This is a genomic window from Spirillospora sp. NPDC000708, from assembly GCF_040299565.1.
Taxonomy (GTDB): Bacteria; Actinomycetota; Actinomycetes; order Streptosporangiales; family Streptosporangiaceae; genus Spirillospora.
The window spans coordinates 1-109,744 of sequence record NZ_JBEPCJ010000023.1 but is presented as its reverse complement, the minus strand read 5'-3'; the positions used below and the strand labels follow the sequence as shown (position 1 = coordinate 109,744).

At 74.3% G+C, this 109,744-nt stretch carries 107 protein-coding genes, 1 pseudogene and 1 riboswitch (1 of these 109 cut by a window edge); of the genes and pseudogenes, 67 read left to right on the top strand and 41 right to left on the bottom strand.

The window, feature by feature from the left end:
• The 9 genes from ABT299_RS18880 to ABT299_RS18840 all read left to right on the top strand — a co-directional run.
• On the top strand, window positions 1-707 hold the 3' portion of the coding sequence (locus ABT299_RS18880) for an NAD kinase (RefSeq protein ID WP_190866209.1). Its footprint begins 322 nt before the window's first position; the window shows 707 of its 1,029 coding nt (coding positions 323-1,029); its start codon lies beyond the left edge, outside the window; the stop codon is at window positions 705-707.
• A gap of 58 nt (window positions 708-765) precedes the next feature.
• Window positions 766-2,472 (top strand): DNA repair protein RecN, encoded by a 1,707-nt coding sequence (recN, locus tag ABT299_RS18875; RefSeq protein ID WP_190866211.1) that lies wholly within the window; start codon window positions 766-768, stop codon window positions 2,470-2,472.
• A gap of 114 nt (window positions 2,473-2,586) precedes the next feature.
• Window positions 2,587-3,831: a putative cytokinetic ring protein SteA gene (gene steA / locus ABT299_RS18870; protein WP_190866213.1), complete on the top strand. Its 1,245-nt coding sequence runs from the start codon at window positions 2,587-2,589 to the stop codon at window positions 3,829-3,831.
• Complete coding sequence (locus tag ABT299_RS18865) at window positions 3,828-4,784, top strand: copper transporter (RefSeq protein ID WP_500251537.1); 957 nt, start codon at window positions 3,828-3,830, stop codon at window positions 4,782-4,784. Before steA ends, ABT299_RS18865 begins: the two co-directional genes overlap by 4 nt.
• A gap of 7 nt (window positions 4,785-4,791) precedes the next feature.
• A complete protein-coding gene (locus tag ABT299_RS18860; RefSeq protein ID WP_241756364.1) occupies window positions 4,792-5,787 on the top strand; it encodes a hypothetical protein in 996 nt (331 codons plus the stop codon).
• 57 nt (window positions 5,788-5,844) lie between these two features.
• Complete coding sequence (gene murJ / locus ABT299_RS18855; protein ID WP_190866217.1) at window positions 5,845-7,575, top strand: murein biosynthesis integral membrane protein MurJ; 1,731 nt, start codon at window positions 5,845-5,847, stop codon at window positions 7,573-7,575.
• 10 nt (window positions 7,576-7,585) lie between these two features.
• Window positions 7,586-8,824, top strand: coding sequence for a glycosyltransferase family 4 protein (locus tag ABT299_RS18850; protein WP_500251536.1), 1,239 nt, complete (start codon window positions 7,586-7,588; stop codon window positions 8,822-8,824).
• A gap of 242 nt (window positions 8,825-9,066) precedes the next feature.
• Window positions 9,067-10,089 (top strand): TerC family protein, encoded by a 1,023-nt coding sequence (locus tag ABT299_RS18845; protein ID WP_190866221.1) that lies wholly within the window; start codon window positions 9,067-9,069, stop codon window positions 10,087-10,089.
• Between the two features lie 92 nt (window positions 10,090-10,181).
• Window positions 10,182-12,389, top strand: coding sequence for an acyl-CoA dehydrogenase family protein (locus ABT299_RS18840; RefSeq protein WP_500251535.1), 2,208 nt, complete (start codon window positions 10,182-10,184; stop codon window positions 12,387-12,389).
• Window positions 12,390-12,554: 165 nt separating this feature from the next.
• Here ABT299_RS18840 and ABT299_RS18835 read toward each other — a convergent pair whose 3' ends face one another.
• Complete coding sequence (locus ABT299_RS18835) at window positions 12,555-12,893, bottom strand: hypothetical protein (RefSeq protein ID WP_190866225.1); 339 nt, start codon at window positions 12,891-12,893, stop codon at window positions 12,555-12,557.
• Window positions 12,894-13,033: 140 nt separating this feature from the next.
• On the opposite strand from ABT299_RS18835, the gene ABT299_RS18830 reads away from it, so the two are divergent.
• The 3 genes from ABT299_RS18830 to ABT299_RS18820 are packed head-to-tail and all read left to right on the top strand — an operon-like array spanning window position 13,034 to window position 15,796.
• Window positions 13,034-13,477 (top strand): hypothetical protein, encoded by a 444-nt coding sequence (locus tag ABT299_RS18830; RefSeq protein ID WP_387017718.1) that lies wholly within the window; start codon window positions 13,034-13,036, stop codon window positions 13,475-13,477.
• A complete protein-coding gene (locus tag ABT299_RS18825; protein WP_190866227.1) occupies window positions 13,474-14,394 on the top strand; it encodes an AAA family ATPase in 921 nt (306 codons plus the stop codon). The genes ABT299_RS18830 and ABT299_RS18825 overlap by 4 nt, the downstream gene beginning before the upstream one ends.
• A gap of 4 nt (window positions 14,395-14,398) precedes the next feature.
• Entirely contained in the window at window positions 14,399-15,796 is a 1,398-nt protein-coding gene (locus ABT299_RS18820; protein WP_387017721.1) for a vWA domain-containing protein, read from the top strand.
• 10 nt (window positions 15,797-15,806) lie between these two features.
• On the opposite strand, the gene ABT299_RS18815 is transcribed toward ABT299_RS18820, so the two are convergent.
• Complete coding sequence (locus ABT299_RS18815; protein WP_387017724.1) at window positions 15,807-17,192, bottom strand: MFS transporter; 1,386 nt, start codon at window positions 17,190-17,192, stop codon at window positions 15,807-15,809.
• Between the two features lie 93 nt (window positions 17,193-17,285).
• Here ABT299_RS18815 and ABT299_RS18810 point away from each other — a divergent pair, with 93 nt between their 5' ends.
• Window positions 17,286-17,783: a winged helix-turn-helix transcriptional regulator gene (locus ABT299_RS18810; protein WP_190866233.1), complete on the top strand. Its 498-nt coding sequence runs from the start codon at window positions 17,286-17,288 to the stop codon at window positions 17,781-17,783.
• 34 nt (window positions 17,784-17,817) lie between these two features.
• Here the strand turns inward: ABT299_RS18810 and ABT299_RS18805 are convergent, their stop codons facing one another.
• Complete coding sequence (locus ABT299_RS18805; RefSeq protein WP_433154051.1) at window positions 17,818-18,384, bottom strand: TetR/AcrR family transcriptional regulator; 567 nt, start codon at window positions 18,382-18,384, stop codon at window positions 17,818-17,820.
• Between the two features lie 69 nt (window positions 18,385-18,453).
• Window positions 18,454-18,792 carry an SPW repeat domain-containing protein gene (locus tag ABT299_RS18800; RefSeq protein ID WP_387017728.1) on the bottom strand — a complete coding sequence of 113 codons (339 nt, stop codon included), beginning with the start codon at window positions 18,790-18,792 and terminating at the stop codon, window positions 18,454-18,456.
• A 164-nt stretch (window positions 18,793-18,956) separates the two neighbouring features.
• Between ABT299_RS18800 and ABT299_RS18795 the strand changes: the two genes are divergently transcribed.
• Window positions 18,957-20,534: an adenylate/guanylate cyclase domain-containing protein gene (locus ABT299_RS18795; RefSeq protein ID WP_387017731.1), complete on the top strand. Its 1,578-nt coding sequence runs from the start codon at window positions 18,957-18,959 to the stop codon at window positions 20,532-20,534.
• Window positions 20,535-20,537: 3 nt separating this feature from the next.
• Here the strand turns inward: ABT299_RS18795 and ABT299_RS18790 are convergent, their stop codons facing one another.
• From ABT299_RS18790 to ABT299_RS18780, 3 genes are all read right to left on the bottom strand, one after another.
• Window positions 20,538-21,281, bottom strand: a complete 744-nt coding sequence (locus tag ABT299_RS18790; RefSeq protein ID WP_190866241.1) for a hypothetical protein — start codon at window positions 21,279-21,281, stop codon at window positions 20,538-20,540.
• Between the two features lie 193 nt (window positions 21,282-21,474).
• Entirely contained in the window at window positions 21,475-22,119 is a 645-nt protein-coding gene (locus tag ABT299_RS18785) for an MBL fold metallo-hydrolase (protein ID WP_387017734.1), read from the bottom strand.
• Window positions 22,119-23,204, bottom strand: a complete 1,086-nt coding sequence (locus ABT299_RS18780) for an S-(hydroxymethyl)mycothiol dehydrogenase (RefSeq protein ID WP_500251534.1) — start codon at window positions 23,202-23,204, stop codon at window positions 22,119-22,121. Before ABT299_RS18780 ends, ABT299_RS18785 begins: the two co-directional genes overlap by 1 nt.
• A gap of 224 nt (window positions 23,205-23,428) precedes the next feature.
• Between ABT299_RS18780 and ABT299_RS18775 the strand changes: the two genes are divergently transcribed.
• The gene (locus ABT299_RS18775; protein ID WP_500251533.1) at window positions 23,429-24,685 is read left to right on the top strand and encodes a hypothetical protein; all 1,257 of its coding nucleotides are present in this window, start codon (window positions 23,429-23,431) and stop codon (window positions 24,683-24,685) included.
• A gap of 9 nt (window positions 24,686-24,694) precedes the next feature.
• On the opposite strand, the gene ABT299_RS18770 is transcribed toward ABT299_RS18775, so the two are convergent.
• Window positions 24,695-25,141, bottom strand: coding sequence for an ATP-binding protein (locus tag ABT299_RS18770; RefSeq protein WP_347257050.1), 447 nt, complete (start codon window positions 25,139-25,141; stop codon window positions 24,695-24,697).
• Window positions 25,142-25,410: 269 nt separating this feature from the next.
• A complete protein-coding gene (locus ABT299_RS18765; RefSeq protein WP_190866249.1) occupies window positions 25,411-26,076 on the bottom strand; it encodes an MBL fold metallo-hydrolase in 666 nt (221 codons plus the stop codon).
• Window positions 26,077-26,294: 218 nt separating this feature from the next.
• Between ABT299_RS18765 and ABT299_RS18760 the strand changes: the two genes are divergently transcribed.
• The 3 genes from ABT299_RS18760 (at window position 26,295) to ABT299_RS18750 (ending at window position 31,568) form a co-directional block, all read left to right on the top strand.
• The gene (locus ABT299_RS18760) at window positions 26,295-26,786 is read left to right on the top strand and encodes a hypothetical protein (protein WP_190866252.1); all 492 of its coding nucleotides are present in this window, start codon (window positions 26,295-26,297) and stop codon (window positions 26,784-26,786) included.
• Window positions 26,783-30,751, top strand: coding sequence for a tetratricopeptide repeat protein (locus tag ABT299_RS18755; RefSeq protein WP_500251532.1), 3,969 nt, complete (start codon window positions 26,783-26,785; stop codon window positions 30,749-30,751). Before ABT299_RS18760 ends, ABT299_RS18755 begins: the two co-directional genes overlap by 4 nt.
• Window positions 30,752-30,860: 109 nt before the next feature.
• A complete protein-coding gene (locus ABT299_RS18750) occupies window positions 30,861-31,568 on the top strand; it encodes a Crp/Fnr family transcriptional regulator (protein ID WP_500251531.1) in 708 nt (235 codons plus the stop codon).
• Window positions 31,569-31,578: 10 nt separating this feature from the next.
• Here the strand turns inward: ABT299_RS18750 and ABT299_RS18745 are convergent, their stop codons facing one another.
• Complete coding sequence (locus ABT299_RS18745) at window positions 31,579-32,328, bottom strand: maleylpyruvate isomerase family mycothiol-dependent enzyme (protein WP_500251530.1); 750 nt, start codon at window positions 32,326-32,328, stop codon at window positions 31,579-31,581.
• A gap of 129 nt (window positions 32,329-32,457) precedes the next feature.
• Here ABT299_RS18745 and ABT299_RS18740 point away from each other — a divergent pair, with 129 nt between their 5' ends.
• Window positions 32,458-33,252, top strand: a complete 795-nt coding sequence (locus tag ABT299_RS18740; RefSeq protein ID WP_241756365.1) for an MBL fold metallo-hydrolase — start codon at window positions 32,458-32,460, stop codon at window positions 33,250-33,252.
• A 13-nt stretch (window positions 33,253-33,265) separates the two neighbouring features.
• Here the strand turns inward: ABT299_RS18740 and ABT299_RS18735 are convergent, their stop codons facing one another.
• A complete protein-coding gene (locus ABT299_RS18735; protein ID WP_500251529.1) occupies window positions 33,266-33,709 on the bottom strand; it encodes a nuclear transport factor 2 family protein in 444 nt (147 codons plus the stop codon).
• An 87-nt stretch (window positions 33,710-33,796) separates the two neighbouring features.
• Here ABT299_RS18735 and ABT299_RS18730 point away from each other — a divergent pair, with 87 nt between their 5' ends.
• The 4 genes from ABT299_RS18730 to ABT299_RS18715 all read left to right on the top strand — a co-directional run bounded on the left by ABT299_RS18730 (window position 33,797) and on the right by ABT299_RS18715 (window position 38,636).
• Window positions 33,797-34,357, top strand: coding sequence for a TetR/AcrR family transcriptional regulator (locus ABT299_RS18730; protein ID WP_387017760.1), 561 nt, complete (start codon window positions 33,797-33,799; stop codon window positions 34,355-34,357).
• A gap of 209 nt (window positions 34,358-34,566) precedes the next feature.
• Window positions 34,567-37,404 (top strand): excinuclease ABC subunit UvrA, encoded by a 2,838-nt coding sequence (uvrA, locus tag ABT299_RS18725; protein WP_190866264.1) that lies wholly within the window; start codon window positions 34,567-34,569, stop codon window positions 37,402-37,404.
• A gap of 118 nt (window positions 37,405-37,522) precedes the next feature.
• Window positions 37,523-37,975, top strand: a complete 453-nt coding sequence (locus ABT299_RS18720; protein WP_190866266.1) for a Rieske (2Fe-2S) protein — start codon at window positions 37,523-37,525, stop codon at window positions 37,973-37,975.
• Window positions 37,976-38,099: 124 nt separating this feature from the next.
• On the top strand, window positions 38,100-38,636 hold the full coding sequence (locus ABT299_RS18715; protein WP_387017766.1) for a Rieske (2Fe-2S) protein: 537 nt from the start codon (window positions 38,100-38,102) through the stop codon (window positions 38,634-38,636).
• On the opposite strand, the gene ABT299_RS18710 is transcribed toward ABT299_RS18715, so the two are convergent.
• On the bottom strand, window positions 38,623-39,897 hold the full coding sequence (locus ABT299_RS18710) for a mechanosensitive ion channel family protein (RefSeq protein ID WP_500251528.1): 1,275 nt from the start codon (window positions 39,895-39,897) through the stop codon (window positions 38,623-38,625). The two genes, ABT299_RS18715 and ABT299_RS18710, sit on opposite strands and share 14 nt — an antisense overlap.
• A 157-nt stretch (window positions 39,898-40,054) precedes the next feature.
• Between ABT299_RS18710 and uvrC the strand changes: the two genes are divergently transcribed.
• Genes uvrC through whiA form a run of 4 tightly spaced genes read left to right on the top strand, consistent with a single transcriptional unit; the run spans window position 40,055 to window position 45,100 of the window.
• A complete protein-coding gene (gene uvrC / locus ABT299_RS18705; protein ID WP_500251527.1) occupies window positions 40,055-42,148 on the top strand; it encodes an excinuclease ABC subunit UvrC in 2,094 nt (697 codons plus the stop codon).
• Window positions 42,145-43,023: an RNase adapter RapZ gene (gene rapZ, locus ABT299_RS18700; RefSeq protein WP_151542668.1), complete on the top strand. Its 879-nt coding sequence runs from the start codon at window positions 42,145-42,147 to the stop codon at window positions 43,021-43,023. The genes uvrC and rapZ overlap by 4 nt, the downstream gene beginning before the upstream one ends.
• 46 nt (window positions 43,024-43,069) lie before the next feature.
• Window positions 43,070-44,059, top strand: coding sequence for a gluconeogenesis factor YvcK family protein (locus ABT299_RS18695; RefSeq protein ID WP_194736795.1), 990 nt, complete (start codon window positions 43,070-43,072; stop codon window positions 44,057-44,059).
• A gap of 60 nt (window positions 44,060-44,119) precedes the next feature.
• Window positions 44,120-45,100 carry a DNA-binding protein WhiA gene (gene whiA / locus ABT299_RS18690; protein WP_151542670.1) on the top strand — a complete coding sequence of 327 codons (981 nt, stop codon included), beginning with the start codon at window positions 44,120-44,122 and terminating at the stop codon, window positions 45,098-45,100.
• A 41-nt stretch (window positions 45,101-45,141) separates the two neighbouring features.
• Here the strand turns inward: whiA and ABT299_RS18685 are convergent, their stop codons facing one another.
• From ABT299_RS18685 to ABT299_RS18670, 4 genes are all read right to left on the bottom strand, one after another.
• On the bottom strand, window positions 45,142-46,977 hold the full coding sequence (locus ABT299_RS18685) for a heparinase II/III domain-containing protein (RefSeq protein WP_500251526.1): 1,836 nt from the start codon (window positions 46,975-46,977) through the stop codon (window positions 45,142-45,144).
• 167 nt (window positions 46,978-47,144) lie between these two features.
• Window positions 47,145-48,359, bottom strand: coding sequence for a hypothetical protein (locus ABT299_RS18680; RefSeq protein ID WP_500251525.1), 1,215 nt, complete (start codon window positions 48,357-48,359; stop codon window positions 47,145-47,147).
• Window positions 48,349-49,653, bottom strand: coding sequence for a hypothetical protein (locus tag ABT299_RS18675; RefSeq protein WP_500251524.1), 1,305 nt, complete (start codon window positions 49,651-49,653; stop codon window positions 48,349-48,351). The genes ABT299_RS18680 and ABT299_RS18675 overlap by 11 nt, the downstream gene beginning before the upstream one ends.
• Window positions 49,650-50,441: a hypothetical protein gene (locus ABT299_RS18670; protein WP_500251523.1), complete on the bottom strand. Its 792-nt coding sequence runs from the start codon at window positions 50,439-50,441 to the stop codon at window positions 49,650-49,652. Before ABT299_RS18670 ends, ABT299_RS18675 begins: the two co-directional genes overlap by 4 nt.
• A 220-nt stretch (window positions 50,442-50,661) precedes the next feature.
• Here ABT299_RS18670 and gap point away from each other — a divergent pair, with 220 nt between their 5' ends.
• The 5 genes from gap (at window position 50,662) to ABT299_RS18645 (ending at window position 54,601) form a co-directional block, all read left to right on the top strand.
• Window positions 50,662-51,669 (top strand): type I glyceraldehyde-3-phosphate dehydrogenase, encoded by a 1,008-nt coding sequence (gap, locus tag ABT299_RS18665; RefSeq protein WP_190856301.1) that lies wholly within the window; start codon window positions 50,662-50,664, stop codon window positions 51,667-51,669.
• An 84-nt stretch (window positions 51,670-51,753) separates the two neighbouring features.
• Window positions 51,754-52,941 (top strand): phosphoglycerate kinase, encoded by a 1,188-nt coding sequence (locus ABT299_RS18660; protein ID WP_190856302.1) that lies wholly within the window; start codon window positions 51,754-51,756, stop codon window positions 52,939-52,941.
• Window positions 52,942-52,944: 3 nt separating this feature from the next.
• Complete coding sequence (tpiA, locus tag ABT299_RS18655) at window positions 52,945-53,739, top strand: triose-phosphate isomerase (RefSeq protein WP_190856303.1); 795 nt, start codon at window positions 52,945-52,947, stop codon at window positions 53,737-53,739.
• A 161-nt stretch (window positions 53,740-53,900) separates the two neighbouring features.
• The gene (secG, locus tag ABT299_RS18650) at window positions 53,901-54,143 is read left to right on the top strand and encodes a preprotein translocase subunit SecG (RefSeq protein ID WP_173093730.1); all 243 of its coding nucleotides are present in this window, start codon (window positions 53,901-53,903) and stop codon (window positions 54,141-54,143) included.
• 83 nt (window positions 54,144-54,226) lie between these two features.
• The gene (locus ABT299_RS18645; RefSeq protein WP_190856304.1) at window positions 54,227-54,601 is read left to right on the top strand and encodes an RNA polymerase-binding protein RbpA; all 375 of its coding nucleotides are present in this window, start codon (window positions 54,227-54,229) and stop codon (window positions 54,599-54,601) included.
• 117 nt (window positions 54,602-54,718) lie between these two features.
• On the opposite strand, the gene ABT299_RS18640 is transcribed toward ABT299_RS18645, so the two are convergent.
• On the bottom strand, window positions 54,719-56,314 hold the full coding sequence (locus ABT299_RS18640) for a substrate-binding and VWA domain-containing protein (RefSeq protein ID WP_500251522.1): 1,596 nt from the start codon (window positions 56,312-56,314) through the stop codon (window positions 54,719-54,721).
• A gap of 300 nt (window positions 56,315-56,614) precedes the next feature.
• Between ABT299_RS18640 and ABT299_RS18635 the strand changes: the two genes are divergently transcribed.
• The 3 genes and pseudogenes from ABT299_RS18635 (at window position 56,615) to glyA (ending at window position 59,570) form a co-directional block, all read left to right on the top strand.
• On the top strand, window positions 56,615-57,106 hold the full coding sequence (locus ABT299_RS18635) for an Lrp/AsnC family transcriptional regulator (RefSeq protein ID WP_190856306.1): 492 nt from the start codon (window positions 56,615-56,617) through the stop codon (window positions 57,104-57,106).
• 40 nt (window positions 57,107-57,146) lie between these two features.
• Window positions 57,147-58,034: pseudogene (locus ABT299_RS18630) on the top strand (DMT family transporter); the annotation flags it as partial.
• A 122-nt stretch (window positions 58,035-58,156) separates the two neighbouring features.
• Window positions 58,157-58,243, top strand: a riboswitch (ZMP/ZTP riboswitch).
• Window positions 58,244-58,298: 55 nt separating this feature from the next.
• Complete coding sequence (gene glyA / locus ABT299_RS18625; protein ID WP_190856308.1) at window positions 58,299-59,570, top strand: serine hydroxymethyltransferase; 1,272 nt, start codon at window positions 58,299-58,301, stop codon at window positions 59,568-59,570.
• Window position 59,571: 1 nt separating this feature from the next.
• Here glyA and ABT299_RS18620 read toward each other — a convergent pair whose 3' ends face one another.
• Together ABT299_RS18620 and ABT299_RS18615 are read right to left on the bottom strand one after the other, a co-directional pair.
• The gene (locus ABT299_RS18620; RefSeq protein ID WP_190856309.1) at window positions 59,572-60,366 is read right to left on the bottom strand and encodes a methyltransferase domain-containing protein; all 795 of its coding nucleotides are present in this window, start codon (window positions 60,364-60,366) and stop codon (window positions 59,572-59,574) included.
• Window positions 60,350-61,420, bottom strand: coding sequence for a GNAT family N-acetyltransferase (locus ABT299_RS18615; RefSeq protein WP_190856310.1), 1,071 nt, complete (start codon window positions 61,418-61,420; stop codon window positions 60,350-60,352). Before ABT299_RS18615 ends, ABT299_RS18620 begins: the two co-directional genes overlap by 17 nt.
• A gap of 183 nt (window positions 61,421-61,603) precedes the next feature.
• Here ABT299_RS18615 and ABT299_RS18610 point away from each other — a divergent pair, with 183 nt between their 5' ends.
• Genes ABT299_RS18610 through ABT299_RS18600 form a run of 3 tightly spaced genes read left to right on the top strand, consistent with a single transcriptional unit; the run spans window position 61,604 to window position 64,418 of the window.
• A complete protein-coding gene (locus tag ABT299_RS18610) occupies window positions 61,604-62,335 on the top strand; it encodes a carboxymuconolactone decarboxylase family protein (protein ID WP_387017795.1) in 732 nt (243 codons plus the stop codon).
• Between the two features lie 8 nt (window positions 62,336-62,343).
• Window positions 62,344-62,931, top strand: coding sequence for a GNAT family N-acetyltransferase (locus ABT299_RS18605; RefSeq protein WP_387017798.1), 588 nt, complete (start codon window positions 62,344-62,346; stop codon window positions 62,929-62,931).
• Window positions 62,932-62,981: 50 nt separating this feature from the next.
• The gene (locus tag ABT299_RS18600) at window positions 62,982-64,418 is read left to right on the top strand and encodes an NAD(P)/FAD-dependent oxidoreductase (protein WP_500251521.1); all 1,437 of its coding nucleotides are present in this window, start codon (window positions 62,982-62,984) and stop codon (window positions 64,416-64,418) included.
• Between the two features lie 4 nt (window positions 64,419-64,422).
• On the opposite strand, the gene ABT299_RS18595 is transcribed toward ABT299_RS18600, so the two are convergent.
• Genes ABT299_RS18595 through ABT299_RS18580 form a run of 4 tightly spaced genes read right to left on the bottom strand, consistent with a single transcriptional unit; the run spans window position 64,423 to window position 66,812 of the window.
• The gene (locus ABT299_RS18595) at window positions 64,423-65,205 is read right to left on the bottom strand and encodes an isocitrate lyase/PEP mutase family protein (protein ID WP_500251520.1); all 783 of its coding nucleotides are present in this window, start codon (window positions 65,203-65,205) and stop codon (window positions 64,423-64,425) included.
• Window positions 65,202-65,459, bottom strand: coding sequence for a cytochrome P450 (locus ABT299_RS18590; RefSeq protein WP_500251519.1), 258 nt, complete (start codon window positions 65,457-65,459; stop codon window positions 65,202-65,204). Before ABT299_RS18590 ends, ABT299_RS18595 begins: the two co-directional genes overlap by 4 nt.
• Window positions 65,393-66,028, bottom strand: a complete 636-nt coding sequence (locus ABT299_RS18585; protein ID WP_500251518.1) for a hypothetical protein — start codon at window positions 66,026-66,028, stop codon at window positions 65,393-65,395. Before ABT299_RS18585 ends, ABT299_RS18590 begins: the two co-directional genes overlap by 67 nt.
• Before the next feature lie 52 nt (window positions 66,029-66,080).
• Window positions 66,081-66,812 (bottom strand): aspartate/glutamate racemase family protein, encoded by a 732-nt coding sequence (locus tag ABT299_RS18580; RefSeq protein WP_500251517.1) that lies wholly within the window; start codon window positions 66,810-66,812, stop codon window positions 66,081-66,083.
• Between the two features lie 97 nt (window positions 66,813-66,909).
• Between ABT299_RS18580 and ABT299_RS18575 the strand changes: the two genes are divergently transcribed.
• Window positions 66,910-67,464, top strand: a complete 555-nt coding sequence (locus tag ABT299_RS18575) for a helix-turn-helix domain-containing protein (protein ID WP_500251516.1) — start codon at window positions 66,910-66,912, stop codon at window positions 67,462-67,464.
• 8 nt (window positions 67,465-67,472) lie between these two features.
• Here the strand turns inward: ABT299_RS18575 and ABT299_RS18570 are convergent, their stop codons facing one another.
• The 4 genes from ABT299_RS18570 to ABT299_RS18555 are packed head-to-tail and all read right to left on the bottom strand — an operon-like array spanning window position 67,473 to window position 71,780.
• Entirely contained in the window at window positions 67,473-68,894 is a 1,422-nt protein-coding gene (locus tag ABT299_RS18570; RefSeq protein WP_500251515.1) for an MmgE/PrpD family protein, read from the bottom strand.
• Complete coding sequence (locus ABT299_RS18565) at window positions 68,891-69,709, bottom strand: cyclase family protein (protein WP_387017816.1); 819 nt, start codon at window positions 69,707-69,709, stop codon at window positions 68,891-68,893. Before ABT299_RS18565 ends, ABT299_RS18570 begins: the two co-directional genes overlap by 4 nt.
• Complete coding sequence (locus tag ABT299_RS18560) at window positions 69,706-70,596, bottom strand: HpcH/HpaI aldolase/citrate lyase family protein (RefSeq protein ID WP_500251514.1); 891 nt, start codon at window positions 70,594-70,596, stop codon at window positions 69,706-69,708. Before ABT299_RS18560 ends, ABT299_RS18565 begins: the two co-directional genes overlap by 4 nt.
• Window positions 70,593-71,780 (bottom strand): CaiB/BaiF CoA transferase family protein, encoded by a 1,188-nt coding sequence (locus tag ABT299_RS18555; protein ID WP_190856320.1) that lies wholly within the window; start codon window positions 71,778-71,780, stop codon window positions 70,593-70,595. The genes ABT299_RS18560 and ABT299_RS18555 overlap by 4 nt, the downstream gene beginning before the upstream one ends.
• A gap of 238 nt (window positions 71,781-72,018) precedes the next feature.
• On the opposite strand from ABT299_RS18555, the gene ABT299_RS18550 reads away from it, so the two are divergent.
• Genes ABT299_RS18550 through ABT299_RS18505 form a run of 10 tightly spaced genes read left to right on the top strand, consistent with a single transcriptional unit; the run spans window position 72,019 to window position 82,462 of the window.
• Window positions 72,019-73,272 (top strand): ABC transporter substrate-binding protein, encoded by a 1,254-nt coding sequence (locus ABT299_RS18550; protein WP_500251513.1) that lies wholly within the window; start codon window positions 72,019-72,021, stop codon window positions 73,270-73,272.
• Window positions 73,269-74,252 carry a branched-chain amino acid ABC transporter permease gene (locus ABT299_RS18545; protein ID WP_190856322.1) on the top strand — a complete coding sequence of 328 codons (984 nt, stop codon included), beginning with the start codon at window positions 73,269-73,271 and terminating at the stop codon, window positions 74,250-74,252. Before ABT299_RS18550 ends, ABT299_RS18545 begins: the two co-directional genes overlap by 4 nt.
• Window positions 74,253-74,302: 50 nt before the next feature.
• Window positions 74,303-75,361: a branched-chain amino acid ABC transporter permease gene (locus ABT299_RS18540; protein WP_500251512.1), complete on the top strand. Its 1,059-nt coding sequence runs from the start codon at window positions 74,303-74,305 to the stop codon at window positions 75,359-75,361.
• Window positions 75,358-76,092 carry an ATP-binding cassette domain-containing protein gene (locus ABT299_RS18535; RefSeq protein WP_206699934.1) on the top strand — a complete coding sequence of 245 codons (735 nt, stop codon included), beginning with the start codon at window positions 75,358-75,360 and terminating at the stop codon, window positions 76,090-76,092. The genes ABT299_RS18540 and ABT299_RS18535 overlap by 4 nt, the downstream gene beginning before the upstream one ends.
• Window positions 76,079-76,780, top strand: coding sequence for an ABC transporter ATP-binding protein (locus ABT299_RS18530; RefSeq protein ID WP_500191980.1), 702 nt, complete (start codon window positions 76,079-76,081; stop codon window positions 76,778-76,780). The genes ABT299_RS18535 and ABT299_RS18530 overlap by 14 nt, the downstream gene beginning before the upstream one ends.
• Complete coding sequence (locus tag ABT299_RS18525) at window positions 76,777-78,138, top strand: MmgE/PrpD family protein (protein WP_500251511.1); 1,362 nt, start codon at window positions 76,777-76,779, stop codon at window positions 78,136-78,138. Before ABT299_RS18530 ends, ABT299_RS18525 begins: the two co-directional genes overlap by 4 nt.
• Window positions 78,138-78,785, top strand: coding sequence for a hypothetical protein (locus ABT299_RS18520; RefSeq protein ID WP_500251510.1), 648 nt, complete (start codon window positions 78,138-78,140; stop codon window positions 78,783-78,785). Before ABT299_RS18525 ends, ABT299_RS18520 begins: the two co-directional genes overlap by 1 nt.
• Window positions 78,782-80,167, top strand: coding sequence for an FAD-dependent oxidoreductase (locus tag ABT299_RS18515; protein ID WP_190856328.1), 1,386 nt, complete (start codon window positions 78,782-78,784; stop codon window positions 80,165-80,167). The genes ABT299_RS18520 and ABT299_RS18515 overlap by 4 nt, the downstream gene beginning before the upstream one ends.
• A gap of 28 nt (window positions 80,168-80,195) precedes the next feature.
• Window positions 80,196-81,665, top strand: coding sequence for a dihydroorotase (locus tag ABT299_RS18510; RefSeq protein WP_500251509.1), 1,470 nt, complete (start codon window positions 80,196-80,198; stop codon window positions 81,663-81,665).
• Between the two features lie 20 nt (window positions 81,666-81,685).
• Window positions 81,686-82,462, top strand: a complete 777-nt coding sequence (locus tag ABT299_RS18505; protein ID WP_206699935.1) for an IclR family transcriptional regulator domain-containing protein — start codon at window positions 81,686-81,688, stop codon at window positions 82,460-82,462.
• On the opposite strand, the gene ABT299_RS18500 is transcribed toward ABT299_RS18505, so the two are convergent.
• Window positions 82,434-83,186 carry a phosphodiesterase gene (locus ABT299_RS18500; protein WP_500251508.1) on the bottom strand — a complete coding sequence of 251 codons (753 nt, stop codon included), beginning with the start codon at window positions 83,184-83,186 and terminating at the stop codon, window positions 82,434-82,436. The two genes, ABT299_RS18505 and ABT299_RS18500, sit on opposite strands and share 29 nt — an antisense overlap.
• A gap of 46 nt (window positions 83,187-83,232) precedes the next feature.
• On the opposite strand from ABT299_RS18500, the gene pdxR reads away from it, so the two are divergent.
• Window positions 83,233-84,699: a MocR-like pyridoxine biosynthesis transcription factor PdxR gene (gene pdxR, locus ABT299_RS18495; RefSeq protein ID WP_500251507.1), complete on the top strand. Its 1,467-nt coding sequence runs from the start codon at window positions 83,233-83,235 to the stop codon at window positions 84,697-84,699.
• A 63-nt stretch (window positions 84,700-84,762) separates the two neighbouring features.
• Complete coding sequence (gene bioB / locus ABT299_RS18490; RefSeq protein ID WP_387017842.1) at window positions 84,763-85,824, top strand: biotin synthase BioB; 1,062 nt, start codon at window positions 84,763-84,765, stop codon at window positions 85,822-85,824.
• Between the two features lie 18 nt (window positions 85,825-85,842).
• Here the strand turns inward: bioB and ABT299_RS18485 are convergent, their stop codons facing one another.
• The gene (locus tag ABT299_RS18485) at window positions 85,843-87,405 is read right to left on the bottom strand and encodes a GMC oxidoreductase (protein WP_500251506.1); all 1,563 of its coding nucleotides are present in this window, start codon (window positions 87,403-87,405) and stop codon (window positions 85,843-85,845) included.
• A gap of 160 nt (window positions 87,406-87,565) precedes the next feature.
• Between ABT299_RS18485 and ABT299_RS18480 the strand changes: the two genes are divergently transcribed.
• Window positions 87,566-88,525, top strand: coding sequence for an aminoglycoside phosphotransferase family protein (locus ABT299_RS18480; RefSeq protein WP_500251505.1), 960 nt, complete (start codon window positions 87,566-87,568; stop codon window positions 88,523-88,525).
• An 18-nt stretch (window positions 88,526-88,543) separates the two neighbouring features.
• Here ABT299_RS18480 and ABT299_RS18475 read toward each other — a convergent pair whose 3' ends face one another.
• Window positions 88,544-89,419, bottom strand: coding sequence for an SDR family NAD(P)-dependent oxidoreductase (locus tag ABT299_RS18475; RefSeq protein WP_500251504.1), 876 nt, complete (start codon window positions 89,417-89,419; stop codon window positions 88,544-88,546).
• Window positions 89,420-89,510: 91 nt separating this feature from the next.
• Here ABT299_RS18475 and ABT299_RS18470 point away from each other — a divergent pair, with 91 nt between their 5' ends.
• Window positions 89,511-90,101, top strand: coding sequence for a TetR family transcriptional regulator (locus ABT299_RS18470; protein WP_500251503.1), 591 nt, complete (start codon window positions 89,511-89,513; stop codon window positions 90,099-90,101).
• Between the two features lie 12 nt (window positions 90,102-90,113).
• Here the strand turns inward: ABT299_RS18470 and ABT299_RS18465 are convergent, their stop codons facing one another.
• Entirely contained in the window at window positions 90,114-90,560 is a 447-nt protein-coding gene (locus tag ABT299_RS18465) for an ATP-binding protein (RefSeq protein ID WP_500251502.1), read from the bottom strand.
• Between the two features lie 231 nt (window positions 90,561-90,791).
• Here ABT299_RS18465 and ABT299_RS18460 point away from each other — a divergent pair, with 231 nt between their 5' ends.
• Genes ABT299_RS18460 through ABT299_RS18445 form a run of 4 tightly spaced genes read left to right on the top strand, consistent with a single transcriptional unit; the run spans window position 90,792 to window position 92,255 of the window.
• Window positions 90,792-91,646: a helix-turn-helix domain-containing protein gene (locus ABT299_RS18460; RefSeq protein ID WP_387017859.1), complete on the top strand. Its 855-nt coding sequence runs from the start codon at window positions 90,792-90,794 to the stop codon at window positions 91,644-91,646.
• Entirely contained in the window at window positions 91,643-91,849 is a 207-nt protein-coding gene (locus tag ABT299_RS18455) for a DUF397 domain-containing protein (protein WP_387017862.1), read from the top strand. Before ABT299_RS18460 ends, ABT299_RS18455 begins: the two co-directional genes overlap by 4 nt.
• A complete protein-coding gene (locus ABT299_RS18450; RefSeq protein WP_500251501.1) occupies window positions 91,846-92,052 on the top strand; it encodes a DUF397 domain-containing protein in 207 nt (68 codons plus the stop codon). The genes ABT299_RS18455 and ABT299_RS18450 overlap by 4 nt, the downstream gene beginning before the upstream one ends.
• Window positions 92,049-92,255 (top strand): DUF397 domain-containing protein, encoded by a 207-nt coding sequence (locus tag ABT299_RS18445; RefSeq protein WP_500251500.1) that lies wholly within the window; start codon window positions 92,049-92,051, stop codon window positions 92,253-92,255. Before ABT299_RS18450 ends, ABT299_RS18445 begins: the two co-directional genes overlap by 4 nt.
• A gap of 35 nt (window positions 92,256-92,290) precedes the next feature.
• Here ABT299_RS18445 and ABT299_RS18440 read toward each other — a convergent pair whose 3' ends face one another.
• On the bottom strand, window positions 92,291-93,364 hold the full coding sequence (locus ABT299_RS18440) for a LacI family DNA-binding transcriptional regulator (protein ID WP_190856340.1): 1,074 nt from the start codon (window positions 93,362-93,364) through the stop codon (window positions 92,291-92,293).
• Between the two features lie 37 nt (window positions 93,365-93,401).
• On the opposite strand from ABT299_RS18440, the gene ABT299_RS18435 reads away from it, so the two are divergent.
• Window positions 93,402-94,592: an MFS transporter gene (locus ABT299_RS18435; RefSeq protein ID WP_500251499.1), complete on the top strand. Its 1,191-nt coding sequence runs from the start codon at window positions 93,402-93,404 to the stop codon at window positions 94,590-94,592.
• A gap of 4 nt (window positions 94,593-94,596) precedes the next feature.
• Here ABT299_RS18435 and ABT299_RS18430 read toward each other — a convergent pair whose 3' ends face one another.
• Window positions 94,597-95,190 carry a TetR/AcrR family transcriptional regulator gene (locus tag ABT299_RS18430; protein ID WP_387017875.1) on the bottom strand — a complete coding sequence of 198 codons (594 nt, stop codon included), beginning with the start codon at window positions 95,188-95,190 and terminating at the stop codon, window positions 94,597-94,599.
• Between the two features lie 50 nt (window positions 95,191-95,240).
• On the opposite strand from ABT299_RS18430, the gene ABT299_RS18425 reads away from it, so the two are divergent.
• The 3 genes from ABT299_RS18425 (at window position 95,241) to ABT299_RS18415 (ending at window position 97,453) form a co-directional block, all read left to right on the top strand.
• Window positions 95,241-96,059, top strand: a complete 819-nt coding sequence (locus ABT299_RS18425; protein WP_500251498.1) for a class I SAM-dependent methyltransferase — start codon at window positions 95,241-95,243, stop codon at window positions 96,057-96,059.
• 69 nt (window positions 96,060-96,128) lie between these two features.
• Window positions 96,129-96,683 (top strand): PadR family transcriptional regulator, encoded by a 555-nt coding sequence (locus ABT299_RS18420; protein WP_190856344.1) that lies wholly within the window; start codon window positions 96,129-96,131, stop codon window positions 96,681-96,683.
• A complete protein-coding gene (locus ABT299_RS18415) occupies window positions 96,683-97,453 on the top strand; it encodes an SGNH/GDSL hydrolase family protein (protein WP_500191956.1) in 771 nt (256 codons plus the stop codon). The genes ABT299_RS18420 and ABT299_RS18415 overlap by 1 nt, the downstream gene beginning before the upstream one ends.
• Window positions 97,454-97,455: 2 nt before the next feature.
• On the opposite strand, the gene ABT299_RS18410 is transcribed toward ABT299_RS18415, so the two are convergent.
• Together ABT299_RS18410 and ABT299_RS18405 are read right to left on the bottom strand one after the other, a co-directional pair.
• The gene (locus tag ABT299_RS18410) at window positions 97,456-98,085 is read right to left on the bottom strand and encodes a TetR/AcrR family transcriptional regulator (RefSeq protein ID WP_500251497.1); all 630 of its coding nucleotides are present in this window, start codon (window positions 98,083-98,085) and stop codon (window positions 97,456-97,458) included.
• A gap of 74 nt (window positions 98,086-98,159) precedes the next feature.
• A complete protein-coding gene (locus ABT299_RS18405; protein WP_190856347.1) occupies window positions 98,160-98,615 on the bottom strand; it encodes a MarR family winged helix-turn-helix transcriptional regulator in 456 nt (151 codons plus the stop codon).
• Between the two features lie 83 nt (window positions 98,616-98,698).
• On the opposite strand from ABT299_RS18405, the gene ABT299_RS18400 reads away from it, so the two are divergent.
• Window positions 98,699-100,204, top strand: coding sequence for an MDR family MFS transporter (locus ABT299_RS18400; protein WP_500251496.1), 1,506 nt, complete (start codon window positions 98,699-98,701; stop codon window positions 100,202-100,204).
• A 32-nt stretch (window positions 100,205-100,236) separates the two neighbouring features.
• On the opposite strand, the gene ABT299_RS18395 is transcribed toward ABT299_RS18400, so the two are convergent.
• The 3 genes from ABT299_RS18395 to ABT299_RS18385 all read right to left on the bottom strand — a co-directional run bounded on the left by ABT299_RS18395 (window position 100,237) and on the right by ABT299_RS18385 (window position 102,719).
• Complete coding sequence (locus ABT299_RS18395) at window positions 100,237-100,902, bottom strand: response regulator transcription factor (RefSeq protein ID WP_190856349.1); 666 nt, start codon at window positions 100,900-100,902, stop codon at window positions 100,237-100,239.
• 53 nt (window positions 100,903-100,955) lie between these two features.
• On the bottom strand, window positions 100,956-101,381 hold the full coding sequence (locus tag ABT299_RS18390) for a pyridoxamine 5'-phosphate oxidase family protein (protein WP_241755537.1): 426 nt from the start codon (window positions 101,379-101,381) through the stop codon (window positions 100,956-100,958).
• Window positions 101,382-101,510: 129 nt separating this feature from the next.
• A complete protein-coding gene (locus ABT299_RS18385; RefSeq protein ID WP_500251495.1) occupies window positions 101,511-102,719 on the bottom strand; it encodes a sensor histidine kinase in 1,209 nt (402 codons plus the stop codon).
• A 207-nt stretch (window positions 102,720-102,926) separates the two neighbouring features.
• Here ABT299_RS18385 and ABT299_RS18380 point away from each other — a divergent pair, with 207 nt between their 5' ends.
• Both ABT299_RS18380 and ABT299_RS18375 read left to right on the top strand, forming a co-directional pair.
• Entirely contained in the window at window positions 102,927-104,114 is a 1,188-nt protein-coding gene (locus ABT299_RS18380) for a serine hydrolase domain-containing protein (protein WP_500251494.1), read from the top strand.
• Window positions 104,111-105,661 carry an alpha/beta hydrolase gene (locus ABT299_RS18375; RefSeq protein ID WP_500251493.1) on the top strand — a complete coding sequence of 517 codons (1,551 nt, stop codon included), beginning with the start codon at window positions 104,111-104,113 and terminating at the stop codon, window positions 105,659-105,661. The genes ABT299_RS18380 and ABT299_RS18375 overlap by 4 nt, the downstream gene beginning before the upstream one ends.
• Here ABT299_RS18375 and ABT299_RS18370 read toward each other — a convergent pair.
• Window positions 105,604-106,383 carry a DUF2249 domain-containing protein gene (locus ABT299_RS18370; RefSeq protein WP_500251492.1) on the bottom strand — a complete coding sequence of 260 codons (780 nt, stop codon included), beginning with the start codon at window positions 106,381-106,383 and terminating at the stop codon, window positions 105,604-105,606. The genes ABT299_RS18375 and ABT299_RS18370 overlap by 58 nt on opposite strands.
• Before the next feature lie 68 nt (window positions 106,384-106,451).
• On the opposite strand from ABT299_RS18370, the gene fdxA reads away from it, so the two are divergent.
• The 3 genes from fdxA to ABT299_RS18355 are packed head-to-tail and all read left to right on the top strand — an operon-like array spanning window position 106,452 to window position 107,907.
• Complete coding sequence (fdxA, locus tag ABT299_RS18365) at window positions 106,452-106,775, top strand: ferredoxin (RefSeq protein ID WP_500251491.1); 324 nt, start codon at window positions 106,452-106,454, stop codon at window positions 106,773-106,775.
• Between the two features lie 5 nt (window positions 106,776-106,780).
• Window positions 106,781-107,419 (top strand): helix-turn-helix transcriptional regulator, encoded by a 639-nt coding sequence (locus tag ABT299_RS18360; RefSeq protein ID WP_500251490.1) that lies wholly within the window; start codon window positions 106,781-106,783, stop codon window positions 107,417-107,419.
• A gap of 53 nt (window positions 107,420-107,472) precedes the next feature.
• Window positions 107,473-107,907, top strand: a complete 435-nt coding sequence (locus tag ABT299_RS18355; protein ID WP_500251489.1) for a hypothetical protein — start codon at window positions 107,473-107,475, stop codon at window positions 107,905-107,907.
• Between the two features lie 32 nt (window positions 107,908-107,939).
• On the opposite strand, the gene ABT299_RS18350 is transcribed toward ABT299_RS18355, so the two are convergent.
• Entirely contained in the window at window positions 107,940-108,269 is a 330-nt protein-coding gene (locus ABT299_RS18350; RefSeq protein WP_387017905.1) for a cupin domain-containing protein, read from the bottom strand.
• A gap of 78 nt (window positions 108,270-108,347) precedes the next feature.
• Window positions 108,348-109,553, bottom strand: a complete 1,206-nt coding sequence (locus tag ABT299_RS18345; RefSeq protein WP_190856358.1) for a L,D-transpeptidase — start codon at window positions 109,551-109,553, stop codon at window positions 108,348-108,350.
• Window positions 109,554-109,744: the final 191 nt, after the last annotated feature.

Below are 109,744 nucleotides of genomic sequence, written 5' to 3'. Positions count from 1 at the left end.
TCGCCGCCACCGTCGACCGGGTGGTGACGCGCCGCTACGACGTCGAGGAGCGCATGACGATCGACGTCACCGTCCGCCGCAACGGCACGGTGATGGGCGCGACGTGGGCGCTCAACGAGGCGAGCATCGAGAAGGCCGAGCGGGAGCGGATGCTGGAGGTCGTCGCGGAGATCGACGGCCGGCCGCTGTCGAACTGGGGCTGCGACGGCGTGGTGTGCGCCACCCCGACCGGCTCCACCGCGTACGCGTTCTCCGCGGGCGGCCCCGTGGTGTGGCCGGAGGTCGAGGCGATGCTGGTCGTGCCGATCAGCGCGCACTCGCTGTTCGCGCGCCCGCTGGTGGTGTCGCCGCGGTCGCTGGTGGCGGTGGAGGTGCTCGCGGACACGCCGCGCGCGGTGCTGTGGTGCGACGGGCAGCGGACCCTCGACCTGCCGCCCGGCGCCCGGGTCGAGGTCCGGCGCGGCGCCGAGCCGGTCCGGCTCGCCCGGCTGCACCTCACCCCGTTCACCGACCGGCTCGTCACCAAGTTCGGGCTCCCGGTGACGGGCTGGCGGGGCCGGGTCCGACAGCCCGCGACCCCCTCCCCGGCGGAGGAGGTGCCGCAGGTCACCGGGGTCGAGACGATCGGCGGCGGAACCGGGGCCGCGCCGGGGGCGTCCGACCTCGCCGGGACGGACGGGGGAGCATCCGGCGCGCAGAGTGGATAATCTCCACAGGCGCTGATCGGGGATTCGTTTGCGGAGGGTTGTGACGCTGGTGCGTCCGATGGTCGATGAGGTGCGGATCCAGGGCCTCGGCGTGATCGACGAGGCCGTGCTCGATCTGTCGCCGGGGTTCAACGTGGTGACCGGCGAGACCGGGGCCGGCAAGACCATGGTGGTGACGAGCCTGGGCCTGCTGTTCGGCGGCCGCGCCGACCCGCAGCGGGTCCGGCCCGGCGCCGGCCGTGCCGCCGTGGAGGGGCGGATCGTGGTCGACCCGGGCGGCCGGGCGGTCGAGCGGGTCGAGGAGGCCGGCGGCGAGCTGGACGACGGTGCGCTGATCGTGACCCGGTCGGTGTCCGCGGAGGGCCGCTCCCGGGCGTTCCTCGGCGGCCGGTCGGTCCCGGTGAGCGTGCTGATCAACCTCGCCGACGACCTGGTCGCCGTGCACGGCCAGTCCGACCAGCAGCGGCTGCTGCAGGCCGGGCGGCAGCGCGGCGCGCTGGACCGGTACGCGGGCGCCGCCCTCACCAAGCCGATGCGCGCCTACACCAAGGCCTACCAGCGGCACCGCCAGGTCAGCGCCCTGCTGGAGGAGCTGACGACGCGGTCGCGGGAGCGCGCGCAGGAGGCCGACGTGCTCCGCTTCGGCCTGGAGGAGATCGAGAAGGTCGATCCCAAGGAGGGCGAGGACGTCGACCTCGCCGCCGAGGAGGAGCGGCTCGGGCACGCCGACGCGCTGCGCGGCGCGGCCGACACCGCGCACGAGGCGCTGCTCGGCGACGCCGCCGCGGCGTTCGAGGCCGCGAACGTGACGAGCCTGCTCGGCCAGGCCCGCAACGCCCTGGAGGCCGTCCGCGAGCACGACCCGGACCTGGCGGCGCTCGCCGACCGGCTCGCCGAGGCCGGCTACCTCGTCTCCGACGTCGGCACCGACCTCGCCTCCTACGCCGAGTCGGTGGACGCCGACCCGGCGCGGCTCGCCGCCGTCCAGGAGCGGCGCGCCGAGCTGACCTCGCTGGTCCGCAAGTACGGCGGCGAGGAGGGGACGGTGGCGGAGGTGCTGGAGTGGGCGCGCCGGTCGGCGGCCCGCCTCACCGAGCTGGACGGCGACGACGACCGCATCGACGAGCTGCGCGCCGAGCACGCCGAGCTGACCGAGCGGCTCGCCGCCGAGGCGGCGGAGCTGACCGCGGTCCGCGGCCGCGCCGCCGAGCGGTTCTCCGAGGCCGTCACCGCGGAGCTGACCGCGCTGGCGATGCCGCACGCCCGGGTCGTGGTGACCGTCACCCCCACCGACGACTACGGGCCGCACGGCGTCGACGAGGTGGAGGTGCGGCTCGCCCCGCACCCCGGCGCGCCGCCGCTGCCGCTGCACAAGGGCGCGTCGGGCGGCGAGCTGTCCCGGGTGATGCTGGCGATCGAGGTGGTGTTCGCCGGCGCCGACCCCGTCCCCACGTTCGTGTTCGACGAGGTCGACGCGGGCGTCGGCGGCAAGGCGGCGGTGGAGATCGGCCGCCGGCTCGCCCGCCTCGCCCGCAACGCGCAGGTGATCGTCGTCACGCACCTGCCGCAGGTCGCCGCGTTCGCCGACCAGCACCTGCTGGTGGAGAAGTCCGACGACGGCACCGTCACCAGCAGCGGCGTCACCGCGCTGGACCGGGAGGGCCGGATCCGGGAGCTGTCCCGGATGCTCGCCGGCCTGGAGGACTCCGAGCTCGGCCGGGCGCACGCCGAGGAACTGCTGGCCATGGCCGCCGAGGAACGCTAGCCGCTCCGCGAACAGGGAGAACGCACAAGTGAACACGGTGGGCGACGGGACGGACACGCCTCGTCGATCGTCCCTGCGGCTCTTTACTCCCGTGCTCTGGCAGGATGGCAGGCGATGAACGAACCGGCTCCCACCACCGAGCGGCGCGCCCGGCTGACGCAGCGGCTGACGCTGCCGCGCCGCGTGCTCGCGCTCGGCCGCGGCCGCGACGACGGCCGGCAGGGGGTCAGCGCGACCGTCCGGCTGGACCGCCGCACCAAGGACCTGACCAAGCGGCTGCAGCCCGGCGAGGTCGCCGTGATCGACCACGTCGACCTCGACCGGGTCAGCGCCGAGGCGCTGGTGTCGTGCCAGGTCGGCGCGGTGGTGAACGTCGCGCCGAGCATCTCCGGCCGGTACCCGAACCTCGGCCCGCAGATCCTGGTGGACGCCGGCGTCCCGCTCGTCGACGACGTCGGCCCGGAGATCTTCGGCAAGCTGCACGAGGGCGACCAGGTCCGGGTCGAGGGCCCGTCCGTCTACCTCGGCGAGGACGTCGTCGCCAAGGGCACCGAGCAGTCCGCCGAGACGGTCGAGACGGCGCTCACCGAGGCCAAGGCGGGGCTCGCCAGCCAGCTCGAGGCGTTCGTCGCCAACACGATGGAGTACGTCAAGCGCGAGCGCGACCTGCTCATCGACGGCGTCGGCGTGCCCGAGGTGGCCACGAAGATCAACGGCCGGCACGCGCTGATCGTGGTCCGCGGCTACCACTACCGCGAGGACATCGCGACCCTGCGGCCCTACATCCGCGAGTACCGGCCGGTCCTGATCGGGGTGGACGGCGGCGCGGACGCGCTGCTGGAGGCCGGCTACCGCCCCGACATGATCGTCGGCGACATGGACTCGGTCTCCGACGACGCGCTGACCTGCGGCGCGGAGATCGTCGTGCACGCCTACCGGGACGGGCGGGCGCCCGGCCTGAAGCGCGTGCACGAGCTGGGCCAGGAGGCCGTGGTCTTCCCCGCGACCGCCACCAGCGAGGACATCGCGATGCTGCTCGCCGACGACAAGGGCGCCACCCTGATCGTCGCGGTCGGCACGCACGCCAACATGGTCGAGTTCCTCGACAAGGGCCGCGCCGGCATGGCCAGCACGTTCCTCACCCGCCTCCGGGTCGGCAGCAAGCTGGTGGACGCCAAGGGCGTCTCCCGGCTGTACCGCAGCCGCATCTCCACCTGGTCGCTGCTGTTCCTCGTCCTCGGCGCGTTCGTCGCCATCGTCACCGCCGTCGCCATGTCCCCGGCGGGGGACGTCATCAGTCCCCTGCTGGCCGACCGCTGGCACGCCTTCGTCTTCTGGCTGACCGGACTCTTCACGTGATCGATTTCCGCTATCACCTCGTCTCCATCGTCGCGATCTTCCTCGCGCTGGCGCTCGGCATCGTGCTGGGCTCCACCACCCTGTCCAACTCGGTCGGCGACACGCTGCGCAAGCAGGTCAGCTCGGCGACCCGCAGCGCCCAGGAGGCGCGGGTCCAGCAGCGCCAGCTGCAGCACCAGGTGAACGGGGAGGAGCAGTTCAGCAAGGTGCTGTCGCCGCAGCTCGTCGCGGACCGGCTGAAGGGCCAGTCCGTCGTGCTGATCGAGACGCCGGGCGCCGGCAGCGACAGCATCGACCAGGTCAGCGAGCTGGCCAAGGACGCGGGCGCCGCCGTCACCGGCCGGGTGACGATCCAGAAGAAGCTGCTGGACGACGACCAGCAGAGCACCCTGGACGAGCTGGCCACCCAGCTGAAGAGCGACGGCGTGGAGTTCCCGTCGGGCGCCAGCTCCTACGACAAGGCGGGCGCGGTGCTGGCGAACGCGCTGCTCACCCGCGACCCCGCCAAGACGGGCCGCGAGGACGCCGCCGGCGGGGCCGTGCTCAGCGGCTTCAAGCAGGCCGGGTACATCACCACCAGCGGCAAGCCCGGCCGCCACGCCACCCTCGCCGTGATGGTCGCGCCGGCGAACCCGTACGCCTACGACGGCGGGGACCAGGACAACAAGGCACTGATCTCGCTGGCCACCGCCCTCGACGGCGCCGGTCGCGGTACGGTCGTCGGAGGCCCCGTCACCTCCGCGCAGGAGGGCGGGCTGATCGCGGCGCTGCGTGACTCCGACGCCGGCGACTCGGTCTCCGCCGTCGACATGGTGGACACCTCGTCCGGGCAGGTCGTGACGATCCTGGCGCTGCAGAACGAGCTGAACGGCAAGTCCGGACAGTACGGGACGGGCGCCGGCGCGAGCGGCTACCTGCCCTCGCCCGCGCCCACGGCGGGGAAGAGCGGGTGACGACCTGATGAACCGACGCATCGCCTCGGGGTCGGCGAGGGGCGCGCGGCTGCTGGCGGGGATGGGCCTGGGCGCCGTCGCGGCGCGGGCCGCGTACGTCGCGCTGACGCGGCGTCCGCCGGGCCTCAACGGCCTGCCGGGCGAGGAGGTGTGGGACCGCACCAACCACCGCGGCGAGCCGGTCACGCTGCTGGAGGGCCCCGCGCTGGTGGCGGGCGCCGCCGCGGCCGGGCTGCTGGTGCCCGGCGCGACCGGCCGCACCCGCGCCGCCGCGCTGCTCGCGGGCGCCGCGTCGGGGATCCTCGGCGGCTACGACGACCTGGCGGGCTCGGCGTCGTCCCGCGGTTTCAAGGGCCATCTCGGCGCGCTCGCCCGCGGCGAGGTGACCAGCGGCGCGGTGAAGATCCTCGGCATCGGCGCGACCGGGCTGGCCGCCGCCGCGATCGCCGGGTCGCCCGCTCCGACGCGGCGCGGCCGCGCGCTCGACACCGTCGTGAACGGCGCGATCGTGGCGGGCGGCGCCAACCTGATGAACCTGTTCGACCTGCGGCCCGGCCGCGCCATCAAGGTCGGCGTCATCACCGGGACGCCGCTGGCGCTGGCCCGGCCGTCGTCGGCCGTCGCCGCCGCGCCGCTGGGCGCCGCCGCGGCGCTGCTGCCCGAGGACCTCGCCGAGCGGGCGATGCTCGGCGACACCGGCTCCAACGCGCTCGGCGCGCTGCTCGGCCTGGCCGCGACGCGGCTCGGCCGCGGTCCCCGGCTGGCCGTGCTGGGCGGGCTCGTCGCGCTGAACGCGGCCAGCGAGTTCGTCAGCTTCACCAAGGTCATCGCGGCGAACCCGGTGCTGAACCGGATCGACATGCTCGGCCGGCGCCCCGTCGCGGCGCCCGCCCCGGCGGCCGCCGCCGCGGCCGACAAGCCGGACATGGAGGACGCGTTCCGGCCGCACGTGCCGCCGCAGTCGGGCCCCGCCGGCGACGGCGTCACCGCGGACCCCGCGTAGGATCGCGGAGCCCCCGCCGGTCCCGACAGCGCCTTCCGTGACGAGTGCCCCTCACCGATGCCCGCCAACACCCCGTCCCGCACCTCGCCGAGCGACCCGCCGGCGGGCGGCGGGCCGCCCGATGAGCACGACGGCGACGCCGTGACGCCGTCGCCGCGCGGGTCCGCGCTGCGGCGGCTGACCGGCGGCCTCGCCGGCGCCGCCGTGGTGATCGGGGTCATCACGGTGCTGGCGCGGCTCGCCGGGTTCGGGCGGACGTACTCCTTCTCGCAGACGGTCACCACGTCCTGCCTGAGCCAGGCGTACTTCAGCGCGACGCAGCTGCCCAGCAGCATCTACGAGATCGTGGCGGGCGGCGCGCTGGCCAGCATGGTCGTCCCGGTGCTGGCCGGGCCCGCCGAGCGCGGCGACCGCGCCGAGGTCCGCCGGACCGCCTCGGCGCTGCTGACCTGGATCGTGCTGCTGATGCTGCCGCTCACGGCGCTGATGGCGGGGCTCTCCCATCCGCTGATGGACCTGGCGGTCTCCGAGCATCTGCAGGGATGCTCGCGCGACGACGTGGTGCGCGTCGGCGGGGACATGCTGGCGATCCAGTCCGTGCAGATGGTGATGTACGGGGCGGCCGTCGTGCTGTACGGGCTGCTGCAGTCGCACCGCCGGTTCGTGGCGCCCGCGCTGGCGCCGCTGGTGTCGAGCCTGGTGGTGATCGGCGCGTACGTCGCCTACGCGCCGCTCGGCCGGGGGTTCGAGAACGACCTGGCCGGGCTGCCGCTGGACGCCGAGCTGACGCTGTCGGTCGGCACGGCGCTCGGCGGCGTCGCGATGGCCGCGACGGCCGGGGTCGCCGCGTGGCGGCTGCGCCTGCGGTTGCGTCCCACGCTGCGGTTCCCGGACGGGGTGGCGCGGCGCGTGCGGCGGCTGGCGCTGGCGGGGATCGCGACGGTCGCGGCGCAGCAGCTGTCGACGCTGCTGATCGTGCGGCTCAGCTCGCGCGGCACCCGCGGCGCGCTCGCGAACTACCAGTACGCCTGGGCGATCTACCTGCTGCCCTGGGCGATCCTGGCGGTGCCGATCGCCACCAGCGCGTTCCCGATGCTGTCCGCGCGGATGAGCGCGGGGGAGCACGCCAGGTTCGACCAGGTCACCGCCGCCACCACCCGCGCGGTGATCCTGGTCTCGTGCGCCGGGGCGGCCGTGCTGGCGGCGGTGGCGGTGCCGGTCTCGGTGGTGTTCAACCCGGGCCATCCCGACCAGCAGGAGGTGCTGGCCCGCGCGGTGCTCGCCTTCGCGCCCGGCCTGCTCGGGTACGGGCTGGTCGCGCACCTCGGCCGCGTCCTGTACGCCTGCCATCGCGGCCGGATGGGCGCGATCGCGGTGGTCGTGGGCTGGGTCGTGGTGGCGGCGGTCGACGTGGTGCTGACGCTGTGGGTCCTCGATCCGAAATGGGTCGTGGCGGGCCTCGGCGCGGGCAACGCCGCCGGCATGACCGTGGCGGGCGTGCTGCTGGTCGGCACGCTGCTGCGCGCCCGGGGCGCGGGTGCCGTGCACGGGCTCGGGCGGGTGCTGGCCGCGGGGGTGCTCGGCGCCTGCGCGGGCGCCGCCGCGGGCTACGGGACGGCCGCGGTCCTCGGCGTCGGCGCGCCCGGCCTCGCCGGGCAGCTCCGCAACATCGGCACGGGGGCGCTGGCCGCGCTGGTCGCCGCCGCCGTGTTCCTGATCATCGCGTTCGTGGTCGACGGCCGGGACCTGCGGGCCGTCCTCACCCGGAAGGTCGCTCGCAGTGCCTGAGGAGACGAACATGTCCGAGAAGCCGGCCGGCTCCGGCGGGCCGGCGGCGCCCGCGGTCCCCGATCTGGACGGGCTGCGCGTCGCGCTCGTCCTCGGGACGGCCGCGGGCGGCGTCGGGCGGCACGTCCGGTCCGTCGCGGAGCGCCTGGCCGCGCGCGGCGCGCGGGTGGTGGTCTGCGGGCCGGCCGAGACCGAGCGGCTGTTCGGGTTCACCGAGGGCGGCGCCCGCTTCGAGGAGGTGGACGTCGCCGACCGGCCCCGCCCGGTGCGCGACGCCCGGGCGGTCGCGCGGCTGCGGAGGCTGCTGCGCGGCGCCGACGTCGTCCACGCGCACGGGCTGCGCGCCGGCGCCCTCGCCGTCGCGGCCTGCGCGCGCGTCGCGCCGGGCCCGCTGCGGTTCTCGCGCGGCGGGCCGCCGCTGGTCGTCACGCTGCACAACGCGGTCATCACCGGCGGCCGGACCGCCGCGATCTACGGGGCGCTGGAGCGGATCGTCGCGCGCGGCGCGGCGCTGGTCCTCGGCGTCTCGCCGGACCTGGAGGAGCGGATGCGCTCCCTCGGCGCCCGGTCGGTCGGGTACGCGCTGGTCCCGGCGCCCGTCCCGCGCGAGCATCCGGGCCCGGCCGTCCGCGCCGACGTGCGGGCGGAGCTGGGCGTGGGGGACCGGCCGCTGATCCTCGCCGTCGGCCGGCTCGCCGAGCAGAAGGGCCTGCCGACGCTGCTGGACGCCTCGCGCACCTGGACCGGCCGGACCCCGCCGCCGCTGGTCGCGATCGCCGGCGACGGCCCGCTGGAGGAGGAGCTGCGCGCCCGGATCGAGGCGGAGGACCTGCCCGTCCGGCTGCTGGGCCGCCGTGGCGACGTGCCGGCGCTGCTGGCCGCCGCGGACGTCGCGGTGGTGCCGAGCGTGTGGGAGGGGCAGCCGCTCATCGTGCAGGAGATCCTGCGGGCCGGGCGGCCGCTGGTCGCCGCCCGGGTCGGCGGGATCCCCCGGATGGTCGGCGCGGACGACCGGCCGGCCGGCGACGGGGCGCTGCTACAGGGGCCGGAGAGCGAGGCGGCGCTGCTGGTGCCGCCCGGGGACGCCGACGCGCTCGCCCGCGCCGTCCGGCGGATCCTGGACGACTCCGCGCTTGCGGTGCGGCTCGGCGCCGCCGCCGCGCAGCGCGCCGCGGAGCTCCCGGACGAGGCCGACGCCGTCGACCAGCTCGCCGCCGTCTACCTGGAGCTGAGCGCGGCGCGCCGCTGACCCGCCCGCGCCGGGCCTTAGATGCCGCACGGCGGGGCCGGGTTCGCGGGAATGCCGAGAAATGTGCGGGAGCCGGGAACCCTGGGGCGGCGTCCGGCGTCGAACAGGGCAAGTGGAGGGGAGTATCCCCGCGCACGGGTGTCGTCAGCACGGCCGGTCCGCACCGGCCCGGCGCCCGCGGCCCTCGCCCCGGGGGCGGGAGAGACCTCCGGCGCTCGACCACGTCCGCCGGAGGTTTCACGTTGTCCGTCGCACCCTGGGTGTGGATCCTGACGCTCGCCGGGATCCTCGCCGTCATCGCCGTCGACCTGCTGGTCATCCACCGCAACGACACGCGGGAGTTCACCACCCGCAGGGCCGCCTTCTGGTCGGTCGTCTACATCGGCCTCGCCGTGCTGTTCGGCCTCGGCGTCTGGCTGTTCTCCGGAGGGCAGCACGCCGCGCAGTACTTCGGCGGCTTCGTCACCGAGAAGAGCCTCAGCGTCGACAACCTCTTCGTGTTCATGGTGATCCTGACGCGGTTCGCGGTGCCCAAGCACGCGCAGCACACCGTCCTGATGGCGGGCATCGTCATCGCGCTGGTGCTGCGCGGCGCGTTCATCGCGGTCGGCGCGGCCGCGATCTCCACCTTCACCTGGGTCTTCTTCATCTTCGGCGCGTTCCTGCTGTGGACGGCCTACGGGCTCGTGCGCGGCGGTGACGACGACGAGTTCAAGGAGAACGCGGTCCTGCGCTGGGCCAAGCGCGTCATCCCGACGTCCGACGAGTACGACGGCTCGCGGTTCCTCACCCGGCGCGGGGGCCGCCGCATGGTCACCCCGCTGATGATCGTGATGATCGCGATCGGCTCCACCGACGTGCTGTTCGCGCTGGACTCCATCCCGGCGATCTTCGGGCTGACCACCGAGCCGTACCTGGTGTTCACCGCCAACGCGTTCGCGCTGATGGGCCTGGTCCAGCTGTACTTCCTGCTGGGCGGGCTGACCGACCGGCTGGTGTACCTCGGGCACGGGCTGGCGTTCATCCTCGGCTTCATCGGGGTCAAGCTGATCTTCCACGCGCTGCACGAGTACGGTGTCGCCTGGGCGCCGGACGTGCCGATCTGGCTGTCGCTCGCGGTGATCGCCGGCACGCTGGCGGCCACCACCGTCGCGAGCCTGACCGTCGGGGACCGCGCCCGCGGTGCCGCTGACCAGGGGCGGGACGAGCCCGCCGGGGAGGCCGGCGCGGGCGGCGAGCGGGCCTCGCGGACCTCCGGCCGGTGAGGCGGCCGGTGAGAGCGGAATCACTGCCCCACGTGACCCGAATCCTGTTCTAGAATCGCTGTCGACACGCGGTCTGAGAGAGGGTTCGACACATGGCCATCGGGCTGACCGAGGAGCACGAGGCGCTCGCCGATTCGGTGCGCGGCTTCGCCGAGCGCAACATCCCGGCGACGGCCGTCCGCGCCGCGCTGGACGCGGACGAGGAGACCCGGCCCGGGTTCTGGCCGGCCCTGGCCGAGCAGGGCCTGCTGGGCCTGCATCTGGACGAGGAGCACGGCGGGCAGGGCTACGGCCTGCTGGAGCTGGCCGTGGTGCTGGAGGAGCTGGGCCGGGCCGCGGCGCCCGGCCCGTTCCTGCCGACGGTGCTGGCGAGCTCGGTGATCGACGCGTCCAGCAACGCCAAGCTGCGCGCCGAGCTGCTGCCGGGGCTCGCGGACGGGTCGCGGACCGGCGCGGTCGCGCTGTCGGGGGGCCTGACCGGCACCCGCGACGGCGACGCGCTGACGGTGTCCGGCTCGGCGGCGACGGTGCTGGGCGCTCTGCTCGCCGACGTGGTCGTCCTGCCCGTCACCGTGAGCGGGTCCGGGGGCGACGAGGAGCAGTGGGGCGCGGTGGACGCCGCCGACCTGAAGATCACCGCGGTGGCGAGCCTGGACCGGGTCCGCCGGGTCGCCGCGGTCGAGGCCGGCGGCGTCGCCGTCGCCGCCGACCGGGTGCTGGACGGGGTGACCGGCGGCCGCGTCCGCGACCTGGCCGCGACGCTGTTCGGCGCCGAGGCCGCGGGCCTGGCCGGGTGGCTGGTGAACACCGCCGCCGAGTACGCCAAGGTGCGCGAGCAGTTCGGCCGCCCGATCGGGCAGTTCCAGGGCGTCAAGCACAAGGCCGCACGCGCGCTGATCGCGCTGGAGCAGGCCCGCGCCGCCGCGTGGGACGCCGCCCGCGCGCTGGACGAGGGCATCGAGGACGCCGGGTTCGCCGCCGCCGTCGCGGCGGTGATCGCGGCGGACGCGGGCGTGCAGACCGCCCGGGACGCGATCCAGATGCTCGGCGGCATCGGGTTCACCTGGGAGCACGACGCGCACATCTACCTGCGCCGCGCGCTGACGCTGCGGGCGCTGCTCGGCCCGGCCAAGGACTGGGCCGCCAAGGTCGCGGCGCTCGCGCTCGACGGCGGCCGCCGCGAGGTCGAGCTGGAGCTGGACGAGGGCGCGCAGCCGCTGCGCGAGCGGATCCGCGCCGAGGTCGCCGAGCTCGCGGCGATCGAGGACAAGGACGCCCTCAAGGTCAAGATGGGCGACGACGGCTGGACCGTCCCGCACTTCCCCAAGCCGTGGGGACGCGGCGCGGGCCCGGTCGAGCAGATCCTCATCCAGCAGGAGCTGAAGGCCGCCGGGGTCAAGGCGCCGAACCTGGTGATCGGCGCGTGGCTGGTGCCGTCGCTCGTCCGCTACGGCTCCGAGGAGCAGAAGGAGCGGTTCCTGCGGCCGACGCTGCGCGGCCAGATGGTGTGGTGCCAGCTGTTCTCCGAGCCGGGCGCCGGGTCGGACCTGGCGTCGCTGTCGATGAAGGCCGAGCGCGTCGAGGGCGGCTGGAAGCTGACCGGCCAGAAGATCTGGACGTCGGTGGCGCAGCACGCGCAGTGGGGCTTCTGCATCGCCCGCACGAACCCCGACGCGCCCAAGCACGACGGCATCACCTACTTCCTGGTCGACATGAAGTCGCCGGGCGTGGACGTGCGGCCGCTGCGGGAGCTGACCGGCGACGCGCTGTTCAACGAGGTGTTCCTCGACGGGGTGTTCGTCCCGGACGACTGCGTGGTCGGCGAGGTCGACAAGGGCTGGCAGGTCGCCCGCAACACGCTGTCCAACGAGCGGGTGTCGCTGTCGACCGGCGGCGGCCTCGGCATGGGCGTGCCCGAGCTGCTGAACTTCTTCAAGGGCCGGGAGCTGGACGCGGTCGCGGCCGCCGAGGTCGGCAAGCTGGTCGCGCAGGGCCAGTCGATCGACCTGCTGGGGCTGCGGACCACGCTGAAGCAGCTCAACGGCGTGGAGCCGGGCGCCGAGGCGAGCGTCCGCAAGCTGCTCGGCGTGCAGTTCAACCAGGACGTCGCCGACTACTGCTGGGCGGCGCAGGGCGAGGCGGCGGCCACCGAGACGCCGATGGCCGAGAGCGGGATCATCGCCCGGGCCATGCTGTTCAGCCGCGCGATGACGATCTACGGCGGCACCACCGAGGTGCAGCTGAACATCATCGGCGAGCGGCTCCTCGGCCTCCCCCGCGACCCCGAACCCGGCAAGTAGCGGGCGCCCAAGGACGTGGCCGGTACGGGCAGGCACGCGGAGCGAGTTCTGCGAGCGCAGCGGGCCTGCCCGGCGGTCGACAGGCTGTTTCGCCGCGGAGCGCCAGCGGAGCGGGGAAACGGTCTGTCGACCGTGACGGGGGTTCCAGGGGGTCGTCCCCCTGGGCTAACGCGGCCGGAAGTTGTAGGCGATGTTGATCAGGACGATCGCCGACCAGGCCAGGAACAGGCCGACCCCGCCGGCGTTCACGACCGCGATGGCGCTGAGCGGGATGGCGGCGAGCATCGACAGCACCGCCAGCAGCAGGCTGTGGTCGCCGTCCCCGGACGGGCGGGGCACGCGGGGGCGGCGGCGCGGGGCCGGGGCGGCGGGACGCGCGTCGAGGGCCTCCTCGATGCGGTCCACGACCGTCTCGATGAAGGCCGCGTCGTAGTCGGGGCCCAGCTCGCGCCGGGCCGCCAGCGCCGCCGCGAGGTCCTCGCGAGGCAGTCGTCGGGTCGTCATGGTTCGGTTATAGGCGCGCCGGGGCCGGTGCCGCCTCACTCCGCGGTGCCAACCGCGGCGTACCCCGCAGGGATGAGCGGGGGGACGGCTCCGGGCGCCGATAAACTGCCGCTTTCGTCCGATAATCGCCGGAGGTTTCCGTGACCGTGCGGGCACGCTCGACCGTCCTGGCCGCGTGCGCGGCCGCCACCGCGCTCGTCCTGGCCGGATGCGGCGGCGGGACGAAGGAGGACGGCGCCGGGGAGAGCGCGTCCCCCGGCGCGGCGCCCGCCGCGCTCGGGCCGATCCCCGCGATCAAGCCCGCGGACGTCAAGCCGCTCGTCGGCCGCTGGGTCGGCACCGCCAAGGACTACTTCCAGTTCACGGCGGACGGCAGCGGCGTGTGGGTGAAGGGCGGGCAGAGGCTCTGGAGCGGGACGGCGATCCCCGAGGGCGGCGGGAAGTACCGCTTCTCCTGGCAGGGCGGCGACCCGAAGACCGCGTCCTACTGGGGGGTGTCCCTGTCGGAGAAGAACACCAAGCTGGTGTTCGCGGGAACGAACCAGACGTACACCAAGGCAGTCGCACACAAGGGCAAGGGATGACCGACACCACCGAGAACGCCGGGGACGCGGGGAACGCCGGAGCCGCGGCGAGCGACGGCGCGTTCGCCTCGCCCGCCGACGTCGAACGCAGGCTGGCCGGCGTCCGCTACCTCGCCGACGAGGCGATCGCCACCACCGTGTTCCTCGCGCAGGCGCTCGGCAAGCCGCTGCTCGTCGAGGGCCCCGCCGGGGTCGGCAAGACGGAGCTGGCCAAGGCCGTGGCGGCGGCCACGCGGGCGGAGCTGATCCGGCTCCAGTGCTACGAGGGTCTGGACGAGGCCCGCGCGCTGTACGAGTTCAACTACAAGAAGCAGCTCCTCGCCATCCAGGCCGCCCCGGCGGACCGGGCCTGGCAGGAGACCCACGACGACATCTTCTCCGAGGAGTTCCTGCTGGAGCGGCCGCTGCTCGCGGCGATCCGGCGCGCGGAGCCGACCGTCCTGCTGATCGACGAGGCCGACAAGGCGGACGTCGAGGTCGAGGGCATGCTGCTGGAGGTCCTGTCGGACTTCCAGGTCACCATCCCCGAGCTCGGCACGGTCAGCGCGGTGCGCCGGCCGTTCGTGCTGATCACCTCGAACGCGGCGCGGGAGCTGTCGGAGGCGCTCAAGCGCCGCTGCCTCTACCTGCACCTGGACTACCCGGCGCCGGAACGGGAACGCGACATCGTCCTCGCGCAGGTGCCCGGCATCGAGGCGGAGCTGGCCGAGCAGCTCGTCCGGACGGTCGGGACGCTGCGCGCGCTGGAGGTCAAGAAGGCGCCGTCGATCGCCGAGACCGTCGACTGGGCCCGCACGCTGCTCGCGCTCGGCCTCGACGAGCTGGACGAGGCGGCCGTCGCCCGCACCCTCGGCGTCGTCCTCAAGCACGCGTCCGACCAGGAGCGCGCCGCCAAGGAACTGGGCCTGAGGGGCTGATCGGATGGCCTCGCTCGTCGACCGGCACACCGGGTTCGTCGCCGCGCTGCGGGAGGCCGGGCTGCCGGTGTCGGTCGCCGAGGGCCTGGACGCGGTCCGCGCGATGCAGGCCGTCGACCTGCTCGACCGGGGCGCGCTGCGGGCCGCGTACGCCGCCACGGTGGTGAAGCGGCCCCAGCACCGTCCGACCTTCGACACGCTGTTCGACCTGTGGTTCCCGGCCGCGGTCGGGGACGGCGCCGGAGCCGTGCGCGAGGAGGACCGGCCCGTCCGGACGCTCGGCGCGGACGGCAACCCCGTCCCGCCCGCCCTGGACCCGGAGGTGCAGCGCCGCCGCGGGGAGCTGATGGAGCTGTTCCTGTCCGGCGACGACGCGGCGCTGCGGCAGTTCGCCCGGACGGCCGTCGCCGAGTACGGGCGGACGCCGGGCCAGGAGTCGTGGTTCTCCTCGGGCGTGCTGCGGGCGCTGTCGCCCGAGACATTGATGGCCGGGCTGCTCAACGCCGTCCTGAACGGTCAGGAGCGCGGCGGGATGGCCGAGCGCGTCGCGCGCCGCACGTTCCGCGACCGGATCGGCCGGTTCGAGGAGCTCGTCGCGAGCGAGGTGCGCCGCCGCATCGCCGAGGACACCGGCGTCGAGCGGACCGCGCGCCTCGCCGTCCGGCCGCCGCTGGAGCGCCTCGACTTCTCCAGCGCCAACCGCGCCGACCTCGCCGCGCTGCGCCGCGAGGTGTACCCGCTGGCGCGCAAGCTCGCGTCCAGGCTCGTCCAGAAGCAGCGGCACGGCAAGCGCGGCCGCCTCGACTTCCGGCGGACGGTCCGGGCGTCGCTGGCCAGCGGGGGAGTGCCGCTGACGACGCACTACCGGCCGCGCCGCCCGCACAAGCCGGAGCTGGTCGTGCTGTGCGACGCCAGCGACTCGGTGTCGGCGTTCGCGCACTTCACGCTGCTGCTGACGTTCGCGCTGCGGGAGCAGTTCAGCAAGGTCCGCGCGTTCGCGTTCATCGACGCGACCGACGAGATCACCAAGTACTTCGCGCCGGGCGCGGACGTCACCGACGCGATGACGCGCATGGCCGCCGAGGCCGACCTCGTCTGGATCACCGGCCGGTCCAACTACGGCCACGCCATCAAGGTGTTCGACGACAGGTACCGCGACGCGATCACGCCGAAGACGTCGCTGCTCATCCTGGGCGACGCCCGCTCCAACTACGGCGAGCTGTCGCTGCCGATCCTGCGGTCCATGGTCGACCGGGCGCGGCACGCCTACTGGCTGAACCCCGAGCCGCGGCGGCTGTGGGACACCGGCGACTCCGCCGCGTCCCGCTACGGCGACCTCGTTCCGATGTTCGAGTGCCGCAACCTCACCCAGCTCGCCGCCTTCATCGAGGAGCTCGCCTGACCGGCCGCGCTCACCCGTGCTCGCGGATGGCGACGGCCAGGGCCGCGCCGGCGAGGGCGACGACGGCGGAGACGAGCATCGCGACGTCGGTGCCGTGCGCGAGCGCGGACGGGCCGTCGCCGGACCCGGTCGCGATCGCGCCGACGACCGCCACCCCGATGGACGCGCCGACGTAGCGGGCGGTGTTGTTCGCGCCGGAGCCCATGCTCGCCCGGTCGGCGGGCACGCTCTCCACGGCCAGCCGCGCGAGCATCGCGTTGGCCAGCCCGCTCCCGACCCCGGACACGACCAGGCCGGGGACGAGCCGCCACCAGTGCGCGTCCGGTGCGAGCCCGAGCATCGCGAACTCGCCGGCCGCGCTGAGCGCTAGCCCGGCGGCGAGCAGCCGCCCCGCGGGCAGCCGGGACGGCAGCCGGCGGGCCTGCAGCGCGGCGACGAACGACAGCCCGGACCAGATGGCCAGCACCAGCGCCGACACGACCGGCGACAGGCCCAGCACCAGTGTCATCACGGTCGCCAGGTAGCTCATGATCCCGATGACGGCGAGGCCGGTGACCAGCGCGCCGGACACCGACAGCAGGAACGCGGGCCGCCGGAACAGGCCGAGGTCGAGCATCGGCTCGGCGCGCCGCGCCTCCACGACGGTGAACGCCGCCAGCAGCACCGCCGCGGCGCCGAGCAGCGCCAGCACGCCCGGACGCGTCCAGCCGGCCCGCCCCCACGTGATCGCGGCGACCAGCGCCGCCACGCCGAGGCTCATGGTGACCAGCCCCGGCAGGTCCAGGCCGCGCGGCCGGTCGGCCCGCGACTCGCCGAGCGTCCGCACCGCGACCGCGCCGAGCGCCGCCGACGCGACGGCCGCGACCCAGTACCAGGCCCGCCAGCCGGCCGCCGAGGCGAGGCCCGCCGACGCGACCGGCCCGAGCGCGATGCCGAGGCCGAGCATCGCGCCCCACACCCCGGTGGCGTGGGCGCGGCGCGGGCCCGGCGGGAACGCCGCCGCGATGATCCCGAGACCGGTGGCCAGCAGCGCGGCGCTCGCCGCGCCCTGCACGATCCGTCCGGCGACGAAGACCCCGGTCGTCGGCGCGACGGCGCAGGCGACGCTGGACGCGGCGAGCGCGGCGGCGCCGATGGCGAACACGCGCCGCCGGCCGTGGTCGTCGGCGAGGCTCCCGGTCGCCAGCAGCGCCGCCGCCAGGCCCAGGCTGATCGACGACATCAGCCAGATCCGGGCCGTCGGCCCCGCCCCCAGCCCGTGCGCGGTCTCGGTGAGCGCGGCCATCGGCGCGGTGTAGTTCATGAGCGCCAGCAGCGTCGCGGCGGCCGGCAGCGCCAGCGCGGCGGCGGTGCCCGCCGCGTGCCGCCCGGCGCGCGGTGTCGCCAGAGTCGTCATCGGAGCCCCCATCGGTTCAGTCAATGAACTCAGTGGGGAGACCGTAGCATGTCAGGTTCGTTCATTGAACCGATGGGGCGGTACTGTAAGGCCATGGCACTCGGCAAGGACTACGCGGCCCAGGACTGCTCGCTGGCCCGCGCGCTGGAGGTCGTCGGCGAGCGGTGGACGCTGCTGATCGTCCGGGACGCCTTCTACGGCGTCCGCAGGTTCAGCGACTTCCTCGCCCATCTGGACGTCCCGCGCGCCGTGCTGTCCGCCCGCCTCCAGGCGCTCGTCGAGTCCGGCGTGCTGGCCAAGGACGGCCACGACTATGTGCTGACGGACATGGGCAAGGAGCTGTGGCCGGTCGTCCACACGCTCGCCCGGTGGGGCGAGGAGCACCTGTCCGCCGAGCCGTGCCGGCTGTTCGTCCACGCCGGCTGCGGCGGCCGGGTCGGCACCGACGGCGTCTGCCCCGCCTGCGGCCGCCCGGTTGCGCTGGAGGACATGGAGATCCACGCCGGCCCCGGCGCGCGCCACCGCGACGACCCCGTCAGCCGCCTCCTCCGCACCCCCCACCGCCTCCTGGAGCCGCTGAGGCCGGCCTGACCGCGCGGCGAGCCCCCTGACGCCGAGAGCGCTGCTAGAAGGCCCGCGTGAGGAGGTCCGCGACGGCTTCGGGGTCGAGGTGCTGGCCGGTGAGGCCGGCGAGGTTCTCCTGGTAGATCAGCACGGCGGCGAAGGTGGCGGCGGCGGCCTCCAGGCGGGCCTGGTCGCCGCGGGCGCCGGGCAGCGCGATCTCCAGAGCGCGGCGGGCGCGCAGGAACAGCACCCGGTTGAGGTGTCCCAGCCGGTCGCGGACGGAGCGGTGCGTGTCGGCCTCGCGGAACAGGATGCGGCGCATCGCGGGCGAGGCGTGCAGCGGGAGCCGCCCGGCCAGCCGCGACAGGGTCCCGGCCGGGTCGCCGGGGACGGCCTCGGCGGGCTCGTCCGCCGGGTCCTCCACGAAGGTCCGCTCGTCGACCAGCGCGACGAGCACGTCGATCTTCTGCGGGAAGTAGTGGAAGACCAGCCCCTTGGGCACCTGGGCGCGGCTCGCTATGCGCGCCGTCGAGCTGGCCTCGTAGCCGCGGTCGGCGAACAGCGCCTCCGCCGCGTCCAGGATGCGGGTGCGCGAGTCCGCCGCCGCGCCGGTCCGCCGCACGCCCATCGGCACCGCCCCCCGCAGGCCCGTGCGGCCCCGGGGCGCGGTGCGCCCGAGGCCGTCGCGGGATCTCGATCAGGCCGCGGCGGGCTTGCCGCCGTGCGCCTGGGTGGCTCCCCACAGGCCGACGATAGCCGCCGCGCCGCCCGCGATCCATGCCGTCCACGCGGAGGCGTGCGCGCCGGTGAAGCCGAACGCCCACGGCGCCACGAAGATCAGCAGCGCGAACGCCGTCGCCGCCCACGACGGGACGCCCTGGCCGCCGAGCAGCGCCCACAGGCCGGCCGTCATCAGCAGCGCGCCGAGCACCATGAGCGGCTGCTCGCCCGCGTTGTCCCCCCACAGCTCGGGGGCCACCAGGACGACGAGGCCGGCCACGAAGGCCACCCCGTCCTGCCATGCGAACCTGTCCATCCGTCGCTCCTCCGGGACGATCACCTTTGGACCTCTTTGTCCACTTCAGTGATTCCTGATTGACCGACCGGTCAACCTTCCGCCGCGGAGCCGGTGGTACGTCCCCGGGGTAATGCCGGCGGGACGGGGAGTGAGGTGCCCGGCAGCGGATACCCTGCACGCTCATGGAGACCGAACCGCCCGGATCCGCCCCGCGGGCCGGGCGCCCCCTGCTCGGCCCCCTGTGGCGGCTGATCGACGGCCGGCCGGACGACTCCCGCGCCGCCATCGCGCGCCGCGCCAGGATCCTGGTGACGATCGCGACCGGCCTGGCGAACCTGGGCGGCGCGCTGGTCGTGCTGGTGTTCGCGGTCGTGGTGCCCGATCCGGTGGGCCGCGTCTCCGACCGGCTCCAGACGATCAACCTCGCGGTGTTCACGGCCTACGTCGTCGCGGCGGTGCCCGCCGGGCTCGTCCTCGGCGAGCGGTTCTTCCGGCGCGTCCGGCGGCTGGTGGAGCGGCACGACGAGCCGGACCGGCACGAGCGGTCGCTGCTGCTGTACGGGCCGCTGCGGCTGATGGCGCTGCACCTGACGCTGTGGGGGATCGGCACGGTCGGCTGGGTGGTGATCAACGCGCCGTTCTCCACGCTGCTGGCCGTCAAGCTGGGCCTCACCAGCCTGCTCGGCGGCCTGACCACCTGCACCATCGTCTACCTGCTGACGGAGCGGCTGCTGCGGCGCGCGGTGACGACGGCGCTGCGCAGCGAGATGCCGCGCCGCACGGGGCTGCCGGGTGTGGTGGCGCGCTCGGTGCTGGCGTGGGGGCTCGGCACGGCGGTGCCGATCCTCGGGCTGATCACCCTCGCCGTCGGCTCGTTCGTGATCGCGAAGATCACCGTGCGGGACTTCGCGCTGGCGGTCCTCGCGCTCGGCGGCACCGCGCTGGTCATCGGCCTCGCCGTCACCTACGGCGCGGCGCGCGCGATCGCCGACCCGGTCGAGTCGGTGCGGCTGGGGCTGGCCCGGGTGGAGCGCGGCGACCTGGACGTGGAGGTGCCCGTCTACGACGCCAGCGAGGTCGGGCTGCTGCAGGCCGGGTTCAACCACATGGCGGCGGGGCTGCGCGAGCACGCCCGGCTCCAGGACCTGTTCGGCCGGCAGGTCGGCGAGGACGTGGCGCGCGTCGCGCTCGAGCGCGGCATCGACCTCGGCGGCGAGACCCGCGAGGTCGCGGTGCTCTTCGTGGACATCGCCGGCTCCACCCGGCTCGCCGCCGACCGGCCGCCCGCCGAGGTCGTCGGGCTGCTGAACGCGTTCTTCGCGGTGGTGGTGAAGGTGGTCGGCGCGCACGGCGGCTGGATCAACAAGTTCGAGGGGGACGCCGCGCTCGCGGTGTTCGGCGCCCCGCTGGCCCTCGACGGCATGCACGGCCGCGCCCTGGCCGCCGCCCGGGAGCTGGCCCGCCGCCTTCGCGAGGAGGTGCCGGAGCTGCGCGCGGGGGTCGGGGTGTCGGCGGGCGAGGCCGTCGCGGGGCACATCGGCGCCGAGGAGCGGTTCGAGTACACGGTGATCGGCGACCCGGTGAACGAGGCGGCCCGGCTGACCGACCTCGCCAAGTCGACCGAGGCGCGCGTCCTCGCGTCCGGCTCCCTGGTCGCCGCGGCGGATCCCGAGGAGGCGGCGCAGTGGGAGCTCGGCGAGGAGGTCACCCTCCGGGGCCGCACCCGGGCGACGCGGCTCGCCTCGCCGCGTCCAGCCTAGGGCTCAGGACGGGCCGAGGGTGGCGCCGCTCAGCGTCGTGTAGAACGGCGAGTCGGCGAAGCCGGGGCCGGTCTCCTCGCCGATGTACACGTCGGCGTGGTTCTCGCCGCCGTAGCCGGGGCGGAACAGGTCGGTGACCGTCCAGCGCGCCTTCCGGAACGCCGCGCACACCGCCGCCTCGATGCGGTGCCCGCTGCCGTCCCTGCCGCAGTCGACGATCGCGAACCGCTGCCCGCGCGCGAGCACCGACCTGTCGGCGGCGGCGGACGACCACGGCCGCAGCGGGCGGCCGGCGGAGTCGCGGGTCGTGTCGTCCAGCCAGTAGCCGACGCTGTGCGACCAGTTGAGGTACCGGCCGCGCCGCGGTCCCGACGTGATCCGCCCGCTGCCCTCCTCCTGGATCACCGCGAGGAAGTCCTCCGGGTAGGAGCCGAGCGGCGTCCTGCCGTGCGAGCAGTGCAGCTCGGGGCAGCCTTTGACGGCCTTGGGGCGTCCCTTGTGGAGGCTCTCGACGGCCGTGTAGTAGGTGGTGATCCGCCACGCGCCGGGCCTGCCGAGCGGTGCCACCCGGTCGGCCTCCGGCGACACGTCCGGCGAGGCGGCGGGGGAAGTGGCGGGAGAGGACGCGCCGGTCGCGGTGGGCGGCGGAACGTCCAGCGCGCCCGTGGAGCTCCCGGACGCCCGGCCGCACCCGGCCAGGGCACCGCACAGCGCCAGCGCGGCGGCGAGCGATGCCCTCGGCCGCATCAGCGCCCCCTCACCTCCGGTCCGCGCGCGTGCGCTCCGGCTCGTCCGCCACGGGCGACGATATCCCGGACGCGGCGGCCGGGCGGCCCGGGAGCGAGAATCCGGCCAGGAGCAGCACGGACGCTGCGGCGACGCGGAAGGCGGCGACCCCCGGCATCCGGGGATCGCCGCCCGTACCGCAGGCGGGCCTGGATCAGTGGCCCCGCGCGATCCATTCGTCGAGGTGCGGCGCCTCGCCGCCGATGGTGGTGGAGTCGCCGTGGCCGGTCCGCACGACCGTCTCCGGCGGGAGCGTGAGCAGCCGCTCCCGGATCGAGTCGATGATCGTCGGGAAGTCGGAGAAGGACCGGCCGGTCGCGCCCGGCCCGCCGCTGAACAGCGTGTCGCCGGAGAACACGGTGCCGAGGTCCGGGGCGTGCAGGCAGACCGCGCCGGGGCTGTGCCCGGGCGTGTGCAGGACCGTCAGGCCGGTGCCCGCGACCGTGATGACCTGCCCGTCGGACAGCTCGCCGTCGGGGCTCTTGTCCGGGTGCTTCTGCTTCCAGAGCATCAGGTCGGCCGGGTGCAGCAGGACGGGCGCGCCGGTGCGGGCGGAGAGGGCGGGAGCCGCGTCGATGTGGTCGTCGTGGCCGTGCGTGGACACGATCGCCACCAGCCGCCGGTCGCCGACCGCCGCCGCGATCGCGTCGGCGTCGTGCGCGGCGTCGATGACGATCGCCTCGCTGTCGTCGCCGACGATCCAGACGTTGTTGTCGACCTCCCATGTCCCGCCGTCCAGGGAGAACGTCCCGGACGTCACGACGTGATCGATGCGCGCCCGTGGCGAAGCGGGGGCCATCAGAGGATCACCACCGAGCGCAGCACGTCGCCGTGGTGCATCTTCTCGAACGCCGCCTCGACGCCGTCCAGCGCGATCGTCTCGGAGACGAACGCGTCCAGGTCGAGGCGGCCCTGCAGGTACAGGTCGATGAGCATGGGGAAGTCGCGGGACGGCAGGCAGTCGCCGTACCAGGACGACTTCAGCGACCCGCCGCGGCCGAACACGTCGAGCAGCGGCAGTTCCAGCTTCATCTCCGGCGTCGGCACGCCCACCAGCACGACGGTTCCGGCCAGGTCGCGGGCGTAGAAGGCCTGCTTGTAGGTCTCCGGGCGGCCGACCGCGTCGATGACGACGTCCGCGCCGAACCCGCCGGTCAGCTCCTGCACGGCCTCGACGACGTCGGTGCCCTTGGCGTGGACGGTGTGGGTCGCCCCGAGCGAGGACGCGGTGGCGAGCTTGCGCTCGTCCAGGTCGATCGCGATGATCTTCGCCGCGCCGGCCAGCCGCGCGCCGAGCACCGCCGCCGCGCCGACGCCGCCGCACCCGATGACCGCGACCGAGTCGCCGCGCCCCACGTTCCCGGTGTTGATCGCCGCGCCGAGGCCCGCCATCACTCCGCAGCCCAGCAGCCCCGCGACCTCCGCCTTGGCGGCCGGGTCGACCTTGGTGCACTGCCCCGCGGCCACCAGCGTCTTGTCGGCGAATGCGCCGATGCCGAGCGCGGGCGACAGTTCCGTCCCGTCCTCAAGGGTCATCTTCTGGGCGGCGTTATGGGTGTTGAAGCAGTACCACGGGCGGCCCCGCAGACACGCCCGGCACTGCCCGCACACCGCGCGCCAGTTCAGGATGACGAAGTCGCCGGGCGCCACCTCGGTGACGCCCTCGCCGACCGACTCCACCACGCCCGCGGCCTCATGCCCCAGCAGGAACGGGAACTCGTCGTTGATGCCGCCCTCGCGGTAGTGCAGGTCGGTGTGGCACACCCCGCACGCCTGCACCTGGACGACCGCCTCGCCCGGACCCGGGTCGGGAACGGTGATCGTCTCGATCCGCACCGGCTCGCCCCGTCCGGGTGCGACGACCCCGCGTACCTGCTGCGCCATACTGCCGCCTCTCGTCGTGTTCGGTCCTTGCTCCGACCCTATAGACCCCGGCCACGGCCTCTCCGCGGGTCTTCTGCCGGACGGAAGTTCCGGGCACCCCCGCCGGAGGGAGGCCGCCGCCCCCGGAGGTACCGGATGGAAGATCACCACTCGGCGCGATGCCCGTCCGGGCGCCCGCGCCGGAGGCTGGTGCCGCTCGTTCCCCCAGCTGAAAGAGGACCGCCATGACCCGCCGTTTGAGGATCGCCGCCGCGGGCGCCGCCGGTGCCGCGATCATCGCCGCCGGCGCCGTGCCCGCCCTGGCCGGGGAGGGGACGAAGGACCGCCCGGCCGTGACGCACGGGCAGGCCGCCGCGCGCGGGCAGCTGATCTCCGCGCGCTACCTCGGCACCAGGTCCGCGGACGAGGTGCGCGCTTGGCTGGCGACGGAGGGCTTCGACGCCTCGTCCGTCCGCTACGGCGTGGACTCCTACCGCCTCATCTACCGGACGGTCGACGCGCGCGGCCGCGCGACCGTCGCCAGCGGCCTGTTCGTGCTCCCGCGCAACGGCGAGCGGAAGCTGCGCACGGTCTCCTACACGCACGGCACCACCAGCTACATCGGCGACGCGCCGTCGATGGCGCAGGACGTGTGGGGACCCGGGCCGGCCGTCACCTACGGCGCCGCCGGGTTCGCCGCCGCCGCGCCCGACTACCTCGGCCTCGGTGAGGGACCGGGCGTCCACCCGTGGAAGGACGTGCCGACCGAGACGTCCGCGTCGCTGGACATGCTCCGCGCCGCCCGGCAGTTCACCTCGCGCGAGCACCGGGAACTGGACGGGCGGGTCTTCGTCACCGGGTTCTCGCAGGGCGCCTCGTCCGCGCTCGGCCTCGCCCGGGCCCTCCAGGACGGCGCCGACCCGCACTTCCGGCTCCGCGCCGTCGCCCCGATCAGCGGCGGGTACGACTTCGGCGGTGTCGAACTGCCCGCCCTCTTGGACGGGCGGGTCGATCCGAAGACGTCCGTCGCGTACCTCTCCTACCTGCTCACCTCGTGGAACCGCATCCACGGGGGCATCTACGGGAAGCCGTCCGACGTCTTCAAGGAGCCGTACGCGAGCCGCGTCGAGAAGTACTTCGACGGCACCACGCCCGGCCAGGTCATGCTGAAGGGACTGCCGGGCACCCTCGGCGAGCTGCTCACGCCGCGCGGCTTCGAGGTGCTGCGCCACCCGTCCGGGACGTTCGCCGAGGCCCTGCGGGTGGACGGCGAGGTCTGCACGGCGTGGACCCCGCGCGTCCCGGTCCGGCTCTACAAGATCACCAACGACGACCAGGCGGTGACCGCGAACACCGACCACTGCGCCGCCGCGTTCCGCGCCCGGGGCGCCGACGTGCCGGTCGTCGACGTCGGCGACGAGGTCTACGGCGGCTCCCGGCACCTCGGGTCGAACATCGCGGGCACCGCCCTCGCCGTCCGCTGGTTCAGCGGGCTCCGCTGAGCGGCGCGCTCAGCCGAACCGGATCGCCCGGAGCCGGTCGGCGGCCTCCCGGTCCAGCACGGTCACCCCGGCCGCGGGCGGGAGGGCGCCGCCGCGGGCCCGCTCGATGAGCGGCACCCAGCGCCGGCAGTGCCGCGCGAACGTGGCGCCGGTGACGGCGCGCCCGCGCGCGAACTGCCCGGCCCGCGCCGTGGCCGGGTCGACGTCGATGAGGATCAGGTGCAGCCGGCCGCCCCGGCGGCGCGCCAGCCAGGCGAAGCAGTACAGGATGTGCGGCCAGGTGCCGCGCGTGTGGGCGACGACCCCGTGGCCGGCCAGCACCGCCCGCCCGATCCGCCACACGTGGGTGACGTGGACGAGCGGGGTGCGCAGCCGCACCGGCAGCGGGCGCAGGAAGCGCGCCCACCAGTTGCGGGACTGCCGCGAGTCGATGATCCGGACGTCGCCGGCGGGCACCGGCGCGGTCTCCTCCCCCGTCAGCCCGTACAGCCGGTTCAGCAGGGTGCTCTTGCCCGCCCCCGGGAGCCCGGCGAGCAGTACCAGCGAGCCCCGCGGGTAGCGCAGGGCGGAGCCCGGTTCCGTGTCGTCGATGATGCGCTCCTGGTCTCGGCCCCCGGATCGGTGCGGATGTGGTCGTCAGAACGAACACCCCGCACCACTGGTTCCGGCGGCCGGCGCACCGGGGCGCGCCGCGCGCGTCCCGGCGGACCTTCAGGAGGGCGCGGTCACCAGCCGCGCGAGCGCCACTCGGGCAGCGACGGGCGCTCCCGGCCGAGCGTGGAGTCCTTGCCGTGGCCCGGGTAGAACCAGGTGGCGTCCGGGAGCCGGTCGAAGACCCGCTCCTCGACGTCCGCGAACAGCTGCTTGAACAGCGTCGGGTCGCCCCAGGTGTTGCCGACGCCGCCCGGGAACAGGCTGTCGCCGGTGAACAGGTGCGGGCGGTCGGCCAGCTCGCCGCCCGCGTCGTACAGCAGCGCGATCGAGCCGGGCGTGTGGCCGCGCAGGTGGATGACCTCCAGCGCCGCCCGCCCGACGCGGACGGTGCCGCCGTTCTCGACCGGCTCGGAGACCGGCTCGGGCAGCGCCTCCGCGTCGTGCGGGTGCGCGACGACCGGCGCGCCCGTGGCCCGCACGACCTCGCTCAGCGCCGTCCAGTGGTCCTCGTGGCGGTGGGTGGTGACGATCCGCGCGAGCGGCCCGTCGCCGATCAGCTCCAGCAGCCGCGGCGCCTCGTTGGCCGCGTCGATGAGCAGCTGCTCGCCGGTCGCGGTGCAGCGCAGGATGTAGGCGTTGTTGTCGTACGGCCCGACCGCCACCTTGGTGACCGTCAGGCCCGGTAGCTCCCGGACGTCGGGGCGGCCGCCCGCCTCGACGTTCCCCGTGTAGGTCATGGGCGAGATTCTCCCATCGGCAGTACGCGCCGTCGGTGGTGCGCCCCGGGTCGTGGTGCGCGCAGACCATCTTCCCCCATCGGCCGCCGCCGGGCGCGCCCGGGCCGGATGAGTCACGGGACTCAGCCGAACCGTGCGCTCGGCGACGGACGTTTCCGCCTTGCCGTCCGACCATGGTCATTGGAAGATCAGGATCGACCCGTGAGGACGGTGCCGCGTTGATCACCGCATTCCGTCCCGGTCCGGACCGGGAACGTCCGGAGGAGCTGCTCGGCCACGCGTGCGCGCTGGTCCGGCTCTGCGGCCGCGACGCCGCGATCGCCGCCGTGTTCCTCGCCCTGGTGCTGGTCGGCACCGTGAGCCGGCTGGCCGCCGGGCTCCCCGGCGCCGTCGCGCTCGCCCTGCTGCCGGTGCTGGCCGGCGCGTTCGCGGTCTCGGCCGGGTACACGGTGCGGTCCCGGCGCACCCTGGTGTCGGTGCTCGGCGAGGTCCGCGGCCGCACCGGCGCGCCGGTCGACCCGTCCGCGCCGTGGACGCCGTTCGGCTCGGCGGCCGCGCTGGACGCCCGGGTCCGCGACGCCGAGCTGCGCCGGCTGCTGGGGGCGGCGCACCGCTGCGGCGAGCTGTCGTGGCTGGCGGTCGCCTGGTCGGCGGCGACCGCCGTGCTGTTCCTGTTCTGGTGGCTGGCGACGGCGATGGCGGGCGGGTGACCGGGGTGATCGACCACGACGTCCGGCCGGGCAGCTTCTGGGAGCGGCTCGGCCCGGACGACCGGCAGGCGCTGCGGGCGATGGGGCGGCGCACCACCATCCCGCCCGGCGGGACGCTCTGCCACCAGGGGGTCACCGCCGCGTCCGTGTGGGTGGTGTTCAAGGCGGCGCCGCGCGCGGCGAGCAACGCCGTCGCCAAGGAGTTCGTCGACTCCAGCGAGGGCGACGAGTCGATCATCGACCTGTTCGGTTCGGGCGACCTGGTCGGCGCGCTCGGGGCGTGGGGGCACCCCGAGCGCGGCACCGTCGCGGCGCTCGACCACGTCGAGGCGCTGCGCGTGGACCGCCGCAGGTTCCGCGGCCTGCTCGCCGCGAACCCGCAGGTCGCCGAGGCGATGATGCACGCGGTGTCGGAGAGCGTCGGGTACGGCGGGCGGCGCCACGCGGTGCGGGCCGCCGAGCACCCGCAGCGCCTCGCCTACCACCTGCTGGAGCTGGCGCACCGGTTCGGCGTGCGCACCGCGCGCGGGACGGAGATCCCGCTGCGGCTCAGCCAGGCGGAGCTGGCGAACTGGGCCGGGATCTCCCGCGAGACGCTGGTGCGCTGGTTCCGGCTGTGGCGGCAGAAGGGCATCATCGACCGCCGGCCGCGGCCGCTGACCGTCCTCGACCCCGAGAAGCTGCGCCGCGCCGCGAGCCCGTGGGGCGACGAGTGGCCGGCGATCGAGACGGAGCCGGACGGCCCGGCGGGCGCCCCGCAGGCCCGCCCGGAGCAGGACGGGCCGTCCGGGCTGGCCGCGCGGACGCCGGCCGGGCTGGGCGCGGCCCGCGGGGAGCCGCCGGTGCGCCTGCCCGCCGACAACCCGTTCTTCGCCGGCCGGGCGGTCAGCCTCGGCAAGCTGGACCTGCTCGTCGCGCAGGCGGAGTGGCCGCGCGCCGTGATCGTCCAGGGGATGGCGGGGGTCGGGAAGACGACGCTCGCGCTGCACTGGGCGCACCGGGTCGTCGACCGGTTCCCCGACGGGGTGGTGTTCGCGGACCTGCGCGGCACCACCCGCAGCCCCGTCACGCCCGCGGAGGCGATGGGGCAGGTGCTGCGCGCCGCCGGCGTCCCGGGCGACCAGGTCCGCAGCACCGAGGCGGAGCTGGCCGCGCAGTGCCGGTCGCTGCTCGCCGACCGGCGGATGCTGCTGATCCTCGACGACGCGGCGCGGCCGGAGCAGATCAGGCCGCTGGTCGGGGCGATGGCGTCCGGCCTGGCGGTGGTGACGAGCCGGCGGCGGCTGCCCGCGCTGCTGGAGGGCGCCGACGTCCGCGCCCTGGAGCTCCGGGAGATGGTCACCCAGGAGGCCGTGGACCTCATCTCCAACGTGCTCGGCCCGGCCGACGCGCGCGTCCGCGAGGAGCGCAGGGCGGTGGCCCGGCTCGCCCGCGAGTGCGGGCACCTCCCGCTGGCGCTGTCGGTGATGGCCGGCCGGCTGGCGGAGAACCCCGGCGAGTCGATCGCCGGGACCGTCCGGGAGCTGGCCGAGAGCGACGCGCAGGCCGCCTCGTCCTACGGGACGCCCCTGCCCGGCGCGCCGGACGGGCCGCCGCCCGACGCGCCGCCGCCGGACGGGCCGGGACGGGCCGGGGCGCGGCCGGTCGGCACGGAGGCCGGCGGCGTCGGGCTGACCGGCATCGAGCTGCACGAGGGGCCGGGGCACGGTCCCGCCGGCCCCGGGCTGCGCGGCGTGCTCGACCCGACGTTCGACGTCGCGTACCGCAGCCTGCGCCGCGACCACCGGGAGGCGTTCCGGGTGCTGGGCCTCGTCGCGGGCCCCGACTTCACCCCGGCCGCGCTCGCGGCGCTGCGGGACGGGACGGCGGACGAGGCGCGCGAATGCCTGGAGGGCCTGCGGCAGGCGTACCTCGTGCACGACGTCGCGCCCGGGCGGTACCGGATGCACGACCTGCTGCGCGACTTCGCCCGGGACCGGGGCCTGGCCGAGGACGCCGACAGCGACCGGCTCGCCGCGCAGCGCCGGCTGCTCGCCGGGTACCTCGCCGAAGCGCGCGCGGCGGGGGACGCGCTGGCCGGTCGGCGCCGCCCGGCCGTCCGCCGGGACCGGTGGCCGGACGGGGCGCGGGGGCGCCCGTCCGCCCCGCCCGGAGCGGGCGCGGCGGCGGGGGCCGGGCGGGCGGTGGCGCTGGCGTGGTTCGAGGCCGAGCGGCGCAACCTGGTCGCCGCCGTGCACCAGGCGGCCCGCCTCGGCCTGCACCGCACCTGCTGGGAGCTGGCGGACGCGCTGTTCGACTTCCAGGAGTTCCGCCGCTACAGCGAGGACAACATCGCCGTCCACCAGGCGGGCCTGCACGCGGCCCGCACGGAGGAGGACTGGGCGGCCGCCGCCGTCATGCTGCACAACCTGGCGGTGGCGCACTTCGAGGCGGGCGGCTCCGTCCAGGCGATCGGGTACGGGGAGGACGCGCGGCGCGCGTTCCGGACCGTCGAGCCGCCCGACCGCTACGGCGAGGCGGCCGCGCTCGCCGCGCTCGCCGACGTGCACGTGTCGCTCGGCCGGTACCTGACGGCGATCGAGCACGCGCGCCGGGCGCTGGACGTCCACCGGGAGATGGACGACCGCGGCGGCCTCGCGAAGGACCACGACACGCTGGCCCGCGCCCGTCTCGGGCTCGGCGACTACGAGGTGGCGCTGGACCACGCGGGGGAGGCGCTGAAGGTGCGCCGCCGGATCGGCGACCAGCCCGGGGTGGCGGAGACGCTCCTGACCATCGCGCAGGTGCACCGCCGCCTCGGGAACGTCCACGAGGCCGTCTCGCACGCGCTGGAGGCGCTCTACATCCGCCAGGACATGGCGGACGGGCACGGCGCCGCGCAGGCGCTCACCGAGCTGGCCCGGATGAACGCCTCCCTGGGACTGCGCGAGATGGCGCTGCGGGACGCCGAGCAGGCGCTGCGGACCTATCAGGCACTGGGCGCCCGCCACGGGGAGGCGCGCGCGCTGACCACCCTGGGCATGCTGACGTGCGACGCCGCCCGGTACCCGGAGGCGTTCACCTACTGCGGGCAGGCGCTGCGCCTGCACCGCGACATCGGCGACCGGCACGGCGAGGCGGAGACCGTCGCGCAGATCGGCATCGTCCACTGGCGGCTCGGCCGCTACCGCGAGGCCCGCGAGCACCTGCTGCGCGCCCTGGAGATCCGCCGCGAGATCGGCGACCAGCACGGCGAGGCGCACGACCTGGAGCACCTGTCGGTGGTCATGCGCCGGCTCGGCCGCCCCCAGGAGGCGTTCGTCCTCGGCCTGGAGGCGCTCGACCTGTGGCACGGGCTCGGCGCGCAGAGCGGCATGGCCGGGACCCTCGGCAGCCTCGCCCGCACCTACCTGCGGCTGGGCCTGCCCGAGGACGCCGAGCGCGCCGCCGGGCAGGCGCTGCGGATCCGGCGGGCCGGCGGCGACTGGTACGGCATGGGCGTCGGCATGGACACCTTCGCCGCCGTGCTGCGCCGCAGCGGACGCCCCGAGGAGGCGCTGGAGATGGAGCTGGAGGCGCTGCGCGTCCTCGGCGAGGTCGGCGACCGGCACAGCGAGGCGACCGCGCTGGTCCACCTCGCCGCCATCCACCTGGACCTCGGCCGCGCCGCCGAGGCCCGCGCGACCGGGGCGCGGGCGCTGCGGGCGGCCACCGAGGTCGGCGACGCCCGCGAGCAGGCGTACGCGCTGCACGCCATGGCCCGCGCGTGCCAGCTGCTCGGCGAGCACGCGCCCGCCTGCGAGCACTTCGAGGCCGAGATCGCGATCCGCCGCGACATGGACGATCATGGTGGCCGGCGGGTCGCGCTCGAACTGCAGGCGCGGTCGCGGAAGGCGCTCGGCGACGAGGCCGGCGCGGCCGACTGCGCCCGGCGCATCGGGGCGCTGGACAAGTGGCTCGCCTCGGACAGGTCGCTTGACATGTGACGAACTACGCGGTCCATCGGCGTACCGCCGCGTTCACTGGACTCGGGCGCCCCGTGAGGCGGGACCTCGCGGCGCGGGGAGCCCCGCCGGGTCGCGCGAGGAGGGCGAGATGGCACCCGCACCGTTCTGGGACGCGCTGCCGGGGGCGGCGCGGGAGGCGCTGCGCCGCACCGGCGCCCCCGCCGTGATCCGGCCCGGGGCGTTCCTGACGCGCGAGCACACCCGCGCGTCGCAGGTCTTCGTGCTGCGGACCGGTGCGGTCAAGGTGTGGGCGGACCGGGACGGCGACATCGCGATCCTCGACGTCCTCGGGCCCGGCGACCTCGTCGGCGAGCTGGAGGCGGCGGACGGCGGCGTCCGGCACGCCAACGTCGAGGCGCTCACCCGCGTCGAGGCGCTGGTGCTGCCCGCCGACCGGTTCCGCGGTGTCCTGGACGCCCACCCCGGGTCGGCATGGGCGGTCGCCGCCGTCCTCGCCGAGCGGCTCCGCGACGCCAACGAGTTGCGCGTCGCCCACTTCCCCGACGACGCCGAGCGGCGGCTCGCCGGCCGGCTGCTGCGGCTCGCCGCCCGGTTCGGGGCGCCGCTGAAGGAGGACGGCGCCGACGGCGTCGCCGCGCCGGACGACGCCGTCCGGATCGAGGTGCCCGTCACGCAGCAGGACCTCGGCCGCTGGGCGGGGATGGGCCGCCGCAAGGTCGCGCAGCTCCTCGCCTCCGACCCGCTGGGCGGCGGCCTCACCGTCGCCCGCGGCGCGATCACCGTCCGCTCGGTGGCCGCGCTGCGCCGCCTGGCCGGCGGTGACGACCCGGGCTAGCCCGGGTCGGTCAGAACCCGGACGGCCGGTGCGGCCACGGCGGCGGGACGGGGACCGGGCCGTCGGGGCGCACCGTCACGCCGGCGCCGTCCGAGCGGCCGCTCAGCCAGCCCAGCAGCGCCCGACCGGACCCGGAGGCCTCCGGTCCGCCCGCCGCCCAGCCGAGGTCGGCGGACTCCCCGGAGTCGGTCGCGGTGATCCGGTACCCGGCCAGCCCGCCGTACCGCCCGGCCGGCAGCGCGGCCAGGTCGGCGAGCGTGGCGGTCAGCGCCCACCGCACGTACGGCTCGGGCCAGTCGGCGGGCCCGTACCCGGCGGCGAGGTCGACGTGGTGCGCCTCCACCTCGTGCCAGCGGCGCAGCACCGTGTACCAGGCGGGGTGCGGCCATCCCGCCATCGCCGCGACGGGAGCGTTCCACGCGTCGTCCGGCAGCGTGCGCACCTGCTCGGCGAACCGCGCCGCCGTCTTCCGCACGTCCTCGGCCAGCTCGTCCGCGCCGCGGCCCGCGCCCGCCTCGATGTCGGCGACGCGGCCCTCCATGCTCGGGTACTGCGGGATCTTCGTGCCCGTCCGCGCCCACTCCAGCAGGTTCCACAGCGAGTCGGCGTTGCGGGCGAGGTGCGTCGCGACGTGCCCGCGGGTCCAGCCCGGGAGCGCCGACGGCCCCCGCAGCTCGTGCTCGGTGAGCCCGGCGATGCGCTCCGCCGCCCGCTCCGCGCCCGCGTCCACCGCGTCGATCGCCAGCCGCCAGGTCTCCATCGCGCCCCCCGCTCTCTGTCGGAGGCACCATCCTGGCGCAGCCGCCGCGCCCGCACCAGAAGGCCCGCGGCGGCCCTCTGGGTGCGTTCCTCCTCGCTCCGGCGCCGCTCCGGGACCACAATGTGGATCATGGAGTACCCCATCTGCGTCACCTGCGGCGTCCAGTACGGCGCTCCCCGCCCCGACTGCCCGATCTGCGAGGACGAGCGCCAGTACGTCGGCTGGGACGGCCAGCGCTGGACGAGCCTGGAGGAACTGCGCGCCGCCGGGCACCGCGGCCGGGTCGAGGAGGAGGGGCCGGACGTCGTCGGCATCGGCACCGAGCCGTCCACCGCCATCGGCCAGCGCGCCCTGCTGGTGCGCGCCCCGTCCGGCAACGTCCTGTGGGACATGGTCACCCACCTCGACGACGACCTGGTCCGTCAGGTCAACGACCTGGGCGGCGTCAGCGCGATCGCGATCAGCCACCCGCACTTCTACGGCTCGATGATCGAATGGGCGCACGCGTTCGACGCGCCCGTGTACATCCATGAGGCCGACCGCCGCTGGGTCGCCCGCCCCGATGACGCGGTCGTCTTCTGGGAGGGCGACACCCACGAGCTGGCCGACGGCCTCACTTTGATCAACGCCGGCGTCCACTTCGACGGCGGCCAGGTCCTGCACTGGCGGGACGCGGGCGCCCTGTTCTCCGGCGACATCCTCACGGTCGTCAACGACCGCGACTGGGTCAGCTTCATGTACAGCTACCCGAACCACATTCCCGAGCGGCCCCGCACCGTCCGCCGGGCCCTGCGGCTGCTGGAGCCCTACCAGTTCGACCGCGTCTACGGCGCCTGGTGGCGGAAGATCGTCTACACCGACGGCAAGAACGCCGTCCGCCGCTCCGCCGACCGCTACCTGTCGTTCGCGCTGGACGACGAGTAGGCCGCGCGGCGGGTCACCCGGCGAGCGCCTCGGTGATCGCCGCCCGGTCCTGGTACTCGCGCCAGTGCACGATGCGGCCGTCCCGCGCCCGGAGCACCACGGCGAAGGCGGCCGACGCCCGCCGGCCGCTCCCCGGCACCGACGCCACCACCGCGTACTCGGCGACGATCACCTCCGGGTCGGCGGTCTCGTGGATCATGACGTCCCGGAACTCCTCGAACGCGATGGGCAGCGCCTCGCGCCCCTGCCGGACCATGGCCGTGACCGCCGCGCGGCCCTCGATCCGCCTGGCGTGGCCCGCGGGCGCGAACGGCATCTCGATCTCGACGTCCTCGGCGAGCATCTCCTCGTCGAACCCGCCCTCGCCCGCGAGGACGTTCCGCTGGAAGCGGGCGAACAGCTCCCGCGGGCTCTGCTCGGACCCCGGTTCCTCGGACAGCGGCGTCTGCTCGGACATGCGTCATCCCTTCGGAGCGGACTAACATGAGTTTGAACTCATCTTGCAAAATATGAGTCGCGACTCATCTTGTCAACGGACGGACGGATGACCCCGGACAAGCCCCTGCGCGCCGACGCCCGGCGCAACCGCGCCCGCATCCTCGCCGCCGCCGAGGAGGTGTTCACCGAGCACGGCGCCGCCGCCTCCACCGAGGAGGTCGCCGCCCGGGCCGGCGTCGCCATCGGCACGGTCTTCCGGCACTTCCCGACCAAGCGCGACCTGCTCGCCGCGATCATGAAGGAGCTCCGGGGGCGCCTCGTCGACCGCGCGGACGCGCTCGTCGCCGGCGGCGATCCCGCCACCGCCTTCTACGAGTACTTCACGTTCCTCGTCGACACCTCGGCGAACATCGGCCCCGTCATCGGCCTGCTCGCCGAGGAGGGCACCGAGATCGAGCCGGGCGACCAGATCATGGCGCTGGCCAACGCCTTCGGCGCCCTGCTGGAGGCCGCCCAGCGCGCCGGGACGGTCCGCGCCGACGCGCGCCTCGACGAGGTCATGGCCCTCGTCACAGCCGCCGGCCACGGCGCCGTCGCCGGCGGCTGGTCCGACGACCTGCGGCGCCGCACCGTCGCGCTCGTCCAGGACGCCCTCCGGCCCCGGTAGGCGGGTTGCGGTGGCGGGTGGTGTTCGAACACGTGTACGGTGCGAGGGTGCCGCCGGGACCGTCCGGAGACGGGTGGGGCGCGGCACGAAATGCGGCGGCGACCGCCGCTGTTAATGACTCGGGGGATTCTGTCGGACCCCCTGGCTAGCCTGGAGAGCGATCTGTCTCTCCCCATCACCGCGCCCAGAAGAGGAACCGGAAGTACGCCGTGCATGACCGACTCATCGTGCGTGGAGCACGCGAGCACAACCTGAAGGACGTCTCGCTCGACCTGCCGCGGGACGCCATGATCGTGTTCACCGGTCTGTCGGGGTCCGGGAAGTCCAGCCTGGCGTTCGACACGATCTTCGCCGAGGGGCAGCGCCGGTACGTCGAGTCGCTGTCGGCGTACGCCCGGCAGTTCCTCGGGCAGATGGACAAGCCCGACGTCGACTTCATCGAGGGCCTGTCCCCGGCGGTGTCGATCGACCAGAAGTCGACCAGCAAGAACCCGCGGTCGACGGTCGGGACGATCACCGAGGTCTACGACTACCTGCGGCTGCTCTACGCCCGGATCGGGCACCCGCACTGCCCCGAGTGCGGCCGGCCGATCAGCCGGCAGGCGCCGCAGCAGATCGTCGACCGGGTGCTGGAGCTGGAGCCCGGCACGCGGTTCCAGGTGCTCGCGCCGGTCATCCGCGGCCGCAAGGGGGAGTACCTCGAGCTGTTCCGCGAGCTACAGTCCAAGGGCTACTCCCGCGCCCTGGTGGACGGTGCGATGATCCGGCTGGACGAGCCGCCGAAGCTGAAGAAGCAGGAGAAGCACGACATCTCCGTCGTGGTCGACCGGCTGTCGGTGAAGGACTCCGCGCGGCAGCGGCTCGCCGACTCGGTGGAGACCGCGCTCGGGCTCGCGGGCGGCACGATCGTCCTCGACTTCGTCGACCTGCCCGAGGACGACGAGAACCGCACCCGGATGTACTCCGAGCACCTGTACTGCCCGTACGACGACCTGTCGTTCGAGGAGCTGGAGCCGCGGTCGTTCTCGTTCAACTCGCCGTACGGCGCCTGCCCGGACTGCACCGGTCTCGGCACCCGCATGGAGGTCGACCCCGAGCTGGTCATCCCGGACGGGGAGCTGACCCTCGGCGAGGGCGCGATCCAGCCGTGGTCGGGCGGGCACGTCAGCGACTACTTCCTGCGCCTGCTGTCCGCGCTGGGCGACGCCATGGGCTTCGACCTGAACACCCCGTGGGACAAGCTGCCCGCCAAGGCCCGCAAGGCGATCCTCAACGGGCACGAGACCCAGGTCCACGTCCGGTACAAGAACCGGTACGGCCGCACGCGGTCGTACTACACGGCCTACGAGGGCGTGATCCCCTACATCCAGCGGCGGCACGCCGAGTCCGAGAGCGACTCCAGCCGGGAGCGGTTCGAGGGCTACATGCGGGAGATCCCGTGCCCGACCTGCGAGGGCGCCCGGCTGAAGCCGGTCGTCCTGGCGGTCACCATGGGCGGGATGTCGATCGCCGAGGTCGCGGCCATGCCGATCGGCGAGGCCGCGAAGTTCCTGCTGGCGATGGAGCTGAACGAGCGCGAGAAGCACATCGCCGAGCGGGTGCTGAAGGAGATCAACGCCCGGCTCGGGTTCCTGCTCGACGTCGGCCTGGACTACCTGACGCTCGACCGCGCGTCCGCGACGCTGGCGGGCGGCGAGGCGCAGCGCATCCGGCTCGCGACGCAGATCGGGTCCGGCCTCGTCGGTGTGCTGTACGTGCTGGACGAGCCGTCGATCGGCCTGCACCAGCGCGACAACCACCGGCTGCTGGAGACGCTGATCCGGCTCCGCGACATGGGCAACACGCTGATCGTCGTCGAGCACGACGAGGACACCATCGCCGCCGCGGACTGGGTGGTCGACATCGGCCCGCGCGCCGGCGAGCACGGCGGCGAGATCGTGGTGTCCGGCACGGTGGACGACCTGCTGAAGTCCGAGCGCTCGCTGACGGGCGCGTACCTGTCGGGCCGCCGGTCGATCGAGGTGCCGGAGATCCGCCGCCCGCGCACTCGGGGCCGCGAGGTCACGGTGAAGGGCGCGCAGCAGAACAACCTGCGGAACGTGGACGTGGCGTTCCCGCTGGGCGTGCTGACCGCGGTGACGGGCGTGTCCGGGTCCGGCAAGTCGACGCTGGTCAACGACATCCTGTACAACTCGCTGGCCAAGCAGCTGAACGGCGCGAAGACCGTCCCCGGCAAGCACCGGCGGGTGAACGGCGTCGACCAGCTCGACAAGGTCGTGCACGTCGACCAGTCGCCGATCGGGCGGACGCCGCGCTCCAACCCGGCGACCTACACCGGCGTGTTCGACCACATCCGCAAGCTGTTCGCGCAGACGACCGAGGCGAAGGTGCGCGGCTACCAGCCGGGCCGGTTCTCCTTCAACGTCAAGGGCGGCCGCTGCGAGAACTGCTCCGGCGACGGCACCATCAAGATCGAGATGAACTTCCTGCCGGACGTCTACGTCCCGTGCGAGGTGTGCCACGGCGCCCGCTACAACCGGGAGACGCTCGAGGTCCACTACAAGGGCAAGACGATCTCCGAGGTGCTCGACATGCCGATCGAGCAGGCCACCGAGTTCTTCGAGCCGATCAAGGCGATCCACCGGCACCTGAACACCCTGAACGAGGTCGGCCTCGGCTACGTCCGGCTGGGGCAGCCGGCGCCGACGCTGTCGGGCGGCGAGGCGCAGCGCGTCAAGCTGGCCGCCGAGCTGCAGAAGCGCTCCACCGGCCGGACGATCTACGTGCTGGACGAGCCGACCACCGGCCTGCACTTCGAGGACATCCGCAAGCTCCTCGGCGTGCTGAACGGCCTGGTCGACAAGGGCAACACGGTGATCGTGATCGAGCACAACCTCGACGTGATCAAGACCGCGGACTGGATCGTCGACATGGGCCCGGAGGGCGGGTCGCGCGGCGGCACCGTCGTCGCCACCGGCACCCCGGAGGACGTGGCGAAGGTCGAGGGCAGCCACACCGGCCAGTTCCTCGCCAAGATCCTCGGCTGACCCGACCCGACCCGCCCAGGCCCGGCCCGGTCCCGCCGGGGCCGGGGCCGGGCGCTCGGGGCGGTCCGGCCCGGTGGGTCGGTGCGGGGCGCCGCGACGCGTCCAGGATCATGGGGGCATGACCAACGAAGTGACGCCCGGAGCCCCACGCGACGACGCGGGGTCCGCCGGGACAGGGGGGCTCGCCCGCCGGACGGTGCTGTACGGCGCGGGCGCGGCGGGCGCCGCGCTCCTCGCGGCGGGATGCGCGGCGAACCAGAACAAGGAGCCGAAGGACCTCAGCGGCAAGGAGGTCGCGAAGGCGGCCGACATCCCGGTGGGCGGCGGCAGGACGATCGCCGACAGCAAGGTGGTCGTGACGCAGCCTCGGCAGGGCGCGTTCAAGGCGTTCTCCGCGATCTGCACCCACCAGGGCTGCCTCGTGAACAAGGTGGCCAACGGTGTGATCAAGTGCCCGTGCCACGGCAGCGAGTTCAAGATCGCCGACGGCTCCGTCGCGCACGGCCCGGCCTCCCGCCCGCTGAAGGAGTACCCGGTGCAGGTGAAGAACGGCGGCATCGTCATCAGCTGACCGCCCCGGCCGGACGCCCCCGGAGATCATCGTTTTGGTTCGGATTTGAACCGACGCCGCTCCCGCACCGTACTCCCTGGTGACGCAGGGAGACGGGAACCGAGTTCAGCGGAGGGCGGAGACGATGCCACAGCAGTCCGAGACGCGGGCGGACGCGACCGATCAGCAGGCCGGGCCCGCGGCCGGAGAGCCGCCGGCCGGGCCGGCCGAGGCCGGCGCCGCCGAGGGCCCGGCGCCGGCCTCGGGCGGGTCGCGCCGCGGCCTGCTCATCGGGGCGGGGCTCGCGGGCGTCGCCGGGCTGGCGGCCGCGTGCGGCGGGTCGTCCGGCGGCGGTGACAGCGCGGACGGCGGCAGCGGCGGGGGCGGCGGGGGCGGGGGAGCGCTCGCCTCGACCGGTGACATCCCGGTCGGCGGCGGCAAGGTCTTCGAGTCGGAGAAGGTCGTGGTGACCCAGCCGACGCAAGGGGAGTTCAAGGCGTTCTCGGCGACCTGCACCCACCGCGGCTGCACCGTCGGGTCGGTGTCCGGCGGCACGATCAACTGCCCGTGCCACGGCAGCAAGTTCAAGATCTCCGACGGGTCGGTGGCGCGCCCGCCGGCGGACAAGCCGCTCGAGGAGAAGAAGATCACCGTGCAGGGCGGGAAGATCAGCCTCGCCTGAGCGACACCGCTCCGGACCTCGTCCGCGCCGGGCCGCCGCCGTCCTCGGCGGAGGCCCGGACGTGGTCGTCGACCTCGCCGCCCCGCATCTCGCGGTCCCGGGCGCGGGGATCGGTCGCGGTGATGTCGGCGGCCTCGTCGTCCGGCCCGTCGTCCGGCCCGTCGTCCGGCCCGTCGTCCGGCCCGTCGTCCGGCCCTCGGCCCGGCCCGTCGGCGCCGCTCCTCCGGGCGTCGGCGAGGTCGTCGTCCGTGCGGAAGCGGGGGAGCGCCTGGGGATGGTGCTCGCGGATGTAGGCGATGAGGTGCTCGCGGACGTCGCAGCGCAGGTCCCAGGCGCTCGCCGAGTCCGCGGCGCTCATCAGCGCCCGCATCGTGACCAGGCCGTTCGGCTGGACGTCCACGGCCTGCAGCACCCATTCGCGGCGGTCCCACAGCGGGTTCTCCTGCAGCATCGCGTACAGCTCGGTGCGCAGCTCCTCGATCGGGACGGTCCAGTCGACGTGCAGCTCCACCGAGCCGATCACCCGGCTGGTGTGCCGGGTCCAGTTCTCGAACGGCTGCTCGGTGAAGTAGGAGACGGGCAGGATGAGCCGCCGGTCGTCCCACAGCCGGACGACGACGTACGACAGCGTCAGCTCCTCGACGCGCCCCCACTGGCCCTGCACGACCACCACGTCGTCGAGCCGGAGCGCGTCGCTGAAGGCGATCTGCAGGCCGGCGAGCAGGTTGCCCAGCGTCGGCCGGGCCGCGATCCCGACGACCAGCCCGGCGACCCCCGCGGACGCCAGCACCCCCGCGCCGACCGCCCGCACGGCCGGGAACGTGAACAGCGCGGCGCCGACGGCCAGGATGACGACGACCAGGGCGGCGATGCGGCGCAGCAGCATCATCTGGGTGCGGGCGCGCCTGGCCCGCCGGTTGCGCTCGCCCTCGATCCGCATCAGCCGGGCGAGCGGCGGGTCCGTGAGGGCGTAGGTGATGCGCAGCACCAGCCAGGTGGTGACGCCGATCACCGCGATGCGCATGACGTGCCGGACGAGCCCGTCGGAGTGGTCGTTCATGTGCTGGTACGGCATCGCGGTGCTCGCGCTGACCACCACGGCGAACGCGAAGGCCGGCGCGGTGCAGCGCCGGGCGACCCGGCCGACGCTCGGCCAGTGCCTCGACAGCGGTCCGGCCAGCAGGCGCCGGCCCCCCTCCACGATCACGACGGACACCCCGACGACGACGGCGAACGTGATCCAGGCCCACAGCGCGGACACCTGCGGTACGACCTCCTCCGAGCGTGCGAAAAACCCGACCGGACGTCTCTTTCCACTCCCATTACGAACATCCGCCCAAAATGGGGAGATCTCCATCACCCCAGGCCAGGACGTCCGGGCGCGCCGGGTGTCGGCGGCGCCCACTAGGCTTCATGATGTGGCAGATCCGGCGACCTACCGACCCGCACCGGGCTCCATTCCGGAGTCTCCCGGGGTGTACCGATTCCGTGACGAGCACGGCCGGGTCATCTACGTGGGCAAGGCCAAGAGCCTGCGCTCGCGGCTGAACTCCTACTTCGCCGACTTCTCCGCGCTGCACCCGCGCACGCAGACCATGGTGCAGACCGCGGCCCGGGTCGACTGGACCGTGGTCGGCACCGAGGTCGAGGCCCTCCAGCTCGAATACTCCTGGATCAAGGAGTTCGACCCCCGGTTCAACGTCCGTTACCGCGACGACAAGTCCTATCCCTATCTCGCGGTCACCCTCAACGAGGAGTTCCCGAGGGTGATGGTGATGCGGGGCGCCAAGCGGAAGGGCGTGCGCTACTTCGGGCCGTACTCCCACGCATGGGCGATCCGGGAGACGGTCGACCAGCTCCTGCGCGTGTTCCCCGTCCGCACCTGCAGCGCCGGGGTGTTCAAGCGCCAGCACCAGCTCGACCGGCCCTGCCTGCTCGGCTACATCGGCAAGTGCTCGGCGCCGTGCGTCGGGCGCGTCTCCCCGGACGAGCACCGCCTGCTCGCCGAGGACTTCTGCGACTTCATGGCCGGCAACACCAGCCGGTTCATCAAGCGCCTCGAACGCGACATGCGCGAGGCCGCCGCGTCGCAGGAGTACGAGCGCGCCGCCCGGCTCCGCGACGACATCCGCGCGCTGGAGCGGGCCCTGGAGAAGCAGGCGGTCGTGCTGGCCGACACCACCGACTGCGACATGATCGCCTTCGCCGAGGACGAGCTGGAGGCGGCCGTCCAGGTGTTCTACGTGCGCGGCGGCCGGATCCGCGGGCAGCGCGGCTGGGTGGTCGACAAGGTCGAGGAGGTCACCACCGCCGACCTCGTCGAGAACTTCCTGATCCAGATCTACGGGGAGAGCGAGTCGGTGCCCCGCGAGGTCCTCGTCCCGGCGCTGCCGCCGGACGCCGACGCGATGACCGAGCTGCTGGCCGAGCAGCGCGGCGGGCCCGTCCACCTGAGGGTCCCGCAGCGCGGCGACAAGAAGACCCTGCTGGAGACGGTCGCCCGCAACGCCCACGAGGCGCTCAAGCAGCACAAGACGCGCCGCGCGTCCGACCTCACCACCCGCAGCCGGGCGCTGCAGGAGCTCCAGGAGGCCCTGGAGCTGGACGAGGCGCCGCTGCGGATCGAGTGCTACGACGTGTCCAACCTGCAGGGCACCAACGTGGTGGCGTCCATGGTCGTGTTCGAGGACGGGCTGGCCCGCAAGAGCGAGTACCGCCGGTTCACGATCAAGGCGGTCGAGGGGCAGGACGACGTCCGCTCCATCCACGAGGTGATCACCCGGCGGTTCCGGCGCTACCTCGCCGAGAGCGAGAAGATGGGCGAGCTGGACACGCTCGGCGACCCGGAGGACGGCGCGGAGGAGGGCGCGCACCAGCCGATCGACCCGGAGACCGGCAAGCCGCGCAAGTTCGCCTACCCGCCGCAGCTCGTGCTCGTCGACGGCGGCCCGCCGCAGGTCGCCGCCGCGCAGCGGGCGCTGGACGAGCTCGGCGTCGACGACATCGCCGTCTGCGGCATCGCCAAGCGGCTGGAGGAGCTGTGGCTGCCCGGCGAGGACGACCCGGTGATCCTGCCGCGCAACAGCGAGGGCATGTTCCTGGTCCAGCGGGTCCGCGACGAGGCGCACCGCTTCGCGATCACCTTCCACCGGCAGCGGCGTTCCAAGGCCATGACGGTGAGCGAACTCGATAGTGTTCCGGGTCTGGGCCCGTCGCGGCGTGCGGCCCTGCTGAAGCACTTCGGCTCGGTGAAGCGGCTGAAGGAGGCCACGCCCGAGCAGGTCGCGGAGGTCCCCGGCATCGGGCTGCGCAGCGCGGAGGGCATCGTCGCGGCGCTGCACGGGGCGTCCGTCCCGGCGCGCCGCGCCGGAGGCGGCGGCGCGGGGGACGGCGGGGCCGGCGCCGGGACCGCCGCGGACGAAACGGCCCGGGGGCGGAACGGGGCCGGCGGGGGCCGGCGGCCCGACGAGGGCCGGAAGGCCGACGGGGAGCACGGGGGGAAGCGGACATGACCAGCGAGTCAAAGATTCCGGACATCGTCATCGTCACGGGGATGTCGGGGGCGGGCCGCAGCACCGCGGCCAAGTCCCTGGAGGACCTCGACTGGTACGTGGTCGACAACCTGCCGCCGGGGCTGCTGGCCACCATGGCCGACCTCGGCGGCCGGGTGAAGGACGCGGTGCCGCGCATCGCCGTGGTCGTCGACGTGCGCAGCCGCGCGTTCACCGACGACCTGCACTCCTCGATCGCCGAGCTGGAGGCGCGCGGCGTCCACCCCCGCGTGGTGTTCCTGGAGGCGAACGACGCCGATCTCGTGCGCCGCTTCGAGAGCGTCCGCCGCCCGCATCCGCTGCAGGGCGACGGCCGCCTCGTCGACGGCATCGCCCGCGAGCGCGAGCTCGTCCGGGAGGTCCGCGCCGAGGCCGACCTGGTGATCGACACCAGCGGGCTGAACGTGCACGAGCTGCGCAACAAGATCATCGGGTTCTTCGGCAACGACACCGGCGAGTCGAGCCTGCGCGCCACCGTGGTGTCGTTCGGCTACAAGTACGGGCTGCCCGTCGACGCCGACCTCGTCGTCGACTGCCGGTTCCTGCCGAACCCGCACTGGGTGCCCGAGCTGCGCCCGAAGACCGGCCGGGACGCCGCCGTCCGCGACTACGTGCTCGGCCAGCGCGGCGCCAAGGAGTTCCTCGACGCCTACGCCGAGGTGCTCCGGCTGCTCGCCGACGGGTACGAGCGCGAGGGCAAGCACTACGTCACGCTCGCCGTGGGATGTACCGGCGGCAAACACCGTAGTGTTGCCATGGCGGAACAGATCGCCGCCCGGCTGCGGGACGAGGGCATCGAGGTGCAGGTCGCCCATCGTGACCTCGGCCGCGAATGAGACCCGCGGCGCTGCCGGGTCCCGGACGGAGAGAGAAACGAACGCGTTGAAGCCTCTCGGCCCGAAGGTCGTCGCGCTCGGCGGCGGTCACGGCCTGTACGCCTCGCTGTCGGCGCTGCGGCGCGTCACCGACCGGCTCACCGCCGTCGTCACCGTGGCCGACGACGGCGGCTCCAGCGGCCGGCTCCGCCGCGAGCTGGGCGTCCTGCCGCCCGGCGACCTGCGGATGGCGCTCGCCGCGCTGTGCGGCGACGACGAGTGGGGCCAGACCTGGCGGGACGTCGTCCAGCACCGGTTCCGCAGCGAGGGCGACCTGCAGGGGCACGCCGTCGGCAACCTGCTGATCGTCGCGCTGTGGGAGCTGCTCGGCGGCGACGCCCCCGACGGCGCTCCCGGCGGGGCCGGCCCCGGCTCCACCGTCGCCGGGCTCGACTGGGTCGGCCGGCTGCTCGGCGCTCACGGCCGGGTCCTGCCGATGGCCGCCGTCCCGATGGACATCGTCGCCGAGGTCCGCGGCGCCGACCCCGCCCGCCCCGACGAGATCACCTACGTCAAGGGGCAGGTCGCGTGCGCCAGCACGCCCGGCTCCGTGCTCGGCGTCTCGCTCGTCCCCGCCGACCCGCCCGCCTGCCCCGAGGCGCTCGCCGCCGTCGACGACGCCGACTGGATCGTGTTCGGCCCGGGGTCCTGGTTCACCAGCGTCCTGCCGCACCTGAAGGTCCCCGCGCTCGCCCGCGCGCTGACCTCCAGCCGCGCCCGCCGCGTCGTCGCGCTGAACCTCGCGCCGCAGCCCGGCGAGACCGACGACTTCTCCCCCCAGACGCATCTGGAGGTCCTCCAGGCGCACGCCCCCGACCTGCGCGTCGACGTCGTCCTCGCGGACGCCGGCGTCGTGGAGGACACCGACGCGCTCGACAAGGCCGTCCGGCGGCTCGGCGGGCGCCTCGTCCTGTCGCAGGTGGCCGCCGACGACGGCTCGCCGCGTCATGAACCCGCCCGTCTGGCCCAAGCCTTCGTACAGATATTCAGTGACTGACGACCCGGCGGGCCGCGATCGGCCACACTGCTGGAAGTCCGATAGGGGGAGGGTTCATCTATGGCGATGACCGGTGTGGTGAAGGACGAGCTGAGCAGGCTCACGGTCATGAAGCCGTGCTGCCGCAAGGCGGAGGTCTCGACGCTGCTGCGCTTCGCGGGGGGTCTGCACCTGGTCAGCGGGCGCATCGTGATCGAAGCGGAGATCGACACCAACGTGGCGGCGCGCCGCCTCATCAAGGACATCTCCGAGGTGTTCGGGCACACCTCCGAGGTCGTCGTGCTCGCGCCGAGCGGCCTGCGCAAGGGCAACCGGTACGTGGTCCGGGTGTTCCGGGACGGCGAGTCGCTCGCCCGGCAGACCGGCCTCATCGACAACAACGGGCGCCCCGTCCGCGGCCTGCCCCGGCACGTCGTCGCCGGCGCCGCGTGCGACGCCGAGTCCGCCTGGCGCGGCGCGTTCCTCGCGCACGGCTCCCTCACCGAGCCCGGCCGATCGATGTCCCTCGAGGTGACCTGCCCCGGCCCGGAGGCCGCGCTCGCCCTGGTCGGCGCCGCCCGCCGCCTGAAGATCCACGCCAAGGCCCGCGAGGTCCGCGGCGTCGACCGGGTCGTCGTCCGCGACGGCGACGCGATCAGCGCGCTGCTCACCCGGCTCGGCGCGCACGGCGCCGTGCTCGCCTGGGAGGAGCGCCGGATGCGCCGCGAGGTCCGCGCCACCGCCAACCGGCTCGCCAACTTCGACGACGCCAACCTGCGCCGCTCCGCCCGCGCCGCCGTCGCCGCCGGCGCCCGCGTCGCCCGCGCCCTGGAGATCCTCGGCGACGACGCCCCCGAGCACCTCGTCAACGCGGGCCGCCTCCGCCTGGAGCACAAGCAGGCGTCCCTGGAGGAGCTCGGCCAGCTCGCCGACCCGCCCCTCACCAAGGACGCTATCGCCGGCCGTATAAGGCGTCTGCTCGCCATGGCGGACAAGCGCGCCGGCGACCAGGGCATCCCCGGCACCGAGGCCAACCTCACGGCCGACATGCTGGCGCCGTAGGCCGCCCAGGGGGCAGCGCGGCGGCGTCAGCGGAGGCGGTGTCAGCGGAGGCGGCGGAGCGTGCCGTCCGGGGCCGTCTCGAAGACGAGGGCGTGACGGGAGAACGCCGCCTCGACGTGGACGCCGCCGCCCGGCAGGGAGCGGGTCCGGACGCTCGGTCGTTCCGTGCCGCGGACGGGGGCGATGAGCGTCAGCATCCGGACGTGCGGTCCCTGCGCGGGGAGCGAGACGACCGGCGCGGGGACCATCGTGCGCTCGGCCGGGGCGATCCAGCCCTGCGGCGGGCTCAGGGAGCCCCGGACCACCCGCGCGGGCCGCACCGCCGTGCCCGGCAGCGGGATCCGCAGGAAGTGCACGCGGAGCTGCCCTGCGGCGGCCGCGGCGCCCGTCCCGTCCGGGACGGCGGTGAAGGCGGCGGGCAGGTGCCAGAGCTGCTCGACGGGGTGGCCCGCGGCCGGGGCCGGCGCGGTGGAGTCCACGGAGTCCAGCACCACCAGCGCGTCGGGGTCGGACGCGGCGAGGACCGAGCGGGTTCGGGACGTCCCGGTGAAGGCGGTGTCGGAGAGCCGGAACGTGTCGGCGCCGTGCCGGAAGCGGTGTCCGGTCAGCGCCGTCGCGGCATCCTCGCGGAACGGCGCGCCGCGCACCACGAGCGTGCTGTGCGCCTCGGGGGAGGCCAGCCACGCGCGCCAGGGCTTGTCGCTGTAGCCGATGTGGCCGCTCGGGACGAGAATGTCCCGGCCGAGCGCGTGGAAGGTCAGCTCCATGTGGTCGTCCTGCCCGTGCGCGTACCGGCCGGGACCGAACCGCGCCGTGTAGGACATCTCGTCGGTGTAGGCGCGGCTCCGGCCGCCCCATCCAGAGCGGCCCATCACGTATCCGGCCCTGTAGACGCGCGCCCGATCGGCGGGCGGCGTGCCCTTCCTGCCCTGCGTCGCGACGTACTCCAGCGGGCCGTCGCCCGAGGAGCCGAGGGTGGATGCCCTGCCCGCGAAGGATTCGCCGATCTGCAGCAGGTCGCCGCCGGGGGTGGTCTGGAAGGCGATGAACTCGTCCAGCAGCGCGAGCCGGCGGCCGATCTCCGGCGGCGCGGACCGGCCGCATCCGCGCATCACCCGGAGCGCCAGCCGCCACCTGCTCCGGTTGTAGACGGCGTAGTGCGCGGACTGCTCGTTGCCGGCGCCGTCCGCGTCGACCGCCGGAAGCCCGCCGTCGGGCGGGTCGAGAATCGCAGCAAGGAGCCGGTTCCGGCCGAGGGCGGCGAGGTCGTCGCGGCCGATGGCGCAGCCCGCCGCCATGAGGATCATCGACTCGTCGGTGCCGTGGTTCCAGGGCCCGGAGTAGTGCTCGGGACGGGCGAGCCACCGCGCGTGCTCGGCGATCGCGTCGTCCAGCCACCGGCCGGTCGCGTACTCGCGCAGGCAGACGAGGGTGGCGAGGCGGAACTTGGTGGCCTCGGCGATCGCCTGCCGGCGGTCCGCGCGGAACCGTCCGGGGCGGTCGTTGCCGGCGAGCCAGTCCCGCGCGATGCCCGTCGCGGTGTCGAGGGCGGCGCGGTCTCCTGTCCGCGCGTAGGCGCCGATGAGGCCGCCGAGCCATTCGAGGGAGTGGAACCAGAGCTGCCAGGTCCGGTCGCCGTAGGGGTCGAGGCTCCAGTCGACGCGGGTGCCGGCGGCGACGCGGACCGGGGCGGCGCCGGGGACCCGGAACCGGCCCGCGCGGACCTCCGCCGCCGGGTTCAGCCTGTTCAGGCCGTTGAACCCGATGCACATCCCCTTGTACGGCGCCGTCCGCGCCGCCGCGGGCTTGCGCGCCGCCGGCGCGGCGGGCCCGCCCGGCGCGGACGTGAGCCCGCAGCAGGCGAGCAGCGGCAGCATGAGGGCGGTGCTCCCCGCGCCGTAGAGTCTCCCCCGAGATGTGAGCACGTCCCTGAGATACCCGGGGGTGCTCTCCGCTCGACGCCGCTCCGTGAAGGGTGCGTGAACGTCCGGCGACGGAACGGAACAGGGACCGTCCACCCGCCGGGCGGTGACCGCGCCGGGGTTCAGGTCTTGCGGAGGTCGCCTCTGAGGATGCGGTGGATCAGGTCGTCGCGGAGCTGGCCGTAGCCGGTCTCGGCCCAGACGCTGCGGGCCGGGTCGGCCTCGAAGTAGGGGACGTCCCGGCCGTCGCGCCGGTCCATGAGCATGTCCGGGGTCTCGCGGGCGCGGGCGGCGCGCGCGCAGGCGCGGCACGCGCGCACGTGGAGGCGGCGGCGGGAGCCGAGCGGCCGCCAGTCGATCTCGGCGGGGCCGTCGCCGTGCAGCGGGTTGAAGAAGCACAGCGGGCTCGGCGGCACCTCGGGTTTCCCGTCGGCGAGCGCGCGGGCGGAGGCGAGGGCGTCGCGGCCCTGGTCGAGCAGGACGAGCACGCCGGCGAGGTCCGGGACGCCCCTGGCCTCGTCGAGGGTCTTCGCCGCGGCCTGGTAGGCGTCGAGGGCCCGGGTCATGAGGGCCCCGGCGCGCTCGCCGCCGGGCGCCGTCGCGCCGTCCAGCAGCTCCCCGAAGGCGATGACCTCGCGGGACGCCTGCTCGCGCAGCTGGTCCTCGCTCGCCTTGCCGGCGGTGGCGAACACGGTGCGCGGCAGCAGCAGGCCCTCGCCGGCGGCGCGGCGTACGGCCGCCATGCGGCGGCGACGCCACAGCAGGACGCCCGCGACGGCGGCGACCGCGACGCCGGCGCCGCCCGCGGCGAGCGGCACCGCTAGGCCGGCGCCGCCGTCGTCCTTCTTCGGCTTGGGCGCGGACGACTTCAGGTGCGCCTGGTACTTGCGGTCGATCTCCGCGGACTCCTGCTTGTAGACCTTCGTCGCGGTGCCGGAGGCGATCAGGTCGGTGAAGCGGGTGAGCCGCGCCGCGAGGGAGGCGCCGTCCAGCGAGTCGTCCCAGTTCACGGCCCAGGCGGCGTCGTCGGCGGCGTGGTCGCCGCCCCACTCGTGCCCCATCAGCTCGTCGGTGGACTCGTGGAAGGTGACGAAGATCCCGTCCCGGCCGAGGCGGCTGTGCACGACGGTCGCGAGCTGCTTGTCGTCGTTCCAGGTGCCGCCCTGGACCAGCGGCACGAGGACGATGTAGGTCGGCACCGGCATCTTCTTCAGCCGGGCGGCCAGGCGCCGCCGGTCCGCGGCGGGCAGCGCCGACGCGTACGACGGGTCGACGTAGATCGGGGAGCGGCGCAGCGCGGCGGCGATGCGCGCGCCGGGGGAGGGCTTACTCGACACCGAGATACTCCATCACGCGTTTGACGAGGTCGTTTCCGCGGGACCCCCACGCCGCGTCCCGCCACACCCCGGGCACCGCGTAGTGCGGCGCGAGGCCGTCCGGGCCCTGGACGCGCAGGACACGGTCCGCGACCTCCTTGCCGGACGCGCCGAAGCAGGCCCCGCACAGCGGCTGCCTGCGGGGCTTGCCGCCGCCGGGATCCCCGGGCAGCGGGACGGTCTTGCGGCGGGTGGAGTCGCCGTGCAGGGGGTTCAGGAAGCACGGCGGCGGAGGGGCGGTCATCTGCCCGGCGAGCGCGCGCCGCCCCTGCCGGGCCAGGACGATCACGCCGACGAGGTCGAGGGCGTGCCCGGGGTCCTCGTGGACGTCGTCGTAGAGGATCTGAGCGGCGTCGAACGCGGCGAGGGCGAAGGCGCGGCCCCGGTTGCCGGACGCGTCGGGCAGCCGGTCGCGCAGCCGGTCCAGCTCGGCGGACGCGGTGCGCCGCAGCCACCGGTCCGAGGGCTTGGCCGGCGCGCCGGGATGCTCCTCGGCCTGCCCCGCCAGACCCGCGACGGCGCTCCGGGTCCCGCCGCGGCGGAACCACCGGCGGCCTGCGGCGGCCGAGCCGATCCCCGCCCAGTACAGCGCGACCGCCGACAGCGGGCCGACGACGAAGAGCCCCCGCAGGAAGTGGGTCTTCACCGCGGGCTCGTCGGGCACCAGCGGATGATCGTCCTCCTGCCCGAACGGGACCGGGGGGCTGAGGAGCGCGGGCGACGAGGTGGGCGGCGCGGCGGGCGCGGCGGCCCAGGCGTCCACCCGCTTGATCAGCCGGTCGGCGAGGCCGCCGAACGGGCGGTGGATGTCGGGCGGCTCGTAGTCGGGGAGGTCGTCCTGCGCCACGACGTCCAGGTCGATCTCGCGCGGCACGTTCCAACCCTGGCCGAGCATGTAGCCGTCGCCGTCGACCATCAGGTAGAGGCCGTCGCGGTGCGTGACGCCGTGCAGGGCGGACAGGAAGGCGTCGTCCTTGCCCTGCGACTCCGATTCGGTCGGGTTGGGGGCCACGACGACCAGGATCGGCACCCTGATCCGCCCGGCGGCGGCGCGGATCGCCGTGCCGACGCGGGCGCGGTCGGCGGCGCCGAGCGCGACGTCCACGTCCGGGTCGACGAAGAGCGGGTCCTTGGCGAGCGCGGCGGCGACCCGGTCGAGGCGGTGGCCCGAGTAGCGGGGGTCGGGGGCCGCCGAGGCGGTGGCCGGCCACATCGCGAGGGCGGCCGCCGTGACGGCGAGGACGCCGCGCCTCATCGCTTCCCTCCCCGCCCGGCGGGCCGCGTCCGCTTCCCGCGGGCCTGTGCGCTCCGGCCCCGCGGACCGCCGAGTGTCGGCCGCCTGCCGCGCCGTATCCGGCGGCCCACCAGCAGGCCCAGGACGATCAGCCCGCCGAGCCCGGCGCCGACGCCGAGCGCGGTGCGGTTCTCGACGGCGGCCCGGTGGTTGCCGCGGTCGTAGGCGTCCAGCTCCCGCCGCGTCGCGGACTCGGGCCTCGGCGACGGGTGCAGGGCGCGCTCCCTCGCCCGGCCGGACAGGGCGATCTCCACGAACCGGTCGAGGACCTTCAGCAGGCCCGCCTCGTAGGGCAGTTCCGACGTCGCGGCCTGGTAGGCGTGCTCGACGTCGATCCGGCGCGTCCCGCCGAACTGCTGCACGTCGCCGAGGCCGCCGCTCGGATCGGTGACGAGGTAGACGCCGTCCTTGCCGAGCCGGTCGTGGAGCACGGGCACCATCGCCTCCAGATCGGACGGGGCGTCCGTGTCGTCGTCGCGGTGCCGGGCGGGCAGCGTCACCACGACGTAGACGGGCACGCCGAGCCTCCCGACCAGCGTCTTGATCTTCCCGGCGGTGCCGGGCGGCAGGAGCCGGGGCACCTGGTCGGTGACGTAGACGGGGTCGCGCTCGAGCGCGGCGGTGATCGCGCCGATCCGCGTCTGCGCCGCTGGCGTTCTCCCTGGACGGACAGGCCCGGCCCACGCCGGCGTGGCGGTGCAGCAGGCGAGCAAACCGCCGATTACAAGGACGAACCACCCGCGCCGCATGGCGGGAGTCTACTGATGATCGTCCGGCCGGGAGGGGCGGCGGCGGCCCGGCGGACCGTCCCCCGGACGGGGGAGGACGGGTCACCCGCGAATCCACCGCCGCCGGTGTCGGGCTACCCGCGGGTCATTGGATAGGGTCAAGAGCGGGGGAAGACCCCGGTAGACAGCAGTTGACCGCCTGGTGACACCGGGCGACACGACGTACGAGGAGAGCCGTTCCGTGACCATCCGAGTAGGCATCAACGGGTTCGGCCGGATCGGCCGCAACTTCTACCGCGCCGTCAAGGCGAGCGGAGCCGACATCGAGATCGTGGCGGTCAACGACCTGACCGACAACGCCACGCTCGCCCAGCTGCTCAAGTACGACAGCATCCTCGGCCGCTTCCCCGAGGACGTGCGCGCCACCGCGGACGAGATCGTCGTCGGCGGCAAGGCGATCAAGGCGTTCGAGGAGCGCGACCCCGCGAACCTCAAGTGGAGCGACGTCGGTGCCGACATCGTGGTGGAGTCCACCGGCTTCTTCACCGACGCCACCAAGGCGAAGGTGCACGCCGACAACGGCGCCAAGAAGGTCATCATCTCGGCCCCGGCCAAGAACGAGGACCTCACCGTCGTGCTGGGCGTGAACGAGGACAAGTACGACCCGGCGAACCACACCGTGATCTCCAACGCGTCCTGCACCACCAACTGCCTGGCCCCGCTGGCGAAGGTGCTGCACGACAACTTCGTCATCGAGAAGGGCCTGATGACGACGATCCACGCCTACACCCAGGACCAGAACCTGCAGGACGCGCCGCACAAGGACCTGCGCCGCGCCCGCGCCGCCGCGCTGAACGTGGTGCCGACCTCCACCGGCGCCGCCAAGGCCATCGGCCTGGTGCTGCCCGAGCTGAACGGCAAGCTGGACGGCTACGCGCTGCGCGTCCCGGTGCCGACCGGCTCGGCCACCGACCTCACCGCGACCCTGTCCCGCGAGGTCACCGCGGAGGAGGTCAACGAGGCGTTCAAGAAGGCCGCCGAGGAGGGCCCGCTGAAGGGCTACCTCACCTACACCGAGGACCCGATCGTCTCCAGCGACATCGTCACCGACCCGTCGTCCTGCATCTTCGACTCCGGGCTGACCAAGGTCATCGGCGACCAGGTCAAGGTCGTCGGCTGGTACGACAACGAGTGGGGCTACTCCAACCGCCTCGTCGACCTCGTCAAGCTCGTCGGCTCGCAGCTCTGACCGCGACGAGAGTCCCGTTCCCGCCGTGGCCGCGCCGTGCGCGCGGCCACGGCGGGGCCGTATCCGGAAGGACACCGCATCCCGATGCGCACCATTGACGATCTGGACGTCGCCGGCCGGAAGGTGCTGGTCCGCGCGGACCTGAACGTCCCGCTGCAGGACGGCAGGATCACCGACGACGGGCGGATCCGGGCCAGCCTGCCCACGATCGAGACGCTGCTGGCCAAGGGCGCCAAGGTCATCGTCTGCGCCCATCTCGGCCGCCCGAAGGGCGAGGTCAAGCCCGAGTTCTCGCTCGCGCCCGTCGCGGGCCGGCTCGGCGAGCTGCTCGGCATCCGCGTGGTGTTCGCCGACGACGTGGTCGGCGCGTCCGCGCACGCCGCGGTCGGCGGGCTCGGCGACGGCGACGTGGCGCTGCTGGAGAACCTGCGCTTCGAGCCGGGCGAGACCAGCAAGGACGACGCCGAGCGCGGCGCGTTCGCCGACAAGCTGGCCGCCCTCGCCGACGTCTACGTCGGCGACGGGTTCGGCGCCGTGCACCGCAAGCACGCGAGCGTCTACGACGTGCCGAAGCGGCTCCCGCACGCCGCCGGCGACCTGATCGCCACCGAGGTGTCGGTGCTGGAGAAGCTCACCGAGCGGGTCGAGCGGCCCTACGCGGTGGTGCTCGGCGGCTCCAAGGTCTCCGACAAGCTCGGCGTGATCGACAACCTGCTCGGCAAGGCCGACCGCATCCTGATCGGCGGCGGCATGGTCTTCACCTTCCTCAAGGCGCAGGGCCACGAGGTCGGCAAGAGCCTCCTCGAGGAGGACCAGCTCGATACCGTCCGCGAGTACCTGCGGCGCGCCGAGGAGACCGGCGTGGAGTTCGTGCTGCCGGTGGACGTCGTCGCCGCGACCGCGTTCGCCGCGGACGCCGACCACGACGTGGTCGCCGCCGACGCGATCCCCGCCGACCGGCTCGGCCTGGACATCGGCCCCGAGTCCGGCAAGCTGTTCGCCGCGCGCCTCGCCGGCGCGAAGACGGTGTTCTGGAACGGCCCGATGGGCGTGTTCGAGATGGAGCCCTACTCGCACGGCACCCGCGCCGTCGCGCAGGGCCTGATCGACTCGGGCGCGTTCACCGTCGTCGGCGGTGGCGACTCCGCCGCGGCCGTCCGGCAGCTCGGCTTCGACGAGGCCGCCTTCTCGCACATCTCGACCGGCGGCGGCGCGAGCCTCGAATACCTCGAGGGCCGGACGCTGCCGGGCCTGCAGGCTCTGGAGGACTGACCGATGGCCGCCGCGACCCCTTCCCGCAAGCCCCTGATGGCGGGCAACTGGAAGATGAACAAGAACCACCTGGACGCGCTGCTGCTCGTCCAGAAGATGGCGTTCGCGCTGAAGGAGCCCGACTTCGAGGCCGTCGACGTCGTCGTGTGCCCGCCGTTCACCGACCTGCGCACGGTGCAGACGGTGATCGCGGCGGACAACTACGCCATCCAGTACGGCGCCCAGGACGTCTCGCAGCACGCGTCGGGCGCCTACACCGGCGAGATCGCCGCGTCGATGCTGGCGAAGCTGGGCTGCTCCTACGTGATCGTGGGGCACTCCGAGCGGCGCGAGTACCACGCCGAGGACGACGCGCTCGTCAACGCCAAGGCCAAGGCGGTCCTCGGCGCGGAGATGACCCCGATCGTCTGCGTGGGCGAGGGCCTGGAGGTGCGCAAGTCCGGCGGGCACGTCGCGCACGTCCTCGCGCAGCTGGACGGGGCGCTGGAGAAGATCCCCGCCGAGCAGGTGCGGCGCACCGTGATCGCCTACGAGCCGGTCTGGGCGATCGGCACCGGCGAGGTCGCCACCCCGCAGGACGCGCAGGAGGTCTGCGCGGCGATCCGCACCCGGCTCGCCGAGCTGTACGACGGCGGAGTGGCCGACCAGGTGCGTATCCTGTACGGCGGCTCGGTGAAGGGCGACAACATCGCCAGGCTGATGGCGCAGGCCGACGTGGACGGCGCGTTGGTCGGTGGTGCCAGCCTCGACCCGGGCGAGTTCGTCAAGATCTGCCGGTATCGGGATCTCCCGGCCTGATCAAAACTGATCAATTCCGCGTGACATGGGGGTTCTTGCCGAACCAGCCGGTAGTTCGTCGTACCCTTCGTAGCTGACGGGTAAACCGCCCGGCTCGATCCTCCGTCCCTACAGACGAGGCCCCGTACCGCGGGGCCGGCCAGAGAAGGCGCTGAAGAACTGTGATCATCGCAACGTCCATCGTGCTCATCGTCACGAGCCTGCTGATGGTGGTCCTCGTCCTGATGCACAAGGGCAAGGGCGGGGGACTGTCCGACATGTTCGGCGGCGGCATCTCGTCGTCGCTCGGCGGCTCGTCGGTGGTGGAGCGCAACCTGGACCGGCTGACGATCGGCGTCGGGGTGGTCTGGTTCGCCTCGATCATCGTGCTCGGGCTGCTGTTCAAGCACAAGGGCGTCGGCTGAGCCGCCCCGTCCAACACGTTCGAGCGCCGCGCCGTCCTCGGAGGTCCCCTGGCGGCGGCGGCACACAAAGCGAGGAGTAGTCCGTGGGTAGTGGCAACGCGATTCGGGGCAGCCGCGTCGGGGCCGGTCCAATGGGAGAGGCGGAGCGCGGCGACGCCGCCCCCCGCGTCTGGGTGACCTTCTACTGCGCCAACCGGCACGAGACCCGCCCCAGCTTCGCGACCGACGTCGCGGTCCCGGAGACGTGGGACTGCCCGCGCTGCGGGTTCCCGGCCGGGCAGGACGCGGAGAACCCGCCGGCGCCGCCGAAGACCGAGCCCTACAAGACGCATCTGGCGTACGTGAAGGAGCGGCGCAGCGACGAGGACGGCGAGGCCATCCTCGAGGAGGCGCTCGCCAAGCTGCGCGAGAAGCGCGCCGCGGTGAAGAGGGCCCTGGAGGCCGCCGGCCGGAGCTGACCCTCCGCCCGCATCGCACCGAACCCTGGCCCGGCCCCCGTCGAGGGTGCCGGGCCATGGCCTTTTCACGCGGGCGGCCCGGACGGAACGGGGGCGCCCCTCAGCGGGACGGCGCGCTTAGCAGGAGGGGGCGCAGAGCCGGCGCGCGGTGGCCTCGCCGAAGATCCGCAGGATGTCCTGCGGGGCGCGGGCGGTGTAGACGCTGCCGCCGGTGGCGTCGGCGAGCCGCCGCAGTTCCGCGGTGTCGACGTCCGGGCCGAAGCCGATGACGATGATCTGCACCGGGCGGGTCTCGTCGCGCCCGGCGCGCAGCGCGGCGACGGTGCGGTCCAGGGTGGGCCCGCCGGGGTCCTCGTCGCGTCCGTCGGTGAACACCAGCACCGTGTTGACCATCTCCGGCCGGTAGGTGCGGCGCATGTACCGGACGGCGTCGAGGACCGTGTCGTACAGGCCGGTCGCGCCGTCCGGCTTCGGGCGCAGCGTGGCCAGCGCGCTGAGGATGCGCTGCCGCCGCGTGACCGACCCGATCCGCCCGCCGAGCGGGCCCATGGGGACGGTCTGCCGCCAGTTGCGGTCGCCGTCCAGCCGGGTGGAGAAGATCCATTGGCCGAGTTCGGTGTCGTCGGGCTGCAGGGCGAGCCCCTCCTGCGAGGCCTGCGCGATCGCCTGCAGCCGCGTCAGCCGGGACCCGGGCACCGGCAGTGCCATCGACCCCGAGACGTCGATCACCGAGAGCATCCGGGAGCCGAGCGTCAGCCGGGCCCATTCCTGCGCCGTCCGCCGGACCAGGGCGGGGTCGGGTTCGGCGAGGGCGGCGGGCGGGGCGGCGGCGAGGCCGGCCGTCCGGCCGAACGCGTGCGACGCGCGCCCGGCGGGATCGCGGAAGCCCGCCGCCTGGAAGCGGTCGAGGGCCTCGCCGCCGCGCAGCGCGCGCTCGAACAGCCGCGCGCCGGGCCGGTCGTCGACGACCGTGAACGGATAGTCCAGCCACAGGGTCCCGTCCTGCGGGTAGACGGCCTGGACGGCGGACGCCGGGTCCTTCCGGTCGTGCTCCCACACCGCCTGCTCGGGGACGGCGAGGACGGACGCCGGACGCGCGGCGGCCCCGGACAGCGCGCCGAACTCGCGGGCCACGTCCGGTGCGGTGCTCTCCCGCACCGACCGCGCGAACGCCGCGAACGACGCGTCGCCCTCGCGCTCCCGCGCGATCAGCAGCGACGCGATCCCGGCCCCGGTGCGGGACGGGTCGGCCAGGGTGAGCCGGACGGCCAGGGAGCGCCGCTCGTCGGGCTCGGCCGCGTCCAGGAGGGCCTTCCAGGTGCCGGGCGTCCCGGCGGCCCGCGAGCGCGGCACGGCGGCGACCAGCGGCGTGCGCGCCAGGGGGCCTCCCACCGTGCGCGGCGGCCGCGCGAGCATCCGCAGCCACAGCGAGGAGTCGGGCACCCACACGTCCGGGCGGCGCACGCCCGCGCCGGCGGGGATCTGCCCGGACAGCAGCGCCGTCACGCCCGCCGGACCCGCCGCCCGCACGGTGACCCGGACGCACTTCCCGCGCGCCCGGTGGTCCGCGCCGTTGAAGGCGCCGGCGACCGCCGAGACCGCCGGTGCCAGCTCGGGCGCGACGGCCGCGTCGACCGTCGTCACGCCGCCCGAACACGACGTGATCGCCGACAGCGCGTAGACCGACGTGCCGAGCACCGCCGCGATCGCCATGCACACGACCGCCACGACCCGGCGCGCGCGCCGGGTCCGCCGTCGCGCGCGCCGTCCCGTTTCCCGATGCGCCCCGCTCACGATGACCTCGACTCCCCGTTGGGCGGCCCGCGCCGCCGCTGTGGGCCGCCAATTGTCGGCGTCCTGCGGGACGGGAGGCATCGGCGAAATCACCAGTCCCTCCCGCCCCGCGCTGGAGCCCGGCGCACAACGCCGAATATTCTTCGGACAACACCACGTCGCGGCGCATCTTCCGTGCGGGAGTTCGGGACGCGGCGGCGAGTTCGGGAGGGGGACCCCATGGACGCGGTCGACCAGGCGATCCTGCGGCGGTTGCAGCGGGACGGGCGGCAGACCAACAGGGAACTGGCCGAGGCGGTCGGGATCGCGCCGTCCACGGCGCTGGAGCGGACGCGGGCGCTGCGCTCGCGCGGCGTCATCACCGGCTTCCACGCGGCGGTCGACTTCGAGCGGCTCGGCCGCGGCGTCCAGGCGCTGATCTCGATCCGGATCCGGCCGCAGTCGCGCGAGGCGATCGAGTCGGCGCGCGACAGCATGGCCGCGATGCCCGAGGCCGTGGGCGTGTTCGTCGTGACGGGCAACGAGGACCTGTTCGTCCACGTGGCGGTGCCCAGCACCACCTACCTGCGGGACTTCGTGCTCGACCGGCTGGCCCGCCGCAAGGAGTTCGTGGACGTCCGCACCCTCGTGGTGTACGACTACGTCCAGCCGAAGGAGCAGGGCGAACTTCCGGCGGCCGACGGCCGGACGGGGCGAACGCCGTACGCCTGAGAGCGCGTTGACCGTCCCGAAATCGAAGAACCGGCGGGGCATGGCCTCGCATCCGAACATATGGCGGCAATGCGCGCCGACAGCCGCATGCCTGCCTAGCTTCGGAGGCATGGACCGACGAAACAACCCTTCCGCAGCGCTGCTGGTCCTGGCCGCCGGAGTCCTGTGGGGGACGGTCGGCCCGGCGCAGGTGCTGGCCGGCTCCGCCGCGAACCCGGTCGCGGTCGGCGGCGCCCGGATCCTCTCCGGCGGGGTGATCCTCGCCGCCCTGGTGCTCGTGGCCGATCCGCGGGCGTTCCGGACGCTGTCGCGGCGCACCTGGCCGCCGGTGGCCGCCGCGTCCGCCGCCACCGGGATCTTCCAGGCGTCGTTCTTCAGCGCGGTCGGCCGGACGGGCGCCGCGGTCGCGACCGCCGTGGTGTTCGGGCTCGCGCCCGTCTCGACGGGCCTGTGCGAGCGGCTGGTCCTCCGGACGCGGCTCAGCGGGCGCTGGTGGGCGGGGACGGCCTGCGCGATCGGCGGCGTCGCGCTGCTGATGGCGCCCGGCCCCGACGCCCGCGTCGACCTGCTCGGCGTCGGGCTCAGCCTGGTCGCCGGGACGTGCTTCGGCGTCTATACGGTGTCGGCGAAGGTCCTGACCGGCCGGAGCGGGCCGGGCGGCGGCGCCACCGGGATGGCGGCGGCGGTGTCGGTGACGCTGCTGGCCGGCGGGTCGGTGCTGCTGCCCTGGACGCTCGCGGACCTGCCCGCGCTCGCGGCGCCGCGGTCGGCGGCCCTGGTGGCGTGGCTCGGCGTCGCCGCGACCGTCGCCGCGTACATGTTCTTCGTCACGGGCCTGAACCGGGTGAGCGCCGCGACGGCCGGGACGCTGAGCCTCGCCGAGCCGCTGGTGGCCGCCGTCCTGGCCGTGGCGGTCCTGGGGGAGCGGATGTCGGGGCGGGTCGCGGCCGGGGCCGTGCTGCTGCTCGGCGGGCTGGCCGTGGTGTCGATCCCCGCGCGGACCCGCCGGACCCGCCGGACGCAGCGGGGGCCGGAGGCGGCTCGCTATGATGTGGCGAACGCGACTGGCGCAGTCAAGGTGGAGACGACCACCGGGGAGCGAAACTAGTCCGCACACCGCGCGCCTGGGTGTACGGGTCCCCTGGCCGGGGCGCCCGCAGCGCGTTCCGGCGCGAGCAGCGCGGAGGTAGTCGTGCACGAGCCCGCCGTCCCCCATCTGCAGGCCGCGGATCCCGAGATCGCCGGGCTGGTCGAGGCGGAGGCCCGCCGCCAGTTCGAGAAGATCCGGCTGATCGCCTCGGAGAACTACGTGTCGCCGGCGGTGCTGGAGGCCACCGGCTCCGTCCTGACCAACAAGTACTCCGAGGGGTACGCGGGCAAGCGGTACTACGAGGGCCAGCAGAACGTCGACCCGATCGAGCTGGCCGCCATCGCCCGGGCCGAGGAGCTGTTCGGCGTCGAGCACGCCAACGTCCAGCCGTACTCCGGCTCGCCCGCGAACCTCGCCGTCTACATGGCGTTCCTCGACCCCGGCGACCCGGTGATGGGCCTGTCGCTGCCGATGGGCGGCCACCTGACGCACGGCTGGTCGGTGTCGGCGACGGGCAGGTGGTTCACGCCCGTCCGGTACGAGGTCCGCGCCGACACCGGCCGCGTCGACATGGACGAGGTCCGCGACCTCGCGCTGAAGGAGCGGCCGAAGCTGATCTGGTGCGGCGGGACGGCGGTGCCCCGCACCATCGACTTCCCGGCGTTCGCCGAGATCGCCCGCGAGGTCGGGGCGGTGCTGGCCGCCGACATCGCGCACATCGCGGGCCTGGTCGCCGGCGGCGCGCACCCGTCCCCGGTGGGCCACGCCGACGTGATCACCACGACCACGCACAAGACGCTGCGCGGCCCGCGCGGCGCGATGATCATGTCGACGGCCGAGCACGCGAAGGCGGTGGACAAGGCCGTCTTCCCCGGCCTGCAGGGCGGCCCGCACAACCACACCACCGCCGCGATCGCCGTCGCGCTGAAGGAGGCCGCGACGCCGGACTTCTCCCGGTACGCCCACCAGGTCGTGGCGAACGCGAAGGCGCTCGCGGGGGCGCTGCTGGAGCGCGGCTACGACCTGATCTCCGGCGGCACCGACAACCACCTGATCCTCATCGACCTGACGAACAAGGGCGTCGCGGGCAAGCCCGCCGCGCAGGCCCTCGACCGCGCCGGCATCGAGCTGAACTACAACGCGGTCCCGTTCGACCCGCGCAAGCCGTTCGACCCGTCGGGGCTGCGGCTCGGCACCGGCGCGATCACCACCCGCGGGCTGGACGAGGCGCGGATGCCGCGGATCGCGGCCTGGATCGACGAGGTCGTGCGGGCCGCCGCCCGGGGGGACGAGACGGCCGTCGAGCGGGTCGCGGGCGAGGTCCGCGAGATGCTGGCGGGCTACCCGATGCCGGGGTGGGCGCCCACCCCCTGAGTCAGGACGCGCGCAGGATCGTGATCATGCGCCAGGCCTCGGGATCGGTGAGGGCCACCGCGTCCGCACCGGTCCCGAAGTCGCCGTACCGGGCGGCGACGTCCAGCCCGCCCGCGAGCCGGATCGCCGCGTCGAGCTCGGTCGCGGTCCAGAACCGGTAGGGGACGACGTCCTCGATGACGCGGGTCGCGCCGTCCGCCTCGATCGTCATCGTCACGCGGTCGTCGGCGATCTGGGTGACGGGGTCGAGCAGGTCGGTGGGCTCGCCCCACCGGACGGTGGCGCGCACGCCGTCGCGCTCGACCGTCCAGCCGGTGCTGACGCTCGGGTCGTCCGAGAGCCGGTCGCGCGGGTGCGACATCTCGATCACGTACAGCCCGCCGGGCGCCAGGTGCGCGGCGACGCGGCGCAGGTGCGCGACGAACGCGTCCAGCGTCATCAGGTGGGACGTGGAGTCCAGCATGGTCAGCACCAGGTCGAACCGGCGGCCGAGATCGAACGCCGTCATGTCGTCCTGGACGACCTCGACCGCGACCCCGGCGCGCCCGGCCTCGCGCGCCGCGTACGCGCACATCGCCGGGTTCAGGTCCAGCGCGGTCGCGGTCAGGCCGCGGCGGGCCAGCTCGCGGGCGTGCTCGGCGGGCCCGGCGGCCAGCTCCAGCACCGTCCGGACCGGGCCCGCCGCGTCCGGGCGGTGCTCGGCGCACCAGCCGAGGAGCACGCCGGTCTCGGCGCCCACGTCGCGGAACGAGCAGGCCAGCTCGTAGGCCCAGGGGTCGTCATAGATGCCGGTCACCCCGCCATCCTGCCAGCGCCCCGGGGGCGGGGCGGCCGTCCGCCCGCAGCCTGATCTCCACGATGGACGGCTCCTCGGTGCGCCGGGTCCGGCCGCCGAGCGAGGTCAGCAGGCGCCGCATCCGGACGTTCTCGCTCAGCGCGGTCGCGCGCAGCTCCACCAGGCCGCGCTCGCGGGCCAGCGCCAGCAGCAGCTCGGCGAGCGCGCGGCCGAGGCCGCGGCCCTGCCAGCCGTCCTCGACCAGGAACGCCAGTTCCGCGACGCCCGGGTCGAGCACGTGGATCAGGTGGGCGAGGGCGAGCAGCGACCCGTCCGGGCCCTCGGCGACGAGCGTCAGGCCGTGCGCCGGGTCGCAGAACCGCTCGATCGCCCGCGGCGGCGGGTACGGCTTCGGGCTGAAGTAGCGCATCCGGCGGCTGTCCAGCGAGCACCGCTCGTGCAGCTCGCGGATCGCGGGGGCGTCGCGGCGCTCGATCGGCCGGACGGTCACGTGCGTCCCGTCGCGCAGCGGCAGCCGGCGGGACGCGGGGCGCGGCGGCTCGGCGGGCAGCGCCGCGCGGACGAGCGCGTCGGCGCGCGCCGCCTCCGTCGCGGTGAACGGCAGGCCGTAGCGCCGGAGCCGGACGGCCCGCCCGTGCCCCAGCGGGACGGTCAGGACGTACTCGTCGTCCGCGTCGGCGCGGTCGGAGGGGCGCGCCCAGGCGGACTCGTCGGCGCGCAGCAGGTCGGCGAGGACCTCCGGGACCGCGTGGGGCTCGGCGCGCAGCCGGGAGGCCAGCACCAGCGCCCGCGTGGGCTCGTCCACCAGCTCGTGCGGCCGGGCCGGGCGGACGGCCGTGCGCGCGCCGCCCGCCGCGGCGAGCGCCTCGGCCAGCTCCCGCGGCCCGGCGGTGCCGGCCGGGACGTCCACGAGGAACTCGTCGACCACGCCGCCGGCGTCCACCTGGACGGACAGGGCGAGGATGTTGGCGCCGCGGCCGGCCAGCGCGGCGGTCAGCAGGGCCAGCCTTCCCGGCCGGTCCTCGATCTCGGTGCGGATGCGGAGCAGCGGCATGGAACGTTCCCTTCGCGGGCCGCCGGCCGGGTCGCGGGCGATCCGGGTCCGGCCGGTGTCCGGTGCGGACGTGGCCACTCTGGTTCACGGCTGTTACGCGGGCGCTACGTCATCGTGAGCGCGCGGTTTCACATTCCGGACGAGGGCTTGAGAGGCCCGACGCGACGGCCTAGCGTGCGGTAAGTGATCGACCCCGTGAGCGGTGAGCACGTCAACGACCCACCCCGGAACGGGCCGCCGTCGGCCCGCCTGCCCCTGCTGTCCCCGGCCTCGCTCGGCGCCGAGCAGCAGGCCGTGTACGAGGCCCTGACCGGCGGCCCCCGCATGGACGGCGACGCCGCGCCCGCGGCCGGCGGTGACGCCCCTCCGGGCTCCCGGGCGAAGGCCCGCGCGCTCGGGTTCATGGACGACGAGGGCCGCCTGCTCGGCCCGTTCAACGCCATGCTGTACAGCCCGGCCGTCGGGATGCCGCTGCAGGACCTCGGCGCCGCCCTCCGGTTCCGCACCGCCTTCACCAAGCGCGAGCGGGAGATCGCGACCCTCGTCGTCGCCGCGCACCTGCGCTCCGACTACGAGTGGTACGCGCACGAGCGGCTCGGCCGGCGCGCGGGCCTGCGCGAGGACGAGCTGGACGCGCTGCGCGAAGGCCGGGCACCGATGCTCGCCGACGCCCGCGAACGCCTCGTCCACGAGGCCGCCCGGCAGCTCGTCGCCGAGAACGACCTCGCCGACGCCGTCTACACCGAGGCGGTCGCGACCCTCGGCCGGCCCGCCCTCGTCGAGCTCGTCACGCTCGTCGGCTACTACGCGGCGCTGGCCACGCAGCTGCGGGTGTTCCGGGTCGGCGTGCCCGACGGGGAGCCCGCCCCGCACTGGCCCGAGCCCGCCGCCGGCGGCCGGGCGCCCGACGAGTGAGGCCCGCGATGACCGAGACGCTGCTGACGAGACGGCTCGCCCTGCACCCCATCGGTATGACCGACCACCACGCGCTGCTCACGCACTGGACCGGCCCGGTCGTCCGCCGGCACCTGTTCGACGGCGCGTCGATCTCGCCCGTCCAGGTCACCGAGATCATCGAGACCAGCGAGCGGGACTTCGCCACCGAGGGCTACGGCCTGTGGGCGCTGCGGCCCCTCCGCGGGGGGCCGGCGCCCGCCGAGCCGCGGCCGGGCGCGCCGCTGATCGGGGTGGCCGGGCTGCGCGGCCACGAGGGCCCGTTCGACCGGGGGGTGGACGTGGAGATCCTCTACAGCCTCGAACCGGACCGGTGGGGGCAGGGGCTGGCGGCCGAGGCGTCCCGCGCGGTGCTGGACTACGCCTTCGGGGTGGTCGGGCTGCGCCGGGTCACCGCCGAGTTCGATCCGGACAGCGCGGTGTCCGCCGAGGTCGCCGCGAGCCTCGGGATGCGGCCGTGGCGCGGCGGCGCGAGCGGCCCCGACGGCCCCTCCTACTATGCCGCCGACCGGTCCGGATGGCTCGGATCCCGTCGTGGGATCGACGCTGTCCCTTAGAATCCGTCGCCCCCTACCGTCCGGACTGTCGGATACAGCAGTATGAGCGGATGAGCTCCTCGTCCGGCCGGGCGCCGCTGGCACCCGGCTTCGCCAACGGCGGCGTCTCCCACTGGTACCGGCGGACCGGCCGCCCCGAACCGGGCCCCCGGCTGCCCGGCCCGCGCGCCGCCGACGTCTGCGTGGTCGGCGCCGGCTACACCGGCCTCTGGACGGCCTACTACCTCAAGCGCGCCCGTCCTGAGCTGGAGATCGTCGTGCTGGAGCGCGAGTTCGCCGGGTTCGGGGCGTCCGGCCGCAACGGCGGCTGGGTGCTCGGGGAGATCGCCGGATCGCGGGAACGGTACGCGGCCCGGCACGGGCGCTTCGCCGCCGTGGCGCTGCAGCACGCCATGTTCGACGCGGTCGACGAGGTGATCCGGGTCGCCGCGGCGGAGGGCATCGACGCCGACCTGGTCAAGAGCGGGGTGCTGCACGTCGCCCGCAACCCCGCGCAGCGGGCCCGGCTCGCCGCGATGGTCGCCGCGTCCCGCGACTGGGGCTGGACGGAGGAGGACCTCGTCCCGCTGCCCGCCGCCGAGCGCGACGAGCGGCTGCGCGTCGCGGGCGCGACGGCCGCCGCGTGGAGCCCGCACTGCGCCCGCGTGCAGCCCGCCAAGCTCGTCCGGGGCCTGGCGGAGACGGTCCGCGGCCTCGGCGTCCACGTCTACGAGCGGACCCCGGTGGTCCGGATCGTGCCGCGGCGCGGCGCCGTCCCGGCCGCCGCCGTCACCCCGAACGGCACCGTCACCGCCGAGTACGTGCTGCGCGCGACCGAGGGGTTCACCGCCGGGGTCGGCGGCCACCACCGCGACTGGCTGCCGATGAACAGCTCCATGATCGTGACCACGCCGCTGCCGCCGGCCGTGTGGGACGCGATCGGCTGGGGCCGCCGCGAGCTGCTCGGCGACCTCGCGCACTACTACATGTACGCGCAGCGGACCGCCGACGACCGCATCGCGTTCGGCGGCCGCGGCCGGCCGTACCGCTACGCGTCCCGGGTGGACGACGGCGGCCGGACGGAGCCCGCGACCGTCGCCGAGCTGTGGTCGATGCTCGCCGCGATGTTCCCGGCGGCCGCCGAGCACGGGCGCGTCGCGCACGCCTGGTCGGGCGTCCTCGGCGTGCCCCGCGACTGGTGCTCGACCGTCGTGGTGGACCACGCGTCCGGGCTCGGGCACGCGGGCGGCTACACCGGCCACGGCGTCGCCACGGCGAACCTCGCCGGAAGGACGCTGCGCGACCTCGTCCTGCGCGAGGACACGGAGCTGACCGCGCTGCCGTGGGTGGACCGGCGCGTCCGCCGCTGGGAGCCGGAGCCGCTGCGCTGGCTCGGCGTCCACGCGATGTACGCCCTCTACCGGGCCGCGGACGCCCGCGAGTCCGCGACCTCGTCGCCGCGGACGTCCGCGCTGGCCCGTCTCGCCGACGCGATCACGGGCCACTGACGCCTCAGCGTTCGACCAGGGCCTGGACGTCGCCGTAGGAGAAGCCGGGGGCCTCGGTGGCGGCGCCGGAGACGTCCAGGGCGGACGCGACCGCCGCCTGGAGCGCCTTGCGGAACAGCAGAGAGCCCGTGCTGACCCGGCCGACGCCCAGGCCGGCGAGCCGCTCGACGTCCGTCCTGCCCGGCATGAACAGCACGTTCAGCGGCAGGTCGACCGCGTCGACGACGGCCCGGACGTCCTCGTCGGCGGCGATCCCGGGGACGAACACCCCGTCCGCGCCCGCCTCGGCGAACGCCCGCACCCGGCGCAGCGTCTCGTCCATGTCGGGTTCGTCCCCGGCCAGCCAGAACGTGTCGGTGCGGGCGTTGAGGAACACCTGCGGCGCGGCCCGCTTGACCGCCGTGATGACCGTGGTCTGGTGGTCGAGCGGGGCGAGCGTCCCGTCGGAGCGGCCGTCCTCCAGGTTGACGCCGGCGATCCCGTACGAGGCCAGTTCCGTCGCGAGTTCGGCGACGTCGGCGACCCTCGTGGAGAAGCCGCCCTCGATGTCGACCGTGACCGGGACGGGCAGCCGGGCGAGGTTCCGCGCCAGCGCGAGGGTCTCGTCCCGCGCGTCGCCGGTCGCGTCGGCCTTCCCGGCCGCGGCGGCGACGCCGAGACTGGTCGTCCCGACGGCGGGGAACCCCGCCTCCGCCAGCGCCGCGCCGCTCGCGAAGTCCCACGCGTTGGGCAGGAGCAGCGGGCGGTCGCCGCGGTGCAGGTCCCGGAACGTCTGCGGATGGTTCATCGGACGGACTCCCTGTCGTTGAGCGCCTCGACCGCGCCCGCCGCCAGCCGCACGGCGTGGTCCGCGCCCGGGCAGGGCCTGCGGCCGGTCCCGAAGGTCAGATGACGGGGTTCCCCGCGCCCCGGATCGAAACGGTCCGGCTCGGCGAACACCGCCGGGTCCCGGTTGGCCGCCCGCAGGTCGAGGGTCACGGTGGCGCCTTCGGCGATCTCGCGCCCGCCGACGGCGAGGGCCGTGCGGCTGACGCGGCGCATCGCCGGGACCGGCGGGTCGAAGCGCAGCGTCTCGGCGACGACGGCCTCGATCGGGAAGCCGCGCGCCTCGGGGCGCCGCGACGCCGGCAGGACCGCGCGGACGAGCCCGGCGGTGGCCTCGTACGCCTGGAGGTAGACGGCGATCCGGTTGGCGACCTCCTCGTCCGGGCCAGGGCCGCGACGGCCGCGTCCGCGCCGTCCCGCCCGGTCCCGGTCAGGTAGCCGGACGCGGCGGCGGGCACGGCGCCGGTGAGCGCGTCCAGGTCCGTGACGCCGAGCGCCTCGCCGAGCGCGGAGATCGGCGCGAGGTCCGGCGCCTCTCCGGCCAGGATCCGCTCGCGCGTGCGCCGCCGCAGCCGGGCCGGGTCGGCCTCGTCCAGGGACCGGGCCACGACGTCCAGCCGCCGGTCGTGCTCGGCGCCCTCGCTGAACCGGCAGACCGCCCCGCGCAGCCAGGCCAGCGAGCCCCGTGGCGCTCCGCCCTCCGCGACGGGAACGACGAAGCGCTCGTCCGCGAGGACGGCGCTCACCTCGGCGTGCCGGGTGATGACCAGGTCGTTGTTCGCCATGCCCCCGAATCTACGGAGGGGTCGTTTCGCCGCCGGTAGAAATGTCGCCGTCTCAGGCGGTGACGGCGGGCCCGCCGCGCCAGGACGGCATCGGACGGCGGCCCGCCGCGACCTCGAACGCGGCGCGGGCGAGCAGCCGCGTCGAGTCCAGGGTCGGCAGCGGCGACACCTCCGGGGTGACCAGCAGCGGGATCTCCGTGCAGACCAGGGCGACGGCGTCGCAGCCGCGCTCGGCGAGCCGCTCGATGATCCGCACGTACGCGCGGCGGGACTCCTCGGTGACGACGCCGTTCACCAGCTCGCCGAAGATGATCTCGTGCACGCGGGCGCGGTCGGCGGCGTCCGGCACCATGGCCTCGATGCCGCGGGCGGCGAGCTCGCGCGGGTAGACCGGGCCGTCCATGGTGTAGCGGGTGCCGAGGACGCCGACGCGGGCCCGCCCGTCGCGGGCGGCGCGGTCGGCGACGGCCTCGGCGATGTGCAGGCCGGGAAGCGCGAGGTCGTCGCCGGGCCGCTCCAGCGCCATGTGCGCGGTGTTGTCGGGGCAGGCGAAGAACGTCGCCCCGGCGGCGGCCAGGCGGCGGACGCTCTCGGCGAGGACGGCCCGGACGGCGTCGTGGTCGCCCGCCTCCCAGTGCGGCATGCTGCGCGCGAGCGCGATCAGGTCGAGGGTGACGTCGGGATGGTCGTCGGGGCCCAGCTCGCGGAAGCCCTCATGGCAGAAGGCGCGGAAGCACAGCGCGGCGCCCTCCGCGCTGTGGGCGAGGATGCCGAGATGCTCCATGGCCGCTCCAGTCCGATGTGCCGAACAACTGTCCACTAGAATGAACAATCATCGTCGCGTTCGTCAAACTGAACACCTGGACGTCTGGAGCGAACAAGTGGGCAACCTCGACCTGATCGCGCTGATCGCCGCCTCGATCCGGCGGGAGCGCGCCCGCGCCGGGCTGACCCAGAGCGAGCTGGCCCGGCGCGCCGGCATCGCCAAGTCGACGCTGTCCCAGCTGGAGGCGGGCACCGGCAACCCGAGCGTCGAGACGCTGTGGGCGCTCGGCGGCGCGCTCGGGGTCCCCTTCAGCCGCCTGGTCGACCCGCCGCGAGCGGGCGTGCGGGTCGTCCGCGCGGGCGAGGGGCCCGCCACCCGCTCGGAGCAGGCGGACTACACGGCGACCCTGCTGGCGTCCTGCCCGCCCCACGCCCGCCGCGACGTCTACCGCGTCACGGCGGAACCGGAGGAGCCGCACCTGTCCGACCCCCACCTGCCCGGCACGACCGAGCACGTGCTCCTGGGCACCGGCCGCGCCCTGGCCGGTCCGGCGGACGATCCGGTCGAACTGGCGCCGGGCGACTATGTCGCCTACCCCGGCGACGCCCCCCACGTCTTCCGCGCCCTGGCCCCCGGGACCACCGCCACCTTCATCATGGAGCACACCTGACGGGCGGGTCAGGCGAGGAGGGCGGTCAGGGTGCGGAGATCGTCGAGGCCGGCGAGCCCGTAGGCCAGCTCGGTGATCCGTTCGGCCTGGTCCGGCGAGACGCGGCGGGCGGCGTTGAGACGGAACTTGGTCGCCAGCTCCTCGGCCGACAGCGGGTTGCCCGGACCGCCGCGGTTGGCGTCCACGCGCTCCTCCAGGACGGTCCCGTCGCGGGTCGTCACGCGCAGGACGGCCGGGAACTGGTGCGGGAAGATCTCGTCGCAGCGGGCGTCCGGCACGCACCGGACCTTGGCGGCCAGCGCGAGCCGCTCCGGGTTCGCGGCGGCCTCGTCGGTGAAGTCCTCGTGGAAGACGCCGAGCCCGCCGCCGCCCAGCAGCGCCGCCGCGACCGTGTACGGGCCGGAGAACGCGGCGTGGTACCCGGACTTCGGACGGATCTTGTCCTCGCGGGGCTCGCCGATCGTGCGGAGCACGGCCGTGGGCGCGCCCAGTTCGATGCTCTCGATGCCGGACGGGTCCAGCCCGCGCGCGCGGAGCCGCAGCGCGGCGTCGATGCCGGCGTGGGTGAAGTGGTTGCACGGGTACGGCTTGAAGAAGATCCCGGGCAGTTCCCAGTGCGCGCCGAGCCGGTCGGTGAGGGCATCCAGGTCGACCTGGTCGCCGCACCACGCCTGCAGGAACCCGAACCGCCCCTCGAACACGGTCGGCGGGCCGGTGATGCCGGTGCGGGCGAGCCCGGCGGCGGTGACGGCCGCGTGCGCCGCCCAGCCGCAGTGGATCCGCTTGACGGTCCCGCCGGTCCGGTTGGCCTCCAGGATCCCTGAGCCCATGCTGGCGGCGATGCCCATCGCGTCGGCGATCCCGCCCGCGTCCAGGCCGGAGAGCATCGCGGCGGACGCCGCCGCGCCGACGGCGCCGCAGATCGCGGTGGCGTGCTGGCCCCGCTCGAAGAACACCGAGTTGCCGAGTTCCCGGTCGTATCCGGCCATGCCGAGCCGGACGGTGATCTCCACGCCGACGCCCACCGCGTCCAGCAGCGCCGCGCCGGTGGCGCCGCGCGCCTCGGCGACCGCGAGCGCGGCGGGCACGACCGACGCGGACGGGTGCAGCACCGACGGCAGGTGCGTGTCGTCGAAGTCCAGCGAGTGGGCGAGGGTGCCGTTGAGCAGGGCGGCGCTGGGTTCGGGGAGCCGGGCGCCGGTGCCGATCGCGGTGGCGCGTCCCGCGCCGCCCCATTCGGCGACCAGTTCGCCGACCGCGCGGGCCGGTGCCTCGCCGGTCGCGCCGAGGCTGTTGCCGAGGGCGTCCAGGACGCGGCGCGCGGCGTCGGCGCGCAGGTCGGCGCCCAGCCCGTCGGCCCGCACGTCGGCGGCGAGCGCGGCGAGCCGCTGCACCGGGGTCGGCGCGGTCATGCCGGCATCCGCGGTCATGCCGACACCGCCGCGAGCGGGCGGACGGGGGAGCCGGTGCCGCCCTTGATCCGCAGCGGGGCGAGCAGGAACGCGAACTCGTGCAGCCCCGCCTCGGCGAGCGCCTCCAGGTTCAGGTGCTCCATGATGAAGATCCCCGACTCGACCAGCAGGATCCGGTGCACGGGCAGCACCGCGTGGCCCGCCCCCGCCGGGATCTGCTCGTAGGCGGTGGTGTCGGCGCCGGTCGCGACGATCCCGCGGTCGGCCAGCCAGCGGGCCGCCTCCGGCGTCGCGCCGGGCACGCCCGTCTCCTTGCCGAGGTAGGCGGCGGTGTCGCCGAAGTTGCGGGACCAGCCGGTGCGGACCAGCGCGACGTCGCCCTCGCCGGGCTCGGTCCCGGCGCGCTTCGCGGCCAGGTCCAGGTCCTCGGCGGTGACCCCGTAGCCGGGCGGCAGCGTCGGGACGCCGTGCACGGCGGCGACGTCCAGCAGCACGCCGCGGCGCAGCAGGCCCGGCAGGTTCTCGGCGCCGTGGCTGGTGAACGCCCCGCCGCGCTGCGCCTCGGCGGCGTCGATCCCGCCGTGCAGCTCGCCGTCGTGGCTGACGTGCGACAGCGCGTCGATGTGGGTGCCGACGTGCCCGCCGGTCACGATGATCTCGTTGGCGGCCGAGCCCCCGTCCGGGCGCCGCATGTCGCCGTGCCGGCGGATCAGCGTCATCCGGAAGCCGGGGTGGTTGGGGGAGCAGGGCATGCCGGTGAAGAACGGCTGGCCGAGCTCGATCAGCCGGACGCCGCGGGCGACCGCCGCAAGCAGCGGATCCTGGGTGGTCATGACGGGGAGCCTTCCTCTTCTGGTGCATCGGGGCGGTGGGCGGACGCGGCGACGGCGAGGATCCAGGAGGCGCGCTCGACGACCGCCTTGTCCACGAACCGGCCGTCGGAGTCGATCCACGCGGCCTGCTGTTCACGGGCGGGGCCGTCGCGCCCGGTGAGACGGTCCATGAGGTCGCGCGCCCAGGCGACGTCGCCGGGGTCGGGCGCGCACGCCTCGTGCACGACGGGGATCTGCGCGGGGTGGATCACCGACCGGCCGAAGAACCCGGCGCGGTGCCCCGCGGCGGTGTCGGCGCGCAGGCCGTCCAGGTCGCGGACGGCGGTCCACACGCTCTGCGGCGGGGACGGGAGCCCGGCGGCGCGCGCCGCGACGACGACCCGCGAGCGCGGCCACGCCAGCGCGTCGCCGCCGGTCACCCGCAGGTCGGCGGACAGATCGGCCTCGCCGAGCGAGATCCCGGCGACCAGCGGGTGCGCGGTGGCGAGGGCCAGGGCGTTCTCCACGCCGAGCGCCGACTCCAGGACGGGGAACACCGGCACGCCGAGCGCGTCGGCGACGCGGCGCAGCATGTCCGGGTCCTCGCACTTGGGGATCCGGACCCCGGCGGGCGCGCCGGGCGCGGAGGCCAGCAGCCCGATGTCGGCGGTGCCGTCCGGGGTGCCGGGCGCGTTGATCCGCACGTAGGCGGGGCGCCGTCCGGGCCGCCCGTCGGCGAGCACGCCCGCGACGGTGCGGCGCGCGGTCTCCTTGGCGTCCGGGGCGACGGCGTCCTCCAGGTCGAGGACGACCGCGTCCGCGGCGGAGTCCAGGGCCTTGCCGATGCGGTCGGGACGGTCGCCGGGAACGTACAGCCAGGTCCGGTGCGGATGCTCCGGCCCGGTCACTTGACCACCCCCTTGGCGCGCAGTTCGCCGAGCTCTGCTTCGCCTACCCCGTAGCGGCCGAGGATCTCGGCGGTGTGCGCGCCGAGCGGCGGCCCGGCCGAGTCGATGCGCCCGGGTGTCCGCGAGAGCCGGAACAGCACGTTCTGCATCTTCACGGGGCCGAGCTCGTCGTCGGGGACGGTGGCGATGGTGCCGAGCGCGGCGAACTGGGGGTCGGTCATCACGTCGGCGGCGGTGTAGATCGGCGCGACGGCGGCCTCGGCCTCCTCGAACGCCTTCACGACCTCGTCGCGGTCGCGCTGCGCGATCCACGAGCCGACGGCCTCGTCCAGCTCGTCGGCGTGCTCGGCGCGCTCGGCGCCGGTGGCGAACCACGGCTCGTCGATGAACTCGGGCCGGCCGACCAGCCGCATCACCCGCTCGGCGATGGACTGGGCGCTGGTGGAGATCGCGACCCAGCCGCCGTCGCGGGTCCGGTAGGTGTTGCGCGGCGCGTTGTTGTGCGACCGGTTGCCGGTGCGGGCCTGCAGCTCGCCGAGCTGGTCGTAGGTGATGATCTGCGGGCCGAGCAGGGTGAGGATCGGCTCGATGATCGCCAGGTCGACGACCTGGCCCTCGCCGGTCGCCTCCCGCGCGCGCAGCGCCGTCATCACGGCGAACGCGGTGGTCAGCGCGGCGATCCCGTCGGCGAGGCCGAACGGCGGCAGGGTCGGCGGTCCGTCCGGCTCGCCGGTGATCGCGGCGAACCCGCTCATCGCCTCGGCGAGCGTGCCGAAGCCGGGCCGCCGCGAGTACGGGCCGGTCTGCCCGAACCCGGTGACCCGGGCCAGCACCAGCCGCGGGTTGATCCGCTTCAGCTCGTCGTAGCCGAGGCCCCAGCGCTCCAGCGTGCCGGGCCGGAAGTTCTCGATCACCACGTCGGCGTCGGCGGCGAGCCGGCGGAAGATCTCCTGGCCCTCGGGGGAGCCGAGGTAGAGGGTGATCGCCTTCTTGTTGCGGCCGAGCATCTTCCACCACAGCCCGACGCCGTCGCGGCGGGCGCCGTGGCTGCGCACCGGGTCGCCCTTCGGGTGCTCGATCTTGACGACCTCGGCCCCGAAGTCGGCGAGCAGCGTGGCCGCCAGCGGCCCGGCGAACAGGGTGGCCGCGTCGAGCACGCGGACTCCGGACAGGGCGTCGGGCATGGGCGGTACCGCCTTCGGTTCTGATCGTTTCTCTAAGCGGAACAATGGTAAGTCCATGTTCCGGTGCCGCGCGGGCGCCGGATGTCTTCAAGTTGGCACCGGCTGTCGAGTTCCGTCAAGTTTCACCAAGATATTGACCAGGTCACGTGATGGATGCCACCATGACGCATCAGTGGCCTGGTGTTCCTCTAAGCGGAACGATCGTCGTGAGGTGGCGCCGGGCAGGCAGGAGAGGTGAATGTCGGCTCGAAAGCTCGCCGCCGGGCTCGGCGCGTGCGCGGCCCTGCTGGCCGCCACCGCCGGCTGCGGCGGCTCGGCGCCCTCCGGCGCCGCCGGGGCCGCGGCCGGCCGCGACAGCGGCCCGGTGCGGATCGGCGCCCTGCACCCGGTCAGCGGCGCGAACGCGGTCGACGGCCAGCAGATGCGGCGCGGCGCGCAGATGGCGGTCGAGGCCATCAACGCCGCCGGAGGCATCACGTCCCTCGGCGGCCGCAAGGTGGAGCTGGAAACCGGCGACACCCAGGGCAAGGCGGAGGTCGGCCAGAGCGAGGCGCAGCGGCTGATCTCCGAGGGAGCGGTCGGCCTCGTCGGCACCTACCAGAGCGCGGTCAGCACCAACGTGTCCGTGGTCGCCGAACGCAACCGCGTCCCGTTCGTCATGGACGTCACCGCGTCGGACGCGATCTTCTCGCACGGCTACCGGTACTCGTTCCGGGTGCAGCCGGGCAGCGCGGCGATCGCGGACGCGGCGGCCCGCTACCTCAAGGAGGTCTCGGAGAAGGCGGGCAAGCCCGTCAAGAAGGTGGCGTTCCTGCACGAGCAGACCGACTTCGGCAGCGGCGCCGCCGAGGCGTTCGCCAAGGCGGCGAAGAGGCTCGGCATCCAGGTCGGCCCGAACATCAGCTACGACGCGGTGACCGCGTCCGACCTCACCGCGCAGATCACCCAGGTCAAGGCGTCCGGCGCGGACGTGCTGGCCGTCGCCGGCTACTACCGCGACGGGCTCCTCGCCGCCAAGGCGATCAACGCGGTCAAGCCGAACCTGAACGCGGTGTGGGGCGTGTCGGACGGCGCGTTCGACCAGCCCAAGTTCGTCAGCGACGTCGGCCCGCTCGGCGAGCGCTACTTCAGCACCAACTACCACTACGACGCGCAGAACCCCGGCACGGTGAAGCTGCGCGCCGAGTACCAGAAGCGCTACGGCGCGCCGATGCGCACCGGCGCCGTCCTCGCCTACGACGCCGTCCAGGTGATCGCGCAGGGCGTGGAGCGGGCCGCGAGCACCGACCCGACGAAGGTCCGCGCCGCGATCGCCTCGTCGCAGGTGCGGCCGCTGACCGTCGGCACGGGGCCGATCGCCTTCGCCGCCAACGGCGACAACAAGAACGCGCTGCCCGTCCTCATGCAGGTGCAGAACGGGCAGATCAAGCAGGTCTATCCCCAGGACAAGGCCGAATCCCAGCCCAACTACTCGGTGACGTGGCGGCCATGAGCGACACAACTGCGAACCTCAGAGCGGCCGCCCTGCGCGGCCCCGTCCTCAAGCGCGCCGCCCTCACCGGCGGCCTGGTCGCGATCGCCATCGCGGTCGCGCTGATCCGGTCCGGCAGCGGCCTGGTCGTCTGGCAGTCGGTGGTGACCGGCCTGCTGACCGGCGGTCTCTACGGGCTGATCGCGATGGGCCTCACGCTGATCTTCGGCGTGCTGGACATCGTCAACTTCGCGCACGGCGCCCTGCTGGCCGTCGCGATGTTCATCGCCTTCGGGGTGGTGCAGGGCACGGGCCTGCACCCCTACCTCACCCTCGTCATCGCGGTGCCCGCGCTGTTCCTCGTCGGCGCGGTCGTGCACCGCGGCCTGCTCAGCGGCTCGGGCGGCGCGACGCTGGAGAACCAGCTGCTGATCACCCTCGGGTTGTCGCTGCTGCTGGAGAACGGGCTGCTGATGTTCTTCGGCGCCGAGCCGAAGAACGTCCCGCTGCCCGGCGACTTCCAGTTCTCGCTGTTCGGCGCGGTGGTGACCGGCGGCCGGCTGTACGCCTTCATCGGCGCGATCCTGATCGGCGCGGTGCTGTTCTACCTGCTGCGCCGCACCCGGTTCGGCACCGCGATCCGCGCGGTCGCGGCGAACGGGCAGGGCGCGGAGCTGGTCGGCGTGAACGTCCGCCGCGTCCACACCCTCACGTTCGCGATCGGGACGGCCTGCGCCGGCGCCGCCGCCGTGCTGGCGGCGCCGCTGGTCACCGTCACGCCGACGCTCGGCGACCAGTTCAACATCACCGCGTTCGTGGTGGTGGTGCTCGGCGGCATGGGCAACGTCGCGGGGGCGCTGGTCGGCGGCCTGCTGATCGGCCTGGTCGAGCAGCTCACCACCATCTACATGGGCGGGCAGAGCTCGCTGCTCGGGGTGTTCGTCGTGTTCCTGGTCGTGCTGTTCCTGCGGCCCGAGGGCCTCTTCGGGAGGAAGTCATGAGCGGAGCGAACCGGGGGGCGCGGGGGGTCGTCCCCTCGCAGGGAGCAGGCATGAGCGGCCTCACCATCGCCGGCGGGCGCGACACGGGCGGCGCCGTCCGCCCGGTCAAGGCGCCGCCGCTGCGCCCGCAGAACCGGCAGCTGGCCGTCCTCGCCGTGCTGCTGGTCGTCGCGATCCCGCTGCCGCTGGTGCTGCCGCCCGCGATGGGCGCGGTCGCGGTCCGCATCCTGATCTTCCTGCTGATGGCCATCGGCTGGAACGTGATGAGCGGGTTCGGCGGGATGTTCAGCTTCGGGCACGCGGCGTTCTTCGGCCTCGGCGCCTACACCAGCGCGTACCTGCTGGTGAAGCACGACGTGTCGCCGTGGATCGGGATGCTGGCGGGGATGGCGGTCGCGGCCGTCGTCGCCGTCGTCATCGGCTACTTCGCGTTCCGCTACAAGCTGCGCGGCGCCTACTTCGCGCTCGCGACGTTCGCGTTCGCCGAGATGCTCCGGCTGGTCGCCACCACCACCGACTTCACCAACAAGGCCGTCGGGTTCAGCGTCCCGCTGATCCAGGGCTCCTCGCTCTGGAAGATCCAGTTCGCCGCGGACTCGCCCGCCTACTTCTGGGTCGCGCTCGCGCTCGCCGGGGTCGCCGCGCTGGTCAGCATCCTGTTCCTGCACTCGCGGACGGGACGCTACGTCACCGCGATCCGCGACGACGAGGTGGCGGCCGCCGCGCTCGGCACCCCGGTGATGCGCTACAAGCTGGTCACCGTCGCGCTGTCGGCGGCGATCACCGCGGTCGCCGGCGCCTTCTACACGCAGTACTACCTGTTCGTGAACCCGGACCTGGCGTTCGGCTCCTCGGTGTCGATCCAGGCGATCGCGACCGTGGTGATCGGCGGGATCGGCACGGTCTGGGGCCCGGTGGTCGGGGCGATCATCCTCGGGTCGCTGTCGGACCTGACGGCGACGCTGCTGCGCACGCCGCCGGACTTCCTGAACTTCCTGCAGGGCCGCAGCGGCCTGGACGTCGCGCTCTACGCGGTCCTGCTGATCCTCATCGTCCGGGTGCTGCCGAAGGGCATCGTCGGCACGATCCAAGCGAGGTGGCGGCGGTGAAGCTGCTGGACGTCGACGGCGTCGGCAAGGACTTCCGGGGCCTGCGCGCCCTGTCGGAGGTCGGGTTCGAGGTGGAGCCGGGGGAGATCCTCGGGATCATCGGCCCGAACGGCGCCGGGAAGACCACCCTGTTCAACGTGATCAGCGGCGCGATCGCGCCCGACGCGGGCCGGGTCGTGTTCGGCCGCAAGGACGTCACCGGCACGGCGCCGCACCGGATCGCCCGCGCCGGCATGGTCCGCACGTTCCAGCTGATGCGCCCGTTCGGGAGCATGAGCGTCCTGGAGAACGTGGGCCTGGCCGCGCAGCACCGCCGCGGGCCGCTGCGCAGGCTGCGCGGCGAGGCGATGGAGGTGGTGGAGCGGGTCGGGCTCGGCCCGTGGGCGCACCGTCCCGCGACGGAGCTGCCGACCGCCGGCCTCAAGCGCCTCGAACTGGCCCGCGCCCTCGCCATGCGGCCGAAGGTGCTGCTGCTGGACGAGGTGCTCGCCGGCCTCGTCCCCGCCGAGCGCGAGCCCGTCCTGGACCTGCTCGCCGCGCTGCGCGAGGAGGACGGCACGACGCTGCTGTTCATCGAGCACATCATGGCCGCCGTGATGCGGCTGTCGGACCGGGTGCTGGTCCTCGACCAGGGGCGGGTGCTGGCCACCGGCTCCGCCGAGCAGGTCACCTCCGATCCCCGGGTGATCGAGGCGTACCTCGGAGAGGAGCCCGGCGATGCTGAGGATTGACAAGCTCTGCGCCGGCTACGGCCGGATGCAGATCCTGCACGAGATCGACCTGGAGGTCGGCGCGGGCGAGATCGTCGCGCTCGTCGGCGCGAACGGCGCGGGCAAGACGACGACGCTGCGGGCCGTCTGCGGGCAGCTGCGCGCGACGTCCGGGACGATCACCTTCGGCGGCGCGTCCACCGCGGGCCGCCGCCCCGACCAGCTCGTCCGCGACGGGCTGGTGCACGTCCCGGAGGACCGGGCGCTGTTCGGCACGCTCACCGTCGAGGAGAACCTGCGGATGGGCGCCTGGACGCGGCCCGCCGCCGAGATCGACAAGGACATGCGCGAGGTGTTCGCGCTGTTCCCGGTGCTCGCCGAGCGCCGCTCCACGGTCGCGCAGACGTTCTCCGGCGGGCAGCAGCAGATGCTCGCGATCGGCCGCGCGCTGATGGCCCGCCCGAGGCTGCTCATGCTGGACGAGCCGTCCACCGGCCTGTCGCCCAAGCTCACCTGGGCGGTGCTCGACGCGGTCAAGGCGATCCGCGACTCCGGGGTGGCGGTGCTGCTCGTCGAGCAGAACGCCAAGCAGGCGCTCGGCATCGCCGACCGCGCCTACGTGCTGGAGAGCGGCTCGACCGTGCTGCACGGGACGGGCGCCGAGCTGGCCGGATCCGCCGAGGTCAGGAAGGCCTACCTGGGACTGTGAACGAGGAAGCGAAGCGGGCGGCGGCGCGGCTCGGGGAGTGGGCCGCCGCCCTGGACACCGCGGACGTGCCGCGCCCCGTGCTCGACCGGCTGTCGCTGGTCCTGCTGGACACCTTCGGGGTGACCGCGCTCGGCGCGGCGCTGGACGAGCAGGCCGCGCTGCGGTCGGCGTGGAACGCTCCGGACGGCCCCGCCCCGCTGATCGGCGCGGGCCGGTCCGTCACCGTCGACGCCGCGGCCTGGCTGAACGCGATGGCGCTGGTCTCGCTGGAGCTGGACGAGGGCAACAAGTACGCCAAGGGGCATCCGGCGGCGCACGGGTTCCCCGCGGTGCTGGCGCTGGCGTCCGAACTCGACGCGACGGGCCCGGACACGGCCGCCGCGCTGCTGGCCGCCTACGAGGTCGCGTCCCGGTTCGGGCGCGCGACCTCGCTCCGGCCCGGCGCGCACCCGCACGGGAGTTGGGGCGTCGCCGGAGCCGCCGCCGGCTGCGCCCGGCTGCTGCGGCTCGGCCCCGAGGCCACCGCCGCCGCGATCGACGCCGGCGCCGGGCTGCCGGTCGCGGGGCACTTCTCGTCCGCCACGGACGGGAACCCGGTCCGCGACGCGTGGATGGGCGCGTCCAACCTGTCCGGGCTGGTCGCGGCGCGGATGGCGGCCGCCGGCCTGGCCCGCAACACCGGCACGGCGGGCGGCTCGCTCGGCGACCTGCTCGGCGGTTTCGACGCCGCCGGGCTGACGGACGGGCTCGGCGAGCGCTGGGACGTCACGCGCGGCTACTTCAAGCGGCACGCGTCGTGCTCGTTCACCCATCCGGCCGCCGACGCGGTGCTCCCGCTGCGGGCGGGCCTCGACCCGTCCAGGATCAGCCGGATCCTCGTCGAGACGCATGCGCTCGGCGCCGGGCTCGGGTCGCCCGAATGGGACAACCGGCTGTCGGCGATGTTCTCCACCCCCTTCGTCGTCGCGACCGCGCTGCTGGACGGCGAGGTCGGGCCGCGCGCCTCCGACGCCGCCCGGCTCGGCGACCCCGCGCTGCGGGACCTCGCCCGCCGGGTCCGCCTCGTCGCGGCCGGCGACCTGACCGCGAGGCTGCCCGCCGAGCGCGCCGCCCGCGTGACGATCGAGCTGGACGACGGCACGTCCCTCACCCGCGAGCAGCCGAACCCGGTCGGCGACGCCGACCACGAGCCGCTCACCGAGCCGGACGTGATCCGGATGCTGAAGGCGTGGCTGCCGGGCCGCGCCGCCCTGGTCGACCGCGCCGCCGCGGTCGCCCGCGAACTGCCCGCCATGGCCCGCGTCGGCGGCGCGCTGCGCGGGCTGGCCGACGACACCGCCGAGAAGGAGCCGAGTTGATGCGCGCACTGTCCGTGACGCCGATCCACCTGCCGCCGGAGGAGATCACGCGGCGGCAGGCCCGCTACGACCGGCTCGCCCCCGCCGGGCTGAGCATCGAGCTGCGCGACGTCGGGCCCGGCGCCCCGGGATCGCTGGACGACGAGGCGTCGATCCGGGTCTCCGAGCGCGAGGTCGCCGCCGCCGTGGCCGTCGCCGTGGCCGAGCCGGACGCGGCCTGGGACGTGGTCCTCCCCGACTGCGTGCTCGACCCGGCCGTCCCGGACGGGCCCGCTGACCAGCGCGTTCCGGTCAACGGGCTGCTGAGGCTGAGTAGCATGGCGCTTGCTGCGAAGAATGTCCGATTCGGGGCCGTGGTGCGGAACGAGGCGATCGGCGCGGAGCTGGGCCGCCGCCTCAAGGCCTACGGGCTGGACGCCTACGTCGCCGGCATCGCCGTGCTGGAACTGCCGTTCGACGCCGTCGCCGAGGGCGAGACGTGGAACGCCGCGCTCGGCGAGGCGGTCGACGCGCTCGCCGCGCAGGGCGCCGCCGCCGTGATCAACGGCTGCTCCGCCGTGGACGTGGAGGAGGGCCGGTTCGCGGCGGAGGTCGTCGACCCGACCGCCCTCGCACTGCAGGTCCTCGTCGCCGGGAGGGCGTCTTGACCGACATCGATCTCGTCGTGGCGGGCGCCGGCGGCGGCCTCGCCGGGGCGCTGCGCGCCGCCGAGCTGGGACTGACCGTGGTCGTCGTGGAGTCCAGCGAGCACTTCCGGCGCGGCAACAACACCTCGATGTCCACGGCGATGTTCCCCGGCGCGGGCTCGCGCTGGCAGGCCGAGCAGGGCGTGGACGACTCCCCGGACCGGTTCGTCGCCGACATCGAGGCCAAGACCAAGGGCCGCGCCGACGCCCGGCTCGCCCGCACGCTCGCGGAGGTCAGCGCGCCGCTCGTCGAGTGGCTCGCCGACTCGGTGGAGCTGCCGCTCGACCTGGTCACCGACTTCAACTACCCGGGCCACTCCGTCACGCGCTGCCACTCCGTCCCCGGGCGGCACGGCTCCAGCGTGATCGACCATCTGGCCCGCCGCGCCCGCGCGCACCCGAACATCGACCTGCTCGTCCCCGCGAAGCTCACGAACGTGGCGACGGGCGGGGACGGCGCGGTCCGCGCGGCCGTCGTGCAGTACCCCGACGGGACGGAGGAGGAGATCCCGACCCGGGCCGTGCTGCTGGCCACCAACGGTTTCGGCGCGGACCGGGACCTCGTGCGCCGCCACCTCCCGGAGATCGCCGACGCCCTCTACCAGGGCAGCGACCAGTCGCTCGGCGACGCGCTGCGCATCGGCGGCGGCCTCGGCGCCGCCACCGGCTACCTCGACGCCTACCAGGGCCACGGCGCCGTCGCCGCCGGCGCGGGCACCCTCGTCGGCTGGGCCACGATCATCCACGGCGCGATCATGGTGGACCTGGAGGGCCGCCGGTTCGGCGACGAGACGCGCGGCTACTCCGAGTACGCCGCCGAACTCGCCGCCCGGCCCGGCGCCACCGGCTGGATCGTCCTGGACGAGACGATCTTCCACCAGTGCGAGCCGTTCAAGGACTTCCGCGACACCGTCGAGTCGGGCGTGCTGGTCTGGGCCGACGACGCCGACGGCCTCGCCAAGGCCACCGGGCTGCCCGCCGGGGCCCTCGCCGCCGAACTGGAGACCGCCGCCGCCGTCGCGCGCGGCGAGCGCGCCGACGAGCACGGCCGCGCCAACTGGGAGCGCCCGCTCGCCGCGCCGTACGCGGCGGTCCGGGTCGTCCCGGCGCTGTTCCACACCCAGGGCGGGCTGATCGTCAACGAGGACGCCGCCGTCGTCGACCACGACGACCGCCCCATCCCCGGCCTGTACGCGGCGGGCGGCGCGGCGGCCGGGATCTCCGGCCACGGCGCCGACGGCTACCTGCCCGGCAACGGCCTGCTGCCCGCCTTCGGGCTCGCCTACCTCGCGGCCGGCGACGTCGCGCGCCGCCGCCCCGCCCCCGGACCTTCCGAACGCTGACCGCCCCACGACACTGAGGAGAGATGAATTGGCCACGACCGAGCTGCTGCTGAAGAACGTGCGGGTGGTCCGTCCCGACGCTCCCGAGGGCGCCGAGCCCGAGCGCCTCGACATCGCCGTCAACGACGGCACCATCGTCCGCCTCGCGCCCGACCTGCCCGATGACGACGCCGCGACGGTGGTGGACGGCGGCGGAAAGCTGGCGTTCCCCGGCGTGGTGGACGCGCACCAGCACTGGGGCATCTACAACGAGCTCGCCACCGACACCCGTTCGGAGAGCCGCGCCAGCGCGCAGGGCGGCGTCACCACCTCGCTGACCTACATGCGCACCGGGCAGTACTACCTGAACAAGGGCGGCCCGTACCGCGAGTTCTTCCCCGAGGTGCTGAGCGCCGCGAGCGGCAACGCCTACGTCGACTACGCCTTCCACCTCGCGCCGATGATGGCGGAGCACATCGAGGAGATCCCGTACCTCGTCGAAGAGCACGGCGTCACCTCGTTCAAGATCTTCATGTTCTACGGGAGCCACGGGCTGCACGGCCGCTCCACCAGCCAGAGCGAGTTCCTGATGACGCCGCCGGACGAGCGGTACGACATCGCGCACTTCGAGTTCGTCATGCGCGGCATCCAGAAGGCCCGCGAGCAGCTGTCCGACTACGCCGACCACATCTCGCTGTCGCTGCACTGCGAGACCGCCGAGATCATGACGGCGTACACGAAGATGGTCGAGCGGGAGGGCAGGCTCACCGGCCTGCGCGCCTACAGCGCCTCGCGCCCGCCGCACTCCGAGGGCCTCGCCGTCACCATCGCCTCCTACCTCGCGCACGAGACGGGCCTGCCGAACATCAACCTGCTGCACCTGTCGTCGGAGAAGGCGCTGTCGGCGGCGCTGACCATGGCGTCGGCGTTCCCGCACATCGACTTCCGCCGCGAGGTCACGATCGGGCACCTGCTCGCCGACGTCGACACCGCGCACGGCTTGGGCGGCAAGGTCAACCCGCCGCTGCGCGACCGCGAGGACGTCGAGGCGCTCTGGCGGCACGTCCTCGCCGGAGAGGTCGACTGGGTCGTCAGCGACCACGCCTGCTGCCGCGACGAGATGAAGTTCGGCGCCGACCGCGACGACATCTTCCTGGCCAAGTCGGGGTTCGGCGGCGCCGAGTACCTGCTGCCCGGCCTGGTCGGCGAGGGCGCCAAGCGGGGCCTGCCGCTCCAGCGCGTCGCGAAGCTGACCTCGTGGAACCCGGCCCGCCGCTACGGCCTGCTCACCAAGGGGACCATCGCCGAGGGCTACGACGCCGACATCGCGCTGGTCGACCCGGACGTGTCCTGGACGGTCCGCGCCGCCGACTCGGAGTCCACGCAGGAGTACACCCCGTTCGAGGGCTTCCCGATGACGGCGAAGGTCACCGACACGTTCGTGCGCGGCAACCACGTGTACTCCGACGGGAAGGTGCTCGGCGACCCGGTCGGCAAGTACCTGCGGCGCGGCCGCTGACGGCTCCCTAGGATCATCGGGTGACCAACCAGACCGCAGAGCGGCAGTCGTCCGGCACGGAGGTGGCCGGCCGGGTCGCCGACGTGCTGCTGCTGTTCGCCGGGGGGCCGCAGTACCTCGGCGTCAGCGCGATCAGCCGGGAGCTCGGCATCTCCAAGGCCGTCGTGCACCGCATCCTGCGGTCGCTGGTGTCGCGGGAGATGCTGGAGGCGGACCCCGGCGGGTACCGGCTCGGGCCCGCCGCCGTCGCGCTCGGCGTCAGCGCGCTGCGCCGGTTCAACGTCCGCAACGCCGCCGCGCCGGTGCTGCGCAGGCTGCGCGACGAGACCGGCGAGACGACGACGCTGTCCGGGCTCGTCGCCGACGAGCGGGTCTACCTCGACCAGTTCGAGAGCCCGCACGAGGTCAAGATGACCGTCGAGGTCGGCCGCCGGTTCCCGCTGCACGCGGGCTCCTCGGGCAAGGTGATCCTCGCCTTCCTGCCCGAGGAGCGCCGCGAGGCGCTGCTGGCCCGCCCGCTGGCCGCGCTGACCCCCGGCACCGTCACCGACGTGGCGGCGCTGCGCGCCCAGCTCGCCGAGACGGCGCGCGAGGGCGTCGGCGTCTCGCTGGGGGAGCGGCAGGCCGACGCCGGGTCGGTCGCCGCGCCGCTGTTCGGCCCGGACGGCGAGGTGCACGGCTCGATCAGCGTCTGCGGCCCCCGGCACCGCTTCACCCCGGAGGCCGTGGAGCGGTACCGGGCGCTCGTCCGGGACGCCGCCGAGGAGATCACGCGGACGTGGACGACCCACCGGTGACCGGCCGGTAGTGCGTCGTGAGGCGCCGCTCGTCGTCCAGCGTGTGGAACGCGACGCCGGGCGGCGCCTCGTGGTCGGCGACGGGGCCGTCCTGCCCGGGGAGCCGGATGGTGGAGACGACCCCCGGCGCCACCAGCAGCGGCCGCCCGGCGAACGTGGTGGCCGCCGCCGTGTGCGCGTGCCCGCACAGCACGGCCGCCACCTGCGGGTGCCGGTCGAGCACGGCGGCGAGCCGTTCCGCCCCGAACAGGCGGATCCCGTCGACGTACGGGACGCCGAGCGTCACCGGCGGATGGTGGAAGCAGACGAACGCCGGGGCGCCGGGCCGTTCGCCGAGCACGCCGTCCAGCCAGCCGAGCGTCTCGTCGGAGAGGTACCCGTGGTCCTCCCCGGGGACGGACGAGTCGCACATGGCGAAGACCGCGCCCCCGATCTCGTGCACCCGGTCGACCGGCCCGCCGGACGGCTCCTCGCCGAGCAGCGCCTTGCGGAACGCCTCCCGCCGGTCGTGGTTGCCGGGGCAGGTCAGCACGGGGTGCGGCGACCGGAGGACCGCGCGGGCCGCCTCGTACTCGGCGGGCGCGCCGTGGTCGGCGACGTCCCCGGTGACGAGGACGGCGTCGAGCGGCAGCCCGTCCAGGTGCCGCATGACGCGGCGGGTGCGTTCGAGGGCGCGCTCCCCGCCGTCGAGATGGGTGTCGCTGAGCTGCGCGAAAGTGATCATGCCGCGAATCTAGGCCGCGACAGGACCGACCTTAAGATCCAGTTCCATGGCGGAAGAGTGGACCAGTCCGGGGGTCGACCTGCACCTGGAGCTCGACCCGTCCGGCGGGCGCCGGGACGCCCTCGAACGCGCCCTCCGCGACGCGGTCAGGTCCGGGCGCCTCGGGCCGGGCGCGGTCGTCCCCTCGACGCGCGCCCTCGCCGCCCAGCTCGGCGTCTCGCGCGGCACGGTGACGGCCGCCTACGACCAGCTGATCGCCGAGGGCTACCTGACAGCCCGCCAGGGCGCCGCGACCCGGGTCGCCGAGATCCGTTCCGGGCTCCCTTCCGCGGAGCCCGGGAAGCCCGCGCCCGAGGGACCCCCGCCCGGGAAGCCCTCGCCCGCGCCAAGACCCGTCTGGGCCGGTTCGTGGGCGACCGCCGGGACGGTCGCGCACGACCTGCGGCCCGGCCGTCCCGACCTCGGCACCTTCCCCGCGTCGGCCTGGCTGCGCTCGACGCGCCGCGTCCTGACCACGGCGGGCCCCGAGGCGCACGCGCTCAGCGACCCGCGCGGGCGGCCCGAGCTGCGCGACGCCCTCGCCGGCTACCTGCGGCGCGTCCGGGGCGTCGACGCCGACCCGGGCCGGATCGTGATCACGTCCGGGTACGCGCAGGGGCTCGGCCTGCTCGCCCGGGGCCTCGGCGACGCCGGGACGTCCGCCGTCGCCATGGAGGAGCCGGGGCATCCGTACCACCGCATGATCGTCGCCCGCGCGGGACTCCAGGTCGTCCCGCTGCCGGTGGACGGCCTCGGCGCCCGCACCGACCTGCCCGTGGACGCCGGCGCGGTGGTGCTCACCCCGGCGCACCAGTACCCGTCCGGCGCCACGCTCGCCCCGGACCGCCGCCGCGCCGCGGCCGCGTGGGCGCGCGACACCGGCGGGCTCGTCGTCGAGGACGACTACGACGGCGAGTTCCGCTACGACCGCCAGCCCGTCGGCTCCCTCCAGGGCACCGCGCCGGGCCACGTCGTCTACGCGGGCACCGCGTCCAAGACCCTCGCGCCGGCGCTGCGGCTGGCCTGGCTGGTGCTGCCCGCCGGCCTGGTCGAGCCGGTCGCGGAGGCCAAGCGCCTCGCCGACGCGCACACCCCGTCGCTCGGGCAGCTCGTCCTCGCCGACCTGATCACCGGCCACGCCTACGACCGGCACGTGCGCGCCGCCCGGCTGCGCTACCGGCGCCGCCGGGACGAGCTGGTCGGGGCGCTGCGGCGGCGGGCGCCGCACGTGCGCGTGCTGGGCGTCGCGGCCGGGCTGCACGCCCTTGTCCTGCTCCCAGACGGCGGTCCCGGCGAGGCCGAGGTCATGGCGCGGGCGGCGGCGCGCGGCCTCGCGCTCCAGCCGCTCGGCGAGTTCTGGCAGCGGCCGGACGGGCGCCCGCAGGGACTCGTCGTCGGCTACAGCACCCCGCTCCGGTCCGGCTACGCCGCCGCGCTCGACGCGCTCTGCTCCGTCCTGCGATACAAAGCCTGATCGGTCCGGTTTGTCGGCCCTGCTCCTCAACACCGCGGGGCGCTTCTGCAAGGATCCTCTGTCATGAGCCTTCTCGAGACCCTGGCCGGCAAGGGACTGCGGCGCGAGCCGCCGACGCGGGACGAGGCGCTGGCGGTGCTGGCGACGTCCGACGACGACATCCTCGACGTGGTGGCCGCCGCCGGCCGTGTCCGCCGGCACTGGTTCGGCCGCCGGGTCAAGCTGAACTACCTGGTCAACCTCAAGTCCGGGCTGTGCCCCGAGGACTGCTCGTACTGCTCGCAGCGGCTCGGCTCGAAGGCCGACGTCCTCAAGTACACGTGGCTGAAGCCCGAGGAGGCCGCCGACGCGGCCGCCGCCGGGATGGCGGCGGGCGCCAAGCGGGTCTGCCTGGTCGCCAGCGGCCGCGGCCCGACGGACCGCGACGTCGAGCGCGTCGCCGACACCATCGCCGCGATCAAGGAGCGCGGCGACGTGGAGATCTGCGCCTGCCTCGGCCTGCTCGGCGACGGCCAGGGCGAGCGGCTCGCCGAGGCCGGCGCGCACGCCTACAACCACAACCTCAACACCTCCGAGGGCGTGTACGGCGACATCTGCACCACCCACGACTTCAGCGACCGGCAGGACACCGTCCAGAAGTCGAAGGACGCCGGCCTGTCCCCGTGCTCCGGCCTCATCGCCGGGATGGGGGAGACCGACGAGGACCTCGTCGACGTCGCGTTCGCGCTCCGCGACCTCGGCGTGGACTCGGTCCCCGTCAACTTCCTCATCCCGTTCGACGGCACGCCCCTCGCCGAGCGGTGGGCGCTCACCCCGCAGCGCTGCCTGCGGATCCTCGCGATGGTCCGGTTCGTCCACCCGGACGTGGAGGTCCGGCTCGCCGGCGGACGCGAGATCCACCTGCGCAGCCTGCAGCCGCTCGCCCTGCACGTCGTCAACTCGATCTTCCTCGGCGACTACCTGACCAGCGAGGGCCAGGCCGGCAAGGCCGACCTGGAGATGATCGAGGACCTCGGCTTCGAGGTGGAGGGTGCCGACACGCCCAGCATGCCGGAGCACCGCCGCGCCGAGACGGTGTCCGTCCGCCGCCGCGGCGCGGGCACGGCGCTGCCGCCGAACGCCTGACCGGGGACCCGGGCGGCGTCAGCCGGCCTTGGCGATGATGTCGGCGATGCCGCGCTCGGCCAGCGCGGCGATCGTGAACGACGGATTCGCGCCGCCGACGCTGCCCGGGACCATCGACCCGTCCAGCGCGTACAGGCCCTTGTAGCCCTTCACCCGCCCGTACAGGTCGGACGAGGTGCCGAGCACGCACCCGCCCAGCGGGTGCGCGGTCAGCGTCGCCGGCCACGTCACCGCGATCGGGATGGCGTCGGAGTTGGCGTGCATCACCTTGTTCACCCAGTCCGTCGCCGACTTCGCCGCCGCGTCCGCCTTGCCCGCCCAGTCCGAGAGCTCCACCGTCCTGCCGGCCTTGTCGTAGACGAAGCTCGCGCGGTTCTCCAGGTCGGCGGTCATCACCAGCGTCTGCACGATCGGCAGGCCCTGCGCCTCGATGAGCTGCCAGCTCTCCACCCGCATCGGCAGCTCGAACTCCCCGTCCACGAAGATCGTGGACGCGCTCGGCGCGCCCTGGCTCGGCCCCGCCGGGCCCGCGTAGCTGTACCCGGCGTACTGGTCGCCGTTGTCGCCGAACCCCGTCCCCACCGACGCGTCCAGGTCGGGCAGCGCGCCCGTCTCCCGCGCCGCGACGAGCAGCCGGTTGGTGTTGAGCGTCCCGGCGCACAGGAAGAGCATGTCGCAGGTGTACTCGACGGTGTCGAGGGTCCGGCCCGCGGTGTCGAGATGCCGGACGGCCAGCCGGTACCTGCCGTCCGTCCCGATCCCGATCGACGTCACCTCGCTCATCGTCTGGAACCGCACCTTCCCGGTGGCCTTCGCCGCCGGGATGTAGTTCACCGTCAGGCTGTTCTTGGCGCCGTCGCTGCACCCGAAGTCCGCTTCGCCCGCGATGGCGGACGGACGCACCGTGCCGGCCAGCTCCTTGCGCAGCACGTCCCAGTTGAACATCGACATCAGCCGCTCGGACGTGTACCCGGCCTTCGCGACGTGCTGGTCCCACACCCGCGAATGCGTGAACGGCGCCGACCCGTAGACGTCGTCCGGCATCACGCTCGGCTTCAGCACCGACTGCACCTTCGGGTACCACTTCGACGTCATCTCCTGATAGGTGATGTCCGCCGGGAACAGCTTCTCGAAGTACTTCCGCGGCGGCGCCACCGTCGCGCACGTGTACACCAGCGACCCGCCGCCGAGCCCCGCGCCGCACGCGATGTTCAGGTTCTTCTCGTTCGACACCTCCATGACGCCCGCGTACGGCGTCATCGGGAACGGCAGCACCATCGGCCAGTCCGCGTAATCGCGGAACCAGAACATCTTCTCGCTGTAGTTCAGCTGCGACCCGAACACCGCCTTCTGCGGGTCCGTCGTCCATTCCTGGCCGCGTTCCAGGACGAGCGTGTCCACGCCGGCCTGCCCGAGCCGGCACGCGCTGATCGACCCGCCGAACCCGGACCCGACCACGATCGCCTTGTAGTCCGTCCTCTCCGCGGCGGACGCCGGGCGCCCGAGCGCCCCGCCTAACGCGACGGCCAGCCCGCCTCCGGCGGACGCCTGCAGGAACGAACGGCGGCTGAGCGTGCTCATGGGACGACCTCCGGCCTCGGGGTGGTTGCCGGAAACTGTCGCCCACGCCCGACCGCCGCGGAATGAAGCTCGCCACCAACTTCCCGGCGGGTCGTTGTGAGCCGCCTGACAGAAACAAATCCCGTTGCGCTCGTCCGGGTGCCCTCGCCAGCATGCTCGGATGACACCACCACCCGCGACCGGCCGCCGCCTGCCCTGGGAGGCGGTCCCCGCCGCGCTGCGCGCGGACGTCGAGGAACGACTCGGCGGCGACGTGGTGGAGGCCGCGACGCAGCCCGGCGGGTTCTCCCCGGGCGTCGCCGCCCGCCTCCGCCTCGCCGGCGGCCGCCGCGCGTTCGTCAAGGCGGTCGGCCCGGCGCCGAACCCCGACAGCCCCGCCATCCACCGCGCCGAAGCGGCCATCGCCGCCGCCCTCCCGGACGACGCGCCCACACCCGCCTTCCTCGGCTCGTTCGACCGCGACGGCTGGGTCGTCCTGCTCTTCGAGGACGTCGACGGCGCCCCGCCCGCCCAGCCATGGGACCCCGGCGAGCTGGCCCGCGTCCTGGACGCCGTCGCCGACCTTTCCCGGAGCCTGACGCCCGCCCCCCTCCCCGCACCGCCGGCCGAGGAGCGCTTCGCGGACGAGTTCCAGGGCTGGCGGCACCTCCTCGCCGCCCACCGCCGGGGCGACGACGACCTGGCGGGCCTCGACCCGTGGGCGGCGCGGAACCTCGCGCGCCTCGCCGCCGCCGAGCCCGGCTGGCCGTCCGCCGTCTCCGGCACCACCCTCGCCCACGCCGACCTGCGCGCGGACAACCTCCTCCTCACCCCGGACCGCGTGGTCGTCGTCGACTGGCCGTGGGCGTGCCGGGCGGCGCCGTGGTTCGACCTGATGCTCTTCCTGCCCAGCGTCCGCATGCAGGGCGGCCCGCCCTGCGAGGACGTCTTCGCCGCCCACCCGGTCGCGCGCCGCGCCGACGGCGACGCGGTGACGACCGCCCTCGTCGCCTGGTCCGGCTTCCTCATCGGCAACGGCCGCCGCCCTGCGCCGCCCGGCCTGCCCACCCTCCGCGACTTCCAGACCGCCCAGGGCACCGCCGCTCTCGAATGGCTCAGAACACGCACGAACTGGCTTTGAGAGCGGTTCGGACGCCGTTCACGGCGAGATGCCGCTGTGCCGTTCGCACCGGTCCCACACGGCGTCGCACACGGATTCGTCCAGGACGCTCGCCGGCCAGGGCGTGCGCTCGGCCTTGGCGTTGACGTAGACGCCGGTGACGTTCCGCATCTCCGGACTGGTGGCCAGATGAACGGTGGAACGGGTGGGCTTGGCCAGATCGCTCATCAGCCGCGGCCCCAGGAAGCGCAGCAACGGCACCAGGGGCCGGTAGACGTAGGGGAACGCGGCGGCGGTCATGGCCCGGTTGCCCGGCGTGTAGGCGTGGCCGGGATAGGCGACGTTGACGGTGACGGCGTCGTTGGCGACCCGGGCCGCGAAACGGCGACTCATCGCCATCAGCGCGGTCTTGGCGTGGTTGTACTGGGAGAACGTCCAACCGAGGAAGCGCTTCTCCGCCTCGAGATTGGACGGGTCGACCGGTCCGCCGGGGATCCCGCCGGTCAGGTTGATGACGCGCGCGTCAGGGGCGTCGCGCAGGAGGGGCAGGAGCAGGCAGGTCAGCGCGTAGGGCGCGAGGACGTTCACGGCGAAGGTCGCCTCCACCCCGTCCTCGGTGAGGGTGCGCGGCGCGACCACGCCGCCGAGATTGTTGATGAGCACGTCCAGGCGGTCATGTCGTGCCCTCATCTCGTCCGCGAGCGCGCGCAGGCCGGCCAGGCGTGACAGATCCGCGGTCACACTGCTCACCCCCGCGCCGTCACCCCCGAGTTCCCGGGCGGCGGCTTCCGCGCGCACGCGATCGCGCCCGACCACGACGACCCGTGCGCCCATCGCCACGAGCGCCCGCGCGGTCTCCTTGCCGATCCCTCCCGTGCCGCCCGTGACCAGGACGGTCTTGCCGTGCATCGTCATCGCTCTCCCTCGCCGCCGCGGTCGAATGATTCGCATCGTATGTCACCGAGTGACAAGTATGGCGTTGCATGTCAGAAACTATCCTTGGTGCATGGACGACGCGGAACGGGCGGGGTTGCGGGAACGGACGAGGCGCGCGGTGCGGACCGAGCTGGCGGAGCTCGCGCTGCGCCTGTTCGTCGAACGCGGCTACGAGGAGACGACGGTCGACGACATCGCGATGGCCGCCGGACTCTCCAAGCGCAGCTTCTTCCGCTATTTCCCGTCCAAGGAGGACGTGGTCTTCGGCGACGTCGAGGACCTGGCCGACCGGGTCGCCGAGGCCGTCCGCGCGCGCCCGGCGGAAGAGCCGCCCTGGACGGTGCTCCGGGCCGTCCTGCGCGAGTGGGGAGAGCGCATCCAATCCGCGCAGAGGGATCCCGCGGTGCTGCGGCTGATCGAGTCCAGCCCGGCGCTGCGCGCGCGCCTGAACCAGCGGCGCGACGCGATGCGCGACCGGATCACCACCGCGCTGTGCGAGCGGCCCGGCCCCCGGCTCGACCCGTTCATTGCCGACCTGCTGACCGGCTGCGCCGCGGCGGCGCTGGACGCCGCGAACCGCGAATGGCTCCGCTGCGACGGGGCCGCCGACCGCACCGGCTTGATCGACCGGGCGTTCGACGCGATGGCCCCCGCGCTCTGACGGAAGCGCCGATCAGGTGAGCGGGCGCGGGCCGGCCGCCGCCGCGCGGTCCCCCGATCCCCGATCGGCCGGGAACTCGGCCCACACCGTCGTGCCGGGGCCGTCCGGGCGGTGGCCCCACGCCTTCGCGAGCGCGGCGACGATGTGCAGGCCGCGCCCGCTCTCACCGTCCGGCTCGCTCCGCACGACCGGCCGCGCGCCGCCCGCGCCGTCATCGGTCACCTCGGCGCGCAGGACCCCGCGTCCCGCCCACAGCGCGATCGTGATCTTCCCGCCCCTGCCGGACGCGGTGTGCCGGATGCCGTTGGCCGCCAGCTCGTCCACCACCAGCGCCATGTCCGCGAGCAATTCCGACCCGGGGGAGATGTGCCCGGGAACCAGCGTGTCCCGCAGAAAAAGCCGAGCATAAGGGACGGAACGGTCAACTCCCGGAAGTGTGAGCGCCCCCAGAAGCTCCATACCGTTCTCTGTGCTCGTCCATACATATCGAGCCTTGCCGGATGCCATCGTTCCCTTCCTCTCTTCTGCCTCCGCAAGGCTCGCTACCGCCCCTCCTGGTATCAACGCCTTCCCGCGAGGTGAGGGCCATCCGTCGTGGGCGCGTTCAAAAGCTGAAGTATCTAACTTCGAATGTTTCGAAACCGTGGCAACTCACTCCCGATCGAACGCGCAGCGTGACATGATGCTCACATGTCGTCAGAAGATCAATTGTCGTATCGTCGGCGAAAGATCGGTGGGGCGCTCCGCCGGTACCGGGACGAGCGCGGTCTGACGCAGGAAGCCGCGGCCCGGCTGGTCGAACGCTCCCCGGCCTCCCTCAGTGCCTACGAGAACGGCCACCGCGCCATCCGCCCCCGTGACCTCCGCCAAATCCTCGACCACTACGGCATCACAGATGAACGTGAGCGTGCACTCCTGCTCGACCTGGCCGCGCAGGGGCGCAAGCCTGGCTGGTGGCGCGACTTCGACGTTCCCAAGGGCCCCTTCATCGTCGACTTCGTGTCGCTCGAAGGGGATGCTTCGCGTATTCGCTCCTTCGAGAGCATGGCGATCCCGGGGCTCCTTCAGACCCCCGCCTACATCGCCGCCGTGTTCAGGGCGTACGACCCCCTTCGAAGCGAGCCCCATGGGAACAAGGCGGTCGAGTTTCGGCTGATGCGCCAGCGCATCCTCGAAAAGTCCTCGCTGCACGTCTCCTGGATCATTGCAGAAGCCGCGTTGCGAATGCTCGTCGGGAGCCCGAGCGTAATGAAAGAGCAGCTCACCAGATTGGTGGAGATCGCTGATCAGAGCCGCCATTCCCTGAGGGTGATGCCATTGTGCGCGGGAGCGCACCCTGGCATGGACGGGTCCTTCTCGATACTAGATGTCGGGTCGGAGGCCCCCGTGCAGGTCGTGGCAACCCACAGTCTCACGCGGAGTTGGCTCGTTGACGAGCCGTCGAAGATTGCGGAGTACGACAAAGTGCACGGAGAGTTGATGTCACGCTCCCTCTCGAAGATGGATTCCCGTAACCGCATCAAGGAGATAGCGTCTGAACTATGAGCGGACACTCCTCTGAGCGGGCGCGTTGGCGCAAGAGCAGCTACAGCACGCAGGACCCGGCTGAGTGCGTGGAGGTCAGGCGCGCGACACAAGGTGTCCTCACCAGGGACTCGAGCGACCCGTCCGGGCCGACGTTGAAGTTCGTGCCTGGGGAGTGGCGGGCTTTCCTTGCTGACGTCAAGCACGGGGTTCACGACAGATGAGTGGGCGAGAGACGCCTGCGGTGCGGTGGCGGACGAGCAGTTACAGCTCCGGCCAGGGAACTCAGTGCGTCGAGGTCGCCAGCCTTTCTCAGAGCGTCGGGGCGCGGGACTCGAAGGACCCAGCCGGGCACGTGCTGACATTCGGTCCGGGGGAGTGGCGGGCGTTCCTCGCTGATGTGAAGCGGGGTGCTCACGACCTATGAGCGGGCAGGAGACGTCCACAGCGCGGTGGCGTACCAGCAGTCATAGCTCCGGTCAGGGAACTGAGTGCGTCGAGGTCGGGGATATGGCGCGGCGGGTCGTGGCGCGGGACTCGAAGGATCCGTCAGGGCCTGTGCTGGCTTTCAGCACGGGCGAGTGGGCGGTGTTCCTCCGGGACGTCAAGCGTGGCCGGTACGACGCCTAGCGGACGTGGTCTGACCGCGAGGCGGTAGCGGTCCATCAAGAGGACGCCGCAGGCTCCTGGCCGGGGCGGGTGCTGGTCCGGCGGACGATGGACCACGACGCGGCCTCGGGGTCCGGTTCCTCACCCAGCGCGGCACGCGCGCAGGCGGCGCCCTGCTCGCGCAGCGATTGCGCGACGGTCGTCAACCCCAGCCGGGCCGCCACCGCCGCGTCGTCCCAGCCGGTCACCGCCACGTCGCCGGGGACGGTGCGGCCCGCGGCGCGGACGGCCTGCACGACCCCCGCCGCCTGCTGGTCGCTCATCGCGGCGATCGCGTCGGGCGGCTCGGGGGAGGCCAGCAGGGCCGCCGCGAGCCGTTCGGCTTCGGCTCCGTCATTGCGCGAGCACACCGCGACGGTCACGTCGCGCCAGCCGATACCGGCGTCCTCGGCCGCGCGCCGGTAGCCCTCCAGTCGCTCGCGCGTCACCGGGAACAGCACGTCCGCCGGATCGATGCCCGTGGAGACCATGCTGATCCGGTCCCGGGACAGCGGGAAGCTCACCACCGCCGGACGCTCGGCCCCCGCGAACGCGATCGCGCCCACCGCGCGGGCCGCCGCGCGGTCGTCGATGCCGACCAGCCCGATCCCGGGAACCGCCGGACCTCCGTGCACCACCGCCGGACGCTTCACGGCCTGGACGGCCGACAGGACCGGGTCGTCGTCGGAGGTGGTCCAGACGACGAACCCGTCAACGGCGGCCTCGGTGATCCGCCGGCCGTCGTCGGCGGCGCCCGTGATCGGCAGGATCGTCATGCCGTACCCGCGGTCGGCGCAGACGTCGGCGATCCCCGCCAGGAAGGACGCCGCCTCCGGGTCCTCGAAGGCGTAGCTCAGATGCTCGCCCATGACGACGCCGAGCGCTCGGGTGCTGCCGCGGCGCAGCGACCGGGCGCTCGGATCCGGACCGGCGTAACCGAGCCGCGCGGCGGCGTCGAGCACCTTCGACCGGGCCCGGTCCGACACGCGCTCCGGCCGGTTGTAGGCGTAGGAGGCGGTCATGACCGAAACGCCGGCCAGTTCGGCCACCTGCGCGAGCGTCACCCGCTTCGAACCCGCGGACGATTCCATGGCGACCAGCCTAGCGAGCCTGTGTATCGTTACACATATGTCGGATACGTCGGTTTGCCGGCCGCGCCGCCTGATCGCCGCGGCGATCGTGGCCTTCGCGGCGTTCGGCGCGTTCTGGGGAGCGTGGGGCGCCGCCGTGCCGCGGGTGCAGCGGCAGGCCGGGCTCGACGACGGCCGGCTCGGCTTCGCGCTGCTGTTCGTCGGCGCGGGCGCCCTCCCGTCGATGCTGCTCATGGGCAGGGCGCTCGATCGATGGGGGCCGAGGGTCGCGGGCGCGGCCATCGCCGCCCTCGGCTGCGCCGGCGCCGGGATGGTGCTGACCGCGGTGAACCTGGCGACCCTGTGCGCCGGGCTGACCGTCGTCGGTGCCACCAGCGGAGCGGCGGACGTGGCCATGAACGCGGTCGCGGGTCGCGCCGAGAGGACGGCCGGGCGTCCCGTCATCACCCGCGCTCACGGCGTCTTCTCGGGCCTCGTGGTCCTCGCGAGCCTCGCCACCGGGGCGGTCGCGTCGCTGCCGGTCGCGGTCCCGTTCGCGGCCGTGGCCGCCGTCTCCCTGGCGGCCGGCGCCGCTCTGGTCAGGGCCTTGGGCGACGGGAGCGCCGGTCAGGCGCGCGAGCACGCCGCGGAAGCCGATCCGGCGCCGCTCGGACGGGGCGGCCTCGTCCCGTTCGTGCTCATCGGGACGCTGGGCGCGCTCGGATTCGCCGCCGAGAACGCCCACGAGAGCTGGAGCGCGGTCTTCGCCCACGACGAACTCCACTCGGGCGCCGGGCTGAGCGCCGTCGCACCCGCCGTGTTCGCCGGAGCGGTCGCGATCACCCGGTTCGCCATCGGCGGGCTCGGAGCCGCCCACGCCCGCGCCGTCCTCCTCGGCGGCACGACGGCCGCCGCGGCCGGCACCGCCCTGATCGCGGCGGCGCCCACGCTGCTCGTCGCCGGGGCGGGGCTCGCGGTGGCCGCCGCCGGGACCGCGGTGCTGTTCCCGACCCTGCTCGGCATCGTCTCCCGCGACGTCGAGGAGTACCGCCGCGGTCGCGCGACGTCCGTCGTCTCGACCGTGTCCTACCTCGGATTCCTCCTCGGTCCGGTCTACGTCGGGCTGTGGGCCGACGCCGTGGGACTGCGCGGAGCGATGCTCGCGATCGCGGCCCTGGCCGCCGCCCTGCTCGTCCTCACCCCGGCGCTCCTGCGCGTCAGCGGCCTGGGCCACCGCGCGGCCCGTTGAGGGATCAACGGTCGCGGACCACCCCGGCGACGGTGGTGGCGACGACCTTGCGGACGGCCTCGGGGCTCGGGCGGGGGCCGGTCCGGTCGGCGAACGCGAGGTGCCCCGCCCCGACCAGCATCGGCGCGAGGGTGTCCACGTCGGCGTCGGCGGCGATGCGCCCGAGGTCGCGCTCGGCGGCGAGGTAGGACGCGATCATGGTGACCGCCTCGGTGGCCAGCGGGACCCCGGTCGGCCTCGTCGCGCGGAGCTTCGCGCGCAGCTCGTCCCGCGACGTGATGAGGGCGACGATCGCGACCGCGACCGTCTCGAACACCCCGGTCAGGGCCTCGGCGAGGTTGCCGACGACGGTCCCCGTCCCGGCCCGCTCGCACAGCTCGGCCTCCTGGGCCCGGACGCGGGCGACGCGGTCCTCGACGAGTTCGGCGAGGAAGGTGTCGAAGTCGCTGAAGTGCCGGTGCAGGACGCCCTTGGCGCATCCGGCCTCGGTGGTGACGGCGCGGCTGGTCAGGGCGTTCGGCCCGTCGCGGAGCAGGACGCGCTCGGCCGCGTCGAACAGTTGCTGCCGCGCGTCCCGCAGAGCCACCCCGGTCGGCACAGTGCATCCCTCCTTGACCAAGTGGGCGATCGCCCATTTATAGTGGGCGCATGACCACTCTACCGCCGGAGCCCCCGCGTCCCGCCCCCCACCAGTACCGCGAGGTGGCCGAGTCGTTCGGCGCCGACACCGAGCGCTACGACCGCACCCGCCCCCGCTACCCGGACGCGCTGATCGAGCGGATCGTCGCGGGGAGCCCCGGCCGCGACGTCCTCGACGTCGGCTGCGGCACCGGCATCGAGGCGCGGCAGCTCCGGGCGGCGGGGTGCCGGGTGCTCGGCGTGGAGCCCGACGCACGGATGGCCGCGTTCGCGCGGGGCACCGGCATCGAGGTCGAGGTGGCCACGATCGAGGACTGGGACCCGGCCGATCGGACGTTCGACGCGGTCGTCGCGGGAACCGCATGGCACTGGGTCGACCCGGTCGCGGGCGCCGCCAAGGCCGCCCGCGTGCTGCGCCCCGCCGGCCGCCTCGCCGTGTTCTGGCACGCCATGGAGCTCCCCGCGGAGATCGTCGACGCCTTCGTGGCGGTCTACCGGCGCGTCGCGCCCGATTCGCCGTTCAACATGCAGGCGGCCCGGCAGGGCCTGGACGGCTACGAGCCCCTCCTCGACAAGGCCGCCGGCGGCATCGCGGAGGTCGGCGGATTCTCCGCCCCCGAGCGGTGGCGGTTCGAGTGGGAGCACACCTACACGCGCGACGAGTGGCTGGACCAGATGCCCACCCAGGGCTCGCTCACCCGGCTCCCCGCCGACCACGTGGCGCAGGTGCTGGAGGAGGTCGGAGCCGCCATCGACGCGCTGGGCGGCGCCTTCACCATGCCCTACGCCACCGTCGCCGTCACCGCCACCCGCCGCCCGCCCGCGTGAGGGCGTGGTGATGATCACATCTGGTGGTAGTCAACAATTTGAGTAATCGCGCGGGGTTATCGTCGGGGCATGTCGTTGCGTCATGCGGTGATGGCCGCGCTGCTGGAGGGCGAGGCGTCGGGGTACGACCTGGCCAAGGGGTTCGACGCGTCGGTGGCCAACTTCTGGATGGCCACCCCGCAGCAGCTCTACCGGGAACTCGACCGGATGCGCGAGGACGGCCTGGTCCAGGCGCGGGTCGTGGAGCAGGAGCGGCGGCCGAACAAGCGGCTGTTCTCGCTGACCGAGGAGGGGCGGCGGGAGTTGCGGGAGTTCACCGCCGGTCCGCCCCGCCCCGGCGCGATCCGCGACGAGATGATGGTCATGGTGCAGGCCGTCGACGCCGGGGACGCCGAGGGCGTGCGCTCCGCCGTCGAGGAGCGGGTGGAGTGGGCGCGGGCGAAGATCGCCCGGTTCGAGCGGCTGCAGGCGCGGCTGCTGGGCGGCCGCACCGAGGAGGAGTTCCTCGCGCACGCCGAGCGCGTCGGGCCCTACCTGACGCTGATGCGCGGGCTGGCGTTCGAGCGCGAGAACGAGCGGTGGGGCGAATGGGCCCTGGCCGTGCTGAGGCAGCGGGTCGGCTGATGCGGTACCTCCGGTACGTCGCGGTGGGGGACAGCCAGACCGAGGGCCTCAACGACGGCGACGAGCTGACCGGGTACCGCGGATGGGCCGACCGGCTCGCCGAGCTGCTCGCGGCGCGGGACGCCGGTTTCCGCTACGCCAACCTCGCGGTGCGCGGGCGTCTCGCGGCCGGGGTGCGGGCGGAGCAGACCGAGGCGGCGCTCGCCCTGGAACCGGACCTGGTCACCGTCATGGCGGGGATGAACGACCTGGTCAGGCCCGGTTTCGACGCACGGGCCGTGGCCGCGGAACTGGAGGCGATGCTGTCGGCCTTCACCGGCGCCGGCGCGCGGGTGGTCACGTTCACCTTCCCCGACGTCGCGAAGATCGCGCCGCTGGTGCGGCACCTGCGGCCGCGGGTGGTCGACCTCAACGAGCGCATCCGGACGGCTGCCGGCCGGCACGGCGCCCTGGTGGTGGACACGTTCCCGCATCCCGTGACGACCGACCCGCGGCTGTGGAGCCCCGACCGCATCCACGCGAGCCCGCTCGGGCACGCGCGCATCGCCGCGGCGGCCGCCCACGCGCTGGGCCTGCCCGGCGGGCACGCGTCCTGGTCCGACGCGCTCCCGCCGCTGCCGCCCGTCCCGGCGTGGCGCCGGGCGGGCACGGAGGCCGCCTGGGCGGGCAGGTTCATGGGGCCGTGGGTCGTCCGGCGGCTGCGCGGACGCTCGTCGGGCGACGGCCGCAGCGCGAAACGGCCCCGGCTCGAACCGGTCGTCCTGCCCTGAGGTCAGCGGTCCGGGCCGTCGGGCAGCGTGAGCATCCGTTCGAGGAGCATGTGCAGGTGGGCGCGGAAACGCTCCAGCTCGTCCCGTGAGATGTTCCGGTAGGGGCCGTCGGCCTCCTCCTCTTCCCCCTCCGCGCGCGTGCCGAGCGCCCGCTGGCTGAGGAAACCGGAGATGACCCAGGGGATCGTCCAGATGGTGAGGTCGAGGTCGACGTCGCCGGGGACCGCCTCGCGCAGGGCCTTGACGATCCCGCCGAGCCGCGGCCGGACGTACTGCTCCTCCAGGTCGGCGGTGTCTGCGGCGTCGCCGGTCCGGCGGTGCAGCCACAGCCCCAGGTACTCGGGGTGCGCGGAGTAGAAGTCGAGGTACTCGTCCAGCAGCCGCTCGACGCCCTGCCGGGTCGGGGTGAAGCCGCCGGCGGCGCCGCCGACCGCCGCCTTCTCGGCGTCGGTGGCCCGGCGCATCACCTCCCGGTACAGCTCCGTCTTGCCGCCGGTCAGGCGGTCGACGGTGGCGGGGTCGACGCCCGCCGCGTCCGCGATCAGGCGCGGCGACGTGCCGTCGAACCCCAGCTCGGCGAACAGCCGGGTGGCGGCGTCGACGATCCGATCGAGGTCCGCGTCGGCGCTCATACTCCCGACATTAGTCACGAACGGTAGCGAACCGTTTCCGCGAGGGTCATGGATCGGCCAAATCGCCGTCGCGATCAGCCTTCGTAGCCGTCGACGAAGCGGGCGAGGAGGCGCGCGAACTCCGCGCGCTCGGTGTCGCTCCAGTCGCGCATGGCCTTGGCGAAGTGCTCCTGGCGGGTGCGGCGGGTCGCCTCGACGACGGACCGGCCCGCCGGGGTCAGCTCCAGGTGGATGCGGCGGCCGTCCTCCTGGGACGCGACGCGGCGGACGTACCCGGACTTGACGGCCTCGGCGACGATGCGGCTGCCGCGCGAGGCGTCGACGCCGAGGCGGGTGGCGACCAGGCCGACGCTCATCTCCTGGCCCGGCTCGTCGGGGCCCTCGTCCACGACGTCCACGACGTGCAGGACCTGCACGTCGACGGGCAGGTTGTGGTCCCGGATCGCCGCCCTGCCGAGCCGCTGCCGGGACATGCCGCGGCGCAGCTTGACCATGTTCCGCTCGACGGCGTCCAGTGCCTCGTCGGTCATGCCGCCCAGTCTAGTCCGGTTGCGTCCCTCATATTACTGTGCTTAGCATCTACATGCCTTAAGCATATGAATGAGGGGTGCACATGACGATCGTCCAAGACGCGCCGGTGGGCATGAGCCACCGGCACCGGGTCCTGGTGTTCGGCGGCCTGATGCTCGCCGGGCTGATGTCGTCCCTGGACGCGACGGTCCTCGGCACCGCGCTGCCGACGATCGTCGGCGACCTCGGCGGGCTGGACCGGCTCGCCTGGGTCTCCACCGCGTACGTGCTGGCCACGAGCGTCACCGTCCCGCTGTCCGGACGGCTCGGCGACCTGTTCGGCCGCCGCCCGGTCCTGCTCACCGGGCTGATCGGGTTCCTGGCGGGCTCGGCGGCGTGCGGGGCGGCGCCGTCGATGGACGCGCTGATCGCGTTCCGCGTCGTCCAGGGGGCGGGCGCCGGGTGCCTGATGAGCTCGATGTTCGCGCTGACGGGGGAGCTGTTCGAACCGCGCGAGCGGGCCCGCTACCAGGGCTACTCGGCACTGGTCTTCGCGGTGTCGAGCATCGCGGGACCGCTGGTCGGCGGCTTCCTCACCGACCACGCGTCCTGGCGGTGGGCGTTCTACGTCAACCTGCCGCTCGGGCTGGCCGCCACCGCGATCACCCTGGCGTTCCTGCGGCTGCCGAAACCGGACCGGCGGCCCCGGATCGACTACGCGGGCATCGCCCTGCTCGGCGCCGCCGTCACCTGCTTCACGCTCCTGACCAGCTGGGCCGGGACCCGGTACGCGTGGGACTCGGCGGAGGTCCTCGCGCTCGCCGCCGGGTCCGCGGTGCTGTTCGCCGCATGGGTGCTCGTGGAGCGCCGCGCCGCCGAGGCGATCATCCCGCCGCGGCTGTTCCGCGACCGGTCGTTCGCGGTGGCGTGCGCCGTCGCCGCGGTCGGCGGCGCGACCGGCTTCGGGCTCGCCACGTACCTGCCGATGTTCTTCCAGGTCGTCGGGGGAGTCGGCGCCACCGAGTCCGGGCTCCTGCTGCTGCCGATGATGACCGGCCTGCTGGCCGCCTCGATGGGCGCCGGCCGGTACATCGCGCGGACCGGCCGCTACCACCGGCTGCCCGCCGCCAGCATGGCGATCAGCGCCGTCGGCGTCGCCCTGCTCGCCACCATGGACGTGCGCACCGGCCTCGTCACCGCCGGGGTCTTCATGACCGTCCTCGGCTTCGGCGCGGGGCTGTCGCAGCAGGTCGTCATGCTGATCGCGCAGAACGCGGCGCCGAGGCGCGACCTCGGCGCCGCCAGCTCGGGCGTGTTCGCGTCCCGCATGCTCGGCACCGCCGCCGGGATGGCCGTGTTCGGCGGCATCGTCTCCAGCCGGTTCGCCGAGGAGATCGGACGCCGCGTCCCGGCCGGGAAGGTGCCCGCCTTCGGCGACGCCGTCCGGCCCGAGGTGCTCGGCACCCTCCCCGAGCCGGTCCGGCACGGCGTCGCCGAAGCCTTCGCGCAGGCGTTCTCCGACCTGTTCCTCACCGGCCTGCCGCTGCTGGCGGTCGGCCTGGCGGCGGCGCTGCTGCTGCGGAACGTCCCGCTCGGCTCCCGCGAGTGACTACTTCACCTCCCGCCGGACGAGCCGGACGGCTACGCGCCGAGATCGGCGTCGTTGACCAGCAGCGCGACCTGCACCCGGTTGTTCAGCTCCAGCTTGGTCAGCAGCCGCGACACGTACGCCTTCACCGTCGCGACGCTCAGCGACAGCTCCCGGCCGATCTCGCTGTTCGTCTTGCCCTGCCCGACCCGCACCGCGACCGCCCGCTCGCCCTCGCTGAGCCGCTCCAGCAGCGCGCGGGCGCGGGCCTTGCGCGGATCGGCGCCCGCCTCGGCGACGAACGACATCATCCGGCGCAGCACCGCCGGCGACAGCATCGGCTCCCCGGCCGCGACCTGCCGGATCGCCTGGATGATCTCCGGCGGCGGGGTGTGCTTCAGCAGGAACCCGCTCGCGCCCGCGCGCATCGCGCGCAGGATGTGGTCGTCGGTGTCGAACGTCGTCAGCAGGATGATCTCCGGCGGGTCGCGCCGCGACCGGAGCAGCTCGGTGGCGGCCAGCCCGTCCAGCCGCGGCATCCGGATGTCCATCAGCACCACGTCCGGGCGGTGCTCGTTCACCGCGGGCACCGCCTCCGCGCCGTCCGCGACGCCCCCGACGACCTCCAGGTCCCCGGCGCCCGCGAGCATCATCGACAGCCCCGACCGGACGAGCGCGTCGTCGTCCACGATCAGCACACGGATGGGAGGTGAGTCCATCTCCCAACCCTATGGGCGCCGGGGCGAGCCGGCGGCCGCACCGACAGCCGCGCTTACGGCCGCCGGAGCCGCCGGCCGCTGATCTCCATCCCCGCCAGGCTGAACCACGCCTCGCGCTCGCCGCCGGGCCACGGGTCGACCCGGACGGCGCGCTCCTTCTCCTCGTCGTCGAGGGGCCGGGCGCCGCCGCGCACCAGCACGCTCCACCCCTCGTGCGTGCTGTCCTGGAACGCGTCGACCTCGAAGGCGGCCCGCACCTTCCCGCCCGGCACGGCGGTCATCAGGCTCCGGCTCAGCCGGCCCTGCAACGAGGTGCGGAACAGCACCGATTCGCCGTCGACGGCGTAGTTCACCGGGACCACCGCGGGCCCTTCGCCGTCCTCGAACGCGATCCGGCCGATGCCGCCGGGTGCGATGAGGCGCAGGCACTCCTCGCGGTCGAGTTCCTCAAGGACGGGTTGTGCGGAGTCAGATGCCATGTTCACGGCCATGCCCGCAACTCGCGGCGGCCATGCGTCCGACCTGCACGGACGTGCCCGGGACGTGCCCTGCGCGGCCCGGGACGCGCCCGGGACGGGCGCATCCCGGGCGCGGAGGCGGGCGGCGGTTCAGCCGGGGAGCGGGAGGCGGGCGCGCAGCCGGAACCGGCCGTCCCCGGTCCGGCCGTGCTCCAGCGTGCCGCCGAGCAGCGCGACCCGCTCGCCGAGCCCCACCAGCCCGGCGCCGGCGCCCGGCATCGCGCCGGCGGGCGGCGGCCCCGGCGGGATCGGGTTCACGACCTCGATGGTCAGCGCCGTCCCGCCGGGCGCGTCGAGCGTCACCCGGACCCGCGCCCCCGGCGCGTGCTTGCGGGCGTTGGTCAGCCCCTCCTGGACGATCCGGTAGGCGTGCCGCCCGACCCGGATGGGGACCCCCGCCGGATCGGGCACCCGGTCGTCCAGGACCACCTCGCCCCCGGCGGCCGACGACTCCCGCACCAGCTCCGGGACGTCGGCGAGCGCGGGCTGCGGCCGGTCGGCCTCCGCGCCGCCGGGATCGCCGCGCAGCACCCCGATCACCTCGCGCAGGTCCTCCATGGCCTCGTAGGCGCTCTGCCGGATGACCCCGGCGGCGGCGCGCTGGTCGGCGGGCGCGTCCGGGCGGAACTCCAGCGCCCCCGCGTGCACCGCCAGCAGCGAGATGCGGTGCGCGAGGACGTCGTGCATCTCCCGCGCGATCCGCTCGCGCTCCAGCAGCCGCGCCTCCTCCACCCGCAGCCGCTGCCCCTCCTCGGCGGCGCGGGCCCGCTCCTCCATCGAGGCGATGAGCTGCCGCCGCGACCGCACCAGCATCCCCGTCGTGATCAGCACGGCGTAGATCAGGCCGAAGATGACGATGCCCTGGCGGAACTGGTCCCAGGGCGAGGTGATCCAGAACAGCACGGCGATCAGCGACAGGTTCGCGGCGGCGATCGGCAGGACCGTCCGCCAGGGGCGCAGCATCGCCAGCGAGTACATGGCGGCGGCGGCCGTGCCCAGCGTCGAGGTGGCCGTCCACTGCGCGAACATCATCGTCACCGCGACGGCCACCGGGAAGCGCCGCCGGAACAGCAGCAGGAACACCAGGGAGGCCGCGCCGACCGACAGGTCCAGCGGCACCACGATCCGCTGGCCGGGCGTCGGGTCGTCCAGCGTCCCCTGGAGCAGCAGCAGGCCCAGCGCCGCCGCCCCGGCGGTGACGCCGAGGTCGCCGAGCCAGTCCCGCCACGGGCGCCGCAGGTCGAGCGGGCCGGCGAGGCGGGACGGGCCGGTCGCGGGGGAGGGGCCGGCGGGATCCATGCCGCCAACGCTAGCGAGCCCGCTGCGGCCCCGGAGCGGTCCAGGGTCGGCGCGGGCATCGACTTTGGTCGACGGCCCCGCCGGTCAGCGGCGGCGCGGGGCCCGGATGTGGGGCTGTCCCCACCATGGCCGTGCCGCCTGCCCGACCGCGAACCGGGGTGATCGCGTCACTGTGCGGGAGCCCGCGCGCGCCTAGCGTCGAAGGACATGAGGACACCAGAACCGAGGCGCCGGCGGGCCGTCCGCCGGGCGGCGGTGGCGGCCGCCGCCGGCGCCGCCATCGCCGGGGCCGCGGCCTTCCCGGCGCCCGCGCACGCCCTCACCCCGCCCGGATGCGGCGACCACACCGACACGTCCCGCGCCCTGCACCGCATCACCGGCGTCGACGGGCTCACCGGAGCGACCGTGCGGATCGACGACCCACGCTGCGGGACGTGGACGGAAGCGAGCGGGGTGGCCGACCGCCGGACGGGGCGGCCGATGCCCGCGGACCCGCGCGTGCGCGTCGGCAGCATCACCAAGACGTTCACCGCCGTCACCGTCCTGCAACTGGCCGCCCAGGGCCGCGTCTCGCTGGACGCGCCGGTCGCCCGCTACCTGCCCGGGCTGATCGACGCGAACGGCCACGACGGGCGGGACATCACCGTCCGGAGCCTGCTGCGGCACACCAGCGGCCTGCCCGACCACATGGACTCCTTCCAGAGCACGGACGAGTTCCGCTTCCGGCACTTCGAGCCCGAGGAACTCGTGCGCCGGGCGCTGCGGCTCCCCGACCCCGGCAGGGGCTGGCACTACTCCACGACCAACTACGTCGTCGCGGGACTGATCGTGGAGAAGATCACCGGGCACCGCCTGGAGGACGAGACCGAGCGGCGGATCATCCGGCCGCTCGGCCTGCGCGGCACGTACTGGCCCGGCGACGAGACCCGGATCAGGGGCCCGCACCCGCGCGGCTACGTCCGCGTCGAGCGGGACGGGACGGTCCGCCGCGCCGACAGCACCGAGATGAACACGACCGTCGCCTGGGCCGGCGGCGCGCTGATCTCCACCCCGCGCGACGTGAACGCGTTCTACGGCGCGCTGCTCGGCGGACGGCTCCTGCCCGCGGGGATGCTCGCCGAGATGGAGCGGACCGTCCCCACCGACCCCGACCGCACCTGGCCGGGCGCCGCCTACGGGCTGGGGCTGATCGGGACGCCGCTGCGCTGCGGCGGCACCTGGTGGGGCCATGCCGGCGACATCGACGGGTTCACCACCCTCGCGGGCGTCGCGCCCGGTGGCCGGCGCGTCTCGATCGCCTTCAACGAGAACCCCGCCACGCAGGCCGCCTTCGACGACGAACTGGACCTCGTCCAGACCGGCCTGTGCGACCACCCCGGAACGGAGACGTCATGACCACGAGCAGGACCCTTGCCACGGCCGCGGCGGGACTGGCGGCGGCCACCGTCGCGGCGTCCTTTCCGGCGATGGCGAGTGCCGCTCCGTCCACGGCCGCGGCCGCTGACGGCGGGCTCGGCCGGTACTACTCCCAGCACCTCGCCTGGAAGGCGTGCACGCTCGGCCCGGACGACGAGGTGGGGCGGAGCCTGGACGAGGCGGGCGCCCGCTGTGCGGACGTGACCGTCCCGCTCGACTACGCCCGCCCGGACGGCCGCACCATCACGATCGCCATCTCCCGGCTCGCCGCGTCCGACCGGGCGCACCGGATCGGCACCATGCTGATCAACGGCGGCGGCCCCGGCCCGTCCATCGACATGCCGCCCTACATCCGCGACCTCATGGGCAAGGCCGGCCCGCGCTACGACCTGATCGGCATGGACCCGCGCTCGCTCGGCCGCAGCGCCCCCGTCGACTGCCACTGGCCCAGCGCCACCTGGGTCAGGTCGGCGGGGGAGACCCGCCGCTCGTTCCGCCGCTCGGTCGCGTTCGCCGAGGAGCTGGCGGCCCGCTGCGCGAAGACGGACGGCGCGGAGCTGCCGTACATCAGCACCCGGAACATCGCGCGGGACATGGACGTCGTGCGCGGTGCGCTCGACGAGCGGAAGATCTCCTACAACGGCGCCTCCTACGGCACCTACCTCGGCTCGGTGTACGCGACCATGTTCCCCGGCCGCCTCGACCGGACGGTCCTCGACAGTTCCGTGGACCCGCGCCGCTGGGGCCCGGGCCTGCTCGCCGGGACCGAGGGCGCCAACGACCGCGCGCTCGCCCATTGGGCCGGCTGGACGGCGAAGCGGAACGCGACCTACGGCCTCGGCGCCACGTCCGCCGAGGTCCTGGCGACCGTCCAGGACGTCGTGCGGGCGTCCGCCCGCGAGCCCCTGCAGGTGGGCCGCTATCGCGTCGACGACACCGCCTTGGCGTTCGTGCCGTTCGACCTCCTCGGCACCGACGAGGACTCCCAGCGGGCCGCCCTCGCGGACGCCATCCGCGTGTTCAAGAAGGCCACGGCCGGGCCCGTCGAACCGACCAAGGACCTGGACGAGGAACTGGCGTTCCTGCTCACCGGCGCCGAATCCCGCTACGGCAGCGGCCAGAGCGCGATCATCTGCGGGGACGCCGCGACCTCCCGCGACCCCGAGACGTACTGGCGGGCCGTGCAGAGCCACCGGAAACAGTCCCCGGTCTTCGGGCCGCTCGCCTACGGCGTCAACCCGTGCGCCTTCTGGCCCGTCCGGCCCCGGGAGCGGCTCACCGAGGTCGGCGGGCCGCTGCCCGCCCTGATGGTCGCGGCGACCGGCGACACCCGGACGGTCCATCCCGGCAGCCTCGCCCTGCACCGGCTGCTCCCCGGCTCACGCATGATCACGCTCAAGGGCGCCGACGTCCACGCCCCCTACCAGCGCGGATACAAGAACGACTGCGTGACCGGCCAGGTGAACGACTACCTGCTCACCGGGCGGCTGCCCGCGCGCGACCGCACCTGCGCCCCGCAGAACTGACGCGCGGGCGACCCGGGCCGACGCGGGCTCAGGCGGCGGGCCGGCCCGATGCGCACCCGGCACAGCTCCGGTCCAGAGTCGACGTAGTCCCAGGTGAACGCGGACGGGTGCGCCAGCTCGAACTCGCGCCGCAGGTGCTTGGGGTCGTGGTTGTTGACCAGCGTGAACGACTCGCCGGGCGCGAGCCGCGCGAAGCGGGCGAAGATCCGGGGGTGCCGCTGCCCGCGCGGGATCTCCCGGACGTCGATCTCGTCCGGCCGCTCCAGCCGCCCGCCGTCGAGCAGCGTGTGCAGGTCGGCGGTCAGCAGGCCGACGTCGGCGCCGGGCAACGCCGCGAGCGCCGGCAGCAGAACCGTCTCCTCCACGGTGAAGTGCACGGCGAGGACGGCCGCGAGGTCGCGGGCGGCGGGCACCGGGTCGGCGGCGGTGGGGACCGCGCCCGCCAGCGCCTCGATCTCGGCGACGGCGGCGCGCAGCGCTCTGACGAGCAGCCGCGTCTCCGGCGCGCCGGACGCGGGCGCGTAGAGGGCCTCGTCGACGGCGGCGAGGTGGCGGCGCAGCTCGCCGTCCAGGAACCCGGCCAGGACCGCGTGGTCCCGGCCGTGGCCGTGCCCGGCGAGGGCGGCGAGCCGGTCGAGCAGCCGCCGGTGGACGCCCCGCACCTCGGAGGCGGCGCGGACGGCCGGGTCGGTCTCGGTGGCCTGGATGAACACGTCGGACATGGGTGCCCCTCTCTGTTGCCACAATTATTACATGTATTATTTGTAAAAACCGTGGAGGGGGCAACGCCGTGACCTACGTGATCGCCGAGCCGTGCGTGGACGTGAAGGACCGGGCCTGCGTCGACGAATGCCCGGTCGACTGCATCTACGAGGGCGCCCGCTCGCTCTACATCCATCCGGACGAGTGCGTCGACTGCGGCGCCTGCGAACCGGTCTGCCCCGTCGAGGCGATCTACTACGAGGACGACGTCCCGGACCGGTGGACGGCCTACACGGCGGCCAACGGCGAGTTCTTCGACGACCTCGGCTCGCCCGGCGGCGCGTCCAAGCTCGGCGCGCTCGACCGCGACCACCCCCTGATCGCAGCGCTGCCGCGACCGGGGGAAGGATGAGGGCCATGCCTCCCGAACGGTACCGCCGCCGCGAGATCCTGGACGCGCTGCGCGCCGCCGGCGCCCCGCTCGGCGTCGCCGACCTCGCCGGACGGCTCGGCGTCCACCCCAACACCGCGCGGTTCCACCTGGACGCCCTGGTGGCGGACGGCGCGGCCGAGCGGACCCTCGACCGGCCGTCCGGCCCCGGCCGGCCCCGCACCGTCTACACGGCCCGCCCCGGCATGGACCGCGGCGGCTCGCGCGGCTACCGGCTGCTGGCGCAGATCCTGCTCAGCCGGCTCTCAGGCGCCGGACCCGGCGGGCGCCGGGAGGCCGAGCGCGCCGGCCGCGAGTGGGGCCGGTTCCTGGTCGACCGGCCGCCGCCGTTCGCCCGGACGAGCGCCGGCGACGCGACCGAGCGGCTCACCGCGCTGCTCGCCGACCTCGGCTTCGCGCCCGACCCCGACCCCGCCGGCGAGGTCGTCCGGCTGCGGCACTGCCCTTTCCTGGAACTGGCCGAGGAGTACGGGCCGCTGGTCTGCGACGTCCACCTCGGCCTCATGCGAGGCGCGCTGGCCGAGCTGGACGCGCCGGTCGAGGCCGAAGCGCTCGAACCGTTCGCCGAGCCCGCCGCCTGCCTCGCCCGCATCCGGCGCACCTGACCGCCCGCCGCCCCGCCGCCCGAACCCCGACGATCCGAAAGGCTCCGACGACCATGAACGCGACCGCGGCCGCCACGGCAGGCGCCCTGACCTTCCTCTGGCTCGGGATGGTGCTCGGAATCTCGTTCCTCGAGGCGCCGCTGAAGTTCCGCGCGCCGGGCGTGACCATCCCGATCGGCCTGGGCATCGGCCGGATCGTCTTCCGCGCCCTCAACCTCGCCGAGACCGTGCTGGCCGTCGCGGTGGTCGCCGCGGTCGCGGCCGGCGGCCCGCCGGTCGCCGTCACCGTGCTCGCCGCCGTCCTGGTGGTGCTGCTCGCCGTGCAGCTCGGCGTCGTCCGGCCGCGCCTGAACAAGCGGTCCGACCGGGTGCTCGCCGGCGAGGACGACCGGCCCCGCTCCCGGGGGCACCTGTACTACGTGGCCCTGGAGGGCGTGAAGGTCGCCCTGCTGGTCGCCCTCGGCATCACCGTCCTCGCGGCGGGCTGACCCGCCCGCCGCCCGGCCGGCGGCGTGAGCCGTCAGCGCTTCGCGACGGTCAGCAGCACCGCGGCGTCCTCCAGCGCCTCCAGCGCGTGCCTCGCCGGCGGGATGATCAGCATGTCGCCGGACATGCCGTCCCACGCGTCGTCGCCGCTCGTCAGCCGCACCCGCCCGTGCAGGACGAGCAGCGTCGCCTCCCCGGGGCTCTCGTGCTCGGTCAGCGCCGTGCCGGAGGTCAGGGCGATCAAGGTCTGCCGCAGGGCGTGCTCGTGGCCGCCGTAGACGGTCTCGGCGCTGCGTCCCGTGCCCGCCGCGGCGGCCCGCTTGAGGTGGTCCCTTACCTGCGCGTCCAGCGAGAGCTTCTGCATGGCACCAGTCTGCCAGCGCCCTGCGGGGACGCTCGGGAGGGACCCGGACGCGGCGCCCGGTGACGGCGTGGCCCGGTGTCAGTTCAGCGGGGCGCCGGTCACCGGCGCGCCGAGCGCGCTGCCCTTCAGCCACTCGTCCCACGACTTCACCCACGGCGTCGGCCCGTTCCCGAACTGGAGCTGCCGCGACGTCCCCGTCACCTTGACGATGTCGCCCCGGTTGGTGAAGTTGTAGAACCACTTCGCGTCCGCGGGGGAGGCGTTCACGCAGCCGTGGCTGACGTCGGAGACGCCCTGCGAGCCCGTCGACCACGGCGCCGCGTGCACGAACGTCCCGCTGTAGGTCAGCCGCACGTTCCAGCTCGTCGGGATCCGGTACTCGCCGGGGTCGCCGGTCGTCGCCGAGTCCATGATGATGTGCGCCGCCTTCTCCTGCGCGATCATCGTGCCGCTGTAGCTGTCGTGGCCCGGCTTGCCGAGGCTGACCTTCATCGTCCGCACCACCCGGCCGTTCTCGGTGACCTTGGCGCGGTGCGTGCCGTCGCTGACCGTGGTGATGTGCTTCGGGCCGACGGTGAAGGCCAGCGTCCGGTCCTTCATGCCGTAGAGGCCCTCGCCCGCCTTCAGCCCGGCGAGGTGCGCGATGACCTTCACCTTCTCGCCGGACGGCCAGTAGTCGCGGGGCCGGAAGTCGACCTCCTTGTCGCTGATCCAGTACCAGGCGCCCTGCACGGGCGTGGACATCCGGACCTCCAGCGCCTTCTCCACCGCCTGCTTGCCGGCCTTGGTGCTCACCGGCCTGGACAGCAGCAGTTGCACCGGCATCCCCACCCCGACGGTCTCGCCGTCCAGCGGCGACATGCCGGTCTCCAGCTTCTTGGCGGGCGTCAGGGTGGTGAAGGTCGAGGTGACGGTGACGGGCTTGCCGCCGTCGGCGGAGCCCTGCGCGGTCACGGTGTACGTGGTGGACGGCCGCAGCGTCCACGACGACCGCCACGACTTGCCGTCCGGCGCCAGCGTGCCCGCGGCCTTCTCGTTCTTGCCGTACGTGAGGGTGACGCTCGTGAGCTTGCCCTTGTCGGCCTTCACCAGCACGGGCTGGTCGGGCGCCACCTGCTTGGCGCCGGTCGCCGGGGTGATGGCGAGCTTCGCGGCGTCCTCGGCCTTGCCGCCGCCCGCGCCGCCGCCCTTGTCGCCTCCTCCGCCGGAGGAGCATCCGGCGACGGAGATGGCCAAAGCCCCGATGATCGCCGCACCCGCCGTCCCGGTCCGACCCTTGCGCATCACCGAACTCCTCATGCTCGACACGCGGAACCTCATGGTCAGGTTATGCGCCCTTAGCGGCGCGGCATGCCGATGCGAGGGAACGTCCCGCCTTTCTCACAGGTGGGCAATGGTCCCGCCAAGTCACGAAGGCGCGTGGGCCGGGGCCGTGACCCCCCCCCGGCGCCGCCCCGGCCGGGTGAAAGGCACAA

Excerpts from the sequence above, each read along its gene's own strand:
- ABT299_RS18500 (WP_500251508.1), bottom strand. The coding sequence starts at position 83,186 with ATGATCACTTTCGCGCAGCTCAGCGACACCCATCTCGACGGCGGGGAG.
- ABT299_RS18720 (WP_190866266.1), top strand. The coding sequence starts at position 37,523 with ATGACCAACGAAGTGACGCCCGGAGCCCCACGCGACGACGCGGGGTCC.
- ABT299_RS18475 (WP_500251504.1), bottom strand. The coding sequence starts at position 89,419 with ATGACGATGCACGGCAAGACCGTCCTGGTCACGGGCGGCACGGGAGGG.
- ABT299_RS18750 (WP_500251531.1), top strand. The coding sequence starts at position 30,861 with ATGGCACCCGCACCGTTCTGGGACGCGCTGCCGGGGGCGGCGCGGGAG.
- ABT299_RS18785 (WP_387017734.1), bottom strand. The coding sequence starts at position 22,119 with ATGGCCCCCGCTTCGCCACGGGCGCGCATCGATCACGTCGTGACGTCC.
- bioB (WP_387017842.1), top strand. The coding sequence starts at position 84,763 with ATGAGCCTTCTCGAGACCCTGGCCGGCAAGGGACTGCGGCGCGAGCCG.
- ABT299_RS18465 (WP_500251502.1), bottom strand. The coding sequence starts at position 90,560 with ATGGAGCTTCTGGGGGCGCTCACACTTCCGGGAGTTGACCGTTCCGTC.
- ABT299_RS18685 (WP_500251526.1), bottom strand. The coding sequence starts at position 46,977 with ATGCTGCCGCTGCTCGCCTGCTGCGGGCTCACGTCCGCGCCGGGCGGG.
- ABT299_RS18550 (WP_500251513.1), top strand. The coding sequence starts at position 72,019 with ATGTCGGCTCGAAAGCTCGCCGCCGGGCTCGGCGCGTGCGCGGCCCTG.
- ABT299_RS18615 (WP_190856310.1), bottom strand. The coding sequence starts at position 61,420 with ATGCCGCTGCTCCGCATCCGCACCGAGATCGAGGACCGGCCGGGAAGG.
- ABT299_RS18540 (WP_500251512.1), top strand. The coding sequence starts at position 74,303 with ATGAGCGGCCTCACCATCGCCGGCGGGCGCGACACGGGCGGCGCCGTC.
- ABT299_RS18565 (WP_387017816.1), bottom strand. The coding sequence starts at position 69,709 with ATGACCACCCAGGATCCGCTGCTTGCGGCGGTCGCCCGCGGCGTCCGG.
- ABT299_RS18425 (WP_500251498.1), top strand. The coding sequence starts at position 95,241 with ATGACCACTCTACCGCCGGAGCCCCCGCGTCCCGCCCCCCACCAGTAC.
- ABT299_RS18795 (WP_387017731.1), top strand. The coding sequence starts at position 18,957 with ATGGAGACCGAACCGCCCGGATCCGCCCCGCGGGCCGGGCGCCCCCTG.
- ABT299_RS18360 (WP_500251490.1), top strand. The coding sequence starts at position 106,781 with ATGCCTCCCGAACGGTACCGCCGCCGCGAGATCCTGGACGCGCTGCGC.
- ABT299_RS18350 (WP_387017905.1), bottom strand. The coding sequence starts at position 108,269 with ATGCAGAAGCTCTCGCTGGACGCGCAGGTAAGGGACCACCTCAAGCGG.
- ABT299_RS18790 (WP_190866241.1), bottom strand. The coding sequence starts at position 21,281 with ATGCGGCCGAGGGCATCGCTCGCCGCCGCGCTGGCGCTGTGCGGTGCC.
- ABT299_RS18860 (WP_241756364.1), top strand. The coding sequence starts at position 4,792 with ATGAACCGACGCATCGCCTCGGGGTCGGCGAGGGGCGCGCGGCTGCTG.
- ABT299_RS18440 (WP_190856340.1), bottom strand. The coding sequence starts at position 93,364 with ATGGAATCGTCCGCGGGTTCGAAGCGGGTGACGCTCGCGCAGGTGGCC.
- ABT299_RS18585 (WP_500251518.1), bottom strand. The coding sequence starts at position 66,028 with ATGGCGAACAACGACCTGGTCATCACCCGGCACGCCGAGGTGAGCGCC.
- ABT299_RS18800 (WP_387017728.1), bottom strand. The coding sequence starts at position 18,792 with ATGGACAGGTTCGCATGGCAGGACGGGGTGGCCTTCGTGGCCGGCCTC.
- ABT299_RS18715 (WP_387017766.1), top strand. The coding sequence starts at position 38,100 with ATGCCACAGCAGTCCGAGACGCGGGCGGACGCGACCGATCAGCAGGCC.
- ABT299_RS18745 (WP_500251530.1), bottom strand. The coding sequence starts at position 32,328 with ATGGAGACCTGGCGGCTGGCGATCGACGCGGTGGACGCGGGCGCGGAG.
- ABT299_RS18810 (WP_190866233.1), top strand. The coding sequence starts at position 17,286 with ATGGCACTCGGCAAGGACTACGCGGCCCAGGACTGCTCGCTGGCCCGC.
- whiA (WP_151542670.1), top strand. The coding sequence starts at position 44,120 with ATGGCGATGACCGGTGTGGTGAAGGACGAGCTGAGCAGGCTCACGGTC.
- ABT299_RS18485 (WP_500251506.1), bottom strand. The coding sequence starts at position 87,405 with ATGAGCACGCTCAGCCGCCGTTCGTTCCTGCAGGCGTCCGCCGGAGGC.
- ABT299_RS18735 (WP_500251529.1), bottom strand. The coding sequence starts at position 33,709 with ATGTCCGAGCAGACGCCGCTGTCCGAGGAACCGGGGTCCGAGCAGAGC.
- ABT299_RS18730 (WP_387017760.1), top strand. The coding sequence starts at position 33,797 with ATGACCCCGGACAAGCCCCTGCGCGCCGACGCCCGGCGCAACCGCGCC.
- ABT299_RS18355 (WP_500251489.1), top strand. The coding sequence starts at position 107,473 with ATGAACGCGACCGCGGCCGCCACGGCAGGCGCCCTGACCTTCCTCTGG.
- ABT299_RS18780 (WP_500251534.1), bottom strand. The coding sequence starts at position 23,204 with ATGGCGCAGCAGGTACGCGGGGTCGTCGCACCCGGACGGGGCGAGCCG.
- ABT299_RS18595 (WP_500251520.1), bottom strand. The coding sequence starts at position 65,205 with ATGAACCATCCGCAGACGTTCCGGGACCTGCACCGCGGCGACCGCCCG.
- ABT299_RS18825 (WP_190866227.1), top strand. The coding sequence starts at position 13,474 with ATGACCGACACCACCGAGAACGCCGGGGACGCGGGGAACGCCGGAGCC.
- ABT299_RS18460 (WP_387017859.1), top strand. The coding sequence starts at position 90,792 with ATGTCGTCAGAAGATCAATTGTCGTATCGTCGGCGAAAGATCGGTGGG.
- ABT299_RS18480 (WP_500251505.1), top strand. The coding sequence starts at position 87,566 with ATGACACCACCACCCGCGACCGGCCGCCGCCTGCCCTGGGAGGCGGTC.
- pdxR (WP_500251507.1), top strand. The coding sequence starts at position 83,233 with ATGGCGGAAGAGTGGACCAGTCCGGGGGTCGACCTGCACCTGGAGCTC.
- ABT299_RS18605 (WP_387017798.1), top strand. The coding sequence starts at position 62,344 with ATGACCGAGACGCTGCTGACGAGACGGCTCGCCCTGCACCCCATCGGT.
- ABT299_RS18405 (WP_190856347.1), bottom strand. The coding sequence starts at position 98,615 with ATGACCGACGAGGCACTGGACGCCGTCGAGCGGAACATGGTCAAGCTG.
- ABT299_RS18815 (WP_387017724.1), bottom strand. The coding sequence starts at position 17,192 with ATGACGACTCTGGCGACACCGCGCGCCGGGCGGCACGCGGCGGGCACC.
- ABT299_RS18545 (WP_190856322.1), top strand. The coding sequence starts at position 73,269 with ATGAGCGACACAACTGCGAACCTCAGAGCGGCCGCCCTGCGCGGCCCC.
- ABT299_RS18470 (WP_500251503.1), top strand. The coding sequence starts at position 89,511 with ATGGACGACGCGGAACGGGCGGGGTTGCGGGAACGGACGAGGCGCGCG.
- ABT299_RS18640 (WP_500251522.1), bottom strand. The coding sequence starts at position 56,314 with ATGGCGATCGCGGCGGTGCTCGGCACGTCGGTCTACGCGCTGTCGGCG.
- rapZ (WP_151542668.1), top strand. The coding sequence starts at position 42,145 with ATGACCAGCGAGTCAAAGATTCCGGACATCGTCATCGTCACGGGGATG.
- ABT299_RS18420 (WP_190856344.1), top strand. The coding sequence starts at position 96,129 with ATGTCGTTGCGTCATGCGGTGATGGCCGCGCTGCTGGAGGGCGAGGCG.
- ABT299_RS18410 (WP_500251497.1), bottom strand. The coding sequence starts at position 98,085 with ATGAGCGCCGACGCGGACCTCGATCGGATCGTCGACGCCGCCACCCGG.
- ABT299_RS18850 (WP_500251536.1), top strand. The coding sequence starts at position 7,586 with ATGTCCGAGAAGCCGGCCGGCTCCGGCGGGCCGGCGGCGCCCGCGGTC.
- ABT299_RS18450 (WP_500251501.1), top strand. The coding sequence starts at position 91,846 with ATGAGTGGGCGAGAGACGCCTGCGGTGCGGTGGCGGACGAGCAGTTAC.
- ABT299_RS18390 (WP_241755537.1), bottom strand. The coding sequence starts at position 101,381 with ATGGCATCTGACTCCGCACAACCCGTCCTTGAGGAACTCGACCGCGAG.
- ABT299_RS18775 (WP_500251533.1), top strand. The coding sequence starts at position 23,429 with ATGACCCGCCGTTTGAGGATCGCCGCCGCGGGCGCCGCCGGTGCCGCG.
- ABT299_RS18635 (WP_190856306.1), top strand. The coding sequence starts at position 56,615 with ATGGACGCGGTCGACCAGGCGATCCTGCGGCGGTTGCAGCGGGACGGG.
- ABT299_RS18835 (WP_190866225.1), bottom strand. The coding sequence starts at position 12,893 with ATGACGACCCGACGACTGCCTCGCGAGGACCTCGCGGCGGCGCTGGCG.
- ABT299_RS18670 (WP_500251523.1), bottom strand. The coding sequence starts at position 50,441 with ATGCGGCGCGGGTGGTTCGTCCTTGTAATCGGCGGTTTGCTCGCCTGC.
- ABT299_RS18520 (WP_500251510.1), top strand. The coding sequence starts at position 78,138 with ATGCGCGCACTGTCCGTGACGCCGATCCACCTGCCGCCGGAGGAGATC.
- ABT299_RS18400 (WP_500251496.1), top strand. The coding sequence starts at position 98,699 with ATGACGATCGTCCAAGACGCGCCGGTGGGCATGAGCCACCGGCACCGG.
- ABT299_RS18675 (WP_500251524.1), bottom strand. The coding sequence starts at position 49,653 with ATGAGGCGCGGCGTCCTCGCCGTCACGGCGGCCGCCCTCGCGATGTGG.
- ABT299_RS18765 (WP_190866249.1), bottom strand. The coding sequence starts at position 26,076 with ATGACCTACACGGGGAACGTCGAGGCGGGCGGCCGCCCCGACGTCCGG.
- ABT299_RS18590 (WP_500251519.1), bottom strand. The coding sequence starts at position 65,459 with ATGCGCCGCGTCAGCCGCACGGCCCTCGCCGTCGGCGGGCGCGAGATC.
- ABT299_RS18385 (WP_500251495.1), bottom strand. The coding sequence starts at position 102,719 with ATGGATCCCGCCGGCCCCTCCCCCGCGACCGGCCCGTCCCGCCTCGCC.
- ABT299_RS18580 (WP_500251517.1), bottom strand. The coding sequence starts at position 66,812 with ATGGAGCATCTCGGCATCCTCGCCCACAGCGCGGAGGGCGCCGCGCTG.
- tpiA (WP_190856303.1), top strand. The coding sequence starts at position 52,945 with ATGGCCGCCGCGACCCCTTCCCGCAAGCCCCTGATGGCGGGCAACTGG.
- ABT299_RS18570 (WP_500251515.1), bottom strand. The coding sequence starts at position 68,894 with ATGACCGCGGATGCCGGCATGACCGCGCCGACCCCGGTGCAGCGGCTC.
- ABT299_RS18555 (WP_190856320.1), bottom strand. The coding sequence starts at position 71,780 with ATGCCCGACGCCCTGTCCGGAGTCCGCGTGCTCGACGCGGCCACCCTG.
- ABT299_RS18820 (WP_387017721.1), top strand. The coding sequence starts at position 14,399 with ATGGCCTCGCTCGTCGACCGGCACACCGGGTTCGTCGCCGCGCTGCGG.
- ABT299_RS18345 (WP_190856358.1), bottom strand. The coding sequence starts at position 109,553 with ATGCGCAAGGGTCGGACCGGGACGGCGGGTGCGGCGATCATCGGGGCT.
- ABT299_RS18375 (WP_500251493.1), top strand. The coding sequence starts at position 104,111 with ATGACCACGAGCAGGACCCTTGCCACGGCCGCGGCGGGACTGGCGGCG.
- ABT299_RS18380 (WP_500251494.1), top strand. The coding sequence starts at position 102,927 with ATGAGGACACCAGAACCGAGGCGCCGGCGGGCCGTCCGCCGGGCGGCG.
- ABT299_RS18445 (WP_500251500.1), top strand. The coding sequence starts at position 92,049 with ATGAGCGGGCAGGAGACGTCCACAGCGCGGTGGCGTACCAGCAGTCAT.
- steA (WP_190866213.1), top strand. The coding sequence starts at position 2,587 with ATGAACGAACCGGCTCCCACCACCGAGCGGCGCGCCCGGCTGACGCAG.
- ABT299_RS18415 (WP_500191956.1), top strand. The coding sequence starts at position 96,683 with ATGCGGTACCTCCGGTACGTCGCGGTGGGGGACAGCCAGACCGAGGGC.
- ABT299_RS18370 (WP_500251492.1), bottom strand. The coding sequence starts at position 106,383 with ATGTCCGACGTGTTCATCCAGGCCACCGAGACCGACCCGGCCGTCCGC.
- ABT299_RS18395 (WP_190856349.1), bottom strand. The coding sequence starts at position 100,902 with ATGGACTCACCTCCCATCCGTGTGCTGATCGTGGACGACGACGCGCTC.
- ABT299_RS18530 (WP_500191980.1), top strand. The coding sequence starts at position 76,079 with ATGCTGAGGATTGACAAGCTCTGCGCCGGCTACGGCCGGATGCAGATC.
- ABT299_RS18455 (WP_387017862.1), top strand. The coding sequence starts at position 91,643 with ATGAGCGGACACTCCTCTGAGCGGGCGCGTTGGCGCAAGAGCAGCTAC.
- murJ (WP_190866217.1), top strand. The coding sequence starts at position 5,845 with ATGCCCGCCAACACCCCGTCCCGCACCTCGCCGAGCGACCCGCCGGCG.
- ABT299_RS18435 (WP_500251499.1), top strand. The coding sequence starts at position 93,402 with ATGTCGGATACGTCGGTTTGCCGGCCGCGCCGCCTGATCGCCGCGGCG.
- recN (WP_190866211.1), top strand. The coding sequence starts at position 766 with ATGGTCGATGAGGTGCGGATCCAGGGCCTCGGCGTGATCGACGAGGCC.
- ABT299_RS18740 (WP_241756365.1), top strand. The coding sequence starts at position 32,458 with ATGGAGTACCCCATCTGCGTCACCTGCGGCGTCCAGTACGGCGCTCCC.
- ABT299_RS18600 (WP_500251521.1), top strand. The coding sequence starts at position 62,982 with ATGAGCTCCTCGTCCGGCCGGGCGCCGCTGGCACCCGGCTTCGCCAAC.
- ABT299_RS18805 (WP_433154051.1), bottom strand. The coding sequence starts at position 18,384 with ATGGGCGTGCGGCGGACCGGCGCGGCGGCGGACTCGCGCACCCGCATC.
- ABT299_RS18840 (WP_500251535.1), top strand. The coding sequence starts at position 10,182 with ATGGCCATCGGGCTGACCGAGGAGCACGAGGCGCTCGCCGATTCGGTG.
- ABT299_RS18660 (WP_190856302.1), top strand. The coding sequence starts at position 51,754 with ATGCGCACCATTGACGATCTGGACGTCGCCGGCCGGAAGGTGCTGGTC.